The sequence below is a fragment of the Sediminibacterium sp. genome (assembly GCF_019264485.1).
Classification (GTDB): Bacteria; Bacteroidota; Bacteroidia; order Chitinophagales; family Chitinophagaceae; genus Sediminibacterium.
The window spans coordinates 230,686-346,028 of record NZ_JAHVAA010000011.1; the positions used below are offsets into that span (position 1 = coordinate 230,686).

Below are 115,343 nucleotides of genomic sequence, written 5' to 3' on the forward strand. Positions count from 1 at the left end.
ATATCGGTTAACCTTATGTTCGGGTGTATTTTGCATGGCGCTAAATTATAATATATTAATCCTTTTCTCAGTTAAAATACTGTTTTATCAGCGAATTCTGTGAGGAGGGTTGTTTTGAGCTACAAGCTGTCAGCTTCAAGCTACAAGCAGAAGCTGTCGCTAAGAGCGATAAATCACCTTATTTATAAGTGTGTTTAGCTTACCGCTTGTAGCTTGTGGCTTGTAGCTTGAAGCTGGCAGCTTTTGTGGGTAAAATTTAGTTGATGGATTTGCCATTTTTTAGGGCACATCCCCTTACCTTTGCCGCCAAATCGGAAAACCTGTTTTCCGTGCCCGGAAGGGTATATTTTAAAACCTAATTATATCTCCTGATATGGCTACAAAAGGTAAGATCAAACAGATCATCGGTGCGGTGGTTGACGTTCATTTTCCTGATAAAACTTTGCCTGAAATCTACAATGCACTTGAGATTTCCAAAGAAACTGGTGAAAAACTTGTTCTGGAAGTGCAACAGCACCTCGGTGAAGACAGTGTTCGTACAATTGCAATGGATGGTACGGAAGGACTGGTACGTGGAATGGAAGTGATCGACACCGGTAAAGCGATTGCCATGCCAATTGGTGAGGGCATTAACGGACGTTTATTTAATGTTACCGGTGATGCTATTGATGGTTTGCCACAGGTAAGTAAAGCGAATGGTCGCCCTATCCATAATAAACCACCTTTATTTGAGAACCTGAGTACAGCTACAGAAGTACTGTTTACGGGTATCAAAGTAATCGATCTGATTGAGCCTTATGCAAAAGGTGGTAAGATTGGTTTGTTTGGTGGTGCGGGTGTAGGTAAAACCGTATTGATTCAGGAACTGATTAACAATATTGCAAAAGGTCATGGTGGTTTGTCGGTATTTGCCGGTGTGGGTGAGCGTACCCGTGAAGGTAATGACCTACTGCGTGAAATGATTGAAGCCGGCATCATGAAATATGGTGACGCTTTCAAGCATAGCATGGAAGAAGGTGGATGGGACCTGAGCAAAGTGGATATGGAAGGGTTGAAAGAATCAAAAGCCACATTCGTATTTGGACAGATGAACGAACCTCCCGGTGCACGTGCACGTGTGGCATTGTCTGGTTTAACCATTGCCGAATATTTCCGTGATGGAGATGGTACCGGTAAAGGAAAAGACATCCTGTTCTTCGTAGATAATATCTTCCGTTTTACCCAGGCAGGTTCTGAGGTATCGGCCCTCTTGGGTCGTATGCCATCAGCGGTAGGTTACCAGCCTACACTGGCAACGGAAATGGGTCTGATGCAGGAACGTATCACTTCAACCAAAAATGGTTCTATTACCTCTGTACAAGCGGTATATGTACCTGCGGATGACTTGACTGACCCTGCTCCTGCAACAACATTTGCCCACCTGGATGCAACTACGGTATTGAGCCGTAAGATTGCCGATTTGGGTATTTATCCTGCGGTGGATCCATTGGATTCAACTTCAAGGATCCTTACACCGGCCGTAGTGGGAGAAGCGCATTATGAAACGGCCAACCGTGTAAAACTGATTCTTCAGCGTTATAAGGAGCTGCAGGATATTATTGCCATCCTCGGTATGGATGAATTGAGTGAAGAAGATAAAATGACCGTTCAGCGTGCCCGTAAAGTACAACGTTTCCTGAGCCAGCCATTCCATGTGGCTGAACAGTTTACCGGTCTGAAAGGTGTATTTGTAAGCATTGAAGATACCATCCGCGGTTTTAACGCTATTATGGACGGTGAAGTAGACGAATATCCTGAAGCAGCATTCAACCTGGTAGGTACATTGGAAGATGCCATTGAAAAAGGTAAGAAATTGTTGGAAGCAGCAAAAGGCTAGATTTAATTTGAAAATTTGGGAATTTGAAAATTTGAAAATGGAGCGAGTCTCATTTTTAAACTTTTATACAAACAATGTTTTTTTTGATTTCCCGATTTTCAAATTTTCAAATTTTCAAATTTTCAAATTACTATGACCCTCGAAATATTAACACCCGAGAAAAAGCTGTATAGCGGAGAAGTATACGGGATTCAATTACCCGGTATTACCGGATTATTTGAAGTACTCGATCAGCACGCTCCACTGGTAAGTGCGTTGGGGAAAGGCAATGTGAAGATTCTGAAAGATAAAACCAATACAGAACTGTATAGTATACAGAGTGGTTTTGTAGAAGTATTGAATAATAAGGTGACGGTTTTGGTAGAGGGTGCATCTGCCATTTGAGCCTAATGGGTTACTGAACACTTGAAAATAAATAAAAGCTCCGGTTTCTACCGGAGCTTTTTTATTTTCAAGTGTCTCGTTCGGCTATAAGCTGACACAAAAATCCTGTAAACACTGTTCTAACGCTTTGTAAATTCATTATTGCAGGTCAGGTGATGATTTATAGCTGAAACTAATGTATGCCCGGAAGAATAAAAGATTACGATTCTGCAGATTTGGTTCTGTCAACTATTACTTTAATCATGGTATCAAGCTCTGTGGCAGATTCTTTGAGATAGTGCAATAACTCTGTTTCCGATAAGTCATTTTTTTTCAATTCGTAAAGTGTCAATAAGCCAATAATATTTGCCACTGGCTTACGAATTTCATGAGATTGCATCCAGGCAATTTTTTTCAACTGCTTGTTTTGCGCTAACATTTTTTCCTGCAATAGCTGAGTTTCAGTAATATCATGATTAATGCCAATTAGCCTGATTGGTTGGTTAGCAGCGTTGCGGATACATTTTACATTACCCGCAATAATCCTGACCTCCCCATTGGGTCTGATGATGCGAAACTGTGCAAATAATGGTGTATTGGATTTAAGTATTTCCTCTATAGCTTTTTCAGTAGCTGGTAAATCATCGGGATGGACTTTGCATGTAAAGTCTTCCATCTGGTGATGAAAATCTTCTTTTTTCACACCATAGATATCATGCATTTTATTATCCCATATCAACCGGTTATTGATAAAATCAAATTCCCATACACCGAAGTTGAGCAAATGAGAAGCCAGCAAAAGCCTTTCTGCTTCTGAAAAAAAGAAGTTATGAATATACTGCTGGGGGGTAGTCAAGTATTAAATTCAGTATAAGGTAGTAAATCAAATTGGTAAAACAGGCATAGATTGGCTTAAAAAACTGAAAAAGCGTGCTTTCAGTTGAGCTGAGGGTCCAGGGGATAGTTGATCATCTGACTATATTCTCCGCCCAGTTCAGCCAGTGCCTTTTTCCAGATAGCACTTGCTTCCGTATGAAAAATCAAACCTTTATTGGCTGGTCTGGTGATCCAGCTTTTTTCGTCCAATTCGCCCTGAAGCTGGAGTTCGCTCCATCCGCTGTACCCGATAAAGAAACGCAGATCACCAGGTAGCAGTTCTTTTGTTTGAAGCAATGCCAGTACTGCGGGAAAATTACCGCCCCAATATACCTGCTCGGTTACTTTACTGCTGCCCGCAATAAGATCGGGCCGCTGGTGCAGAAAGTGTAATGTATCTTTTTGTACTGGTCCGCCTTCGAGTAAGGGAATATGAAGACCTGCTGCTTCGGGTACCACATCTTCCAAACTAATACCAAGTGGTTTATTTAGAACGAAACCGAAGCTGCCTTCATTCTGGTGTTCGCAAAGGAGTACAACTGTCCTTAAAAAATTAGGGTCTTTCAGAAACGGGTCAGAAATAAGTAATATACCAGGCTGTAAGAGATCCATAATGAAAAGTTAAGCTAAACATTTTAATCATGCAAGCAGCCGGGGGGCGTTAAAAAGGTGATAAACATAGCCAATACCTGTTTGCTACTTGTAACAGACCATTATATTTGTATGGATGAAGAGAACTTTCCCCGTTATCGTCATACTGATTACGCTCTCACTGCTTGGACTTTTTATCGTACAAAGTTCATGGCTGAATAATTTATTGGAAATCAGGAATACCGAATTCAGGAGTAAGGTAGATAATGCGGGAGGCAGGGTTGCCATACAACTGAATGGTGCGGCAAAAAGTACACAATCACTTCGTTTACCCAAGAGAGGCGGACTTACTTTTAATTCAGATTTTCACCTGCATGTATTAAAACCCCCAACCATTGACCAGCGGTACAGTGTACAGGATATCTATCGGATGATCAGAACAGAATTGGAAACAGAAGGTATACGCGATATTAATTTTGAATATGCCATAATAGCTCCTTCAGAAGATATTGAAATGTCGACCCGAAATTTTTCAAAAGAATATTGGGATACAGTGGTAAACAGACGCCATTATTTTGGAATTGTTCCTGAAAGCGGATCTGATTTTGAAGGGATCAGTAGTATTGAAACACTTGTAATTGTAGTACCTGATTTTAAGAAACAGGTTTGGGCCTCGCTTAAATGGGAATTGATAGGTGCCCTGGTATTCATGCTCATTATCATTGCTGCTTTTTATGTAACCATACGATCATTGCTGAATCAGAAAAAATTGAGTGAAATAAAGAGTGATTTCATCAATAATATGACGCATGAGTTCAAGACACCATTGGCCACGATATCATTGGCTGTTGATGCGATCAGGAATGATAAAGTGCAGGCAGACCCTACGAAGATGAAATACTTCAGTGGTATTATCAAGGAAGAAAATATTCGCATGAATAAGCATGTGGAAACAATTCTTCAGGCTGCATTAATGGAGAAACAGGAATTAAAACTCAATGAAGTTCCATTACATGTACATGAAGTGATACAGCATGCACTCGATAACCACCAGTTACAGTTACAAGACAAAGAAGGAGTGGTAGAATTATACCTTAACGCAGCGAATGATTTGATTGAGGGCGATGAAGTACATTTCACCAATATGATTTCTAACCTGGTCGACAATGCCATTAAATATTCTAAAGACAAGCCCATCATTCGTATTACCACTCACAGCACTGCCCGTAGTATTGTAATTCGTGTGGAAGACAATGGTATTGGAATGAATAAAGAAACCCTCAAACGGATTTTCGAAAAATTTTACCGTGCACATACCGGTAATCTCCATAATGTAAAAGGGTTTGGTTTGGGTATGAGTTATGTGAAAACAGTTATTGATGCACACAAAGGCAAAATAAAAGTAGACAGCACTTTAGGGAAAGGAAGCAGTTTCACACTTGAAGTTTCTTTGAAAAAAGGAAATGCATAGGAGGTGGTATAGCTGCTGGCCACGAGCTGCCAGCTACTAGCTTTTCAGGAAAATCTTTTTCTTACTAACTTTGGTAATAGCTTATAGCTAATAACTACTGATTAGCACCATAATAAACAACCATCACCATAACTCAGGAACCTGAATTGATGGTCGAGTGCATAATCATAAATTGTTCTCCAGTCAGATCCGGTAATGGCAGCCACGAGTAATAATAGTGTTGATTGTGGCTGATGAAAATTCGTAATTAATGCGTGGATGATCCTGAACCTGTACCCGGGTGCAATAATAATCCTGGTTTTAGTGATCAGTCTATCTGTATTGTTCAATTTCAGCCAGTTTAATAAAGCATCTAAGGCCACACCGGGATCAGCCTGTTCGTCTTTTTCATACGGTTCCCACTGCTCAACCAGTAAAGCTGCTGTATTAATGTTTGGGTGATGTATAATTTTTACCCCTAACCAGTATAAACTTTCAAGCGTGCGTAAGGAGGTGGTGCCGACTGCAATAATCTTATCAGACAAATGTTTTTTTATTTCTTCAATCGTTTCAACAGATACATCAATAAACTCAGCATGCATATCATGATCCTGCATGAGTTGGGCCTTAACAGGTTTAAAAGTTCCGGCACCAACATGTAAGGTTACAAATGTGGTATTTATGTTAGCTGCCTGCAGTGAAGAGAGTAAGGATTCGGTGAAATGCAATCCTGCAGTAGGCGCCGCAACAGAGCCATCATATTTTGCATAAACTGTCTGGTACCTGTCATGATCCGTTGTTTCAGCCGCCCTGTTCATATAAGGGGGTAGGGGCAAATTACCAGCGGCATGTAATACTTCTGCGAAAGAAATATCGGGGTTGTTCCAATGGAAAGCAATGATATAATAGTCTTGTACCTGTTCAATTTTTTGGGCAGTAAGTGAAACGGATAAACCTTTGTATAAAAAAGATAAAGAGAGAAAAGGCTCCTTCCATTTTTTGGCGCCACCTATCAGGCATTTCCAGTATACTTCTTGTTTTTGTAACATGGCCGTTGTAATATCAGCATAACGGTCATCTGGTTCCAGACAGAATATTTCGATAAGCGTACCGGTTTCTTTCTTAAAATATAATCGTGCTTCCACTACTTTGGTATTGTTGAACACCAGCAAGCTGTTTGAAGGAATTAAGGAAGGGAGGTTACTGTAAACAGCACTATCAATCTGTTGGTTGCGAAATACCAGCAGTTTACTCTGGTCTCTTTCTGCTAATGGATAACGTGCAATTTTTTCTTCAGGTAAATCATAGATATAATCCAGTATCGATAAATCTTTAGGATGTTTCATTGCACAATATTGAAGCGGCAAAGTTAGTGTGGGAGAGCTTTACAGTTATATCATTTCTTTCTCCGAACAAGTTTTAAGCCGCTCCATTCTTCACTCACTGCGCAAACTTTTATATCAACCCATCCGGCTGGTAGAATAATGTCTCTGATACGATCTTCCGTAAGGTCGGTTACTATCCCAGCTGATTTTTTATACCATGACACCCATATACATCCTGTTTCCGCAATTTCTTCAATCAGCCTCGGGAAGAGATTTTTCAGTTCGTTCTGGCTACGAACAAAACAATGAACCATATCGGCTTTTCCACTTTTTACCACTTTTAGGGGTGAAGGAAAGTCAATGAGCCTGGCATAGTCTGCCGGCGCAGCGATAAGCCTGATACGGGTTTCCGGTTGAATGCCCAGTTTCTGCCAAACAGGTTTGCCTGAATATCCGGGGTTAGCCATTATTTAATCTTTTATGGATTGATTTTCAGTGAAATATATGCCAGTTACCGGTTTTAATAGGTTATTCACTCACTATTCACACTAATCCACAATTCATTCACACCCCTTTTTCGAGAAATCTGCTGAAAATCAATGCAGTATTGAATTATAGCGAAATGAAATCTGTGGATAAATACAGTCGCTCCAAATTCGGGTAGAAAGTGGGAAAAAGTGTTATTTTGTGTCAACAAGTGGTAATCATTTAAATATTTATTCACCAATGACCGGATTTCACGGAGAATATGAAGCTACAGTTGACGCGAAAGGGCGTTTTCTGCTTCCTGGCGGACTGAAAAAGCAGTTGCCGGAAGGAGAGAGCCGTTTCATCCTCAGCCGTGGCTTTGAAAAATGTCTCACGTTATATCCATTGAAAAGTTGGGAAATAATTATTGCAAAGATCAGCCAGTTGAATGATTTCGACCCCAAGGTACGCCAATTCCGTCGTCAGTTTTTGGGCGGTGCAACAGAAATAGAGCTGGATAATGCCGGCCGTATGTTGTTACCCGCTTCGCTGAAGGAGTTTGCGGGCTTAAGCAAGGATATCATCCTCGCTGCCGCCCTTGACCGTTTCGAGATCTGGGATGCCGGTAAGTACAAACAGCTCTTTGAGGATTTCTCACCAGAAGCTTTCAGTAGCCTGGCGCAGGAAGTGATGACAGAAAAAATTTGAAAATGAGGCAATTTGTCCAAAGGACTCCGATGGGAGAAAATTTGAAAATGAAATACATGTGCTGCTTCATTTTCGGCTTTTCTCAGATAGTCGTATTTCCAAATTTCCAAATTTCCAAATTTCCAAATTGATCATTTTTCAAATTTCCAAATTGAATCAAGGTTATCACATCCCCGTCCTCTACAATGAAACCCTGGAAGCATTGTCTATCCGACCCGATGGTGTATATGTGGATTGCACTTTTGGAGGTGGTGGACATAGCAGGGGGATATTAGCGCAGCTCAATGAAAAAGGTAAGCTTATTGCCTTTGATCAGGATGCTGATGCGCAACGTAATATTCCCGACGACAAACGAGTGGTATTTGTGCCACAAAATTTTCGTCACCTGCAACGCTTTCTTCGTTTGCATGAGATTACTACCGTCGATGGCATTCTTGCCGATCTGGGTGTAAGCAGTCATCAGTTCGATGAAGGTGATCGCGGATTCTCTATTCGCTTCTCCGGTCCGCTGGATATGCGGATGGACAGACGTCAGTCGATCAGTGCGGCGGATATTGTACGCAGCTACACCGAACAGCAATTGCATAAAATGTTTGAGCAATATGGGGAAGTCAGCAATTCAAAAACGCTGGCACGTCATATTGCACAACAACGCAATCATCTGCAGGTGCAAACCATTGAACAGTTCAAGGCGCTGATTAGTACTGTGGTGAAAGGAAATCCTAATAAGTATTTGGCTCAGGTATTCCAGGCGCTTCGTATGGAAGTAAACGATGAAATGGGGGCATTGAAAGAAATGCTGCAGCAGGTTCCTGCTGTGCTTAAAACAGGTGGCCGTGTAGCCATCATTACTTTTCATTCCATAGAAGACAGGCTGGTAAAGAACTTTTTCCGGCAGGGGAGTTTCGACGAAACACCAGATAACCCCTTATTGTCTGTGGAGAAAGAACAGGTGTTGAAAGTGATCACAAAAAAACCGATATCAGCAGCAGCGGAAGAGATTAAGCAGAATACAAGAAGCAGAAGTGCAAAACTGAGAGTAGCTGAACGGGTGTAAGCAGTGAGTAGTGAATAGTCGGTGGTGAGTTGAAAAAAAATTAAATGTCTGAAACAGAAAAAATACAGCAAAACAAAAATCCACTGAGAGGGTTGTTCAACTATCAATGGATACTGAAGAATATTCCATTCTTCCTGTTTTTATCAGTATTGGCTGTATTGTATATCGCAAACGGACATATGGCAGATAAGACGATCAGAAACATAAATAACACTACCAAAGAGCTGAAAGAATTACAATACGAATATAAGACGCTGAAGAGTGAAGTGATGTTTAAGAGTGAAGAACAACAAGTGATAAAAGCAACAGAGCCATTGGGATTGAAGGTGATTAAAGAAACACCTGTGAGGCTGAAGAGTGAGAAGTGAAAGGGGAATGGTGAGTGGTGAATGGTGAGTGGGGAATGGTGAGTGGTCAATGGTGAGTAGTTAGTAATTGATTAAACATAAAGGATCCTTTTTGTGAAGCAGGGAGGGTTCGGGTGAATTGAATAAAATATACCAAACCAGCTTGGAAGTAAAACGCGACATATTATGGAGAGTCTACCTCAGTTATATACTGGTAGTGCTGGTATGTGTGGCCATTTTTGGTAAAGCGGTGTATATACAACAGGTAGAGGGAAGTTACTGGAGAAGCATGAGCGATAGCCTGCATCAGCGTATCGATGAAATTGAAGCAGAGCGTGGAACCATCTATAGTGAAGATGGACAAATGTTAAGTACCAGCATTCCGCAGTTTGATATCTATATGGACTTTCGTGTAGAATCGCTGCGCGCTAAAAATGGATTGTTGTTCCGGGAAAATATTGATTCGCTGAGTTATTACCTGGCCAATTTATTTGGCGATCAGAGTAAGGATGATTATAAAGCATTGTTGAAGCAGGGATATAAAAACAACGACGCTTATTTTCTGCTAAAGAAAAAAATATCATTCAGGGAATATGAAGAACTCCGCAGGTTTCCTTTATTCAAACTGGGCAGGTATAAAAGTGGATTGATTGCGAACGAAAAAACCATTCGTCTCAATCCATACAAAATGCTTGCGTTCAGAACCATTGGTCTGGCAAGAGATGCCAACAAAGTAGGTCTGGAAATGACTTACGACAGTATACTGAAAGGCAGGAACGGGAAGCAATTGGTGCGTTCTATTGCAGGTGGTGTTTATGTTCCTGTTGATGCAGATACCTATGAAATAGAGCCCGAAACAGGAAAAGATATTGTGAGTACCATTGATGTGTTTATACAGGAAGTAACAGAAAATGCATTGATGAAGATGATGGTGAAGAATGAAGCTGAATATGGAACAGCGATTGTGATGGAGACAAAAACAGGAAAGATTAAAGCAGTGGCCAATCTTGGAAAAAGGGGTGAAGGTGTGTACTGGGAAGATTTCAATTATGCTATCAGTCCTTCAGAACCCGGATCAACTTTCAAGCTGGCCACTATGATTGCACTGTTGGAAGATAAAAAAGTAAACCTTAATCAGGGTGTAGACCTCGAAGGAGGTACCTGGAAAGTAGCTGGTCAGGTGGTGTACGATAGCGAAAAACATGGTCGTAATGTGGTGTCTGTGAAACAGGCATTTGAACTCAGTTCTAACGTGGGAATGGCAAAACTGGCAGTGGCACATTATTCAGCTAACCCGTCACGTTTTATCAGTCACCTGAAAAAAATGCGGATGGATACACTTACAGGCATTGATTTGACCGGCGAGCGTAAACCTACCATTTTCAAACCCGGACATAAACTCTGGGGTCCTACAACACTTCCCTGGATGGCATTTGGTTATAACCTGTCTGTAAGTCCATTACAAACTTTGGCACTCTATAATGCTGTAGCGAATAATGGTAAGATGATGAGACCTTATCTCGTAGGAGCAGTAAAAGAAGAAGGGGTATTGCAGAAATCTTTTTCGCCTGTAGTAGTTGATGAAAAAATATGCAGTGATGAAACGCTTCGTCAATTACGTGAATGTTTGGAGGGTGTTTGTATATCAGGAACAGGGGCATTGCTGTTTAAAGAAACACCATACAGGGTAGCGGGCAAAACCGGAACAGCACTGGTGGCCAATGGTAACAGGGGTTATGCCGATAAAGTATATCAATCATCATTTGCGGGTTATTTCCCGGCCGATGATCCGCAATATACCTGCATCGTTGTTATTAAAAACAAACCACATGCACCTGTTTATTATGGTGGCTCCGTTGCAGGCCCGGTGTTTAAAGAAATAGCAGATCGTTTATACAGCACTTATGTAAGGGTAAATAATCTCACAAAAAAATCGGTAGGTATCGATAGCAGCTATTTTGCCTATGCAGGTTTTAAAACAGACTTAACCACTGTTACAAAAAAATTAAATATTCCTTTTAAAGATTCGACCAAACGGATTGATGAGTGGGTAGCGGTAAGTGGTAGAGATAAAATAATTACGCTCAATACAAAAGCAGTTACAGATAAATCCATGCCACAGTTAAAAGGAATGGGTTTGAAAGATGTGGTGTACCTGTGTGAAAACCTGGGATTAAAAGTTCAGGTACAGGGAAAAGGTAAAGTAGTAGCCCAATCGGTACAGGCAGGTGAAATAATTGCAAAAGGACAACTGATAAATATAGCACTCAATTAATATGACGAAACTACAGGACATATTATATAGGGTACACCTGAAACAGGTGCATGGAAGTACGGACATCACTGTTTCCGGTATTCAGATAGATTCCAGAAAACTGGAAGCGGGAAATGTATTTATTGCCATTAAAGGTGCTTTGTCTGATGGACATCTGTTCATTGAAAAAGCCATAGCTGCTGGTGCTACAGTTATTGTTTGCGAAACAATGCCTCAGTCGGTGCAGAATGGCATTACATACCTCGAAGTGGCCGACTCGCAGGAAGCAGTTGCTTATATGGCACACCAGTTTTATGATGAACCTTCTGCAAAAGTTAAACTGGTAGGTGTAACCGGTACCAATGGTAAAACCACCATTGCTACTGTACTTTTTAAACTGTTTTCAAGATTCGGCTATAAATGTGGACTCATCAGCACTGTACAGAATCAGGTGGGTGATGAAATTATTCCTTCAACGCATACCACTCCTGATGCTGTTAGCCTGAATGCATTACTGAAACTGATGGCAGATGCCGGTTGCAGTCATGTATTTATGGAATGCAGCAGTCATGCTATTCATCAGCACCGCATAACGGGGTTACAGTTTGCAGGTGCATTGTTCAGCAATATCACACATGATCATCTTGATTATCATAAAACATTTGACGAGTATATCCGCGTAAAGAAATCATTCTTCGATCATTTACCCGCATCTGCTTTTGCTATTTCAAATGCAGATGATAAACGCGGAGACGTGATGTTGCAGAATACACAGGCATCCAAATACCTGTACAGTCTTAAAACAGTATCGGCTTTTAAAGGAAAAATCCTGGAGAATGCACTGACAGGATTGATTATGACGGTGAATGGTAAAGAAGTGCATTTCAGGTTGATTGGAGAGTTTAATGCTTACAATCTGCTGGCTGTATATGGAGCTGCGGTTTGTTTAGGAGAAGATAGTGACGAAGTATTAACTGCATTGAGCATGTTAAGTGGTGCCGAAGGGCGATTTGATTATGTAATCAGTAGCGGATTGATTATTGGTATTGTAGACTATGCACATACACCCGATGCATTGGAAAATGTGTTGATGACGATTAAAAAATTAAGAAAAGGACATGAGCAGGTAATTACTGTGGTGGGATGTGGTGGTGACAGGGATAAAACAAAGCGCCCTGTGATGGCACAAACCGCATGCGACCTGAGCGATAGGGTAATTCTAACCAGTGATAACCCCAGAACAGAGGAACCTGAAGCTATACTGAAAGACATGGAAACAGGATTAAGCAGTTCGGCAAAAAGAAAATATATCAGTATCACAGACAGGAAAGAAGCAATCAGAATGGCAGTAAGTTATGCTGGTCCGGAAGATATTATACTGGTAGCGGGAAAAGGGCATGAAAAATACCAGGATATAAAAGGAGTGAAATATCCTTTTGATGATAAACAGGTATTACTGGAAATGTTTGCAGCACTTAATAAATAACAATAACAAAATTAAACCACCTTATGCTGTATCAATTATTTACATGGCTGAAGCAGGAATTTAATGTACCGGGTGCAGGTATGTTCCAGTTCCTGACATTCAGGATAGCAATGGCCGTGTTGCTATCGCTGGTAATTGCTACAGTATATGGCAAACGCCTGATCTTATTTCTGCAAAAAAAGCAAATCGGTGAAACAGTTAGAGAGCTTGGATTGCAGGGGGAGCACCAGAAAAAAGGTACCCCAACCATGGGTGGTGTTATTATTCTGTTGAGTATACTGATCCCAACTTTATTATTTGCCAATCTGGATAAAGTATATATCCGTTTAATGGTATTGTGTACAGTGTGGCTGGGTATTATCGGTTTTCTGGATGACTATTTTAAAATCAAAGCAAGAAGAGCTGCTTTACAAAAAGGAGAATCATACAAGAAAAAAGACAGTGATGGGTTGGCGGGTATTTCTAAGATTATCGGACAGGTAGGATTGGGTATTATTATCGGCACTACTTTATACTTCAGTAATGCAGTAACGGTAGAGAGAGAAATTATATCAACCAATGCTGTTGAGTTACAGAAAGGAGAACGACTGGCGAAAGACACCAATGTAATTGTAAGAAATATCAATGGTGTAGAAAGAAGATACGTAAAAGTAAAAACACCTATCACCACTATTCCTTTTGTAAAAAATCATGAGTTCAATTACAGTAAACTGATTAGCTGGATGGGTGAGGGTGCAGAAAAATATACCTGGATCATTTATATCCTGATTGTCACTTTCATCATCACTGCAGTGTCAAATGGAGCCAATATAACAGACGGGCTTGATGGTCTGGCGGCAGGTGTGAGTGCCATTATTGGAGTGGCATTGGGCGTATTTATTTATGTGAGTGGTAACTACGTATTGGCCGATTACCTGAATGTAATGTATATACCCAATCTTGGTGAACTATCCATTTTCGTAGGTGCGTTTGTAGGAGCCTGTATTGGGTTTTTATGGTACAATGTATATCCGGCTCAGGTATTTATGGGCGATACTGGGAGTTTGGCATTGGGCGGTATTATTGCTTCACTGGCCATTATTGTAAGAAAAGAATTACTGATTCCCATTTTCTGTGGCGTGTTCCTCGTAGAACTGGTGAGTGTGATGCTGCAGGTGAGTTATTTCAAGTATACAAAGAAAAAATTTGGTGAAGGCAGAAGAATATTTCTCATGAGCCCTCTTCACCATCATTACCAGAAGAAAGGATTTCATGAAAATAAAATTGCTATCAGGTTCTGGATCGTAACAGTATTGTGTGTGGTGATGTCGATCCTGACACTGAAAATGAGATAATAAATGAAGAAGCATAGACTGGTCATATTAGGTGGCGGCGAGAGTGGTGTAGGTGCTGCATTGCTGGGCAAAAAAAAGGGATATGAAGTATTCCTGAGCGACGGTGGCCCCATCAAACCAAAATATGAAAAAGAGCTCCTTGACAATCAAATTGATTTTGAATCGGCGAAGCACAGCCTTGATCTGATATTGAATGCAGATGAAGTGATGAAGAGCCCGGGCATACCTGAAAAGAATGAAGTGGTAAAAGCCATTCGTGCAAAAGGTATACCGGTGATCAGTGAGATAGAATTGGCCTATCGCTATAAAGGCGATAGCAAAATTGTAGCGATCACAGGAAGTAACGGGAAAAGTACTACCACTGCATTGATTTATCATATCTGCCAGACAGCAGGACTGGATTGTGCATTGGTAGGCAATATCGGGTATTCATTTGCAAAACAGGTGGCAGAAGAACCCAAAGCGCTGTATGTGGCCGAGATCAGTTCTTTTCAACTGGATGATATAAAAGATTTCCGTGCCGATGTAAGTGTGTTATTGAATATCACAGAAGATCATCTCGACAGGTATGAGTACAGGTTTGAGAATTATATCAACAGCAAGTTCAAAATCATTCAAAACCAGACTATGAATGATTATTTCATCTACTGTGAAGATGATGAAGTGATCATGGAAAAATTGAGACTACTAACCATCCATACTAACCCATTACCATTCTCTATGAAACACGAAGTAAAAAAAGGCGGCTACATCAAGGGCGACCAGATGATGCTAAGAATCCAGGAAGAAAGAGTAAGCATGAGTATTTACGATTTCGCCCTTAAGGGTAAACACAACAACTACAACACTATGGCCGCAGGAATTGCCGCTACCACTTTGGGTATCAGAAAAGAAAAGATCAGAGAAGCTGTGAAAAATTTCCACAGCCTCGAACATCGGATGGAATTTGTGGCCATGGTACGTGGTGTTGAGTTTATCAACGACAGTAAAGCCACCAATGTAAACAGTACCTGGTATGCACTCGAAAGTATGACCAAGCCAACTGTGCTCATTCTTGGCGGAACAGACAAAGGGAATGATTATTCACTGATTGCCGAACTGGTAAAAGATAAAGTGAAAGCAATTGTATGTATGGGAGTAGACAATAGCAAGATTATTGAAGCATTCAAAGATATTGCGCCGGTTATTGTTGAAACAGATAGCGCCAAGAAAGCTGTAAACACATCATTCAAATTATCTGCAAAAGGCGATGTGGTATTGTTGAGTCCGGCCTGCGCCAGCTTCGATCTGTTTAAAAACTACGAAGACCGCGGAGCGCAATTTAAGGATGCTGTAAAAGAATTGTAATACTGTGAAGCCGGTAATGAAACTATTACCGGGAAGGAATAAATATTATGCCAGAAGTAACCGATAAACTGTTTTCCCAGATACCCAGTGTAGAAGGTGTACGCAGCCAGCTTGTAGACAGAGCAAGGGGCGATAAGTATATCTGGGGTATCGTATTGCTTTTATCGCTGATCTCTATCCTGGTTGTATATAGCGCAACGGGCTCGCTGGCTTATAAAATGTACAAGGGTAATACCAATATATATTTGTTTAAGCAGGTGTCATTTACCGTGGTAGGATTAATGCTGATTTATTTCCTGCATCGGATTAATTACTCTTTGTTTTCAAGGATTGCAACCATCCTGTTTTTACTGTCTATTCCTTTATTGATTTATACTTTATTTTTTGGAGCAAAAATAAACGAAGGTAGCCGGTGGATCAAATTGCCGATTATTCACCTGACAGTTCAAACCAGTGATCTTGCAAAGCTTGCTTTGTTTATGTATATCTCAAAATTGCTGAGTAAAAAGCAGGAAGTAATCAAGGATTTCAAAAAAGGGTTTATTCCCATTGTTACACCAGTATTGATTATCTGCGCACTGATTATGCCTGCCAACCTGTCTAATGCCTTATTAACAGGAGCCACTTCTTTATTGTTGATGTTTATTGGCAGGGTAAGCCTGAAACATATTTTACTAACTATTGGTGTGGCACTAATACCGGTTGCCTTTATTGTTTCAGTAGCTGTAATGACACATAAAAGCAAAGCAAGTAACAGTGATGTAGTAGTGGCAGAAAAAGCAAAATCAATTGGTCGTTTTGGAACATGGGTAAAAAGAGTACAGGATTTTATTTATGCCAAAGAAGCAGAAGTGCCTTATCAGGTACAACAGGCTAAAATTGCCATTGCCAATGGAGGGGTGCTCATGGGGCTTGGTCCGGGTAATAGTCAGCAACGCAATTTTCTTCCTCAGGCTTATAACGATTTTATTTATTCCATCATCATCGAAGAATATGGATTGATTGGGGGAGCATTCATGATATTTATTTACCTCGTTTTCCTTTTCCGCTGTATACGCATCTTCCGGAAATGTCCCTATGCATTTGGGGCTTTTCTGGCATTGGGATTGAGTTTTACGCTTGTTATTCAGGCGGTAGCTAATATGGCAGTAAATGTAAACCTGGTTCCTGTAACAGGGGTAACACTACCATTGGTAAGTATGGGAGGAAGTTCTTTTTTATTTACCTGTTGTGCTATAGGTATTGTGTTGAGTGTGGCGCGTAATGTGGAACAGATAGAAGGTAAACCAGAGCCTGCTCCAATCGTAAATTCTTTAGTAACAACTGCGGTGTAAACAAATGGCAAAAAAAATCATCATAGCAGGAGGGGGAACAGGCGGGCATATTTTCCCTGCCATAGCCATTGCAAACGCCATAAAAAAATTGGTGCCTGATACGGTATTCCTGTTTATTGGTGCATTGGGTAAGATGGAAATGGAAAAAGTGCCGCAAGCAGGTTACAGCATTGAGGGATTGGATATTGCAGGATTTAACCGGTCGAATCTTTTTAAAAATATTTCACTTCCCTTAAAACTCATCAAGAGTTTCTGGAAGGTTAAAAAACTGGTGAATCGGTTTCAGCCAGATGCTGTAATAGGTGTAGGGGGTTACTCAACCTTTCCGGTGTTGCGTTATGCCCAGCAGAAAGGAATTCCAACATTTATTCATGAGGCCAATTCCTTTGCAGGAAAGAGTAATATGTTGTTGGGTGCCAGAGCCACTAAAATATTTGTAGCAACAGCCGGAATGGAAAAGTTTTTCCCGGCAGAAAAATTGATGGTAACGGGTAATCCGGTGAGAAAATCAATTGCAAATATTGTCTTGTCAAAAGAGGCCGCACTGGAAAGTTTTGGATTAGAAAAAAATAAGACAACCATCCTCGTAATGGGAGGTAGTCTTGGTGCTAAAAGTATCAACGATGTAATAGCGGCACATGTACATGAATTCATTTCGCTCGATATACAACTGATCTGGCAAACAGGTAAGACGAATGCCACCGCTTATAAAGAAAGGGGCAAGATTTTTTCAAATGTATGGGTCGATGCATTTATAACAGACATGGATAAAGCATATGCTGCTGCAGATATAATAGTATCAAGAGCCGGTGCTATGTCTGTGGCTGAGATATGTGTGGTGAAAAAGCCGGCCATATTTGTACCCTACCCACATGCAGCAGAAGATCATCAGACAGTAAATGCCATGCACCTGGTAAATAAAGGAGCTGCCTTAATCGTAAAAGATCAGGAAGCAGTAAAAGAATTGTTTTCAAAAATGGTGGCATTGGCAAAAAATTATGAGCAGCAACACGAATTAAAAGAAAAAATAACACCACTCGGGATAGCAAATGCTGATGAAGTGGTAGCAACAGAAATATTAAATACAATCGGTGGTTAAGTTAAACGACATACAGAAAATATATTTTATCGGTATCGGTGGTATTGGTATGAGTGCGCTTGCGCGTTACTTTAAATCCAGAGGTGCAGCAGTGAGTGGTTACGATAAAACCAGTACACCGCTTACCCGTGAGCTGGAAGAACAGGGTATTGCTATTCATTATGAAGAGCGGGTTGACCTGGCTCCAAAAGATGCCGATGCTGTGGTGTACACGCCTGCTATTCCTGCAGCTCATGCAGAGCTCGTGTATTATCGTGAAAATGGGTACACAGTAGTAAAGCGTAGCGATGTATTGCAATGGATCACCGAAGGTTCATTTAATATCTGTGTGGGCGGAACACATGGAAAAACAACGGTTACATCTATGATCGCACACTTATTGCGTCATTCAGGTTATGGATGTAATGCATTCCTGGGCGGAATTGCAGCCAACTACAATACCAATTTCTGGAGTAGTAATAGAAATGTAGTAGTAGTAGAAGCAGATGAGTACGATCGGAGTTTTTTAAAACTGGTACCCGATATCGCAGTGGTAACTGCTATTGATCCCGATCACCTTGATATTTATGGAACACCACAGGAAGTAGAGAATGCTTTTGTACAATTTGCAGGAAAAGTAAAACCCGGAGGCTGTCTGGTAACAAAAAAGGGGTTGAGTAGAGAAGCTGATCTGCAGGCCAGCCTGAATTACAGGTATAGCTACAATCAACCCGAAGCAGATGTAAAAGCTGTTAACCTGTTGGTGCAAAATGGCAGTTATAATTTTAATGTAAGTGGTCCGGGATGGATCATTAATAATATTACCCTTCATATGGGCGGGTTACACAATATTGAAAATGTGATTGCAGCCATAACAGTTGCCAAACATTTAGGTATTAGTGATGATGCCATACGTGCAGCAGTAGCTGATTTTAAAGGTGTACGAAGAAGATTTGAATACGCACTAAAAAATGAATCACATGTGGTCATTGATGATTATGCGCACCATCCGGAAGAATTGCGCGCGTTAATCAGTGGTGTAAGAAGCATTTTCAAGGATCGGCAGCTGACGCTGGTATTTCAACCTCATTTATTCAGTCGCACAAATGATCTGGCGGATGGTTTTGCGGAAAGTCTCGATATGGCCGATGAAGTAATACTGCTGCCTATCTATCCGGCACGTGAACTACCCATGCCGGGTGTAACCAGTGAATTATTGATCAGTAAAATGAAACTGGCAGATAAAAAGCTGATGGAAAAAGAAGAAATGCTGGAGTGGATAAAAACAAAACAGCCATCGCTGGTGGTGATGGCCGGGGCAGGTGATATAGATGCATTGGTAAAACCGGTGAAAACAATATTGGAACAATAAGCGATGAAGAAGATTGAGTGGAAGAAAAGATTGATCCAGGCTGCATGGATACTGGCAGGAGTTGGTACAGTAGTACTGATGGGCGCAGCTATGCAGAAAAAGAACAGGAAAACCTGCACAGATATAAAGATAGAAATAACGGGTATTGAAGAGAATATGTTTATAGATGAAAAAGATATTCTCGAACTGGTGAATCATAAAAGAAAAGTGATTGGTACGCCGGTATCTATGTTAAACCTGCGTTCCATGGAAAATGCATTGGAAAATAATCCATGGGTAAAGAATGCAGAAATGTTCCTGGATAACCAGCAGGTATTACAGATTGAAATCGATGAAAGACAGCCGGTAGCAAGGGTCTTTACCATGCAGGGGAGCTCTTTTTATCTCGACAGTGCAGGCATTCGATTGCCGCTGAGTGATAAATTAAGTGCCAGGGTACCCATGTTTACAGGCTTTCCATCGGATAACCTTAAGTTATCAAAACCAGATAGTCTTTTGTTAAATGATATTGTAAAACTGGGCAGGTATATACTCGAAGATTCTTTCTGGACGGCACAGGTTGCACAAATTGATATTGAACCGGGCAGACAGTTTGAACTGATACCTGTTTTTGGTGATCATGTAGTAAGCATTGGTAATGTTAATGAACTCGATGCGAAGTTCAACCGTCTGCTTACTTTTTATAAACAGGCCTGGTTGCAGAACGGTATACATTACTATGAAAAAATCAATGTTCAGTTCGATAAACAGGTGGTAGCGGTAAAAAAAGGAATGGGTGGAATACGACAGGATTCAACAACAGCCCTGGAACTGATCAGACAGATGACCACAGCGGCAGATTTGACGGTAGTTCCTGTAGAGAAAAACCGGACGCTACAAGCCGACAGCATTGTTAAGCCACCGGTTGTTGTGCAAAAACCTGTTAAAGAAACTAGCCCTGCTAAAACTGTTACTAACATCAACAATAAAATAAATACGAAACCGTTATCGAATAAGGTCGATCCGAAAAAGAAGCCGGAACCGAAAGCGGTTATGAAGAAAACTAAGTAGTGAGCAGTCAGTAGTGAGTAGTAATTTAAAATCACTCACTACTCACTACTGACTACTCACTAAACATACAAACAACTAAAACACATACCTTATGAATCACAATGAATCACCGATCATTGTTGGTCTGGACATTGGAACTACCAAAATTGCGGCCATCGCGGGGCGTAAAAATGAGTATGGTAAACTTGAAATACTCGGTTTTGGTCGTGCCAATAGCAGCGGCGTACAACACGGTCAGGTGTTGAACATCGATCAGACCATTAAAGCCATTCAACAGGCTTTGTTAAACTGTTATGAGAGTAATCCTGATCTTGAGATAAATGAAGTATATGTAGGTATTGCCGGGCACCATATCAAGAGCCTGCAAACCCGTGGCGATATGGTTCGTCAGGATCCGGAAACGGAGATTCAGCGTTGGGAAATTGATCAGTTACTGAATAACCAGCGCAAAACTTTTATACCTGCAGGTGACCAGATCATCGATGTAATTCCACAGGATTTTCATGTGGATAATATCCAGAATATTAAAGACCCGGTTGGTTATAACGGTGTGAAAGTGGGTGCTAATTTTCATATCATCACCGGCGACAGGAATGCCATCAGAAATATTCACCGTGCAGTTGACAGAAGTGGACTTAGTACCAAAGACCTGGTATTACAGCCCCTGGCTTCGGCAAGTGCAGTAATGAGTGATATTGATATGGAAGCAGGTGTGGCCATTCTTGATATTGGTGGCGGTACCAGCGACCTGGCTGTTTTCTATGAAGGTATCCTGAAACATACAGCAGTTATTCCTTTTGGTGGTGAGAACATCACCAACGATATACGAATGGGATTAGGCGTTTTGAAAAGTCAGGCAGAAGCCATGAAAGTACAGTTTGGCAGTGCATTGGCAGATGAGGCCAAAGCCAATGCCTACATAACCATTCCAGGATTGAAAGGTATGCCGGCTAAAGAAATCAGTGTGAAAAACCTGGCTGCCATTATCCAGGCGAGAATGAGTGAGATACTCGATTTTGTAACCTATCATATTAAAACCGTAGGTCTCGACAGCCGTGCATTGAATGGTGGTATTATTCTTACAGGTGGTGGTTCACAATTAAAACACCTGATTCAGTTAACTGAATATACAACAGGTCTGAATGCAAGAATTGGCTTACCCAATGAGCACCTGGCACCTAATCACATTGAAGAACTCAAGAAACCAATGTATGCCACCTGTCTGGGTCTGATACTAAAAGGTTACAGCGATTACGACCACAAACACAAAGAATTTACCGAACAGTTTAAGAAAGTGGAAGTGCCAAGAACCCTGAAAGTAGAAGCACCTGAAATGGAAATCCCTGTAATGCAGGCTGTAGCGGAAATTGACGGTAATGCAAGAAAGCAGAAATTCTGGGACAAGTTTAAGAATAACCTGATTGATCTGTTTAAAGAAGAGGAAGATCAGGTAATAAAATAAAATGCAGTTAACATACGTTTCCTATATACCGTCCCATTGAAAACTAAGTAATCTACTAACCCAACAAAAACGTTCTCTATGATTCACTTTGATCTTCCCAAACAGAAATCCTCCATCATCAAGGTACTTGGTGTAGGAGGCGGTGGAAGCAACGCCGTCAACTTCATGTTTGACCAGAATATCGAAGGTGTTGATTTTATTATCTGTAATACCGACGCCAAAGCAATCGAACAAAGCAAGATTCCCAATAAAATACAATTAGGTCCACACCTTACGCAAGGTCTGGGTGCAGGAGCTAATCCTGAAGTAGGTAAGAAAGCTACTGAAGAATCGCTGGAAGAAATTAAGCGAATCCTTGAAGTAAATACCAAAATGGCATTTATTACCGTGGGTATGGGTGGGGGTACCGGTACCGGCGGAGCTCCGATCATCGCACAAATTTGTAAAGAGCTGGGTATCCTGACCGTTGGTATTGTAACCACACCATTTGGATTTGAAGGTCCACGCAGACAATTACAGGCCGATGAAGGTATTCGTCAACTGAAACCATATGTAGATACATTGCTGGTGATCAGTAATGATAAACTGCGTATTCAGTACGGTAACCTGAAAATGAAGGAAGCTTTTTCTAAAGCAGATAATGTACTGGCAACTGCAGCAAAATGTATCACAGATGTTATCAATAGCCGTGGACATATCATTGTTGACTTTGCCGATGTATGCACGGTGATGAAAAATGGTGGTGTGGCAATACTCGGTAAAGCTGAAGTAGAAGGTGAAAACCGTGCACAACTGGCTATTGAAGAAGCTTTGTCGTCTCCATTACTGAATGATAATGATATAAGAGGTGCAAAATGGATACTCATCAACATCAACAGTGCAGAAGGTGATCATGAGTGTACGATGGATGAACTGGAAACTATTAACAGTTTTCTGCGTATGCAGGCAGGTGAAGATACTGATGTAATTGTGGGTATGGGTTATGACAACACATTGGATAAGAAAATTGGTATCACTTTAATTGCTACCGGTTTTGAACATAAAGACCCTTTTGCTAAACCTGTTGAACAAAAAAAGCCTGAACCCAAACAGGAGAAAATTGTAATGACCCTGGATGTTGAGCAGGCAGAAACAAAATCCGTTCAGCAACCCATTCAACAAACATTACCACTGGAAGATAAAGATCCATTTGCGCCAAGAATGGAAGAAGTGATAGAAGAGTCACCTGTTTTAAATTTCTTCGCAACAACAGCTATTGTTGAAGAAACAAAAACAGAAGAAGAGCCTGCTGAAAATTTCACACTTCAGTTTGAACTGAGTACGGAAATTACAGAAGAAGTGGTAGTACCCGAATTACCGAAAGAAGAAGTGCATGTGGTGAAAACTGTTGTTCAGGAAGAATTACTGCAGTTTAAAGTAAATGAACAACCGCAGCAGCCTGCTACTACCATGTTCAGCAAACCCATGAATATTTATGCAGAGCCTGAAAGACCAGCCCCAGCACCTGTTCAGGAGCTTACACCTGTTGTGCCTGTGGTAGAAGAAAAGCCCGTAGCACAGGAAGAGGAAATGCTGATGCAACTGGTAGAGAAAGAAGAAAAGCCGGCACCTGTAGCAGTAGTAGCACCAAAAGCAAGTTTTATAGACGATTCGGTATTGGATGATGCAGAAGAACAGAAAAGAAGAGCCGCTGAACGCATTCAAAAACTCAGGAACTTGTCTTTTAACATGAGTAATAACGCAGATGCCAACAATGAGTTTGACAATGTGCCTGCTTATGTAAGAAGAAATATGGAACTCTTTGGAAATACCCTTACTTCTGTGGAAGACTTTTACAGTAAATACACAGTAGGAAAGGATGAAAATAATCAGACACAAATTTCCACCATCAATACCTTTTTAGATGGTAAAAAGCCTGATTAGCGATTGCTTATCATAGATGTTTTAGCCTGGTGATTTTAGTTGTTGATCCCGCCGAAAGGCGGGATTCTTTTTTCAACCTTTATTGTCGGATATTTGTTATATCAATAAAACAAATGGAAACAGTACTCATTACCGGCGGAACAGGCATGGTTGGCCGATATCTTACCCGGTATCTGCTGCAGAAAGGGTATGCTGTAAACTGGCTTAGCAGAAAGGCAGGAGAAACAAGTGTTGGAGGGAACGAGAGTCAAGAAAACAAGAATCAAGGGAACAAGAGTCAAGAAAACAAGAGTCAAGAAAAGAAGGTACGGGTGTTTCAATGGGATATTGACAGGCAAACGATAGATGAAGAAGCCATCATATCGGCAGATTATATTATTCATCTTGCAGGTGCGGGTGTAGCTGAACAACGCTGGACTTCAAAACGGAAACAGGAGATACTGGATAGCAGAACCAAAAGCAGCGCATTGATTGTAAAAGCATTGAAGGAAATTCCTAATACAGTAAAGACTGTAGTAAGTGCATCAGCTATTGGCTGGTATGGTCCAGACAAACAGGACAGCAAAAATCCTTTTACCGAAGAAATGCCTTCTTATCCGGGTTTTCTGGGTGATACCTGTAAGGCATGGGAAGAAAGTATAATGCCTGTAACAACATTTGATAAAAGACTGGTTCGGTTGAGAATAGGTATTGTATTAAGCGGGACCGGAGGTGCGATTACCGAATTTAAAAAACCACTCAAGGCAGGTATTCTACCCATATTTGGTACAGGTAAGCAAATAATAAGCTGGATACATATTTATGACCTGTGCAATCTCTTTTTGTATGCTATTGAAAACAGAGAAATGCAAGGTGTGTACAATGCCGTTGCGCCAAATCCGGAATCAAGCCGTGGTTTGATGATGTCGCTTGCGCAAACTATGGGTAGGAAATGGGCACTGCCAATACCTGTGCCAGCATTTCTATTGAAACTGCTTTTGGGAGAAATGAGTATTGAGATACTGAAAAGTGCAACAGTAAGCAGCAGGAAAATAGAGGCGGCAGGATTTAAGTTTACTTATCCTGTCATAGACGAAGCCCTCGCGAATCTCTGATGTCAGATCTCAGATGTCAGATTTTTTTTTAAATCTGACATCCGACATCTGCCATCATAAATCTCTCTTACTATGTACCTTGTAACAAATAACCCAGATAATCACTGTAATAACAATCGTGAGGCCAATATGCATGGGTATGGCATCTAATGCTTTCTGGTATCCGGCTTTCATATCCTGACCAAAATTGCCTATAAAAGCAGGTACAGGAATCAATCTGTCAGAGGCTTCGAAAGGAAAGAATCTTCCAATATCATTTTTAACCTGGTACTTAAACCATGATACGGCTATATTTTCGAGAATAAGATAATAGAACAGGAAAACGCCCAATGCGATGAATGCTTTTTTAATCAGGTAACCCAATAAGAAAGCAATGGAAAGCTGTGCAAATGTTTGCAGGAAGAATAATGGGATATACTGCAGTTGTTCGCTCCAGCGATAAAAATTTTTACTGTCTGTATAAGAACCATAACCAATGGCAACAATGGTATAGGATAAGGTAATGATTGTTGTAACGATCAGTACATCACATAGTTTACTGGTAATAAAATCTTTTCTGCTCCATCCATCAATAATATTCTGTCTGTGGGTGCGGTAATTATATTCGTTGGTTACCAGCATAATAACGAGAATGGCAGGAAGTATAATAAAGAAAGAAGAAAAGAATGCCACTGTATGCCATGTTTCTGGAAACGCATACGGATTGCCAAGTAACATTTTAGCAATGGCACCTGTTTCTTTTCCTTTGGTAATATCTTCATACACTTTCAGGAACATCAGGTTAATGCTTGGATAGGTTAATGCCACTATACCCAGCATCCACCAGAAAGCGGGGTATTTTTTAATTTTTAACCATTCTATTTTTATGAGGGAAAGCATAATATCTTTTTTAGGATGAATTAGTCGTTGGTTAATTCAAAGAATTTGGTTTCAAGACTCTTCTTCTTTAACAACAATTGATTAAGTGTAACACCTTGTTCAAAACAGTGACGGTTAAGCTCTTCCATGCGGGCAGTACCCAGCGGGAAATACAATTCAAATAATTTACCATCCTGTTTTAAATGAGAGTGGCCGCTGAATCCTTCCAGAACAGATTTGAGTTTATCTGTATCAATAGCAGATATTTCAACAATATCTTCATTGGCTAATACTTCATCTACTTTACCGGCAGTAAGCAGGGTTCCTTTTTTAAGAATGGCTACATGCGTACACACTTTTTCTACCTCATCGAGCAGGTGACTGGCCATGATAATGGTTTTCCCTTCTCTGGAGAGTTGTTTAATTAATTCACGTATCTCGGCAATACCAACCGGATCAAGGCCATTGGTAGGTTCATCAAATACCAGCACTTCGGGGTTGCCAAGCAGGGCAGCGCCAATAGCGAGCCTTTGTTTCATACCCAGACTATAGGTTTTGAACTTGCTTTTTTTACGGGCCGATAATTTTACAATCTCCAGTACCCTGTCAATATCTGCTGCATCGCCACGACCACTGATGGCTTTGGTGATATTCAGGTTATCAACTGCGGAGAGATAATGATAAAAATTAGGCGTTTCCAACAGTGAGCCAATCTGTTTCCTTGTTTCGGGCGAACCGGGTTTTCCAAACCAGGAATAATTACCCGAATTGGCTTGTAAAATATCAAGGATGATACTGAGCATGGTTGTTTTACCACTACCATTGGGACCCAATATACCGAAGACACAGCCTTGCGGAACGTCGAACGATACATTGTTTAATGCCTGGATAGAACCATACCTTTTCGATATTCCCTGGATGGAGAGAACAGGTTGCATAAGCAGTTGTTAACGATGAATAATATAGGTGTACTATATACACCCTCTTACCGAAGATACTCAGAATAGAGTGAGAATGAGAGAAAAGGGATGATCAGTTTTTTACATGTACCAACGGTAGTTGGAAGGGCTGAGCTTACAAAATTCTCTGCGAAACCTCCGTTATCTCTCGTTCTCTGCGGTAAATTTACTCGAATATTCACCGCAGAGAACGAGAGAACGCAGAGGTTTCGCAGAGTAGGTTAGTTTCTTAATGGACGACCGCTTTTTAATACACTTTGAATGCGTTCAAGTGTCTTTCTTTCGCCGCAAAGACTCAGGAAAGCCTCTCTTTCCAGGTCGAGTAAATATTGTTCTGATACAAGTGTGGGTTCGCTCAAATCGCCGCCACACATTACATAAGCCAGTTTTCTTGCTACCAGTGCATCGTGATCGGTGGCATAGTTACCTCTCCACATGCCATTGATGCCCGCATATAAAGCACCCAATGCCGAGCGACCCAATACTTTAATATCGCTGCGCTGAACAGGAGTGGTATATCCGCTGTCAGCAAGTTCTATCACCGATTTTTTAGCTTCTGTGAGTCTTCTTCCCAGGTTCATTACAATTTCATCAGCACCTTTTCTAAGAATACCCATTTCAATTGCTTCCTGTGCCGATGTGGCTACTTTAGCGGTGGCAATAGATAAGAACCTGTTTTTAAGTGTAATGGTTTCGGGTTCGTCTTCATGCATTTCATCAGCGGCGCGTAATACAAACTCTTTAGTGCCACCGCCACCGGGAATCAATCCCACACCTAACTCAACCAATCCGATATAGGTTTCTGCTGCTGCGCAAATTTTATCTGCGTGCAGGTTCATTTCACAACCACCACCTAATGTGAGGCCGTGCGGAGCAGTAACAACAGGCACCGAAGAGTAGCGAACACGCATCATGGTATTCTGGAACATGCGGATGGCCATATCCAGTTCATCGTATTCCTGTTCAATGGCCAGCATAAATATCATGCCCACATTGGCACCTGCACTAAAGTTGGCGCCTTCATTACCAATAATCAATCCCTTGAATTTTTCTTCTGCAATACCAATCGATTTATTGATGCCTTCCAATACCTCACCACCAATACTGTTCATTTTGGTACTCCATTCTAATCCGGCAACACCATCACCAATATCGTATAATCTGCAGGCACTGTTTTTCCAAACCAGTTTATCGCGGTGGTTATTCAGTACAAGGAACGATTCTCCACCCGGAATGGCTTTATAAGTTTTAGAAGACTGGTCATAAAACATTCTGCGACCATTTTCTACTTTATAAAAACTGGTAGCGCCTGAAGCCAGCATCTCATCAATCCATGCAGCAACAGTATGACCGGCAGCTTTCATGGCTTTTACAGTGGCTTCAACACCAACGGTATCCCAGGATTCAAAAGCGCCTATTTCCCAGCCAAAGCCAGCCATCATGGCATCATCTACACGATAAATTTCATCGCTTATTTCGGGTATACGATGTGAGATATAGGAGAAGAGTGAAAAATGAAATGCACGATAAAATTCACCGGCTTTATCAGGTGCTGCGGAAAGCATTTTAATTCTTTGCTTCAAATCATCAACAGGTTTGGCCGCTTCAATACTTGCAAACTTGGGTTTGTTGCGTGGACCATATTCCATGGTAGACAGGTTGAGAGTCTGAATCTCTTTACCTTCTGCCGATTTTATTTTTTTGAAAAAGCCCTGACCGGTTTTATCACCCAGCCAGTTATTGGCTACAATTTTATCGAGCCATGCGGGGATATTAAAAATAGCTTTTGCTTCGTCATTCGGACAATTATCTGCCACACCTTTTGCCACTTTTACCAGTGTGTCAATACCTACTACATCAGCAGTACGGAAAGTGGCCGATTTAGGTCTGCCGATAATGGGGCCGGTTAAGGCTTCAATATCATCAATGCCCAACCCCTGCTTATCCATAATATGAAAAATGCTCATGATGCTGAATACCCCAATACGGTTGGCAATAAAAGCAGGCGTGTCTTTACACAAGACTGTAGTCTTGCCGAGATAGAGATCCCCATACTGCATCAGGAAATCAACAATTTCAGGATCGGTATGCGGTGTAGGAATAATTTCCAGTAAACGCAGGTAACGGGGTGGATTGAAAAAATGCGATCCACAGAAATGTTTTTTGAAATCATCGCTTCTTCCTTCCGCCATCATATGAATAGGAATGCCGGAAGTATTGGAAGTAACTAGTGTGCCTGGTTTGCGAAACTGTTCTACTTTGGTATAGATCAGTTGTTTGATATCGAGTCTTTCCACCACCACTTCAATAATCCAGTCGCAGGTGGCAATATCTTTCATGTTATCATCAAAGTTGCCGGTACTAATTCTTTTTACCACAGCCTTTGAATATACAGGAGAAGGGTTGCTTTTAATTGCAGCCTGTAAGGCATCATTTACCAGTTTATTACGTTCTGCCGGTTTGGTACTTTCTTCTGCACCTTTTGCAACCATGTCTAATAAGAGTACTTGCACACCAATGCCTGCAAAATGACAGGCAATACGTGAACCCATAACACCACTACCCAATACCGCAACTTTTTTGATAGAACGTTTCATGTGTGTATTTTTATTGATTTTGGTCACATGGAATTCGCCAATAAACATTCTAGCTGATATCAGCTTTTGTTATGGCTCATTTCATACAATATGCTTTACCGTAAAATTAGTTAGTTATGCAACTATTTATATCGAAGATAAGGGAATTTATTTTTACCGGGAGGGTAGGTGCCGGGCAAAAAAATATCAAACAGCATTGCTACTGTTTGATATTGTGGCTCTTCAATTAGAATTGTTATACAAGTATATTCATTCCTCTGAAGGAGCCGCTCCCTTGTATGCCATATACAGGCAACCGAGGTAAACAATTAAGAGTACGTAAACTAACATAATCGGGGGGGGATTTTGTTTCTACAATTTATGATGAAAACGCTTTATTTATTGGATGTTTAACAGTCCTTTTATTCACCTTATGTGGATAGCCAATGAAAAATGCCTGATTTATAGCGCCTTAGGTTAATGTTAAGTTTCCAGATAACCTGTAGTAGATTCGTATGGCCTGTTAAGTTGATTAAAACAACCGGAATTTAATTTTGTTCTGATTTTTTACCATTTAACAATATTCAATTGCAATTGACCTGCTTTCAGTTATTTTTGTTTACATGGAACTGACGGCCGAACTCATTGATCATCTGGCACATTTATCAAGACTTCATTTTACAGATGAGGCAAAAAAAGAGATTCAGGATGATCTCCAGAAAATGGTGGTATTTGTGGAGAAACTATCGGAACTTGATACTACCGGTATACAGCCTATGCTGCATATGGGACAGTCGTTCAATGTATTGCGGGATGATGAAGTGAAAGGCTCTGTGAGCAGGGAAGAAGCATTACAAAATGCACCCGGCGCCAATGATAGTTTTTTCAGGGTTCCTAAAGTAATTCGAAAATAAATCGTTTAAATACAAAGTCAGCACATGTCAAACCAGGTGATCATCCGACTCGAAAACATCCAGAAAAGTTATTTCATGGGTAACCAGGCCATTCCGGTGCTGAAAGGTATTACACTCGATATCAAGAAAAATGAATATGTGGCTTTAATGGGTCCCTCAGGTAGTGGTAAGAGTACATTAATGAATATACTGGGTTGCCTCGATTCTCCTACAGGTGGTAAATACATCCTGAACCAGAAAGACGTGAGTAAAATGGCAGATGATGACCTGGCAGAAGTTCGTAATTCAGAGATTGGTTTTGTGTTTCAGCAATTCAATTTATTGCCCAGGTTAAGTGCGGCCGAAAATGTGGCGCTTCCATTGATTTATGCCGGGGTGAGCAAAAAAGAGAGAATGGAAAGATCATTGGAGGCACTGGAAAAAGTAGGACTTGCAGACAGGAGTCATCACAAATCAAATGAACTGAGTGGTGGTCAGATACAGCGTGTGGCCATTGCACGGGCCCTTGTTAATAATCCATCTATCCTGCTGGCCGATGAGCCTACAGGAAACCTCGATTCCAAAACATCGGTGGAAGTAATGGAGATATTCGGAAAAATTCAGCAGGCGGGTAATACGGTAGTGCTGGTAACCCATGAAGAAGATATTGCAGCTTATGCACACAGGGTAGTTCGCTTACGTGACGGACTGGTTGAAACCGATAAAACACGAAGCACTGCCATGGCGCATTTATCGTAGCAGGTATTGCTGGGTGCAGATTTTGTGGGAGCTTTAACCGGCTCTCTTTTATCTTTCGCCGTTGTTGGTCGCCTGACCAACAACCTTTTTTATAAAGCGAGTTATACACCTGTAGCCCTAACTGAACCAATCAAATCTATTTTTGTTTTCACTACAATACAGTAACAATGGCACTAAAAATATATACCAAAACCGGCGACCTGGGTAAGACATCTCTTATCGGAGGAACCAAAGTACCCAAGAGTCATATTCGTATAGAAACCTATGGTACGGTAGATGAACTCAACTCTCATATAGGATTGGTGGGTGATTATTTTGATGAGCCACATTCACGTTCTGTTCTCAAAGAAATACAGGATCGCTTATTTACCATTGGTTCATCACTGGCCTGCGACCCTGATAAAGAACCATTGATGAAAATGCCCGATTTAAAAGAGGCAGACATTACGGTGCTGGAAAAAGAGATTGATAAAATGAATGAAGTGTTGCCACCGATGAAATTTTTTATTCTCCCTGGTGGTCATATCGCTGTTTCCTCCACACATATTGCACGCTGTGTTTGCAGAAGAGCAGAACGTTGTTGTGTGAATATGCAGGAGCAGGAAATTTTTGTAGATCCTTTAGTAATTAAATACCTCAATCGTTTAAGCGATTATCTTTTTGTACTTGCACGTTTTATGGCGCATCATTTAAATGTGGCGGAAATTGCGTGGAAGCCGAGGGTTTAAGGGTGGTAGGTAGTTAGCAACGAATCTACATTGATGCGTTGCCTTTTCCCGATATGGAGGAACAACCCAAAAGCCTCATTCTCAAAGCTATCCAAAAGATCCAAAAACGATTGGAGAGCATATTAGAAAGCGGCGAATGGATCTGGGGCTGAACCAAACGGATATCGCACGGCTCTTTAAGGTCTCCAAAGACTGTGTCTGCTACTGGGAAAACGGTTGCTCACACCCGCACATGAAATACTATCGTGCCATCATTCATTTCTCGGTTACTACCCGTTCGACCACGAAACGAAAACCTTCGGTGATATGATCAAGCGGTATAAATATGCGCATGGATTGAGCAACTGGAAGCTGGGAAAACAGCTTGGAGTGGATGAAGCGACGGTTGCGAATTGGGAGCGGAACCAGCGAGTTCCGACAAAGAAGCGAATGAAGTATGTTCTTTCGCTTATCACCAAACATACCTCCTGAAGGGTGTGTTTTTGTATTCGTATGTACAAAATCGTCAATGTGGAAAACACCAGCGAATTTTATAAAAAAAGGGTGTTTTCCACATTACGAATTACAACATATTACTTTATTTTCACAACGAAATACAATAATGCATTATTGGTTCGTCTATCCCCCCCTTGATGAATCGTATTTCATGACACCTTACCATTTTAGATATATTTTGCGTGCGATCGTTGATGTTAACATGGCGTTATAGTGGAGTGACAAGACAATGAGTTTAACTCTACAAAGAGTCGTATGGTGCATTTGTAAAGGGCTTATTTTTTTTATAAGAAGCGCCTTTCAGAATTAAATTTTTGACAACTACATATCAAGTCTAAACAAATGGAACAACACTTTTTGAAAAGAAATTAATAGTTTACTCAGAAAAATTACTTACAAAAAATATGTCAACATGAGAACTGCTTTATTATTATGTACATTAACTATGTGTTTAATCACAGCCTGTAAAAAAGAAAAAATAGGTATTGACAACAGTACAAACACTGCTGAAAGAAATGATAAATTGGATTTAAGCAAATGGCAACCAATTCTAATGACTAATCATTTAATTAATTCACTAACTCCAGATATTAATAGAAAAGTAGATTGGCCTAATGCGTTTGTTCGAAAAAATGATGGGCAAAATGAATTTTATCTCCCATTACATTCAAACAATCAAAATTTACAATTACTAAGAGTTTTTGCGAATGTAAGAGACTCCATAGAATCTGCGGAAGTCATTTTGATAATGAATTATAAAAATGATGTTTCTACTAGCACTAAAGGAATAATCAAAAAGGAAAAGCAAGGGTTCAATTATTTTTCAGGACTTGCACAAGTTTTTGATTTAGATAAAAAGATAAAACATTATGAGTTATATGTTAATGGTCGATTAGTGTCGAAAAATAAGTTTGTAAAAAAAGCAAAAAACTCGGAAATTCAGATAAAGACTAGCACTCAGCAAGCAAGTGGGACAGTGTGCTGGGATACTTATTGGGTTTCTTTTTATTCAGATGGAACACAGACATGGAACTACATGTATACTACTTGTGGCGATGATTGCACAACCACTACTATAATAGATATAAATCAATCTCTTTTTATTAAATCTAATTGTGGCGGAGGGGGTGGTTCACCATATCCACAAGGTGACGAAGTGCTTTGGACACAAGAAATGTTTGAGTTTCAAACTGATTACAGAACAAGAATGAGTCAAGCCGAATTAGACATATATGATAATGAACTTACTTCTAATCAAAGACTCAAATATCTAATTAATGCCAAAACTGCACTTGAAAAAGCTGCATCTCTCTTTCCGACGTCAGTTTGGAATGGGAAAGGGGATGCTTTTAGACATGCACATTTTGTAGCTGCAAATGCAGAAAGCCTTGGCCCTATTTTAGCAGCTCGATTAGCAGCCGCTCACGAACTGAATCCTAATAATCACCCATTAGAAAAAGAAATGGATACTAGAAATAATGCAATCGGGATACAATTATTCAACACAATGCTTACTAATGGCTTGACAGGTCATTTTTTTAGAGAAGGACTACAGATCCTGTTAACGCAAATGATCAATAATGGTGGATTATGGATTATTAGCCCTTTAGCATCTAATGGAGCTCCTATAGACGGGGTTTCTCAATTAGTTCATTCAAATGAGTAATTATGAGAACAATAATTTTTTTCATTTTATTCTTATTTGCACTCGGATGCGAAAAAAGTAAACAAAATATTTTTGTTATAGATACTTTCACAAACGACACAGCATTCGTTATCACAAGTAAAAGAACGAATAATAATACAACTCTAACTCTTGCAGTTACGGGAACTTCTAATGATACTACCTTATTGCAAGGGCGAATTAAAATACCTCCTGGGTTATCGATAAATGAGTCTATTCAATTGGACTTTTATGGAGAAGAATTTGTCTTAAACTTCTCTCCTCATAAGGCGACTAAGGGAAGAATCCAGATTAAGTATTCTGTTCATTAATTTAATCTATATTTTGTACGAGTCAACTTTGGGAAGGTTTCGGAACTTTCCCAAAATTTTACATAATAATATTGGGTATAATTCTATTGCAGGGAAACGGAAGCATGAGACGTGAAACGTGAGTGCACACTATGAATCATATAAACCAGTTTCTTCGTCCAGGTTCATGATGTCAACGATATTTTGTTTCTGTTGCTCCTTCATTTGTTTTCTATATTTCATAATATCATCGAACTTTATTCTTCTGTGCTTTCCAACTTTTGTAAATGCAATTTTCCCGTCTTCAAGTAGCTTTACTAAATGAGGTCTTGAGCAGCCAAGAATTTCAGCAGCGGCCTGTGTAGTTACTTCGGTAGCAATAGGTACAAGAGAAATTAATTTGCCTTGTCCCATCGCTTTTAAAATATCTCCCAGGAGCTTTAAAGCACTTAGTGGAATCTTAATTTTTTCGCTTGTTTCTTCAATTTCAATTTCTGGTTGTTCAGAATTCAGTTGCTCTATTACGGAAGCTAAAGCGTCGTAAGATTCACTTGCAATCTTTTGGTCAAGTTTTGAGGGTTTTCTTATTTGCTCTAATACTTTCATGATAATCATTGTTGAATGCTAGTGCAAATTAATCGAAATAAACGAAATAAACAGAATAAGCGAAACTGGTTCTGTTATGATAAAAGCTGGTTTTTGGTACGATAGCACCCAAGAAGGAGTGTCTCTTCGGGAAAACACGCTTTTTAAAGGCAGATCATCAATACCAAAGCCTTACCAGACAAGGGTTTTCCTCTTACCTGCTTCCGGCTTTCTTCGGGAAATTCCCGAAGCAGCTTCAAGATTTCTTCTAGAATTTCCCGAAGAAACCTTGAAGAAAGCCTGAGCAAAGGTTGGCTATGGTGCGGCTGTGGTGTTACCAATGTGTGGAAGATGTTCGGAAGAAATACCCCAAAAAAAAGGAATGTACCTATTGTAAAATAGAAATATTTGAAATATTTTTATACGAAATGAGTATGTTTCGTAAAACATAATTCAACTGAGTAGATTGGTGAAATTGAGTTTCGGCAATTTACAAGTTGGCTGTAATACGGCAAGACCGTTCACATTTAAAGTTCTTTGACCAAAATATTGTTTTGCTTGACAAAACACAAAAACTTGGACATCCAAATTAAGTTGACTATTGATCTTGCAATGTCCTTAATCGGAGTTGTGGCGTTTTCTTCATTTTTCATATTTGTTGAACAATTAAATAACACGATTATGCAAACTTCAATAACAACCGTAAAATCTATTTTGAAAGTTTTATTTGTTTCTGTTACAGTGGGAGTAGCCCTCGTGTGGAGAAAATGGTCCTAACTCCGATTAACATGACATTGAAACTTTAGAAGACTTAGTTTGCCAAGATTGAGGGCGGGGGTTCGAGTCCCCCTCTCCACTTTTCAACAAATCATCTAAATATAAAGACATGGCTCTTACAGACTTTTTCAGAATTAATTTACCATATGGCTTGAAGAGAAACTCTAAAGGTGAATGGTTCATATTTAACAGAGAATACGTACCATTAGGATGGAATTCTACCGCAGGGGCAAAAAGTATTTTTGACGAAAATGCATATCCTGGCTATCCTGTTTATACTAAATACAAGGGTTTGACAGAAAATGCTATTCTTAAAATAATAACAGACCCCGACAGAGTGCAGCGAAATAAAGCTGGAGAAATTGATAGCGTTTTTTTTTATAACGACAAGACGAATCCACAGTCAAGTCCTCAATATTGGGATGAATATTTTAATATTATTAAGGCATTTTCGAAGTTTGAAATCTCAACAAAATAAAACTACTACAGCCAACATGCGGTTTGGCGTTATGGCAGCTTGAAGGAATACAATTCGGCTATAGTTTGGCTATTGTGCTGCATATCCAGCTTGACGGAAAGATTTGAGCAGTAGAATAAAACGTGTACATTAGTTCATCGTTTGGCTTTAGTTGTCGGCGGACGGAACCCAGAATACCGCCACATTGCCAATGCTTCACTGTTAGCTGCAACCCTAAGATGACACAACGATTATGAAAGAGGACATAAAGAAAATTAGAGAATTACTCGACAATATGGAAAAGTCTGAAACTCAATCGGACAGTGAAAGTGTAAAAGAAACATTCGATTTGTTCGAGCTTCCGCAACTTGTAAAAGACATCGTTGATTTTTTACAACCAGTTATTTCCCCATATGAAATGGATGTGTATTGGTTTTTATTTAGACATTCAATTCTTGAAAATGGTGACATATTTATAAGAGCTAGTAACGCAAAAATCGCAAAAGGTATTGGTTCGAAATTTAAAAACTTAGACAGCCAAAATCCACGGTCAGGAGAAAAAACTGTTGCGGAGAATTTAAGGTCGTTGGAAACCTTGAATGTGATAAAGAAAGTTGGAGACACCAATAGAGACGGCACATTGTATAAGATATTTCTACCAGAAGAAATTGAAATTTGTCAAGAAAAAATGAAATCACTTGTAAAGGAAAACCTTCCATTTGTTGACCCTAAGAAAGAACAAGACTATTATAACATTAAGGAAAACAGGCTGAAAATATTCGAGCGAGATAAATATTTGTGCTACAAATGCAAGAAGCAACTGACAAGGTTTAATGCCACACTCGACCATATTCAACCGGTGAGTGAAGGTGGTGATAATTCATTTGACAATCTTGTTACGTGTTGTTTTCATGACAATGCAAGCAGACGTGCGACACCAATTTCAGACTTTATTCCTGAATGACAAGAAGGACAGTAGCAAACAGCGGTATGGCAAAAGGCAGGCTGATGTGCTTCGTAGAAATATTTGTACAAGGTTCAGCATTTGCACTTCGAATGAGCCGCAGTGCTATAAATACCACCTTCGACAAGCTGCAAATCGTTGGCAGTAATGGTATACCCTTCGTAACGACAAACCTCTAAAATTTGAAAATGTTTGACGATCTAAATAAATATAAACAAAACGGCCATTTTTTCTTTAAGCAGACAGACAACTTAATTTCAGTTTGTAATGCACCAAATGACAAAAGTGGAGTGTATCTACTTTACGCATTAAAAGACGGAAGAGTAGAGCTTATTTATATAGGGCGTTCGGGGGAAATAAAACAAGATGGAATACTTTTTATCCGTAAAGCAGGACTTGGCGGACTTAAAGACAGACTTGTAAATGGCAAACAATTTGGTGAACCGAGACGGAACTCCTGGAAAGCTGTAATGAATTATGAAAAAATTGAAGCATTAGACATTTACTGGTATGCGACACATTGTGAGAAGTATATTGATTGCCCGAAAATTCTTGAAAACAAACTGCTTCGAAAATACTTTGAAATTTACGGACGCTTACCAAAATGGAATAACGAACTATGAGAACTAACTTTTGGAAACTTCCGAAAGGTTAAAATACGATGAGCTGGTTACGAGACTTGAAAACTACATGGAGATTTTAGAAAATATTCAGCGAAATAAAAACGATGCCCGAACAACAAAGCATAGAATATAAACAAAGCTGGCACGATGAATATCTGAAATGGGTTTGTGGATTTGCCAATGCACAAGGCGGTGTAATATTCATTGGTAAGGATGATGCTGGTAAAGTGGTTGGCATTAGCGATTACAAAAAGCTGATGGATGAAATACCCAACAAGGTTAAAGACCTGATGGGTATTTTGGTTGATGTAAACCTGCATGAAGAAAATGAACTATATTATCTTGAAATAATTACACAGCCTTATGCTGTGCCTATTTCTTTACGTGGCAGGTATTACTATCGCAGCGGAAGTACCAAACAGGAATTGATTGGAGCAGCACTCACCGATTATTTACTTCGTAAAAGTGGTAAGACATGGGATGAAGTTGCCGAACCCACGGCCACACTTGATGACATTGATGATGCCAGTTTAAAATCATATATAGCAGCTTCTCTTCATGCAGGCAGAATTGCAGATGTGGAAGGATTAAGCAAAGCAGATTTGATTGCCAAACTCCGCCTGACAGATGATATCGGTAATATTAAAAGAGCAGCCATTGTTTTATTTGGACAGAACCCGGGAAAATTTTTTAATAATTGCGTTGTAAAAATGGGCCGCTTTGGTAAAGACGGCAGCGACTTAAGATTCCAGGAGACGGTTGAAGGCAATATTGTTTATTTACTGAAAGAAGTGATAGAGCAACTAAACCGGAAGTTTTTTACCCGTGCTATTTCGTTTGAAGGCATACAAAGAATTGAAAAAGGTGAATATCCCATCGCCGCAATTCGTGAAATGTTACTGAATGCACTTGTGCACAGGAATTACTTGGGTACATCCGTGGTGCAGATGCGTATGTTTGATAATCATTTTAATATCTGGAACGAGGGTGAATTACCAGCTGGCATTAGCTTAGATTCACTCAAAAGACAGCATCCATCATGGCCAAGAAATTTATTGATAGCCGATGTATGTTTCAAAGGTGGCTACATTGATGCATGGGGAAGAGGCACACTAAAGATTATCAGTACCTGCAAAGAAGCAGGATTACCCGACCCTGAAATTATTGAACAGGATGGCGGCATATTGGTAACGCTGTTTAAAAACAAGTACAGTGCTGAACAGTTGAAGAAATTAGGATTGAATGAGCGACAGCTAAAAGCAGTATTGTATGTGGTTGAATATGGTAGTATTACTAACTCAAAATATCAAGAGATAAATGAAGTTGGCAAAACGCTGGCTACTGAAGAATTAAAGGAATTGATTGGCAAAGATATCATAAAGCAAGCGGGTTCTAAAGGGCGAGGAAGCAAGTATGAACTTGAAAAATAATTGGCCGCTAATTGGCCGTATTGGCCGCTAAATGGCCGGAAATAGGCCGTTTACAGTAACAAAATATGGATGAGGATTTCTCAAATCATTTAAAGGTGAATCAGGAACTTTCGGAGCAGGAATATCTTATCAATTAAAAGGGTAGTAATAGGGCAAATGGGGCAAAATATTCGGACTCAAAATGGACTCAATTTCATTAATCGAAAGTTGACTCGTATAAATCCTGTTTTTGGTGCGTAGCTTTTACGTGAGAGGTGAGACGTGAGAGGGTTAGGCCATGGTCCATGGGCTATCAGCCATGCACTATCCTCCCATCCTTCATATGCAACACCCGATCACTCAACCCGGCCAATTCCTCATTATGTGTAACAATCAAAAAAGTCTGCTGAAATTGTTGTCTTAGTGTGCCAAAGAGGCTGTGTAATTCACGGGCATTGGTACTGTCGAGGTTACCGGTGGGCTCATCTGCAAAAATAATATCGGGCTGATTAATGAGTGCCCTTGCCACGGCCACACGCTGTTGTTCTCCACCCGATAACTGGTTGGGTTTATTCTCCATCCGGTCACTTAAGCCTAAGAGATCGAGTAGTTCAGCGGCTCTTTTTTCCACATTTTTCTTAGGGGTACCGGCAATCCATCCGGGGATGCATACATTTTCTATGGCTGAGAATTCGGGTAGGAGATGGTGAAACTGGAATACAAAACCAATATGCCGGTTACGGAAGGCAGATAGTTTTTCGCCTTTTAAAAGATCAACCTGCTGTTCATTGAGCCATATAGAGCCACTGTCGGCCTTATCGAGCGTACCCAGCATATGCAATAAAGTGCTTTTTCCGGCACCGGATGAGCCTACAATACTCACCATTTCGCCCCGGGAAATTTCTATATCCACGCCTTTCAGCACTTCCAGTTGACCATATTTCCGGGTTATATTGACCGCTTTAAGCATAATTCCCACCTGTTTAATCGTTCAAACTTAGCCTATATCAGCCTTTTTTTAAACATTTCTTTACACAGGAAGTCCAACCACATTTGGTGGTATCGTATATACGGTTACATTTGCAAAAAATTAAAAGGTAAGTTATGTTCTGGACATTAGAATTGGCAAGTTACCTGGAAGAAGCTCCCTGGCCAGCCACAAAAGATGAATTGATCGATTATTCCATCCGTAGTGGTGCGCCCATTGAAGTGGTAGAAAATCTCCAGGAACTGGAAGATGAGGGTGAAGTGTACGAGAGCATAGAAGATATCTGGCCTGATTACCCCAGCCAGGAAGACTTCATGTTCAATGAAGACGAATACTAATACCCGCTTTCAGGTTGAATAGTTTTTAGAAAAAATCCCGCCTCTTAGTTAGGGGCGGGATTTTTTTGGTCCATAGTTGATAGTCCATGGTCCATAGTCCATAGTCAATAGCCAATGCCATGGTCTATGGACTATGGACTCTTCCTAAAAGTAAGTTTAAAATAAAACAGCACCAGCGTCAAAGCCAGCACTACAAAGTTGGCTACAATGACAGGACCGCTTTCTATGGCAAAACCATATACCAGCCATACAATGGTGCTGGTTACAACAATGGTAATCATCCAGATACTCAGGTCGCCCACACTTTTCGATTGCCAGGATTTGTATACCTGGGGAATAAAAGTAATAGAGGTTAAAAATGACCCGAGATAACCAACGAGTTCGATCCAGTTCATAGAGCATTTTTTGATGTCAGATGTCAGATCGCAGATGTAATCAAATCTGACATCTGCGATCTGACATCAAAAAATTTTATTCAACACCCAGTTTCGTCATCACATCCATACTCACCCCCGTGGTAGAATAACCACCATCGTGGAAGAGGTTTTGCATGGTTACCATACGGGTGAGGTCGGAGAAGAGGGTGATACAGTAGTTGGCACAATCTTCTGCACTGGCATTACCCAATGGTGCAATGGCATTGGCATAATCGAAGAAATCGCCAAAGCCTTTGATGCCAGAACCTGCTGTGGTTTTGGTGGGTGACTGCGATACGGTATTGATACGTACTTTTTTCTCTAATCCATAATGATAACCAAAACTACGTGCGATTGATTCGAGCATGGCTTTAATATCGGCCATATCGGTATAGAAAGGATAGGTACGTTGTGCGGCTGCATAAGATAGCGCTACCACACTGCCCCATTCATTAATAGCATCTAATTTTTTTGCCACAGCCAGCATTTTATGTAGCGACATAGCCGATACATCTATGCCTTTCATGAAATACTCATAATTAGATTCTGTATAAGGTATTTTCTTACGGATGTTTACACTCATACCAATAGAGTGTAGCACAAAATCTATTTTACCACCCAATACTTCCTGCGATTGGGTGAACAGGGTAGTGAGTTCTTCCACGCTTGTAGCATCGGCGGGAATAATCTGAGAATTGGTTTTCTCTGCCAGCTTATTAATCTCACCCATACGCATGGCGATGGGGGCATTGGTTAATACAAAACTGGCACCTTCTTCGTGTGCTTTTTCAGCCACTTTCCAGGCAATTGAATTTTCATCGAGGGCACCGGTTATGATACCGCGTTTTCCTTTAAGCAGGTTATAAGCCATAATAAGTCGTTTAAAAATGGTTTAGTAGGGGTAAAAGTATAGAATATCGGTTAAACCCTAATTCATCATCATTTCGCGGGCATTTTCGAGAGCGGCGGCAGTTGGTTTTTCTCCACTCAGCATTCGGGCAATAGCAGTAATGCGTTCATCTTTATCCAGTAATCTGATATTGGTTTTTACAGCGTTTTCAACGATCTCCTTGTACACAAAGAAATGCGCATCGGCCTTGCCTGCTATCTGTGGCTGGTGGGTAATGCAGATGATCTGTCTGTTGGCGGCCATATTTTTCATGATCAATCCCACCTGTTTGGCGGCTTCGCCGGAAATACCGGTATCTATTTCATCAAAAATCATGGTGGGAAGGTCGATAGAAGCAGCTACCAGTGACTTAATACACAACATCAAACGACTCAGCTCTCCACCACTAGCCACTTTACGTATGGGTTCGAAACGGTTGCTTTTGTTGGCGTCAAACAAAAAGTCAATCTGATCCTTTCCATATTGATGTAATGTGCTTTCCTTCAGGTCTACTTTCAGTTTGGCATTGGGCATACCCACTTGTGTAAGCAAACGGTTCACTTCCAATTCAAGTGGTTTGATCTGTTGTTGTCTGGCGACCGATATTCGTTCTGCCAATTGTTCAGCCTGTTTGAACAAAGCTGCTACTTCTTTTTCTTTGGAAAGAATGGTATCATCAATATGTAAAACAGTTTCTAATTTTTTTGACAATTCCTGTTGCAGCGCCAGCAATTCATTGGTGGTTTGAAGGGCATGCTTCTTGAGTAATTTATACCCATCTGTAAGCCGCTGATTGATCCATTCAATTCTTTTTTCATCAAACTGAACCTGGTCATTTACATGGTCAATTTCACCGGCAATATCCTGTAACTCTACCTGTGTACTTTGTAAGCGTACAATGATGGCAGCAAGGTCTTTATGTAAGTCTGCAAAAGGCTGTAACTGCTGAATCAGTTGTTTGATGCTGGTAACAACCGGCTGCTCGCTTTCGCGTAATGTATAAAACACTTTATTGAGTGCAGATTTAATACCCTCGGCACTACTCAATATTTTCAATTCCTGATCCAGCTCTTCCAGTTCATTTTCTTTGAATGACAATTCATTTAGTTCATCAAATAAAAACTGATGGTAATCAGCTTCTTTGGTAAAAGCGTTTTTCTGCTCCTTCAACTGTTCCAGTTCTTTCGAAATCAACTGCCATTGCTGGAATACTTTTTTAAACTCATGCAATACGGGTTCATTACCTGCCAGTGCATCTAATACCTCACGTTGAAAATCGCTGTCGCCCAGTTCAAGCGTATCAAATTGCTGATGAAGATCTACAAGCAATGAAGCCAGTTGTTTTAATTGCTGAACAGTAGCAGGGGTATCATTAATAAAAGCCCTCGATTTTCCATTGGCCGCAATCTCCCGGCGTAATACCAGTTCATCTTCAGCATCCAGTTCATATTGTTGTAAAAAAGAAGCAACTTCAGGTTTATCATGTGTGCTGAATATCCCTTCAATAAAACATTTTTTTGAACTGTTCACCAATACCGAACTATCAGCCCGCTCACCCAATATAAGACTCAGTGCCCCCATCAATATACTTTTACCCGCTCCTGTTTCACCTGTAATAATATTCAGGTTATTGGAGAAGTTAATCTCAATCTCATCAATGATGGCGTAGTTCTGTATGTGGAGCTTGGTGAGCATGGGCAAGGGTGAATAGTGAGTAGTCAGTAGTGAGTAGTCAGTAATATAACAAGAAATACTCACTACTGACTACTGACTGCTCACTAACATTTTCTGCCTGCAATTTATACAAAAGACTATTCCCCTTTGCATCTCAATATCCCCGATTTGGCGCGTTGGTCTAAGGAATTTTTATATTCATGGTCGCCCATGTCTAAACAACGCTGGTAATATTGTATGGCCAATGCTTTTTGTCCCTTCGCTTCATAAATCTGTCCTATTTGCACCGCGGCACGCGCAGCGTAATATTCTTTTCTGAATTCGCCCAGTCTTATAGCGGCGAGATAGGCATTGATGGCGTCATTTTCACGGCCGAGGTCATCATAAATACGGGCGGCGCGGTACACATATTCAAGCCTGTCTTCTTCTTTGTCGAAATCGTTCTCCGTTTTACCATGCAGCAAGGCCAATGCTTCGCGATGATAGCCACCATCATTAAGCCATCGGGATTTCAGCAGCAAAATATTGGGCCAGTAATTGGCTTTGGCATCTTTTAATGCTTTTTTGTCGGCATCAGAATCGGTATTTCCTTTTGTTAGTACCAGTTGTCTTGCTTTTTCAGCAGCGGCTGTATTGCCCTGTAAATAATAGCAAAGCCGTATTTTGTCGTACACGTCTTTTACATAAAAATTGCCCTTGAATTTTTGTAGAAAACGTTCGAAATATGGGATGGCTTCTTCTGGTTTGAGCTGGAATGTTTTTACAAAACCCATTTCAAAATCCCAGATGGGAATATCAAGGTATTCGGCTGAATGATTCCTGTTTTGAACAATCTGTTGTGTGAATTGTGACTGCTTGTTATTGAGGCTGAGATTGGCAGCCATCCAGCCATGTAAATGATTGTTGACCAGATCCAGTTTTTTTTGCTGGATAAAAGCCATCGCTTCATCTTTTTTATTATCCATATAAAACAACAGGTAGGGATAGATAAAGTGTGCCTCATTCATCAGCATTTTTGCAGACGGATCATTGCTGTTTACAAATGCCTGTACTGTTTTTAAACCTTCGGTAACAGAACCACGCATACCCAATACACTGGCCAGCCATTTATATCCTTTGGGAATGGTGCCAATCATGGTTTGCAGTGTTCCATACATCAGGTCATCGGGAATAAAGCGGGGGAATTTCTTTTTGTTGTCTTTCAGCAAAACCCAGGCCCGGCGTATATCCCAACCTGCTTCCCACATTTTCCCAAACTTGATGGCCGATGTGGCTTTGTGTACCCGAACAGTGCTTAGCGCAAAACGATGATAAGGTGAGTTTTCCGGTCCATCATCCAGCGCATCAATTCTTTCACTGAATCTTGGATACCTGAGTTTATAGTCTGCCGGATTTTCATTCAAAAACAATATGAGGAAATCAATATAGCTTTCAAGCACCAAAGGAATCAGGTTATCAGGATTTTGTTGCCGTGCTTTTTGAATCAGTTCCTGACCATGTTCAATTTTTAAACGGGTGATCTCATGATAAGCCTGCTGACACAGTGCATTGAAATCGTACACTTTCTGACTGATACCTGAAAGTGACAGCAGTAAAAACGAGATAAAGATACTTGCCTGCTTCATGCAGCCCGAAAATAAGAAAGGACAGCGATAAAGCTGTCCTTTCAAAGTATTTTAACGCAGGTATGTTTATTTCACATCTACGCTGTCGTTCAAATCTGCGTCTACCAGGATACGACCACAGTTTTCGCAAACAATGATCTTCTTGTGTAAACGAATTTCGCTCTGGCGCTGAGGAGGAATAGAGTTAAAGCAACCACCACATGCATCGCGCTCAACAGGTACTACCGATAAGCCATTACGGTAGCTCTTGCGGATACGGTCGTAGCTGTACAACAGGCGGTCGTCGATATGACTACGTGCTGCTGCGCTTTGTTTGTTGAAATGTGTTTCTTCTTTCTCGGTGTCGGCAATAATTTTTTCCAGTTCGCCTTTTTTATGGTTGAGTACACCATCTTTTACTGCGATCTGCTTTTTAGCCACATCCAATGCTTTTACTTTATCAGCCAGTTCGTCATTGGCGTCGCGGATATGTTTTTCAGCCAGTTTAATTTCCAGCTGCTGCATTTCGATTTCCTTGTTGATGGCTTCAAACTCACGGTTATTCTTCACGTTCTCGCTCTGCTTCTCATATTTGGCGATCAGTGCTTCACTTTCTTTCATCGTAGTTTTCTTGCTTTCGATGAATTCTGTGATACCATTGATTTCTTCTTCTACGCGGGTCTGACGGCTCTGTAAGCCCTGGATCTCATCTTCCAGATCGCTTACTTCCATCGGAAGTTCGCCTTTCAGCACCTGAATTTCATCCAGCTTGCTGTCGATCTTCTGCAATTTGAGCAGATTAACCAGTTTTTCTTCAACCGAAAAGTCTTTAACGGAAGCCATATTGTATAAGTGGTTTATTGTATGATTCTAAATGCTTGTTCCTTGATCCCTGTAACTTGATTCTTGTATCTTGTTACTTTTCCCTTGTTTCCTCTTACGTGAAGTAGTTCACCACATTGGTTTTTACCCCGGATTTGAGGACGGCAAAGGTAGGGAATTTAGCCTGTAAAACATCAATCAGCAGGTCGGTTGTATATTGTTCACTTTCCCAATGGCCGATATCGGCAATCAGTATCCGGTCATTGGCATCGAAAAACTCATGGTATTTAAAATCGGCTGAAATATAGATATCTGCCCCCTTCGACACCGCTTTTCCGGTTAAAAAGCTGCCGGAACCACCACAAAGGGCCACTTTTTTGATCTTTTTGCCCAAAAATGGGGTGTGACGGATGATTTTGAGGTCAAAACTCGTTTTGAGCATCTCTAAAAAGAATATTTCGTCCATGGCTTCGGGCAATTCTCCTATCAAACCACTTCCAACATCCTGATAATCATTCGATAAGCTAACTAAGTCATAAGCCACTTCCTCATAAGGGTGTGCTTCAAAAAGTGCAGCCAGTACCTGCTGTTGACGCCAGGCCGGGAAAATGACTTCAACTTTTGTTTCTGGCTCAAAATGGGTTGTCCCGATTTCTCCTACATGTGGGTTGGTACCCTCACCGGCCCTAAAACTACCCGTTCCTTCAGCAGAAAAACTACAGTGACTATACTTACCAATATCTCCCGCTCCGGCAGCGAACAAGGCATTTCTCAATTTTTCAGCCTGGGCATGTGGTACAAAACTGTACAGTTTCATCAGTAAACCGGCTTTTGGCGCCAGTATTTTACGATTGATGAGTCCGAGCTTATCTGCAATCCTGTTGTTTACCCCATTAATAACGTTATCGAGGTTGGTATGAATGGCATAAATGGCAATATCATTTTTAATGGCAGCTATTACGGCTTTCTCTACATAGTTTTTACCATTGAGTTTTTTGATTCCGCCAAAAACAATGGGATGATGGGCCACAACGAGATTGCATCCTTTTTCCTTTGCTTCAAGAATTACCGCTTCGGTTGCGTCGAGCGTACAAACAATGCCCGTACATTCCCATGAGGGAGAACCGGTAATCAGTCCTGCATTATCGTAACTCTCCTGTAAGGCCGGTGGCGCCAGTTGTTCCAATACCTGTATGATATTATTGATGTTCATATTTGCTGATTGCTAACAGCAAGTTACCTTCATTCTATAATTGATGGTATGCAGGAAGGCGATTTTCTTTTTTATGATGGACAATTATTACGGTCTGACAGATTACTGATTTCTCCCAATAACAGATCGTACAGGTATGGCGATGGTTGTTTTGAAACCATAAAACTGCTCGATGGAAAGATCCAGTTGGCCAATTATCATTTTGAGCGGCTGATTTCTTCGCTTGAACTGCTTCATTTTAAAAAGTCGGGTTATTTTACCGCAACCTGGCTGGAGAAGCAGGTATTGGCAGTGGCTGAAAAAAACGGACATATGCAGTCTGCGCGAATCAGGCTTACGGTTACCAGGGGAGATGGGGGCGTGTATGATGAACAAAACCAGTTTCCTTATTTGCTCATTCAAAGCTGGCCGCTCTCGCCAACAGTTCAGGAGTTAAATGAGAATGGATTGGTGATTGATATTTATAAAGATGCAAGAAAAGTAATAGATCGCTTTTCATCAGTTAAAAGCAATAGTTACCTGCCTTATGTTATGGGTGCTTTGTGGGCAAAGGAACAACAGTTGAATGATGCCATTCTGCTTAATCCGTTTGATCGTGTAGCCGATGCCACCATTGCCAATGTATTTATTGTGAAAGATGGAATGATAAAAACCCCGGCACTTACGGAAGGTCCGGTAAATGGCGTGATGCGTCGTCATGTATTACAAATGCTTCGCAAAGAAAACATGCCGGTTGAAGAAGGATCCATAACAATAGATGAACTGATGGAAGCTTCGGAAATATTTTTAACCAATGCCATACACAGCATCAGGTGGGTGAAACAGTTGGGTAGCAATAACTACAGCAACCTGCTCACGCAAAAACTCTACCAGCAACTGATAAAGACAAAGGGGTAAAGATTTCTAAGTTATCTATCGAACCATTTATTCGCGCGCGTGTTACAATCCTAAAATCTCACTCATGAAACCTCGCATACAGGTAATGTGGTTCCGCAGAGATCTTCGTTTGTCAGACAATGCGGCATTGTATCATGCTTTGCGTACCGGTATTCCTGTATTACCTGTTTTTATTTTCGATAAAAATATTCTCGATCAGTTGGATGATAAGGCCGACAGACGTGTGGAGTTTATTCATGCAGCCATAACAGAATTACAGCAGCAACTTGTGCAAATGGGTAGTACACTGGAAGTGTATTATGATTACCCGAAAGAAGTGTACAAAAAATTACTGGAACGATATGATATTGAGGCTGTATTTACCAATCACGATTACGAACCCTACGCCCAGGAAAGAGATGCAGCAATTGCTGCTCTGTTAAAAGAGTATGGAACAGGTTTTAAAACCTACAAGGACCAGGTGATTTTTGAGAAAAGCGAAGTGGTAAAAGATGATGGCAAACCTTACACTGTATTTTCTCCTTATGCAAGAAAGTGGAGAGCGAAACTGAATATTTTTTACCTGAAAGCATATCCAACAGAGAAATATTTTTCGAATTTCTATCAACAGACACCTGTAACAATTCCTACATTATTATCCATAGGTTTTCAGCCTGTAGCGCTTCCTTTTCCTTCGAAAGAGCTGGAAGAGGCTGTGATCAGACATTATGGCGAAAACCGAAATTTTCCTTCGCTTGAAAAAGGAACATCCAAAATGGGTGTGCATCTGCGTTTTGGAACGGTGAGTATTCGCTATCTCGCACGAAAAGCCATGGAGTGGAACGATGTGTACCTGAATGAACTGATCTGGAGAGATTTTTATCATACCATTCTCTGGCATTTTCCGCAGGTAGGTAAAGGCGCTTCTTTTAAACCGGAGTATGATAAAATTGAATGGAGGAATAATGAAACTGAATTTGAGCATTGGTGTAATGGAACCACCGGTTATCCGATTGTAGATGCAGGTATGCGTGAACTCAATACAACAGGTTATATGCACAACAGGGTGCGTATGATTGTTGCTTCTTTTCTCACCAAACATTTACTCATAGACTGGCGTTGGGGTGAAGCCTATTTTGCACAAAAGCTACTTGATTTCGATCTGGCTGCCAATAATGGTGGATGGCAATGGGCCAGCAGCAGTGGTTGCGATGCAGCTCCTTATTTCCGTGTATTCAATCCATCACTGCAAACAGAAAAATTTGATAAAGACCTGCGCTATATACGCAAATGGATACCTGAACTGAATGAGTTCAATTATCCTCAACCCATTGTACAGCATGAACTGGCAAGGAAGAGGGTGCTGGAAGTTTATGCGAAAGGACTTAAGGGGCTGTGAGCTTTAAGCTGCTAGCTATTAGCGCTAGCTTCCAGTTTCGATTGTTCATGGCTTATTACTCGCGGCTCACAGCTCATAGCCTTTCATATCATTCTCATATTTATAAAAATAACCCTGCGCCACCTCTCCGTTTCTCCCGTTCTCTGCGGTGAAGAAAACTTTCGCTAAAAAAGAAAATAATTTCTTCACGCAATGGTAATATACAGCAATAGGCAAGACGATAACTTCACGCTCTCAAAACTTAATGACTATGCGTTTGTTATCAACCCTTATTGCTTTTCTCATTTCAGTTGCTGCACTGGCACAAGACAAAGACCAGAAAATTATCATCATCACAACTGATGGATTAAGATGGCAGGAAGTATTTAAAGGAATGGATGCAGAGATTGCGAAGAACCCGAAATTTAACCAGGAAGACAGCGCAGGAATTTTCAAAAAGTATTGGGATAAAACAGAAGCCGGCCGCAGACAGAAGCTGATGCCTTTTTGCTGGGGAACACTGGCCAAACAGGGACAGCTATATGGAAACAGGGCTCACGATAACAAAGTAGACAATGCAAATCCTTATTGGTTTTCTTACCCGGGCTATAGCGAAATATTAACCGGCCATGTAGATACACTCATCAATTCAAATGATTATCCGCCTAATCCGCATACCAATATTCTGGAGTTTTTTAATAAAATGCCGGCCTATAAAAACAGGGTAGCTGCGTTTGGTGCATGGGGTGCTTTTGACAGAATCATCAATGAAAAACGTGCAGGCTTTCCTGTACTGAATGCTTACGACGACAATACAGCAGCGCTTTCAGATCCAATCATGAAACTGCTGAATGAAATGAACCAGACAGGCTTCAAACCATTTGGTGCAGGAGAAACATTGGATGTGTTTACGCATTTTCAGGCATTACATTATCTGCAGGTTAAAAAACCAAAAGCATTTTATATTTCTTATGGTGATACAGATGAGTTTGCACATCACGGCGATTATAAGTATTATCTTGATGCGGCACACCAGTTTGATGAGTGGGTGGGACAAATCTGGAACTGGATTCAGCATGACCCCGATTATAAGGATAAAACCACATTACTCATTACAACCGATCACGGAAGAGGTGATGCAGTAAAATCTGAATGGACTTCTCACGGTCAAAAAGTATTGGATGCTTCGCAAATATGGTTTACTGTAATTGGTCCGAAAGTAAAACCATCAGGAGAAATCAAAAAGTCTCAGCAACTCTATCAAAAACAATTAGCGGCTACTGTGGCACAATTGGCAGGTTTCAATTTCACTGCAGAACATCAAGTGGCCAAAGCTGTTGAAGTAGAACAGAAATAATGAAAAATAAACAGCTCAAAACTGTTGTTACTGTTGTGCTTGTACTGTTGTTTGCAACAGTACAAGCACAAACAAAAAAGCTCGCACCCTGGTCGAGGGGCATGTTTGATATTCATCATATCAGCACAGGCAGGGGTAACGCTACTTTTATGGTATTTCCCGATGGAACTACTATGTTGTTTGATGCCGGTGAAATTTCTGATACACATCCCCGAACCTTATCAGACAGAAACAGCAGGTTGCATCCGGATAGTTCGAAACAGGCATATGAATGGCTAGTTCAATATATTACCGAGTTCTCACCATTTGCAAAACCGCAGATAGATTATGGTGTCATATCCCATTTTCATGATGATCATTTTGGTGAATGGGATATACAAAAAAAGAAATCTGTTAATGGTAATTATGTGTTAACAGGATTTACCGGTGTAGGCGATATTGTTCCTATCAAAAAAATGATCGACAGAGGCCATACTATACCGGTTAACTTACGTTCTGAATCATTTCAAAAACGTTATGAGAAAGATGAATACCATATTGTACAATCACTAAACAATTATTTTTCTTTTCTGGATGCACAGAAGAAAAAGGGCATGTTGTATGATAGTATTGTGCCAGGAGCAAATGATCAGTTTGTTTTAACCCGTGAGTCAGGCAGTTTTCCGGAATGGGAGATTAAAAATATTGCTGCAGGTGGCAGGGTGGCTACAGGGTATAAAAACAGAGAGTCTGTAAATGTGTTTCCGGAAACTCATTATCCGGGCGAAAATCCACTCAGTGTATGTTTAAAGATCCGCTATGGAAAATTTGATTATTTCACCGGTGGCGATGTATCGGGTATAGACGAATTTGGTGCGCCCGATTTTCAGTCGATGGAGGCCCAGATTGCAGCGTTGATTGGTGCAGTAGATGTGGCTACTTTGAACCATCATGGCAACCGCGATTCGCAACAGGGTTATTATGTAAGAACATTACGTCCTAGGGTATGGATACAGCAAACCTGGTCGTCTGATCATCCGGGGCATGATGTATTAAGACGTATCATGTCGACCAGTATTTATCCCGGGCCAAGAGATTTGTTTGCAACGGATATGCTGGAGTCCAATATCAATGTAATCGGCGATTCATTTGTGAACAGGGCCTATAAAGCAAAAAAAGGACATATTGTTATTCGGGTACAACCTGGTGGAGATCGTTATGCCGTATATGTGCTCAACGATTCCAGTACAGATAAATATATTGTTTCAGAACACGGGCCGTACGAGTCGAGGTAAAACTGAAAAAAATGCCCCTGTTTTCTGCTGAATATAATTTGTTGCAGAAAACAAGGGCATTAAAGATGATAGATAATAACTGTTTACCTGAAGCTGATTAATTCCACATCAAATATCAAGGTACTGTTCGCACCGATTTGTGCACTTACCTGACGCTCACCATAAGCAAGATGTGGTGGAATAAAGAAACGCCATTTGCTGCCCGCTGGCATAAGTTGTAAACCTTCGGTCCAGCCCTTGATCACCATATTTAAAGGAAATGCCGCCGGACGACCACGCTGTACAGAACTGTCGAAAATGGTGCCGTCGATCAGTGTGCCGTGGTAGTGACAGGTTACTTCATTGTGTGCCTTGGGTTTTTCGCCTGTACCCGTTGTTAATATTTCATATTGAAGACCACTCTCCAGTTCAGTTACTTCGGGTCTTTGTTTATTGCTGGCTAAAAAATCCTGGCCTACTTTTAAATTAGCGGCCGCTTTTTCAGCCTTGAGTTGTGCCAATTGATCTGCTACTCCCATAAAAATTACATTTTTTGCAAAACTAAGGTAACCTGTTTGCATCTGAGCGTTTGCAGACGAAGAAACCTGTTTATATTACAGGTAAAACAGGTTATGCAGGAAGATATCATTATTCAGATCAGTAATCGATTGCGTGATCTTCGTAAAGAAAAAAATATTACACTACAGGAACTGGCAGAAGCTGCAGGGGTATCAAAAGCCATGCTGAGTCAGGTAGAGAATAACCGAACCATTCCTTCTTTAACTGTTTTGTTGAACCTGATTAAATCGCTTAATATAGATTTTAATCATTTTTTCAAAGACATCAATCTCTTAGCACCAGACAGTAAAGTAATATTCCGGAAAAAAGAACAATACCAGCCCTTTGAAAAAGAAAATGCAAGCGGGTTTTATTATCAACGGTTGTTCTCAACAACTGTTCAGGATTTCCATACCGATTTTGTACTCCTCCGATTATCAGCAGATGCAAAACGCCCTATGGTAAAAACTGATGCATTTGAATTCAAATACCTTATCAGCGGGAGCGTAACTTATTTTATTGGCGAAGAATCTTTTGATATGGAGGAGGGAGATTCGCTTTTCTTTGATGCTGGTGAATTGCACAATCCTGTTAACCGCGGAAAAGATGATGCCCTGATGCTTGTGATCTATATTTTTAAAAACCATCCTTTATAGCGCTTAACGATTTATTAACTAAAGTTTAATATTTGTTAATAATCGACCAATAATCGATCTATTTGTTAAGTCACACTTTACTTTTACTTAACCTACAGCACATTTTACCATAACATTAGCAGGATAGGTTTGTGGCCTAAAAAAAACATAACCTGCTTATGAAAGCGCAAAAAACTGTTTGGCGCAGCGTGAGATTGGCCTTTTTCTTAATGGCCCAGCTCATTAGCTTCTGCACCCTGGCTCAAACAAATGTTACTATCAGGGGTAAAGTGTCTGACGCAATTACCAAGAAGCCTATTGAAGGCGCAAGTATTTTAAATAAAACCAATGGTGTATTTACCAATGCTGAAGGAGAGTTTTCCATACTCGCAGCCAGTGGTTCTCAAATTACCATCAGTTCGGTTGGATATACAACTGTTAAGCAGTCTGTAACAGGTGAATACCTGAGTATTTCATTGTCGCCCGTTGCACAACAGTTAGACGATGTGGTTGTAACAGCATTGGGTATCAGAAAAGAAAAAAAGAAACTGGGTTATGCTTCACAGGAATTGAAAGGAGAAGCATTAACTACTGCAAGAGAAACCAATGTGGTAAATCAACTCGCTGGTAAAATTGCCGGTGTTACTGTTGTAGGAAGTAATTCAGGTATTGGTGGTTCGGCCCGTGTAACCATTCGCGGAGAAAGATCTATCGACCTGAATAAAAACCAGCCTTTGTATGTTATTGATGGTGTACCCATCAATAACTCTTTAACAGGTGGTTCAGGAAGAAATAACCTCGAAGTAGATTTTGGTAATGGTGCCAGCTTTTTGAATCCGGATGATATTGAATCAATCAACGTATTAAAAGGGCCCGCTGCATCTGCATTATATGGATCAAGAGCGGCCAATGGTGTAATTGTTATTAAAACCAAATCAGGTAAAAATGCAAAAGGAATTGGTGTAGAAGTAAATTCCAATTTCACCATGGAAAAAGCATTGCGCTTACCTGATTACCAGAATAAATACGGACAGGGAAATGGTAATGGTGGAGCTTTTGCTTTTGTAAACGGCGGTGGTGCAGGTCTTACTGATGGTACCGATGAATCATGGGGTCCAGCATTTGCCGGGCAGTCATATCCACAGTTTAATTCGCCACGTACATTAAACGGACAAACCATTCCATTTCTGGGAGGAGACCTGAATGCACCTGCGGGAAGCATCATTACAGCTACTCCATGGCTGAACGATGCCGATGGGGTGAAGAATTTTTTCCAGACAGGAACCACAGTTACGAATAATGTAGCCCTGGTTGGCGGTAATGATTTCGGTGATTTCAGGATATCATACACCAACCTTGATCAGAAAGGAATTGTACCTAACACTGATCTGAAAAGAAACACCGTTTCTTTTGGTGGTGGTTATAACCTCACCGATAAATTTTCTGCAAGGGCATTTGTAAGTTATATCAAGAGTAATAGTGGTAACAGACCCTCTATCAGTTATGGTACAGAGAACATCATGTACCTCTTTAACTGCTGGTTACCAAGATCTGTGCAACTGGATGAAATGAAACGCTTATGGCAGCCGGGTCTCGAAAACAGAAAGCAATTCAGTTGGAATTATAACTATCACGACAATCCTTATTTGACGGTATATGAAAATACCAACGGTCAGAATGTAGACCGTATTATAGGTAACATAACGCTGAAATATGATTTGTTGAAATGGTTGAGTGTACAGTTTAGAACTGCTACCGATTATTCAAGTGAAGTAAGGATGTACAAAAGAGGTTTCAGCTCACAGCGTTTTCCATTTGGTCAGTATCGTGAAGCACGTGTAATTGCTGAAGAAAGAAACTCTGATTTCCTGTTTAGCGCAAATAAACAGATCAACAGCGACTTTACTATCTCCGGTACATTCGGTGGTAACCAAACCATCCAGAAAAGCGATTATAATGAATTAAATGCAGGTCAGTTGAATATACCTGGCATTTATAAACTCAGCAATAACCGTGTTCCGCTTGATGTAAGTCAGTCAACATCTGAAAAAAGAGTAAACAGTCTTTATGGCTCTGCACAAGTAGGTTATAAGAATTACCTGTTTCTTGATATTACGGCACGTAATGACTGGTCAAGTGCACTTACATTACCCGCCAGTTTGAAACTGTTAGGAAACGAGCAGAATTCATTTTTCTATCCATCAGCAGCATTGAGTGCTATTGTGAGCGATATGGCGAAGCTGCCATCTTATATCAGTTTTGCAAAACTGAGAGCCAGTGTGGCACAGGTAGGTAACGACACCGATCCTTTCACATTTACACAGGCATTTAATCCAGGTACAGCATTTGGTACGGCACAGATATATGGTGAAACAGATCGTTTGGCAAACCTGAGTCTGAAACCAGAGATCAGCACTGCATTTGAGATTGGTACAGAAATTAAATTTCTGAAAAACAGGATTGGTCTTGATCTTACTTATTACAACAGCAGCACTAAGAACCAGATTATCAATATCCCTTTATCGAATACAACTGGTTACAGCAGCAGGGCCATCAATGCCGGTATGATTAAAAACTATGGTTTTGAAGCCATGTTGAATGTGGTGCCTGTGATTACTAAAAAAGGGTTCAAATGGTCTGCCGATATCAACTTTTCAACCAACAGGAGCAAAGTGGTATCACTGTCTGATGGTTTAACCAATCTGGTTATGGCAAGCAGAAGAGTAAGTATTGAGGCACGCGTTGGTGAAAGAATGGGAGATATGTACGGTATTGGTTTTGCACGTGTTCAGAGCACAGACAAAACAGCGCCATACTATGATGCTTCAGGAAAATACACTGGTCAGATGGTGTTTAATAATGGTCGCCCTATTCCAACTACACAACGTATTAAGTTGGGTAACTACAATCCAGACTGGTTAGCAGGTATCAACAATACATTGACGTACAGAAATTTCAGACTTAGCTTCTTATTCGATATCAGACAGGGTGGTAAAGTATATTCAGAAACACAAACAGTAGGTCGTGAAGGAGGTATTATTACCGAAACACTCGAAGGTCGTGCGGATGGATATGATCTTACTAAACCAGGTAATGGTGTAATTGGTCAGGGTGTGGTACTGAATACAGATGGTTCATTCAGTCCGAACACTGTTAAAAGAACTGCACGCGAATGGCACACTGCCTGGACAGGTGGACGAAACATTGCAGAAGGTGTTATGTACGATGCAAGTTTTGTAAAACTGAGAGAGGTTCAGATTGGTTTTACTGTTCCGGATAAATTATTCAGAGGTACTCCTTTCAGGGGTGCAACCATCAGTCTGGTAGGAAGAAACCTGGCACTTTGGACAAAAGTTCCACATGTTGATCCTGAAGTAATGTCGTTTAGCGGAGGTACTGCTTTACCAGGTATTGAATACATGTCTATTCCATCATCCAGGAGCTTTGGCGTAAACCTCAGCTTTAAATTATAACCTGAAAATATTAGTGATATGAAAAATAAGTTTCTAATCATAGGATCATTGTCATTACTGACACTCGGATCATGTACAAAGAATTTTGAAAAAATCAATACCAATCCGAATGTTCCGAGTTCTGTAACACCAGATCTTTTATTATCGGGTGTTATCAAGAATACCATTAACGATCAGGTGAATGAAGCCTGGGGAATTGGAAATATTGTTGCACAACATACAGCCAAGATTCAGTTTGTAAACGAAGACAGGTATTTATGGGGAGAAAGAAATGGTGTATGGAACAGTGTATATGGCAATATGCGTAACGTTCAAAATATGATTGACCTGGCTACTGCTTCAACTCCGGTACAAAATAATTATCTCGGTGTTGCGCTGATCATGAAATCATGGATGTTTTCACTGGCAACTGATGCTTATGGAGATATTCCTTATACAGAAGCAACAAAAGCCAAAACCGGATCAGTATATACTCCTAAATACGACAAACAGGAAGATATATATACCGGACTTTTAGCCGATCTGAAAAAAGCCAATGATATTCTAGGCACCAGTAGTGAAGCTATCAGTGGAGATATTCTGTACAACGGATCGGTTGATAAGTGGAGAAGACTGGCCAATTCACTTCGTCTTCGTTTATTGATGCGTTTGTCGAAAAAGAAAAATGTGAATGCAGATATGCAGGCAATCGTTGGCAATCCAACCACAAACCCGATTTTCTCAAGCAACAGCGATAATGCTGAATTGAAGTATCTGGCTGATGTACCAGCCAATCAGTGGCCTTTATATAGTGCACGTGTTGGTTCATTCGATGAATTCAGGGTAAGTAAAACATTGAGCGACAGACTTACTGTTTTAAATGATCCACGCCTGGCTGTATTTGGTCGCCCATCGCAAAAATCTGTTGCGGCAGGTACTCCTAAGATTGAAGGTATTCCGAATGGATTAGGCGATGTTGCCGCACTTAACTACAATGGGGGACCTCAAGGTGTTTCACGTGTTGGTTATAGTTATGCATGTCTGGTATGTAACGATGGGGGGCAGATTGCACCGCAACCAAATGTGGCCAGAGGACTAATCATGACTTATGCTGAATTGCAGTTTATATTGGCAGAAGCAGCAGAAAAAGGAATGATTACTTCAGCTACTACTCCCGAAGATTATTACCTGCGTGGTATACAGGCGAATTTCAGTTTTTACAATGGTATGATTCCGTCACAGTATGGAATCAATGTAACACCGCCCGCCGGTTATTACACACAAGCAGGTGTAGCTTATGCAGGTACACAGACAGAAAAACTGGAAAAAATTGCATTACAAAAATGGGTAGCCCTGTTCTTTAATGGACTTGAAGCATGGTTTGACTGGCGTCGTACAGGCATGCCTGCAATAATACCCGGTGCAGATAACCTGAATAATAATAAAGTTCCGCTTCGTTATATCTATCCGCTTTCAGAACAATCATTGAATGGGAAGAACAGAACTGAAGCTGTAGCCAGACAAGGGGCAGATGATCTGAATACTGCAATATGGATCATTAAATAATTCATAAAAAGCTGGGAAAGGTTTATTGTTAGTAGAGAATGGCGTAACCCGCTGGTTACGCCATTATTTCAACCAGCTTCCCTCAGATTTATTGAAAACCATAAATCTTTTTCTATGACAGTGAATATGATTGATACACACATTGAAAACATACTTACACTCTATAAGACTTATGGAAATGAAAATTATATAGGGGAAAAAGTATCGCAGGTAGAACATATGTGTCAATGTGCGCAATTGGCGGAAGCAGAAGGCTACGACGACGAAGTAATCCTCGCGGCTTTCTTTCACGATATCGGGCACCTGTGCGAACATATCATGGACGTACATTATATGGATGATTATGGAGTAGCTGATCATGAAAGAATTGGGGCAGCTTACCTGTTGGGTAAGGGCTTTTCCGGAAAAATTGCACAGTTGGTGGCTTCACATGTAGCTGCAAAACGTTACCTCACTTTTAAATACCCGGAATATCTGAGGAATCTTTCTAAGGCAAGTCTTCAAACACTACAATTTCAGGGAGGGGTGATGTCTGCAGAAGAAGCTGCAGCTTTTGAAGCGGATCCTTTATTTAATCTGTACATCGCCCTACGTAAATGGGATGAGCAGGCTAAAACAGAAAATGTTCCGTTGCCTGCACTTGAAGTTTACGCAGAACGTATGAAAAACCATCTTTTAAAACAGCATAACCTATTGATATGAGTAAAATAGCATTGGTTGTATTTGATATTGCAGGAACAACAGTAAGTGACGCAGGTAATATCAATGATTGCTTTCGCGATGCTTTCGCAGAAGCAGGTATTGAAGTGGAGAGCGCAGAGGTAGATACAGTTATGGGTTACCGTAAAATAGACGCAGTAAGAATAATTGTTGAAAAGTACAACAAACTCGAAGGAGCGGAGAATGAAAAGCTGATTGATAGTATTCATACCCGCTTTAACGAACTGATGGTTGCTTTTTATCAGGAAACAGAAACACTGGTGCCATTGCCTTACGCAGCGGAAATATTTAAATGGTTGCAGGAAAGACAGATTAAAGTAGCACTTAACACGGGTTTTACAAGAGTTATCACCAATGCACTTCTTACAAGATTGGGGTGGAATAATCATCCGGACATCGATAGAGTAGTTTGCAGCGATGAAGTACTTGAAGGAAGGCCAGCTTCATATATGATACAATACCTGATGAGAGAATTGCAGGTTTCAGATGCAAAAGAAGTGGTAAAAGTAGGTGACACTGAAGTTGATATTAAAGAAGGCAGAAACGCCCATTGTGGAAGCGTAATAGCGGTAACAACGGGCGCTTATACAAGAGCGCAGTTGGAGCAATATCAGCCCGATCATATTATTGATTCACTGGAGCAGTTAACAACAATACTTAATTCATAAGTATGCTCTTTAGCCAGAACCGTGCAACAAAAAAAGATATTCAGGTTGCCATATATGCTGCACTGATATGTTTTTTAACCTACGCATCTGTATACGCTTTCCGTAAACCCTTTACCGTAGGTATGTTTAGCGGAGAACGCGATATTTTTGGTCTTGCGTATAAAGATGCATTGGTTATTTGTCAGGTACTGGGGTACATGTTCAGTAAGTTTTATGGGATAAAGTTTATTTCGGAATTGGCGCATATCGGCAGGGGGAAATCGGTATTGCTGTTGCTGGGAGTTTCGTGGTGTGCCTTACTGTTGTTTGCAGTGGTGCCATCTCCCTGGAACATCATTTTTCTTTTTGTAAACGGGTTTCCATTGGGAATGATCTGGGGAATCATTTTTTCCTTTGCGGAAGGACGAAAGGCAACGGATTTTATTGGAGCAGCGTTAGCTGTAAGTTTTATTTTTTCATCCGGCTTTGTTAAGTCTGTTGCCAAGTGGCTTTTTTTGAACATTGATATAGCAGAAAAGTGGCTGCCTTTTATTACTGGTCTTGTATTTATGTTGCCAGTTCTTATACTCGTTTATCTCCTCGAACAAATACCACCCCCATCAAAAGCGGATCAGGAACATAAAGTTGTTCGCGTTCCCATGGATCGAAACCAACGAAAATCATTCTTTAAAAATTTCAGCATAGGTATTGTGTTGCTGATTGTTGTGTATGTTTTTCTGACCATCTTCAGAGATATTCGAGACAATTTTGCGGCAGATATGTGGAATGAACTCGGATATGGTAATGAACCAGGTGTATTTACCAATACAGAGATTCCCGTTACCGTTTCAGTATTATTACTTATTAGTGCCATGATGTTGATTCGTAATAATCGTAAAGCATTCATTATTACACACTATCTTATTATCGCAGGTTTTTTAGTAGCCGGTATTAGTTCGCTTTTATTTTCTCTCGGCTTTCTGAATCCTTTCGCATGGATGGTTGCAGTAGGATTGGGGCTATATATGGGTTATATCCCTTTCAATTGTATTTTATTCGACAGAATGATAGCTGCATTTGGTACTGCCGGCAATGTTGGATTTTTAATGTACCTGGCCGATTCATTTGGCTATTTAGGCAGTGTTGGTGTTATCGTAATGAAAACAGTGCTTAAAATAAAAACGCAATGGACCGATTTATACAGTACTGGTGTGATCTACTTATCGGTGATTGGGATATGTCTTACGATTGCTGCGATGTTTTATTTCATCAAAAAACTAAAATCAACAGTAGTATATGAACCATAAAACAGCCATTGTTGTTGGTGCGGGTATAGTTGGACTGGCAACAGCGAGAGCTTTGTCATTAGCCGGTTATAAGGTTACTGTAATTGAAAAGTCTGAGAAGCCTGTAGGTGCTTCTATTCGCAATTTTGGTATGGTGTGGCCCATTGGCCAGCCTGAAGGTTTGCTGTTTAACAGGGCTATGCGGAGCAGACAGGTATGGAAAGATATCAGCGATAGTACAGGTATGTGGTATAGTGAGTCGGGAAGCATGCATCTTGCCTACCATGCTGATGAATGGCAGGTTTTACAGGAATTGGCAGCCTTGTTTCAGCAGGAAGGCAGACAGGTTTTTTTACTTAGCTCATCCACAATAGCCGCTCGCTTTCCTCATGTTCAGCAAAAAGGATTATTGGGTGGATTGTTTAGCAATACAGAATTGATTGTTGATCCAAGAGAAGCAATTGTAACTACTGCCGCATATCTCGAAAATTTTCTTGATGTACAATTTCTGTATAAAACTCAGGTTGCAAATGTTGAAACAGGAGCAGTGTATATTGGCGATCAAAAAATACTGGCCGATCTGGTATGGGTTTGTAGTGGGCAGGATTTTGAGACTTTGTTTCCAACTGTTTTTTCAAATCTTCCTATTACCCGGTGCAAGTTACAAATGATGCGTTTTAAATCTTCTGATGAAGTAATGAAAATTGGTACTTCGGTTTGCGGAGGTCTGTCACTTATTCATTACAAATCGTTTACAAAAGCTACCGGTTTGCAAAAACTGGAAGAGCGATATAAAGCAGAAATGCAAGCGTATATCAAGTATGGGATACACGTAATGGTTGCTCAAAATGGAAATGGAGAGTTAACAGTTGGAGACTCCCATGAGTATGGCCATAGCTTCGAACCGTTTGATTCTGCTCATATAAATGAACTAATTTTTTCATATCTGAAACAGATGATGGATTGTTCTTCATGGAAATTGATACAAAGCTGGAACGGAATCTATCCAAAAATGCAGAATGGCGCAACAGAAATCTGTCTGTCACCTGCTACTGATGTATTTATTCTCAATGGATTGGGCGGAGCCGGGATGACACTTTCCTTTGGTCTGGCAGAAGAGATGGTGAAACAGTACGCCTGATCCTAATATGAACTTATTATTAAGAAATTGTAAACTGGCGAAGGTGAAACGCCGAAAGATTAACATTGCGCTCCATCCATTTGCTGACTTCAACTGCTTACCATGACTACTATTGTAAATGATAAAGGAGAAACGGTTGCTTATTTGTATCTGACAATCATCCTTGATGTTAGTCAATCAAAAGTCCTTGGTTTAATATTAGGTAATTGTGTATTTGGTCAGCATACTGCTCCTATCGGAAAATTCTTCAAAGACACTTTCAGGAAGCAAAATGGAAAAATAGTGGCCAAACTGGGAAAGGAAGTTTTCCCCAAAAAACCGGCAGATGAAAAAAAGGTTCTGGCAGATGCATGGTCCATGCTTAGTAATGTGAGAGAACATGTTTGTATGTGGGTTGAAGAAAATGAAAAATGGACACAGGAAAACTTTATCAGTTTTTTAGCAGTAGAGGAAAGTGTGGCTATTGCAGTTTAATATGGAATGAAAATGCTGCTGATTTTAGACCTCCGGCATGTTAATACGCTTAATCTCTTTTACTAAGAATTTATCTTTCTGGTTAAATTAAACATTCTCAATAACTAAACTGTAACTCTAAGTTTACTTTGGATCAAATAGATATAATCCAGACCTGCTCTTGCATTTGCAATGTTAGTACTGCTAAGTTTAAAGAAACAGTTGAAGGCGGAATGATTTATTTGTGAATAAATCCTGAATAAACCAACTAAGCTATAAAAAAATAACTTTTACATCATTATTACTTGGTATATAGTTCTGGTAGTTGATTTTTCTCTTATATCATTAAATTAAACTGTTAAGTTGAACTCTTTATTACCAATAGTTTATCTTACTATGAAGAAATGTTCATGGAATCATTAAATTTCCCGGGACCTGTATTTCTTGCTTAACAAAACAGAAACATTTGCAGTCTTAAAAACTGTTTATGAAATCTGTATCTACCCCCTTTCCTCAAAAACTATTGCTATTGCTGTGTTTATTAACAGCTTCAGCATTTGTACAAGCACAAACTGTAAAAGGTATTGTAAAAGACAGTGCATCAAATCCATTGGTTGGTGCCACTGTTCAGTTAAAAGGTGCATCTGTAAAAACCGCTACCATCAACGATGGCTCATTTGTATTGAACCTGCAGGGAGTTTCGTTGGTTAATGCTGTATTACAGATTAGCTATACCGGTTATGAAAATTTAGAAATACCTGTAAAAGGACTCGATAACCTGTCTATTCTGCTAACAGAGAAAAAAGAAGTGCTTCAGGAAGTTGTTGTAACAGCATTAGGTATCAGGAGAGAAGAAAAGTCGTTAGGATATGCGGCGCAAACAGTGAAGGAGAATGCTGTGAAAGATGCCAAAACCAATAACTGGGTAAATACCTTATCAGGTAAAGTGGCAGGTTTAAATATTCAGGGAACAGGGTCTGGCCCGATGGGTTCTTCACGTGTAACCCTTCGCGGAGAAAATTCTTTGAACCTCGACAATAATCAGGCGTTGATTATTATTGATGGTGTTCCGGTTAGTAGCAGGATTACCGGAACAGGTTACAATTCTCACCTTGCCGCAGATGGTCCCGTTGACTTTGGCTCTGGTTTATCAGATATCAACCCCGACGATATAGATAAAATAACAGTGTTAAAAGGTCCCGGCGCAACAGCTTTATATGGTAGTCGTGCAGCAGGTGGTGCCATTATTATCACAACAAAATCTGGTCAGCGTACAGACAAGGGCATTGGTGTTACATTTAATACCAACGTGAGTATTGATCAGGTAAACCGCTGGCCCGATTACCAGTTTGAATATGGTGAAGGAAGAACCAGTGCTTATTATTCTTATCTCGACGGAGCTGATGGTCCGAATACCAGCACAGGTGTTGCGGCAGGTAGAGCCTGGGGACCTCGTTTTAACGGGCAACAATATTTTCAATACAACCCTGCTGCGCCTGATGGAAGACCAACTGTAAGAACACCATGGGTGGCGCATAAAGATTATATCTCAGGTTTTTTTAAGACAGGAGTTACTGTATCTAACAGTATTTCTATGGAAGGAGGAAATGATAAAGGATCGGCTCGTTTGTCGCTCACACATTTAAAAAACGACTGGATACTTCCCAATACAGGATTTGAAAGGATCAATGCTGCATTGTCTGTTTCACAGAAAATATCGGACCGTTTAAAAATTACCGGTAAGGTAAACTATACCAATAAGCACAGTGATAACCTGCCTACTGCTGGTTACAATAACCAGACTATCATGTATTTTCTGATTATTGGAACAGCACCTAATATCAGACCTGAATGGTTTAAACCTTATTGGGAACCCGGACTGACAGGTGTAAAGCAGAAAAATCCATTTAATCCCGGCCCTGATAATCCCTACCTCGATTTGTATGAAATGCTGAACAAGATGAACAAACATGGGGTAATTGGAAATATAGCAGCAAACTACACCATCAATAAAAAACTTGAATTAATGGTTCGTGCAGGTACCGATATGTCTTTTGAATTTCGTTCACAACAGCGACCATTCAGTATGACAAAATACCCGCGTGGCATGTATCGTGAACAGAATGTTTTCAACTATGAGATGAATGCCGACTTTCTGTTGACTTATAAAGACAGGATAAATGATGATATTAATTACACAGTTTCAGGCGGAGCCAATGCTATGCGTCAGACATATGATTTCTCTGGAGCTTATGCTGATCAACTTTCACAGCCTGCCATTTACCAGGTGTCTAATAGCCTGGATCCAGCTGTAGTAGATGCAGTAAAATCAAAAAAAGCAATTAATAGTGTTTATGGAGCTGCACAATTTTCATATAAGGAGCAGGTGTTTGTTGACCTGACAGGAAGGAATGACTGGTCGAGTACTTTACCTTTTAAAAACAATTCATTCTTTTATCCTTCTGTAAGCACAAGCTTTTTACTAAGCGACATGTTTACACTGCCTTCGAAAATATCATTTGCTAAATTCAGGGCATCATGGGCACAGGTTGGTAATGATACCAGACCTTATCAGACCGATAAATACTACGATCGTATTTATGGTAACAGTTTTACCAACCCATCTACATTATTCAATACAGATCTTAAACCTGAAATCACTACCAGTTATGAAGCCGGACTTGATCTTCGTTTTTTTAAAGGAAGACTTGGGATTGACATAGCTATGTATGATAACAAAAGCCGTAACCAGATATTGGCTATTCCATTAGATCCTGTATCTGGTTATTCAAGTGCTCTGGTAAATGCTGGTTTAATCAACAGTAAGGGGATTGAGTTGACCGTAACAGGTAAACCCATAGTTCGTAAAAATTTCGCATGGGTTACTACACTTACGTGGAGCCGTAACAGAAGTTATGTTCGAGAATTGGCAGCAGGTATTACCAATCAGATCATTTATAGTCATGGTAGCAATGTGAGTATCGAAGCCCGGGTTGGTGGAAGAATGGGTGACTTGTACGGCAGAGGTTTTCAGCGAACAGCTGATGGACAAATCATCTACTCAACCAACGGCTTGCCTGCGCCACTTGATCCTGTTGCAAAGAAATGGGGTAATGCTTTTGCAGACTGGAAAGCAGGTTTAATGAACGAGTTTACTGTTGGAAATTTCAGGATAAGTATTCTGTTGGATGGCCAGAAAGGTGGAAGCATGTATTCTCAAACCAACCACAAGAATAATACACTTGGAAAAACAAAAGTAACCCTGCCGGGAAGAGACAATGGAATAGTAGGTGATGGAGTGGTATTCAACAATGGAACAGGCAAATATGAAAAGAATGCAGTGAATGTTGCTGCCAGTTCTTACTACGATAATATTTATGCCATCAGCAATGCAGAGATGAATATTTTCGACGCCTCCTTCCTGAAGCTCAGGGAAGCCAGGGTAGAATTCAATCTGCCAAAGAAAGCGTTGGCTAAAATTGGTATCAGACAAACAAGCGTTGCTGTTTATGGACGCGACCTGTTTAATATTACCAGCTTCCCGGGTTTTGATCCGGAAGGAGGTAACCTTAATAGTGGGACACTGACACCGGGTGTTGAACTGACACAGTTTCCATCTACCAGAAACATGGGTGTAAACCTCACTTTTAAATTCTAATCCCGACAAAATCATTCAATATGAAAAAGTATTCATTCAACTATTATATTCTGCTGCTCGTAGTAATGCTGATGAGTAGCTGTGCAAAAAATTTTGAATCTCTGAACACAGATCCTAATAGACCCAAAGAAGTGAACCCCGGTGTAATGCTTGGGCAGCTTCAATACAGGATCGTAAGTTCAGCTGTTACCTCTTCCAGAAATTTCACTCATGAACTGATGCAGGTAGATGCACCTCGTTCCAGCCCTGGTGGCACAGGATTGCATCGGTATGTTGTGAATCCCGGAGCAGGTGTCTGGAGTAATTTTTATGCGTACTTAACCGATATAGAAGATATCTATCGCATAGCTGATGACTTAAACGAGCCCAACTATAAGGCAATAGCGCTGATCTATAAATCATGGGCCTATTCTATACTAACCGATTTATATGGAGATGTTCCTTTCAGTGAAGCCACCAAAGCAACAGATGGAAATTTTCAACCAGCATTCGATAAACAAAAAGATATCTATACCAGAATATTAGCTGATCTGGAAACTGCAAATGAACTGATCAATACAGGTAAAGCGCTTACTTATGGAGGCGATATTTTATACAATGCAAATGCTTTATCGGGTTCAGTTAACCCCGGTATGGTAAAATGGAAACGTTTTGGTAATTCATTAAAGCTCCGGTTACTAGTAAGAATATCTAAGCGTAATGATGAAGTAAATGTAAATAACCAGATCAATGCCATGCTGGCCGATCCAGTAAAGTACCCAATGTTTGTAGTAAATGGCGACGAAGCAATACTTAAGTTCACCGGATCATTTCCTTATTTCAATCCATATTACAATGCAAGGCAGTTAGATTGGAGAGATGGTACATATTTTACAAAATTCTTTATGGATAAAATGAATGCCGATAATGATCCGAGAAGAACATTATGGAGCACGACAGTAACCGTAGGGGGTGTTCCCTCATATGTTGGTATTGAAAGCGGATACCCTGTAACTACTGAATACCAGGTAGGACGTAATTCAAGTTATAATGATGTATTAAAAACATATGTCCCTATGGGTATTATGATGACCCTTGCGGAACTGGAATTTATTAAAGCAGAGCTGGCGGTAAAAGGTTTTGCAACCGGTAAAACTGCCAAACAACATTACGATGCGGGTATAACTGCTTCCATGGCTCAATGGGGACTCACTTTACCTGCAGGGTACCTTAACCAGCCCGGTGTGGTATATGATGCAACTGCATCAACCGCCCAGCAATTGGAGCGAATTATGTTGCAGAAATATTACGCGTACTTTTTTGTGGATTATCAGTCATGGTTTGAAAAGAGAAGAACAGGATATCCTGTTCTTCCCAGAGGTACTGGTATCCCTGCTGAAAATAAATTTCCAAGTCGTGTGCCTTATCCAACTTATTTGCAATCACTCAATGCAGCAAACCTGGCTAAAGCCATCACATCAATGGGTGGAGATAATAGCGATATAAAAGTATGGTGGGAGAAATAAAATCATTTAAATCATCACAGTATGAAAAAGAATAGCTTATTTATAATGGTGTTGCTTACTTGCCTGCAAGTGACAGCACAAGTAGATACTTCCATTAAAACCCTGATTGTTTTTTTTGACGGATTAAGACCTGATTATATAACCCCTGAACTGATGCCTAATGTATATGCATTCAGTAAACGAGGGTCATATGGAAAGCAGCATCACAGCGTGTTTCCAACAGTAACGCGTGTAAATTCTTCATCTTATTCAACAGGAAGCTATCCCGGAACAAACGGTATTATGGGTAATACGGTTTATTTTCCGCAGGTAAATCCGGTAAAAGGGTTAAATACAGGAGACGCTGCAGAACTGAATAAAATTGCTGCTGCAACAAACGACCGTTTATTAACAGCCGTCTCATTAGGGGAAGCATTGGAATCTGTAGGACAAAGAATGATGGTATTCAGTTCAGGTTCAACAGGGCAGGCATTATTGCAAAACCATAAAGTAGGAAATGGTGCCATAGTAAATACATCTATGATATTGCCGGCATCTTTTAAAGATGAGTTGGTAAATGTGCTGGGCCCTATTCCGGCACATGGTAAACCCAATAGCGCACAGCATAAATGGATTACTGATGCGTTACTGCAATATGGATTTGTAAAAAATGGCCCCTTGGTAAATGCCATCTGGTATTCTGATCCTGATGGTGCGGCTCATAGCGATGGCATTGGTTCGGTTGCAGCCAACGCCTCAATTAAATCAGTAGATGAGCAGTTTGGGAGAATCATAACTGCATTAGACGAAAAAGGAATGCGTAATAAAGTAAATATTATTATATCAACCGACCATGGCTTTGTAACCAAGGCGGGTAAACTGGGTGTAGCGGATTTCCTGATTCAGAAAGGAATAAAAAAAGACCGTGAGTCAGATGATATTGTAGCTGCAGAAGGGGCACTTTATGTAAAAAATCATGATCCGGAACTTATTCGTAAAGTAGTAACAGCTTTGCAACAGGAAGAATGGGTAGGGGCCATATTTACAAAAGCAGATAAAACAGGAAGTATGAAAGGTTGGATTCCGGGTACACTTTCTTTTGATGCCATTCACTGGAACCATCCTGAGAGAACAGCCGATATTCTGGTTGATGAAAACTGGAATGACGCAAAGAATAGCACTGGCTATGCAGGCACAAGTTATGCACGCGGAGTAGCCGGGCATGGGGGCTTTAGTCCATATGAAGTTCATATAGCCTTGCTCGCTGATGGACCTTCATTTAAAAAAGCATTTGAGGGTAATCTGCCAACTTCAAATGTAGATATAGCACCAACGGTTTTATCTATTCATCATATTCCTGCCCCATCAACTATGAAGGGCAGAGCATTTTCAGAGTTGTTGATAGGTTCAAAAGCGCCACCGGCAACTGTAAAGAAAGGACGTGTTGAAACCAGTACAGTGGTAGGAGGTATTACTTATAAACTGCTGCTCGATATAAGTACTATCGGTAAATATCGTTATATCAATTATGCTAAAACAGAAAGAACTACTGACCTGTCGATGGGTAAATAGTAAATACTAATAAAAATGCGCCTGCTGATATTATTGCAGGCGCATTTTTATTTTAAGGACGAAAGACTATTTCAACGAAGCCAGATCGATGACAAACCTGTATCTCACATCAGCTTTAATCATTCTTTCATATGCTTCATTGATTTGCTGAATGGAAATTACTTCCACATCAGAAACAATATTATGTTCTGCACAGAAATCGAGCATCTCCTGTGTTTCTTTGATACCACCGATCATAGAGCCTAAAATGCTTCTCCGTTTAGGCACCAGGTCGAATGCAGGCACTTTTGAAGCTGATTCGGGAAGCCCTACAATAATCATGGTTCCGTTTGTTTTTAACAGGTTCAGGTAAGTGCTGAATTCATGATCTGCAGAAACGGTGTTCAGAATAAAATCAAAAGAGTTTTCGAGGCTCTTCATGGTGTCTTTATCTGTAATCAATGCGAAATGGTGAGCGCCCAATCTTTTTGCATCGGCTTCTTTGGAAGGAGAAGTACTCAGCATGGTAACTTCTGCACCAAAAGCGGCGGCAAATTTTACACCCATATGTCCCAATCCACCCAAACCAAATACAGCTACTTTATGTCCTTTCTTTACCCCAACATAACGCAAGGGTGAGTAGGTAGTAATACCTGCACAAAGCAATGGCGCAACGCCAGCAAGTGGAAGTTTATCGGAAATATGCAATGTGTAGTGTTCGTCAACCACAATATTGGTTGAATAACCTCCATAAGTAGGTGCGTTGGTAATACGTTCGCGACCGTTATAAGTACCCACCATTCCGTCCTCGCAATATTGTTCAAGATCGCTTTTGCAGTTTTCGCAGGTTCTGCATGAATCAACAAAACAACCTACACCAGCGAGATCACCCACTTTAAACTTGGTTACTTTATCTCCTACGCCCACAACCCTTCCAACAATTTCATGTCCGGGTACCATCGGGAAAATGGCTTTACCCCATTCTTCGCGTGCCTGGTGAATATCGGAATGGCAAACTCCGCAATACAAAATGTCGATATGTACATCGTATGGGCCCGGTTCTCTTCTTTCGAGTTGAAAAGGGGTGAGTCTTGCTTTTGGTGTTTCTGCTGCGTAAGCCTTGGTTGCTATCATACAATTAATCTTTATGCGAAGGTAACAGCTAAAAAAGTCTGTTGTTCACGCTTTGTTTTACTAAAGTGGAAAATAAATCCGGTTACTTCATGTTGGCTGCCCAAAAATCCAGTGTTCTTTTCCAGGCCAGTTTTGCTGCGGCTTCATTATACCTGGCACCAGAAGTGTCGTTATGAAAAGCGTGATTCACGCCTTCATAAATGTACACTTCATACTTTACGTTGTTTTTTTTGAGGGCATCTTCATAAGCCGGAATACCAGCATTGATGCGCTCATCCAGACCACCATAATGTAATTGTAAAGCTGCTTTTATTTTGGGAACATCAGCGGCATCGGCCTGTCTGCCATAAAAAGCAACGGCAGCTTTTAAATCAGGAACATTCACAGCCAGTTGATTCACCAATGCACCACCCCAGCAAAAACCTACACAACCGGTTAAGCCAGTACAGTCTTTGCGGCTTTTTAAATAGTCGAATCCTTTGGCAAAATTGATGAGGTTTTGTTTTGCATCAATTTTACTGAATAATTCTCTTGCCTGGTCCTGATCGGTAGGCGTGCCACCGGCAGACGATAGTGCATCTGGTGCTATGGCAATATAACCAGCTTTTGCAGCCCTGCGTGCTACATCGCGAATATGATCATTCAGTCCACGATTTTCATGAATTACAACCACACCCCCATATTTTCCATCTTTTTTTGGTTTGGCCAGATAGGCTTTCATGGTTACACCACCTGCATCATAGGTAATCTCTTCCGTATGCAGTTCAATATCCTGTTCAGGAACAGTTGCGGCTACTGCATAATTGTTTTCCAACATGGGTAATATGGCCATGGCAGCAGTAGTACTGCCTGCCAGAATAGCCAGACGTTTTAAAAATACCTCGCGTGGTAAAGGTTTATGTGTGTACTCATCGTACAAATTAATAATCTCCTGTTTCATATGGGTATGCGGTTTTGTATAAATATACCGATTGCATATGGGCAGGCAAAATGGTTTACCGAATAAAAAACGCTATCTGCCGAGCCTGGCAGATAGCGTTTAGGAAATAATCATAAATATCGGTTATTGAATCAGGCTTGCCATTTTTCCAATAGGTAACTGCGATGCCAGTGATATCAGTTCGGCTTCGGAGCTGTTATTTATTTTTAAACTGAGAAGTGCATTACTCAGCGGAATTTCTAAGCGGTACGTATTCTGTTCGTCATCTTCTTTATTCAGTCTTGCTTTATAATTACCCACTTTTACAATTTTTGTATTCGGATCACCACCAAATCCTGCCATTAAAGGAGCGTTGATATACGCATTGAGGGTATTTAATAAAGGTGAATTAATGACCACATTCAAAGCTGCTTTTTTACTAAAATGCCCATAATTTTTTTCAATGGTTACGCCTGTAAACTGACTGCTACCTGAAACATTTTCTTCTTTTGGAACAGGGGTCAGCGTATCCAGTGATGTTGGAAATAATTTTAAAACCTCTTTGCCAATAGTGATATCAAGGTCCTGCATCATTTGTAATAAAGCGAAATGTGCATCCTGTAATTTACCTGAACTGTAACTGTTTTGTGCAGTTGCAATATTTTTTTTGAAATCCTGTGCATATGTCAGCGAGGTTAACAATAATGCAAGCAGGATACTGTAAGTCTTTTTCATTTATTTGTATTTACTTATTGTTGACCCATTGTTTTTTTAATCATATCGATATCAAATTGCTGAACTGCGTCCATGATATCTTTTTCTGTAGTAAAATTGATGCCTTTCCAGGTAATCATACCGCCAGTACCCATTTGCATCAGTATGGTATAACCTTCTCTTTCTTCAAATTGAATAATGGCTTTATTGCCTTTTATCCTGATTTGTTTGGTGTTTTGTGTTTCACCGTTTGATTGAGTGGAAGCAAACCCAAAGTACATATCAAGTGCACCGGCATACATAGCGTTATTACCTATAAGCACAGATAACTGTTTGTCATCTTTCTGGTAAACACGCTGTATGGTAAGGTTGGCCCAGCCATAACGAACACTCATTACCCTGTCTTCAGTTGAATCTTTGGGCAAACCAACAATTTCAGTAGGGAGCGATTGCAACAACTGGTTGCCAATTTGAAGTTCAACACCGAGTAAAGCCTGTTGAACAGAAAACCTTGCTTCGCCAAACTGTTGCTTATTGAATGCAAGATCAGCATCTGTAATCTGTTGTAAAACATCAGGTACGGTAGAATTTTTAAGTCCTTCACCCGATTTATTAATCGGTCTTCCATTTTTAGTAGTACCCGGCAGATTTGTATTGGTGTTATTATTGGCAGGGACATTCGTTGTTCCAGTTTTGTCGGTTACTTTTTTGTCGAGCACTTCTTCCGCCTTTTTTTCTACTTTGTCTTTTAGTTTTTTTAGAAAACCCTGTGAATAAGACTCAGTTTGTAAAGCAAGGGCCGCACACACAAAAAGAATGGTGAATAGTTTTTGTTTCATGGTAATGATTTCGAAACACAAAACTATTGTTGCTTAAAAGCCAATACAAACCATTCATGATGGCATACGACCGACTATATCATCGGTTATTGTTGATTTACAATGCGTTATCAATTTTATCACATAAATATGTGAGCGAAAATTAGCAATCAAAAGATGTGTCTTTGCTCATCCTGTTTTTTTTCATCCAGCTTTTGCTGCTCTATGTACAAGAGGTGATTCGCTTCAAGTAGTTTTTCCATATACTCATATAATAAGAGTATGGCAGCTCTTTCTCTATTGGTGAGTGTTTTATTGTAGCTACCGGTAACCGTTGTTTTCAGCCAATCCCATAACATTATTTTCAATTCCGGTAAATGTGCAAAATCGAATAATTCAGCAAGTACAAGTTGTGGATTATTGATTTCTTCTCTGGTTAAAGCCGACAAGATTGGCTTTTCGTGATGAATTTCCTGTTGCATGGTAAGTTATTAGAAATCTTTCAATACTTCTAACGCGAAGTGTTGCGGCAGATCACAGACTTACGACATTTAATTTTTTCGTTAATGACCTGTATTGATATTATTTCTGCGGGTTTTACCAGGCCAAATCAGGTATAAATACGTATTGCAGCATTTATATTTTATCTCTTTCTTCGTAAGGTATTGAAGAGGTAAAAATATAAAATCGTTTTCTATCATCTTCTATCTGAATTCCGACATTTTCTAAACATTTATACACAATGACAGCTCCAGAAAGATTTTATCAGTTTATAGAATATAAACGTTTACGCCCAAGAAAAGTAGAAATAGAATGTGGTTTATCAAATGGCTATTTGGGCAAACAGCGCAAAAACAAAGGCTCTTTCGGGGGTGCCATTTTATTCAAGATTGAAAAACGTTTCCCCGAACTGAATATTACCTGGCTACTCTCCGGAGAAGGTGAAATGCTCAATGCAACGTATCGCGAAGTGAAAATGGAAATAATGAATACGGTTGAGGAGGAGTCCGCCTCATATGGCTTGGTGATGCGCGAATTGGTACCCTTATTGAAACAACAAATCAGTCAACTTGAAGCTGCTTTACTCGATAAACAGAAGCTTATAGAAATACTGGAGCATCAGATAAAGCAGGGAGAATAATAGTATTGTAAAAAGTTGTCAGATCGGGCAACTAGAAAAAAGTCCTTCTAAAACAGAAGGACTTTTTTCTAGGACGATTCATTCAAACATTATTGGTTATTCTGTTACATAGGATGAAACAGGTTCACAGGTACAGATGAGGTTCCTGTCTCCATGTGTATTGTTTACCCTTGCCACACTGGGCCAGAATTTATGCTGGGTTACATAGTACAATGGAAATGCAGCTTGCTGACGACTATAAGCATGTTTCCATTCATCGTTACAGATAACAGCCTGAGTATGGGGTGCATTTTTCAAAGGGTTATCTGTTTTATCAGATTGGCCTTCTTCAATCGCTTTTATTTCTTCATAGATTGATATCAGCGCATCGCAGAAACGGTCTAACTCGGCTTTGTCTTCACTTTCTGTAGGCTCAATCATGATGGTGCCCGGCACAGGAAAACTCATGGTAGGTGCATGGAATCCATAATCAATCAGTCTTTTGGCAACATCTTCTGCTTCAATACCAACACTTTGCTTAAATGGACGCAGGTCAACAATAAACTCATGCGCACAAGTGCCATTGGTTCCGGTATATAATATCTTATAGTATTTCTCCAGACGTGCTTTCATATAATTGGCATTCAGGATGGCATACTCCGTTGAGCGTCTGATACCCTCTTCACCCAACATCTTAATATAACCATAACTGATGAGTAGTATGCTTGCAGAGCCATATTGTGCGGCACTTACAGCCAGTGCAGGGTTGCCCAATACTGTATGACCTGGTAAATAAGGCGCCAGCTTATCGTTTACACAAATTGGTCCCATGCCCGGGCCACCACCACCGTGTGGAATAGCAAAAGTTTTATGGAGATTAAGGTGACAAACATCGGCACCTATCATACCAGGACTTGTTAAACCAACCTGTGCATTCATATTTGCACCATCCATATATACGAGTCCGCCATTATCGTGAATAGTCTGACAGATATCCTTAATGGTTTCTTCAAACACTCCATGTGTAGATGGGTAGGTAACCATTAATGCACCTAAGCTGTCTTTGTATTGTTCTGCTTTAGCTTTAAGGTCTGCCACATCAATATTACCTGCATCATCGCATTTTACTACTACAACTTTAAATCCGGCCATTACTGCGCTGGCAGGGTTGGTTCCGTGTGCGCTGATAGGAATGAGTACCACATTTCTGTGTGCTTCATTTCTTGCTGCGTGATAAGCACGAATGGTTAATAAGCCGGCATACTCACCTTGTGCACCGCTGTTGGGTTGCAGGCTGCAGGCAGTAAAACCGGTTATTTTACACAAGTAATCGTTGAGTTCATCGATGATTTGCTGGTAACCTGCTGTTTGCGATGCAGGTGCAAATGGATGTAATCCTCCAAACTCAGGCCAGCTCACCGGAATCATTTCTGATGCCGCATTCAGTTTCATGGTGCAACTTCCCAGACTGATCATACTCGTATTCAGCGATAGGTCTTTGTTTTCCAGTTGTTTTATATAACGCATCATCTGACTTTCGCTTCTGTGCGTATTGAAAACAGGATGGGTGAGGTAAGATGAAGTACGTAAGAGACCCTCAGCTAACTGGTAATTACTGTGAGATAAATCAGCATCACTAATTGTTACCAAAGGTTTTCCTGCTGCTTTTGAAAAAATACTGAGTATTGTATTGATATCATTTACAGAAGTAGTTTCATCAATGCTGATGATTATTCCATCTTTATGGTAAAAGAAATTGGCTTCATCGGCTTCTGCTGTTTTTTTAACGGCTTCTTTGTCTACCCCTGAAACAGATAAAGTATCAAAATAACTTTTATTTACCTGAGCAATACCCATCTTCGCCAGACCATCAGATAATAGTTTAGCAAGGAGGTGAACACGGGTAGCTATTTGTTTTAGTCCGGTTGAACCATGAAATACGGCATACATTGCTGCCATATTAGCCAGCAGTGCCTGAGCAGTACAAATATTAGATGTTGCTTTTTCTCTTTTAATATGCTGTTCTCTGGTTTGGAGAGCCATGCGCAATGCACGGTTACCCTGTGCATCGATACTTACACCAATCAGTCGGCCCGGCATTCCTCTTTTAAAATCATCCTGGGTAGCAAAAAAAGCAGCATGTGGACCGCCAAAGCCCATGGGTACACCAAAACGTTGTGCACTGCCCACAGCAACATCGGCACCTAGTTCACCCGGAGGTGTGAGTAAGGTAAGTGCCAGCAGATCGGTAGCCATAATCACCAAACCACCTGCACTATGTACTTTCTCAATAAAATGGCGGTGGTCTTCTGCTGCACCTTTACTGTTGGGGTATTGAATCAGGGCCCCAAAATAAGTTTCATCAATACTTGCAGTACTATAGTCACCGATTACGATGTCAATTCCAATAGGTTCAGCTCGGGTAACCAGTACATCTATGGTTTGCTGGAATGTATGCTGGTCAACAAACAATCTTGGTTTACTGATTACATCGGTTTTATTGACGTGGTGGAAGATCATGGCCATGGCTTCAGCTGCAGCCGTAGCTTCATCTAACAGAGAAGCATTTGAAATAGGCAGACCTGTGAGATCGGATACCATTGTCTGAAAATTAAGCAGACTTTCAAGACGACCCTGTGAAATTTCAGCCTGATAGGGGGTGTATTGGGTGTACCATCCCGGGTTTTCAAAAATATTACGCAGGATTACGCTGGGCGTAATAGTGCCATAATAACCCTGACCAATATAATTTTTAAATACTTTATTCTTCGATGCAATCTTTTTGAGTTCACTCAGGTAGTGGAATTCGCTGATGGCTGCCGGTACACCTAATGGTTTTTTGATGCGGATGCTGTCGGGAACCGTTTTGCTGATGAGCTCATCCAGTGAAGCGGTGCCAATTACTTCTAACATTCTATGGGTATCGGATTCATTGGGTCCGATATGACGTGTCTGAAACTCTGCTGATTGGTGTTCAAAAAGATTCATATTCAGGAATGGCTTAAAATGATGATAAAAAACCCAGCTTTAACGGCAGGGGGTTTTAAACGCCGCAAAGGTAAGCTTCCACAACGGGAAAATTCATCTTTTGTTCATCCGGTTAATAAGCTGTGAATCAAATTATTTCAATATTTTTAAAATCATAATATTGCACATGAAATCAACGCGTTGTGCCAACTGCGGCCGGGAACTGACTCCCGATTTTAATGTTTGTCCGGGATGTGGTCAGAAAACGAGCATTCACCGTTTCACCATGCCCCATTTTTTGCATGAGCTCTTACATGCGTTTACACATGCCGACAAAGGGGCCCTTTTTCTGCTAAAAGAATTGATCGTAAAACCTGGAGTGGTATTACAGGAATATATTCTGGAAGGTAAAAGGAAAAAATATTTTAACCCTTTTACTTTATTATTAATTGTACTGGGGTTTTCGGTATTTATGAATTCTATTTTTCATCCTTTTCAGAAGAACCAATACATTACCGAGGAACAGATTGCATCTGCAAAAACACAGGAGAAAAAAGCCTTCTATCAGCGTATTACAGAAAAACAGGCGAAGGTTAATGATTTTATGGAGAAACGAACCAATATCGTTACGTTTCTGATTGCTCCTGTTATGGCATTTGCTTTCTGGCTTGTATTTAAGGGAAAGCGATTGAATTTTGCAGAACATCTTGTAGCCTATCTTATACTCACCAGTATGCTTTCGTTACTGAGTACCATTTCATTTGTTCCTTTACTGACATTGTTATCACGCGATAAATTTTACATCGTAGCTACTTCAAATCTGTTGATTCAGTTCGTGTATACCAGTTTTGCTTATTCTAAATTTTTAAAGTTAAAAGGCTTTGGTGAAATACTGATGGTAACAGTGGCCAATATTTTAGGGATGGTTTTCTGGCTCATATTGATAACTATTGCCACATTTGTTTATTTTCTCACTTCCTGAAGTATAAAAATGATAGTGTTATCTTTGCCTAAATATTTTTCATGCAGCAATGGGAAAAATTAAGTGCTGATCATCAGAAGCAATACAAACAATTTCTGCAACGAGCCGATAAGAATAAGGTATTGAAACTATTGCCTGAACTACATGAGAAAGCATTTGCTGAAATAGATTGTCTCACTTGTGCCAACTGTTGTAAAAACTATTCGCCCCGCTTTAAAACACCTGATATAAAGCGTATCAGTAAATTACTGAAACTAAAAGAAAGCGCTTTTATTGATACCTATCTTTCACTCGATACCGAGGGCGATTATGTTACCAATACAAAACCCTGTCCATTCCTTGGCTCAGATAATTACTGTAGTATTTATGAAGATCGTCCGTCTGATTGTAAACGCTTTCCCTACACAGATGAAGATGTGCTGATAAAGAGACCTGTAATTACACTGAAAAATTCAACTTTTTGCCCGGCTGTACATCATGTACTCGAACATTTACTGAAGTCATAAACAGTTCCGGTTTTTTTTGTATATTCTCGCCATTCCCTGAGCGCATTATCTATTTTTAAAGATTGGACTATGGCACATTTACCGGTTTTAATAAAAGACCTGGCGTTGATTCTTGGTGCGGCAGCAGTGATTACTTTGTTTTTTAAAAAAATCAAACAGCCGGTTGTACTGGGGTATATCATAGCAGGTTTAATCGTTGGCCCTAACTTTAAATTATTTCCTACCATTGGCGATGTAGAAGGCATAAAGATCTGGGCCGAAATCGGCGTGGTATTTCTTTTGTTTGCATTAGGATTGGAATTCAGCTTTAAAAAACTGGTGAAAGTTGGCGGCTCTGCAGCCATTACGGGTATTACAGAGTTATTGTGTATGATGCTGCTGGGGTATGGAATGGGGCAATTTTTGGGTTGGTCATCTATGGATAGCATGTTTTTGGGGGGAATCATAGCTATCTCATCAACCACCATCATCTTTCGTGCTTTTGATGAACTGGGTTTGAAAACAAAACATTTTACCGGGCTGGTATTGGGTGTGCTTGTGATTGAAGACCTGGTGGCCATTCTGTTGATGGTATTATTATCAACAGTGGCTGTGAGTAAGCAGTTTGAAGGCACTCAAATGTTTTTATCGATTGGTAAACTCCTTTTCTTTCTTTGTCTCTGGTTCCTGATGGGTATTTTTTTACTACCCACTTTTTTTAAAAAGGTACAAAAATGGCTTAACAGTGAAACCCTACTGGTGATTTCGCTGGCCCTTTGTCTGGGTATGGTGGTGCTTGCTAATCAGGTTGGATTCTCAGCAGCGTTGGGGGCATTTATTATGGGATCAATTTTAGCTGAAACTACCCAGGCACATAAAATAGAACATCTTGTTACATCTGTAAAAGATTTGTTTGGTGCTATTTTCTTTGTATCGGTGGGTATGCTGATAGACCCCGCCATTCTGGTAGAATATGCATTACCCGTATTTCTGTTAACGATGGCTGTTATGCTGGGTAAAACAATTTTTGTAACAACCGGTGCATTGCTTGCCGCCCGCCCGTTGAAGCAGGCAGTGCAGGCCGGTACAAGTATGTCGCAAATAGGTGAATTCTCATTTATCATCGCTACACTTGGCGTATCACTGGAAGTAACCAGTTCTTACTTATATCCCATAGCAGTAGGGGTATCGGTTATTACAACGTTCACCACACCTTACATGATTAAACTGGCCGAGCCGTTACATCAATTTTTATTACGAGTGTTGCCGGACAAATGGATCACGGCATTGGAAAAGTACAGCAGTAGCTCACAAATCATCGAAAGCGAAAGTAACTGGAAGCGGTTATTACGGTTCTATATTCAAATCATTATACTGAATGGCGTAATCATGATTGCGCTTACCTTACTCACCGCATATTTTCTTCAGCCCTTCCTGTTGAAATATATTCAGGAACCGCTTACCGCGAAAATTATCAGTGCGGTGATTGGTTTAATTGCAATGGCACCGTTTATCTGGGCACTTACCGTGAAAAAAATGAGCAAGAGTGCTTATGCGGCATTATGGCTCGATCGTAAATATAGTCATGGTCCACTGGTAATGCTTGAAATTGCCCGAAATGCAATAGCTGTTGTGCTGGTTGCCTTTCTTTTACGACAGCTTTTCGATTTCTGGATAGCTGTTGGGGGTACACTTGCGGTGATGCTTATTATCGGTATACTGTTCCGTCAGCGATTGCAACGATTTTACCAGCGACTGGAAGACCGTTTTCTGCAAAACCTGCATGAAAAAGAACTGCTCGAGCAAAACAAAACACAGAGTCATTTGTCGCCCTGGGATGCTCACCTTACTCATTATCGAATCAGTCCACATGCAGGCTATATTGGTAAAACACTGGAAGAACTGCAATGGCGTGAATCCTACGGTATCAATGTGGCATTTATTGAAAGAGGTAATAAGGTAATGTTCGCGCCGGCAAGAACAGAAAAGATTTTCCCTTTTGATAATATCGGCGTTATTGGAACCGACCAGCAGATGCTGGAATTTGGTAAAATAATGCTGTCTTATTCTGAAGAATCTGATACAGAAAAAGAACTGGTAGAATTGGAAAAAATTGTAGTGGATGAACATACACGTCTCAAAGGCCTTACCATCCGCGAGTCTGGTATCAGGGAAAAAACAAATGGACTGGTAGTGGGTATTGAGAGAAAGGGAGAACGTATTCTCAATCCCTCTTCCTTTACACAATTAGAGTGGGATGATATTGTATGGATTGTGGGAGACAGGAAGAAAATCCAGCAACTTTATCATACCTGACTTCTCTGCGAAACCTCCGTATAACTCTGTGTCGTACTCAATTAATCTCCGTGGTAAACAACAGAGGTAAAAGTACAAAGGACTCCTATGTAGAGTAAGGTTCGGAGTTACACAGAGGTAGCTTTTACTGGGCTTATTTGGTTACGTGCAGAATATATTTTTCGGAGAAATATTCTTCGGGAAAAATTTTGTCTACCGGCATCATTCTTGGCCGCAGACCGCTTTCAAAAATTTCCTGTGCAAGGTCACCGCCTTTTAAACAGATCAATCCATTGGCAATTTCCTGCTGATGCCCTTTTTTTAAGAGTGGCCCGGCCCATTGCCAGAGTTCTTTTAAGGGCGCCACTGCACGTGATACTGCAAAATCAAATTTCCTGTTTTTTATTTCTTCAGCCCTGCCATGTTGTGTGGTAATATTTTTAATACCCGCACCTTCCGCTACAGCATTAACCACTTTTAATTTTTTAGCGATACTATCTACCAGGTGAAACTTTACTTCCGGAAAAAAAATAGCCAGTGGCACACCAGGAAAACCGCCGCCACAACCTATATCAATTACCTGTGTGCCGGGCTGAAAATCGGCAATGGCAGCAATACTCAGCGAGTGAAGTACATGGTGCAGGTAAATACTGTCGATGTCTTTCCTGGAAATTACATTGATCTTTGCGTTCCATTCAGTGTATAATCCTTCCAGCGCCTCAAACTGTTGTACCTGATGCGGTGTAAAATCGCTGAAATATTTCAGAACTAATCCCAGTTTTTGCGGGGTGCTTTCCATATGGCGGGAACTGTAAAGATGAAATAAAAGAACATCCAGATATCAAAGAAAAGAAACCAGGGCCAGAGATCCTTCTCATTCAACTTCTTCATTGATTTATAAAGAACGACAGCCTGTAGTAAAAAACGAACACCAAATACTGCCAATGCCATCCACCAGTTATAAAAAATAATGCTTACGGCCAGTAATGGATATATCCAGAATAAAGAAAAAGAATACAAACCCAGTAGTAGTTTATGATGTCTTTTGTAATAATTACTGGTGGTATAATGACGATATTTTTGCGTCATCCAGTCGCTCCATCTCGTTTTAGGTTCGCTCAGGGTATGGGCTTCGGCATCAATACAGATGGTGGTGTTATTGGGGCGTGCTACCTGATTGATAAACAAATCATCGTCGCCACTGGGTATCTGGTTAATGGAAGAGAACCCTTTATTCCGCAGGAAAACATCTTTTTTATAACTGAGGTTCCTACCCACACCCATATAAGGTACACCTGCAAGTGCATAGGATAAATATTGAATGGCCGTATGAAAAGTTTCGAAACGAATGAGTTTATTGAGCAAGCCAGGTTTTTTATGGTAGGCGCCATAGCCCAAAACGATTTCAGTTCCTTCTGTATAACATTCCTGCATGTGTTGAATCCAGTGTTCAGAAGCAGGCACACAATCTGCATCGGTGAGTAAGAGTATTTCGTGTTTGGCACTTTTGATACCCATCGACAAGGGAAACTTCTTTCCACTGATCATTTTGGCTTCCTGGGTAAGCTCAATGTAATTGATGTTTTTAAACATTTTCTTGAACTCATCAACCAGGTACTTGGTATCGTCGGTAGAATTGTCATTCACCAATACCACTTCGTGGGTGCTTTTATATTGCTGAACCAGAACACCCGGCAATGTTTTTACCAGGTTATGGGCTTCATCTCTTGCACAAATGACTACGGAAATAGCATGTTCAATAGAGGTTTCTTTTTGTGGTGCCCGGAAAAAAGCAAGACGTCGGAAAAAATAGAGATAGTAAAACAACTGAATGGCAATAATGCCACAAAAGATATAAAAACAAATATCCCAGAGCAGAGTTGGTATGGTCATTTGGCAAAAATAAGGTTTGAAAGAGCTATGTGTGAATGGAGTGTGGAGATGTGGAAAAGTCTGAAAGTCGGAAAGACCGGAAGTCCGAGAGAAGATGCGGTACTATTTAAGTTTCTTCCAGCCTTTCGGACTTGCCGTCTTTCGGACTTTCCAACTACTTTTGCCCAATGGCGGCACTTACATTTGAACTGGAAACAACTTCGGCCAACAGCAGGGCAAGAGCAGGCAAGATCAGAACCGATCATGGGGAGATACAGACACCTATTTTTATGCCCGTCGGTACAGTGGGTACCGTAAAAGCTGTTACCCAGCAACAACTTAAAGATGATGTAGAGGCGCAGATCATTCTTGGAAATACGTATCATTTGTACCTGCGCCCCGGAACAGAAGTACTGGAAGCTGCGGGAGGATTGCACGGTTTTAATGGCTGGGATAGGCCCATTCTTACCGACAGCGGAGGCTACCAGGTATTTTCGCTGGCGGCCAACCGCAAGATTAAAGAAGAAGGTGTGATGTTTCAATCACATATTGATGGCAGCAGACATTTATTCTCACCTGAGTCGGTTATGGATATTCAGCGAAGTATCGGGGCCGATATTATTATGGCATTTGATGAATGTCCACCATATCCGAGCGAGTATGGTTATGCTAAAAAAAGTATGGAGCTTACTCATCGCTGGCTCGACCGCTGTATACAAAGACTTACTGAAACGCCCGATAGGTATGGATACACACAGAACCTGTTTCCGATTGTTCAGGGTAGTACCTATAAAGATTTACGGAAAGCTTCCTGTGAATACATTGCCTCTAAAGGGGCAGTTGGAAATGCGATTGGTGGATTGAGTGTGGGCGAACCGGAAGAAATGATGTATGAATTCACCGAATTGTGTACCGAATACCTTCCATCCGATAAACCTCGTTACCTGATGGGTGTAGGCACACCCTGGAACATACTGGAATGTATAGACAGGGGTATTGATATGTTTGATTGTGTAATGCCCACACGAAATGGCAGAAATGGTATGATATTTACTACTGAAGGGGTAGTAAATATCAGGAATAAGAAATGGGCCACCGATTTTTCTCCGATTGACCCCGGACTGGATAATGAAATGAGCCGTTTTTATACCAAAGCTTACCTGCGTCATTTATTTGTTGCCGATGAAATCCTGGGTATGCAACTGGCCAGCATTCAAAACCTGTCATTTTATTTATGGCTTGTGGGCGAAGCCCGCCAACATATTCTTGCCGGCGATTTTACTTCCTGGAAAACAGGTATGATTGAGCAGGTGAAGACAAGGAGGTGAGTTGATAGTCCTAGTCAATAGCTAATAGACCATGGTTCATGAACTATGGTTTATCGACCATCTCCCGCTTTAACATCCTTTTTTCTACCCCAACCCTTCAACCCTGTATCTTTGATGCGATAAGCCGCTATGAAGAAACTAGACTGGTACATACTAAAAAAGTTTTTGACCACTTTCTTTTTTGCCATCTTCCTTTTTGCGGTAATTGCTATTGTGGTAGATGTGAGTGAAAAAACCGATGATTTTGTGAGATCTGGTTTGTCGGTACAAAGCATCATTACAGAATATTATTATGGGTTTGTACCCCATATCATTGCCCTTCTATTACCCCTGTTTGTGTTTATAGCCGTTATCTTTTTCACTTCCAAAATGGCGGGCAGGAGTGAAATTATTGCCATTCTGGCCAGTGGCACCAGCTACAGCAGGTGGTTAAGACCTTATTGGATAGGCGGGGTTATTCTTGCCGCATTACTATGGTTTGCCAACCAGTATGTGGTGCCAAGGGCCAACCAGGTAAGGGGAAGTTTCGAGGCGAATTATATCGACAAGAACAGCAGTTATAATGCCTTACTCAGTACCAGCAGTTATATTTATTTAAGGGTTGATTCATTTACTTATGCCGGTATATACGCATATGATACTCTTACGAAAAGAGGGGGGCCATATTTCTCATTTACGGTAAGGAAAAATAAAGTGGTAGAAAACCTCCGCGCCGATCAGATTGTGTGGGATACAGCCACCCGTAAATGGAAACTGGAATCATTGGTACAAAGAAAAATTGCCGATAACGGAGAAGATGTTATGCTGACAGCTGAAAAGATCATGGATTTTAATTTTAAACCAGTTGACCTGAGTCGAGATAAATACACAAAAGATAAATTAACCACCCCTGAACTAGACCGGTTTATTGAACTGGAAGAATTAAGGGGCTCGGAGGGATTGAACAGTTTAAAAGTAGAACGGTACAGAAGGGATGCAACCTGCGTAACAGTTATTTTATTAACCCTGATCGGAGCCATTGTTGCGGGTAGAAAAGTAAGGGGGGGAAGTGGCGTACACCTCGCAGTGGGCTTTGTAACGGCCGCTTTGTTTATTCTTACAGACCGTTTTTCCACCATCTTCTCCACCAAAGGCGATTTACCCCCATTACTGGCTGCCTGGATACCCAATTTCATCTTCATTTTTGTGGTGATTCTACTTTATCGCAAGGCCCCCAAATGATTTTAACGGACTTTACACAAGCTTCATGCTTTTAGTTTTGCTGAGCATGGCAACTTGTGTTACCTTTAGCGGCCTGAAAAGCACCCGGAGTAAGACTTTTAATCATTTTTTATAACGAACGCCATAGCTAAAATTTTACGAAATGGGAATCATTAAAGATCGATTCAAGGAGAAAGCAGATGCTGCCAATGTCGAGATCAAAGACATCCTGAAAACACATGGAAATAAAAAGATTGGGGAAGTTACCCTTGCACAGGCCTATCAGGGTATGAGAGGTATAACAGGCCTGGTAACTGAAACCAGTTTATTAGACGCTCAGGAAGGTATTCGATTCAGGGGTTATTCTATTCCGGAACTGCAACAACATTTACCCAAAGCACCCGGTGGTGGTGAACCTTTGCCAGAGGGTTTATTTTACCTGATGCTGGTAGGCGAAATGCCAACAGAAGAAGATGCCAATCACATCACCAGTGTATGGCAACGCCGCAGTCATGTGCCTAATCACGTATTTCAAACCATCGACGCATTACCCATCAGTGCCCACCCGATGACGATGTTTGTAACGGGTGTAATGGCTTTACAGACGGAAAGTAATTTTGCCAAAGAATATGCAAAAGGCATTAATAAAAAAGAATACTGGAACCCGGTATACGACGATGCAATGGACCTTATTGCACGGCTACCCAGAATTGCAGCCTATATCTACCGTCGTAAGTATAAAAACAACGAACATATTCACCCCAATGGTTTATTAGACTGGGCAGGTAACCTGGCTCATATGATGGGGTATGATGATGAAAGTTTCAAAGAACTGATGCGTTTGTACATGACCATTCATGCAGATCATGAAGGGGGTAATGTATCGGCTCATACCACGCACCTCGTTGGTTCTGCTTTAAGCGATCCTTACCTGAGTTATGCAGCAGGTATGAACGGGCTCGCCGGTCCTTTACACGGTCTTGCCAACCAGGAAGTGATCAAATGGATTTTTGAAATGCAGGCTCAACTCGGTACCGATGATCCAACCAAAGAACAGATCGCTGACTATGTACAGAAAACCCTGTCTTCAGGAAAAGTAGTGCCGGGTTATGGTCATGCTGTATTGCGTAAAACCGATCCCCGTTTTACTGCACAGATGGAGTTTGGAAAAAAACATATGGCCGATGATAAACTGGTGAATACCGTTTGGAAAGTATATGAAACAGTGCCACCCATTTTAGAATCTTTGGGCAAAGTAAAAAATCCATGGCCCAATGTAGATGCACATAGCGGTGCATTACTGGTGCATTATGGACTGGTTGAATACGAATTCTATACCGTTTTATTTGCCGTGAGTCGTGCACTCGGTGTATTGGCAAGTCTTTGCTGGGACAGAGCCCTCGGGCTGCCCATTGAGCGCCCCAAATCTGTTACTACAGATGCGGTGAAAAAATGGCTGGATGGTAAGGACGAAATCTGGGAATAAACAGAATCGTTAAAAAATAAAAGAGAAAGTCCGTAGGTAACTATGGACTTTCTCTTTTTTATCCCGGGTTGATTTTTTATATTGAGCCAACTCAAACGATTATCCATGGCAAGAGCAACCGCATCCAAAACCGCCACCAAAAAAGTGATAAAGAAAAAAACTACTAAAACTGCTGTAAAAAAGACGGCAACAAAAGCACCTGCTAAGAAGGCGGCCCCTGAAAAGAAAAAAAAGGAAATTAAAATAAAGTACTCCGATAAATCTGCCGGGCAACCGGAACTGGTTCCCATATTCGACAATATTAAAAAAATGTTGTTAAGCTATCAGAAAGATAGTCTTGAATTGGTAGGAGGATATGGTGGTATGATGTGTTTGGTGAGTCAGAAACCTGCGGTTATTCATGGACGTCAGCGCGATGAAGTCTGGTTTGCAGGAATTCTGGTACAAAAAGGATATGTAGGGTTTTACTATATGCCTGTGTATGCCAATCCTGATATGAAAAAAGTATTCAAACCTGAATTACTCAAATGTCTGAAAGGCAAGAGTTGTTTTCATATCAAAAAGAATGATCCGGTTATTATGGGGCAGATTAAGGAATCGCTGAAGATTGGGTATGAGATGTATAAGGAGAGGGGATGGTTGTAAGCGGATTAAAAATTTTGCAGGAAGCAGGTCAGCCCATACATTTGCAGTCCTGTAATGGCGAATTAGTTCAGTTGGCTAGAGCGTCCCGATGGTAATCGGGAAGGCTATGGTTCAAAAATAAGGGGAATTAGCTCAGTTGGCTAGAGCGCTTGCATGGCATGCAAGAGGCCACCGGTTCGAATCCGGTATTCTCCACAATACAAAAGTTAGTCTTTAGGACTGACTTTTTTTATGCAACGAATGATTGCCTCTTTATAACACTTACTGATTGCAAGTTTCAAAGGTTTTCAACACATCGTGTATAATAGTTCTATCATCTCTCACCATACCATACTATTTTAGAACCCGGATTTGGTTCCCGCATTGCGGGATTAAAAGGGAATCCCGTGTAATTCGGGAACTATCCCCGTAGCTGTAAGCTTCAATAACCTGTTTCATCTACAAGTCACTGCCCCGTTATCAGCGGGATGGGAAGGCAGACAACAGGGAAGTAAGTCAGAAGACCTGCCAACATCAAATTTAATTAGTAACGTAAGCTTTCGGAGGAAAAGCCGGTACTGAAATGACTGTTGCACATTGTGTACTTTTTTTCAGCTATCAGTATTTGCACTGCCGTGAGCATACACAAAAAAGTATGCTATGGAACAAAACAATGAAATTCTCCTGAGGGAGAACAAGGATCGCTTTGTGATCCTGCCAATTAATTATCCTGCTATCTGGGAACAGTACAAAAGACATGAAGCCAGTTTCTGGACCGCAGAAGAAATTGACCTTAGTAATGATCTTAAAGACTGGGCATCTTTAAATGATGGGGAGCGTCATTTCATCAGCCATGTACTTGCTTTTTTTGCAGCCAGTGATGGTATTGTCAATGAAAATCTCGCCGTGAACTTCATGAGTGAAGTGCAGTTGCCCGAAGCCCGCTGTTTTTATGGTTTTCAGATCATGATGGAAAATATTCACAGCGAAACATATGCTTTGCTGATTGATACTTATGTAAAGGACCCTGTTGAAAAAGATAAACTCTTTCATGCAATCGAAACGGTCCCTGCTGTAAAAAAGAAAGCAGAATGGGCACTTCGTTGGATTGACAATGGAAATTTTGCGGAGCGTCTGGTCGCATTCGCCGCAGTAGAAGGTATTTTCTTCAGCGGCAGTTTCTGTTCCATCTTCTGGTTAAAAAAGCGGGGGCTCATGCCGGGATTAACTTTCAGCAATGAATTGATCAGCCGCGATGAAGGCCTGCATTGCGAGTTTGCCTGTTTATTATACAGCATGCTGCAAAATAAACTCACACAGGAAGCAGTGTATGCAATCATTACTGATGCAGTGACCATCGAAAAACAATTCATCACAGAAGCGCTTCCGATAAACCTGATTGGCATGAACGCCCAGTTAATGCAGCAATACATTGAATTTGTAGCCGATCGCTGGATCAGTGAACTAGGATACGCTAAACTCTATCATACTAATAATCCTTTCGACTTTATGGAAATGATATCACTTCAGGGAAAGACCAACTTTTTTGAGAAACGTGTAGGAGACTATCAGAAAGCAGGGGTAATGAGTGGTAAAGACAACCAGGTTTTTTCTACAGAAGAAGATTTCTAAAACATTTCAGTCATCATCCTTAAAAACTAATCTATGTATGTTATAAAAAGAAACGGGAAAAAAGAGTCCGTAAAATTTGATAAGGTAACAGCGCGTATTGAAAAACTATCCTACAGCCTGAGTCCGATTGTAAATGTAATTGATGTGGCTAAGAAAACGATTGAAGGAATTTACGAGGGTGTGGCTACTACCGATCTTGATAACCTGGCGGCAGAAACAGCAGCATCATTAACCATTACGCACCCGGATTATGCAATATTGGCATCACGTATAGCGGTGAGTAACCTGCATAAGAATACCGTGAAATCTTTTTCAGTAACCATGCGTAAGCTGTATCATTATACGGATGAAGCTACCGGAAAAAAACTTCCACTCATTGCCGACGATGTTATGCAGGTGATTGAAGAAAATGCCGACCTGCTAGACAGTACGATTATTTACGACAGGGATTATGGATTTGATTATTTCGGCTTTAAAACACTGGAGAAATCATACCTGCTGCGGATCAATGGAAAAGTGGCTGAACGACCACAGCATATGTATATGCGGGTAGCAGTGGGTATTCATAAAAATGATATTGATTCTGTAATTAAAACCTATCATTTGATGAGCGAGCGCTGGTTCACCCATGCAACACCTACCTTGTTTAATGCCGGAACACCCAAGCCACAGATGAGTAGTTGTTTTCTGCTTACCATGAAAGAAGACAGTATTGATGGTATTTACGACACGCTGAAACAAACAGCAAAAATTTCGCAAAGTGCAGGAGGTATTGGGTTGTCTATTCATAATATAAGAGCAACGGGAAGTTATATTGGCGGTACCAATGGAACCAGCAATGGAATCATCCCCATGTTAAGGGTGTTTAACGATACGGCACGATATGTGGATCAGGGTGGTGGTAAACGTAAAGGCGCATTTGCCATTTACCTGGAACCCTGGCATGCAGATATTTTTGAGTTTCTGGATCTGCGTAAAAACCATGGTAAAGAAGAACTGCGTGCCCGCGATTTGTTTTTTGCCTTATGGATATCAGATCTTTTTATGAAACGTGTAGAAGCGAATGAAGAGTGGAGTTTGTTTTGTCCGAATGAAGCGCCTGGTTTAAGCGATTGTTGGGGAGAAGCATTTGATCAGTTATACATAAAATATGAAACAGAGGGCAAGGCAAGAAGAACAGTAAAGGCACAGGAACTGTGGTTTAAAATTCTGGAGTCGCAGATCGAAACAGGAACGCCTTATATGCTGTATAAAGATGCGGCCAACAGCAAAAGCAACCAGCAGAATATCGGCACTATTAAAAGCAGTAATCTTTGTACGGAAATACTGGAATACACTTCACCCGAAGAAGTGGCGGTTTGTAATCTGGCATCTATTGCATTGCCAAGGTTTATTACAGATGGAAAATATGATCATCAGAAACTATACGAAGTAACTTATCAGGTAACAAAAAACCTGAATGCTGTTATTGATGGAAATTATTATCCGGTGGAAGAAGCAAAATATTCCAATATGCGGCATCGTCCTATCGGGCTTGGCGTACAGGGATTGGCAGATGTATTTATTATGCTTCGTCTTCCGTTTGAAAGTGATCTTGCAAAGCTGTTGAACAAAAACATATTTGAAACCATCTATTTTGCTGCAATGACGGCCAGCAAGGATCTGGCAAAAGAGCAGGGTGCTTATGAAACATTTGCAGGCTCTCCATTGTCAAAAGGTATTTTTCAATTTGATATGTGGAACGAAACGCCCAGCGATCGCTGGGACTGGGAAAGTCTTCGGAAAGAAGTAAAAGAGTATGGCGTTCGGAACTCTTTGTTAGTGGCACCCATGCCAACTGCATCAACTTCGCAGATATTTGGAAATAATGAGTGTTTTGAACCCTACACATCCAATATCTATACACGCAGGGTATTGAGTGGAGAGTTTATCATTGTAAACAAACACCTGCTCAAAGACCTTGTTCAGCTTGGCTTATGGAACAACAACATGAAGAATAAAATCATTGCTGCAAACGGATCTATTCAGCATATTGAGGAAATACCGGCAGATATCAAAGAGTTGTACAAAACAGTATGGGAAATCAAACAACGCAGTATCATTGATATGGCGGCAGACAGGGGGGCTTACATATGCCAGTCGCAATCATTGAACCTGTTTATCGATAGTCCTACCATCTCAAAACTTACATCCATGCATTTTTATGGATGGAAAAAAGGATTGAAAACAGGCATGTATTATTTGCGCACACAGGCAGCAACACAGGCAATTCAGTTTACGGTCGACAAACAAAAAGAAACAGTAATAGAAGATCGGAGTATTCCGCTAACAGGTGCGTCTCAGGTAGCGGACAGCGATGTTGAACCAACAGTAGCTGATGGACCATCCTGTTCTATGGAGGATGGATGTATCAGTTGTGGATCATAAAAGAAAGAGGAGATATATCTTATTATATTTGAAGCAACCCTGATTTATGAAATATATATTGATAGTGTTCTGTTTTTTATTAGCCGGGTTTTCATATCCGTTTCAGCAAGGCAGAACAGTGATTAATGGTACATGTGTTACTGATACCATTCCGGTAACGATGCCCGCCATTGTTTCAGATGATTATGGTATCAGGTACACGATCAGTGACTCACTATGGATACAACATCCATCATCACGATACCATATTTTACGCTGGGATAAGGAGAAGCAGTATATCATCGCAAAAAATGATGCCCAAAACAAATCAGATGCAGGGCTTTATACAAGAATTGACTATATGAAGTTCGCCGGAATGGAACCCTATACATGGGGATTCTGTTTGAGTGTATATAACGCAGTTTCGGATTCAATAGCAGAATTCGGTCCCAATAAAACAGACAGGTCCAACCCACGGAAAGGGTGTAACGGATTCCCGTTTTCAAGAATGAAAAAATCAGAGTAATAGAAATATCCTCAAAAGAGTCCGGCTCAATAAAAAACATGCAGTCACAAACTGCATGTTTTTTATTGGACATAGGTATCCGGAAGGTTTTTTGCTGAATTTGTTAAAATACTGTTAATCGCTTTTGGCCTACCCAGCGCTTTTTGATTACTGAAGGGTATTCATAGTAGTTAAGTAATCAAAAAAGCAAAAAAATGAAACAAAATCGTATAGCCCGTGTATGGATGATTGTACTGATGATCGCTGCACTCGCTTCATGTACCAAAAAAGACCTGCCTGTACCTGTAACCAATCCCAACCATCCACAGCAGGGTGGCGGACACCAGCAGCCACAGCGGCTGACTATTAAAGTACAGGCCATCATCAGAATTGGTGACATTATCTATGATAATATTCCCGCCAGTTTTACCCTTACCAGTTACGACAGTAGTATGCAGCCTCATATGCTGAATGTGAGATTGAAACCCGGCGTAAATGAAATTAACATACCTGCCAATCACGTTCGCTACCGTTTATTTGTAAAAGAATGGAACCAAACCGATGAAATGACACTCGACCGTAATAATATTCAGGAAGATGTTGTTTATACGCTTGGTGGGGGTAGAGCGGCCAAGCAATTAAAGTATGAACTGAATGCCGTATTAGTGAATGGCACCTATCGTGCGGAAAGTAAAACAGAATACCGGTATGATGCCCTGGGAAAACTGGTAAAAGTGCTGCTGTTTAGGAAAAGGACAAATGGAGACATATATGTAGCGGTTACCGAAGACCTGATTTACCAGCAGGGAAAAGTAACCGAAACAATCAAAAAAGATGAGAGCGGTAATGAAATCAGTAAACTCTATATCAGTTATGATCAGCAAGGAAAGATAAACTCTTTGAAACATTTGCGCGGAACTGAGGAAACCATCGGTACTGTTACATACACAATTAAGCCTGAAGGAGTAGAAACACATTTAAAAAACAGCAACACAAATGGTACAGTAGATTATTATATGTTATCGCTAAAAGGCAATCAGGTAAAACGATCTTCGGTAGCATCCAATAATATCAATGAATGGTCGGATTACGGGTATGATTCAAATATTAACCCCTATATACATATGAACTGGCCCGATATATTAATGTCGCGCAATTCAAAGAATAATATTAGCTGGACCGGTAAAGAGTATTTTTCTGGAAACCTGACACTTGATCCGGTAAACTATCGCTACGCTTATGATAGCGAGGGTTACCCAATTAGTCTTGTAAAAGAATATCGTTCTGCGCAAACCGGTACCATTTTGAACACAACAAAAACCACTTATCACTATTAATTACCCATGAACAGGGAAGTTATTCCCTGTTCATGGGTCTATTGATAATTTTGCAAACTCAAAAAAATGAAAACAACGATCACCCTATTAACAGGCCTGTTTTTACTGGCCTCCTGTACCGCAGTAAAAATTGCCGTACCCGAACAATTCAGTTCACAGGCCACTCCCATGAAAGTAGAGGGTTTAAATGGATGGAAATTCAATGAACAACTGAGCTTTGGTACCTATGTTACATCTTCTGTTAAAAGAGGCTGGGATATATCTAATGGCAGCCGCTTCAGCAGGTTTAGCCTGAAAGCAGAAGATATTATTCTCAGCGGATTTAATATTCATTCCGACAGAGAAAAATACAATGAGAGAAATCGTTTTCAATATTCAATTCAGGATGCAAGCCTTGTAACAGAAGTATTGGCACAGGAGCGTTTTTCTGAAAATCAGATTGTGTACAAGTCGAATATGGACTGGCTCAATAACCTGAAGAGAACGGATAAGTATGAATATGCTTTTTCTGCAACGATTATTCCTTTGAATTTTAATAAAGGAGAAGTATGGTCGCTAACCATGTTGAATGAATTTGATGCAAAGAAGACAAAACAAAATATAGGAGAACGTCCGCAGACAAAAGACCTGGGTTATGTAACCAATGGTAAGGAGAAAATTGAAATCAAACCATTGTTTCTTACCAAACGAATTACTGCGTCTGGTAAAGAAGGTAAAGTATTGGGTGGTCCCATTCATACAGGTTACGAGCTGCGTTGGGATGATGGCGTAGTAGGTTTGGTTGATATTATGGATAATAAAGTATGGATCGTAAATGAACTTGATCGTAAAGAAAAAATGATTCTCTCGGCTGTAGCTTCAGCCATCTTGTTGAAAAGAAAACAGGATGTTTATACAGAGCGGACCGATAGCATATAGTAATAGTGTAAAGATTAAATGACAGAAGCAGGTTGTGATATTGAATTATTGGTGCGCGATTGTATAGCAAACAAGAGAAAAGCACAGGAAACACTTTATCGCGAGTTATATGCTTTTGCCATGCAGATAGCACTTCGTTATTCACGCGATGAATTTGATGCAGCCGATATTCTCAGTAACGCTTTTGTAAAAATATTCAAGTATATCCATCACTTCGATCCTCAGAAAGGTTCCCTGCATGGCTGGGTTAAGAAAATTATCGTCAATGAAGGACTTGACCAGGTTAAATCAAGACAACGCTTTAGTGAAAATGTAGAACTCGAAACAGTTGAAGAGCCATTGATCGACAATCGTGCGCTTCAGAAAATGGGCGCAGATGAACTGATGGAACTGATCAGGAAATTACCCCCTGCTACCCATGCCGTATTTGTTTTGTATGCTGTAGATGGGTATACCCACAGAGAGATCGCTGAACAATTGCAGATCAGTGAGGGTACATCGAAATGGCACCTGAGTGAAGCCAGAAAAAAATTACAACAAGCACTATTAAAAACATGAATCATTTAACCACATACGAGCAACTGGTAGCAGAAAAACTGCAGCAACTGCCTGTGCCCGATATGGCTGATGCCATCTGGGCAAGGATTGAGGAGCAACTCGATGTGGATATGCCTGAAGACAAACCAGGAAATACCCATACCGGAGGCAGTTCATTACCAGGTTTTCAGTTTCCGGGTAATATTATCTTTTATATCTTCCTTGCTACACTTGTAAGTGTTATTTTCTACCTCAATCGACCCAAACAGCTTACAGAAACATCAAAAACTCCTTCAGCAAATACCATAATTATTCCGGCAACTGATGATCATAGTGAAAAGAAATATTCATCACCCGGAAAACAGGCTGAGGCGATTTATACCGATAAAGCTGATCTACCTGTTGATCCTGTAAAAGAGGATATGCTAACTGAAAAAGAACAGTCCTTCATAACGAATCAGGCCGTGGAAGTAAAAGAAAATGAAATGGTAAAGAAAGAAGAAGCACCCCCGTTGATCGAAACAATTCAGAAAAAAACAACGACTCCCATTCAAGATTCTATTCAAAAAAAATCAAGAGGTGTAAAAGGAATTACATCCAACGATTATCGCATTGCACCAGTGCGGAAAGATAGTTTGTAGCTCTCTCACAAGATAAATTAGTACAATGCCTTATCTTGGATACCATGCATAAAACCCTGGATAGTTTTATTAATGGTTTTTATCTCGATTACTGGACTCATCAATGTCATCCTCTTATCAGGCCATTGATAGAAGAATACCTGCCTTCTTTATTATCTGATGCTGGTGGTTGGACAGCTTTTCTGGCTGAGTCAGAGCCACCCGATGAAGCCCTGGTTCAACAAAAACCGGTTACAATTTCTTTTAAGGAACACCCCAACTGGAAAAGTCAGTATGAAGAAGTATGCTTTGCTCTGTTGTTAAAAATATTACATGGAAAACCGATAGGTCTTTATACTGTACAATTGGTTTTTTATTATCCAACAAAAGAATCCTTAGAAATAGCTGTAGAAGACCTGATTACTACCTGTAGCCAATTGGCAACCGGACTTACAAAAAATCAAACAGAAAACGGGTTCTCTATTCATTCAACAGAAAGTAACGTGAATGCCTATTTTAAAACAGACTATCACGCAGCTGCTCAAAAGCACCGACTTTTCTTTAGCACGGTACCATTCTTTTTCGAGTATGATTGATTATTTCTTAATCTGACTCATTCCAAAAAATAAATACCTTTCTGTTTCAAATGATGGATATGAACAGAAAATATTGCCTGCTTATTCTTTTTGTTGTTCAGTTGACTATTGCCAAAGCTCAAAACCTGGTTACAGGAACTTTCAATGTTCGGTTAGAAACACCCAATGATATTGGTAATCTCTGGACAGACAGGAAAATATATGTAGCTAACCTGATTCGCTTTCATGGGTTTGATTTATTTGGTACACAGGAAGGGTTCAAAAATCAACTCGATGATATACAACAGCAGTTACCTGAATATGCGCGTTATGGCATTGGTAGAGACGATGGGCAAGCAAAAGGAGAACACTCTGCAATTTTCTATAAAAAAGATCGGTTCGAATTATTAAAAAGCGGTGATTTCTGGTTATCCGAAACGCCCGATAAACCCGGCTTTGGTTGGGATGCACGTATTAATCGAATTTGTTCATGGGTACAGTTGAAAGAGAAGAAAACAGGAAAGAAATTTTACTGTTTCAATGTTCACTACGATCACCAGGCCATGGTAGCGAGGAGAGAAAGCAGTAAGCTGTTACTGGCTAAAATTAAATCTATAGCAGGAGATGGCCCTGTAGTATTAACCGGCGACTTTAACGGCAATCATGCAACAGAATGGTACCAATTGATAGCCAATTCAGGAACACTGCGTGATACATATAACGAAGTAAAGTACCCCTATGTAAACAATGGTACTTTCCAAAACTTCGGGCGTAATTATACAACAGGTGATATCATCGACCACATTTTTGTAACTCGCCATTTCTCTGTAAAAAGATGGGGTGTTTTAACTGATTCATACAATGGAAAATTTCCATCCGACCATTATCCGGTACTGGCTGAAATTCAGTGGGGGAAATAATTGCATTTTTCATGTAAGAAATAGTCTATTGCCCCTACTAATTAGTAAATTAGAAGCAGGTATCTGCTGATGCCTGCTTAAACATAAAACTGCACGTATGAATTTTCTTATTGATTATGGCTGGATATTAGCGGTCATCCTGCTTTTATTCCTCTCTCTTGTTACAGTAAACCAGGGTACAATCGATGTCATTACCATGTTTGGTAAATACAGGCGGATACTGCGTCCCGGATTGAACTTTAAAATACCTGTACTGGAACAGGTATTCAAAACAGTAAGTATACAGAACCGGTCGGTAGAACTCGAATTTCAGGCGGTAACAATTGACCAGGCCAATGTAAACTTCAAAAGCATGTTGTTGTATTCTGTCATCAATCAGGATGAAGAAACCATCAAAAATGTTGCGTTTAAATTTATTAGTGATAAGGATTTAATGCAGGCATTGATCAGAACGGTAGAAGGCAGTATCCGTTCATATGTGGCTACCAAACGCCAGGCTGAAATATTATTGCTACGAAGAGAGATTGTTGAGTTTGTAAAAGAACAGATTGATATATCGTTGGAAGAATGGGGCTATCATTTACAGGATTTACAGATCAATGATATCACATTCGATGCCCGTATCATGGAAAGTATGAGTAAGGTAGTGGCGAGTAATAACCTGAAAGCTGCTGCTGAGAATGAGGGACAGGCCCTGCTTATTACCAAAACCAAAGCGGCAGAAGCAGAAGGTAATGCCATTAAAATTGCCGCTGAAGCGGAGCGTGAAGCAGCCAGACTGAGAGGTCAGGGTGTGGCGCTGTTCCGTCAGGAAGTAGCTCGTGGTATGAGTCAGGCTGCTGAGCAAATGAAACAGGCCAATCTCGATACCAATGTGATTCTTTTCAGTATGTGGACCGAAGCTGTTAAAAACTTTGCTGAATATGGTAAAGGCAATGTTATTTTTCTTGATGGCAGTGCACAGGGTATGGATAGAACCATGCAGCAGATCATGGCCATGATGAAATCGAAAGATATGCAGGCATCTTAGTCAATAGTCCATAGTTGATGGTCCATAGACCATGGGCCATCAACTATCGACCAACTGTTAATTGTTAGTGAAAGCACCCCATTATGTGCAAAAGCTTTCCTAAAAAGCTTCTCCCGGGTAATTTTATTCACATGCAGAGCTTTCTTTTGTGTTAGGGTCTAATTTTAACCTAACCCAAATTACCCGTATGTTCCAATTATTGCAGACAGATACTTTACAACAGGCAGCAGGTACTGTTGTCGCAGCAGCTGAAAAAATTTCAATGTGGGACCTGCTTCAGAAAGGCGGCTGGATCATGTATCCTTTGTATGCATTGCTGGTAGCGGCCATATTTGTTTTTGTAGAAAGACTCATGGCCATACGCAGGGCTTCACGTATTGAACCCAATTTCATGAATATCATACGCGATAATATCATGTCTGGTAATGTACAGGCGGCACGTAACCTCGCACGCAATACGAATAACCCTGTTGCAAGAATGATCGACAAAGGAATGCAGCGTATCGGTAAACCACTCGACGCCATTGAAAAGAGCATGGAAAATGTAGGTAAACTGGAAATGTACAGCATGGAAAGAAACCTCAATATTCTTTCACTCATTGCCGGTATTGCGCCAATGTTTGGTTTTCTGGGAACCATTGTGGGTATGGTACAACTGTTTTATGGTATAGCTTCAACGGGTGAGTACACACTTAATACGATTGCAGGTGGTATCTATACTAAAATGATCACTTCGGCAACTGGTTTGATTATTGGCCTGATTGCCTATGTGGGACATAATTTTCTGAGTACGCAGATCGATAAAACCGCCAATAAAATGGAGGCAGCCAGTTCAGAATTTATTGATATCCTTCAGGAACCAACACGATAACCCGATCACCACCGTAAACAGATTGTATGAACATCAGAAAAAGATTAAGAACACATCCCGAAATGCATACAGGAGCGCTGAATGATATCCTGTTCATTCTGTTATTGTTCTTTCTGATTGTTTCAACACTCGCCAATCCTAATGTGATCAAGGTATCTAACCCGAAAGCAAAAAGTGATACCCGCGCCAAACAAACGGTAGTGATTACAGTGGATAAAGACCAGAATCTCTACATTGGCTCTCAACGCACCACACTCGAACAATTAGAACCTGAATTAAAAGCTTACCTGTCGAAAGAAACAGAAAAACCTTCAGTGGTTATTAATGGCGACAGTACCTCTCATTTAGGTACCGCTATTAAAGTAATGCAGGTGATTAAGAAACTTGGGGCAACGCCTGTAATGGCCGTTGATAATTCAGGGCAGTAGGTATATCAGTTTAATTGAGCCATCACCATCCGATCGTTTTCGTTTAAGTCTTTCCTGAGTGTAGTTTTGTATCCTGTCTTTTCAAAAACTGTACATACTTCGGTGCCCAGCAGCTGGTTGATTTCCAGGAACACCATGCCTTTTCTCTTCAGGTGTGTTTTTCCAAATAGGGCTATTTTTTTGTAGAAAATCAAAGCGTCATCATCGGGTACAAATAAAGCCAGATGCGGCTCATGGTTCAGCACATGTTTCGCCATTACATTGCTTTCGGAAATTTTTATATAGGGCGGGTTACTAATAATGATATCAAACTGCGCAAAACCAGACCAGTTATTTTCATTCAGGAAATCTATCTGACTGAAAATAATTTCAGTGCCATGCTGTTTGGCATTCTCTTCTGCAATCTGTAAAGCACCGATACTCAGATCAATGGACTGTACACGCCAGAGTGGGAATACTTTTTTTAATGTAACAGGAATACAGCCCGATCCGGTTCCGATATCGAGTACAGACTGCGGTTCAGGTATCGCTGCCGCTTTTACCCATTCAATCAGTTCTTCCGTTTCAGGTCTGGGAATCAGGGTATGTTCATTTACCATAAAGCGCAAACCCGCAAACCATGCTTCTCCCAATACATATTGAACAGGTTTACCTGAAGCCAGTTCATTGCCATAGAGTGTAACCTGGTGAACTTGTTTGCTTGAAAGCGCTCGTTGCTTATTAATGGTCCTGTCTGTACGGTTCATACCGGTAATATGCTCCAGTACCATATGAACAATCTGCTCAGCCTCCCTGTTGTGATACAGCGGAGCAAGACATTGTAATAATTCTTCTTTGGCCTGTAAAAGCGTCATGCTGCAATGTTAAGCAGCATTTGGCTATTTTTGTCCATTCACATGGCCGATCTTCATGAAGCATATATGTACCGTTGTATTGAGCTGGCCCGGCAGGGAGCGGGTTCTGTAGCGCCCAACCCAATGGTAGGTGCTGTATTGGTACATGAAAACCGCATCATCGGTGAAGGCTGGCATGAGCAATATGGCGGCCCGCATGCAGAAGTGAATTGTATTAAAACAGTTGCTGAAACAGATCGTGAACAGATTCCTTTCTCCACTTTATATGTTTCACTTGAGCCATGTGCTCATTTTGGTAAAACACCACCCTGTACAAAACTGATTATTGAACAAAGGATTAAAAAAGTAGTGATTGGCTGCAGGGATCCTTTTGAAGCAGTAAATGGGAAAGGGATTGAACAATTACGCAACGCAGGCATTGAAGTAATTGTAAATGTACTGGAGAAAGAATCGATAATACTCAATCGGCGATTCTTTTGCTTCCACCAGTTACACCGACCCTATATTGTACTGAAATGGGCGCAGACCAACGACAGGTTTATGGCTGGTGCTACTTCGGAAAGATTGTTTATTACCAATGCCAATAGCAATCGCCTGGTTCATCAATGGAGAAGCGAAGAGTCGGCCATACTTATTGGTGCCGGAACGGCATTAAAAGATAATCCATCACTCACCAATCGGTTATGGCAGGGTAAAAATCCACTACGAATGGTGATCGACAGAAAACTTGACTTGCCCGGCTCGCTTACATTGTTTAATGATGGTTATCCACTTATTGTATTCAACGAAGAAAAAGAATCAACAGCAGGTATTGTTCAATATATAAAGTTGGAGAAAGCAACATCATTAATTCCGCAAATACTTTCATACTGTTATCAACAGCAGATACAAAGCGTACTGGTTGAAGGAGGTGCTGCTTTATTGGAAGCTTTTTTAAGAGAAGGATATTGGGATGAAATTCGCACGCTTACCAACCTGCAGTTAAATATCGGTAACGGTTTGAAAGCGCCTGTTTTGCCGGAGATTACAGCATCAAAAACTATTCGTATAGGATCTGATGAAATCAGGTTTTATCAGCAAGATCAATTAAGAACTGTATGATCACCTATTTAATAGGCAGTATTGTTTTAACCAGTTACCTCACACTGTCTTTTAAAGCCTGTGAAAAATTTCGTGTTAATGTATTTCAGGCAATCGTATTCAATTATATTACCTGTGTAATAACAGGTTCTGTGGTGAATGGTTCATTCCCTGTTCATGCAGCTAATATGGCAATGCCCTGGTTTAAATGGGCCTGTATTATGGGAGCCATGTTTGTAAGCATTTTTAACGTAGTGGCAGTAACGGCACAAAAAAATGGTGTAGCGGTTGCTTCCGTAGCCAATAAATTATCGCTGATTATTCCGGTAATACTCTCTGTCTACCTGTATAATGAAACAGTAGCAGGCTGGAAAGCAGCAGGTGTTGCATTGGCCCTGGTAGCGGTAGTCTTTACCTGCTATACAGCACGTAAAGATGCAATGGGTGAGGGAAAACAGGGTTTAATGCTGTATATGTTGCCACTGGTGTTGTTTTTGAGCAGTGGTTTACTGGATGCGCTGATTAACCATGTTCAGATAACCTATGTAACAGAAGAGAATAACAATGATTATCTGGTAAGCTCATTTTTTTCTGCAGCTACCATTGGCTCTTTATTATTATTGATTCAGCTAATAAGAAAGAAACAGCAATTTCAATGGAAAAGCCTGTGGGCAGGGATATTAATAGGAATTCCTAATTATTTTTCTATCTGGTGCCTTGTACATTTCCTGAAAGAAAGTCCCTGGCAAACCAGTGCAAGTATTCCTGTCAACAATATGGGTATTGTATTATTCAGCTCAGTAGCTGCCGGGGTCTTATTTAAAGAACGTTTATCAACAATCAATTGGCTGGGAATACTCTTGTCGCTTTTAGCCATTTACCTGATTGCATTTGGAGACCAATTATGACTGAACAAGATTATTACCAGACGATAGAGAAAGCAGGCTTTGCCGAATTTAAAGATAGGGGAAGCCGCTTCCTTGCTTATACTTTTCCATTGACAGCTGTGGAAGATTTTAAACAACAGTTGCAAAACCTGAAAAAAGAACACCCGAAAGCAGTACACCATTGTTTTGCCTACCGGATAGGTATCGACGGCAACCAGTTCAGGGTGAGTGACGACGGAGAACCCTCCGGCTCTGCAGGCAGACCCATACTGGGGCAGATAGACAGCAAGGGGTTAACCAATATTGGCATCGTTGTAGTGCGTTATTTTGGCGGAACGCTATTAGGTGTTCCGGGTTTGATTAATGCTTATAAATCTGCTGCAGCAATGACTTTACAAATGGTACCTGTTATTCAGAAGTCAGTTGAAATTTTATATGATCTGCAGTTTGATTATACAAGAATGAATGAAGTAATGATATTGGTAAAACAATATAACTGCTCAGTACTGATGCAGGAAATGCAATTGTTCTGTCAGCTTCGGATTGGTATACCTAAAGCGAGATTAGACGATATATTATACAAACTGAAAGACCTTCATACGGTAGAAATAACAAAAACTAAGCTTTCCCGGTAAGTTTGTAAGCAGCCAGACCGATCATTTCTTTTAATAATTCAGACCAGATTTTTAGCAACTTGGCATCGGGCATAATCATATCATCAAATGAAAATTTTTCTTCAACAACCTTATAGTCGCAAGGGTAGGGAACAAATTGAATGGCTGCTTTTTTGAATACAGCAATAGATCTTGGCATATGGGAGGCCGATGTAATCAATAAAAAAGGAGGCTTAAGTTGTAATGAGTCGATGATCTTTTTACTGAATAGGGCATTCTCATAAGTATTCCTCGAAAGAGGTTCAACAATGATATCTTTTTCCGGAACGGCATTGGCTACCAGGGCATTTTTCAGGTACTCAGCTTCTGCCGGGTAATCGTGTAACAACGATCCGCTTCCCCCAGTTACCAGTATTTTTTTAATCTTTCCGGTATGGTACAAAGTCGCTGTTTGAATAAACCTGTCGGCAGAACCACCAAAAAAACCTTGGTTGTATTTATCAAACTGCACCATACCTGTTAATAAAATACCCACTTCATATTGTTCTTGGGGCAATAAAACTTTTTTAGGTGTTTGCCATGCAAGTGTTACTTTTTTATAGAACCAGGGGTTTGAAAAAATAATAGCTATACAAACAGTGAGTATGGTTAATCTTCTTTTTAGCCTGACAGATTTTACAAAATATATCCAAACCAATAGAATGATAATCCAGAAAAACGGGATCAATAAAAAAAACAGCAGTTTTGAAAGAATAAAAAACATAGGAACTGTTTAAAATAAAAAGGATGAAAATATTTTCATCCTTTGAGTTGTTTATTTTTTGAAACGGGCGCTTACAACCAATTCTTTACTACCGGGGGTATAGGTATAAAATCCTTCGCCAGATTTTACGCCTAGTTTTCCTGCAGTTACCATATTTACCAGCAAAGGACAAGGAGCATATTTTGGGTTACCAAAACCATCCTGTAATACCTGCAGAATACTCAGGCATACATCAAGCCCTATAAAATCGGCTAATTGTAATGGTCCCATCGGGTGTGCCATACCCAGTTTCATAATAGTATCAATGGCTTCTACATCGGCAGTGCCTTCATATAAACTGCAGATGGCTTCATTGATCATGGGCATCAATATCTTGTTGGCAATAAAACCGGGGTAATCATTTACTACACAGGGTACTTTACCCAGTGTTTTACTCAGCTCAGCAATGGTTTCACTTACTTCAGGTGAGGTAGCATAGCCATTAATGATTTCTACCAGTTTCATTACGGGCACAGGATTCATAAAGTGCATGCCAATTACTTTCTCCGGTCTCTTGGTAACAGCAGCTATTTTAGTAATTGATATAGATGAGGTGTTCGAAGCAAGTATGGTATGTTCAGGAGCGGCTGCATCCATCTGACGAAAAATATTCAACTTGAGTTCTACATTTTCAGTAGCTGCTTCAACTACCAGATCGGCATTCGCCACACCTTTCTTAATATCCGTTTCTGTAACAAGCCTTGAAATGGTGGCGGCTTTTTGTTCTTCTGTAATGATGGCTTTGCCAACCTGTCTGTCGAGATTTTTTGTAATGGTTTGTAATGCTTTTTCAAGTTGAGCGGCATTAACATCTATCAAATGAACCATACATCCATTCTGCGCAAATACATGTGCAATACCATTTCCCATGGTGCCCGCGCCGATAACACTTACATTTTTAATTGGCATATCTCAATCGTTTAATATGCGCAAATGTAAAGCGCCGCATGGAACCACACGAAACTCATCCTGTAAAATCAATAAAATAGCACTGAAACTTAGTCTTTTCGCTTAAAATCACCCCTTTTCCAGGCTTTAATAAAGTCGGCCCAGGCAGCAGGATTAAGAATATTCATCGGGGGAAGCTGTCCTGAATAGTAGTATTTATTGGCCTGTTGACGAAGCTGGTAATTAATGGCTTCCTTACCATCTGCCGGTAAGCTGTTGATAAGAATTCTTCGCTGGGCCTCATCTGTATTTTTTCGGGCAATTTCATAAGAATCATCAGCAATTTTATTATTCACAAAATCGCGCTCGAATTGCTCCCGGGTAGGTCGGGGCTTTAAAATGGTAGCAGGAAGATAAGCGGTGTCGCTCACCAGTAATTGAATAACACTGTATTGATTATCAGCAAGATTTAAGGGAATTTCAATGCTCCTGTTTTTAAAACCGATACAGGAAAAAGTAATTCTGTCACCCTTTAGTACTGCGATAGAAAAAACCCCGTCGGGATTGGTGATGGTTCCCCGTCCTTTTCCTTCCACAATTATACTGGCTGACGGGATGGCACGAAGGCTATCGGCCGTCATTACTACACCATATAACTGCACTACTGAATCCCTGTACACATTCGGTGTTTGCTGAGCAGTTGCCTTGGCACTGGTCAGCATTACGATCATACATAAAACAGAAATGCGTAGAAGTAATTTCATTGATGCAAAAATACAAATGGTTTTCCCAAAATCGACAACAACCGGCTTCTCAGATTGTTGAAAACAAAATGAATTCTGACAAAGTAAGGCTGCGAGCGGTTAACTTTGCATCCTCATTGACTTTTTTAACAAAAACTTGCGTGATGACTGAAGCTGCAATATTGAATGCCCTGAGTAATGTTCAGGAGCCCGATTTAGGAAAGGATCTTGTAACACTGAATATGATAAAAGATATTCAGATAAAAGATAATAACGTAAGTTTTACCATTGTGCTTACTACACCTGCCTGCCCCATGAAAGATATGATGCGGACAGCCAGTGAAAATGCAGTGAAATTACTGGTAAACAAAGAGGCCAATGTAACGGTAAATTTCACATCCAATACATCTACCACCCGAAAAGATAACCAGCAGGTATTATCTGGTGTAAAAAATATTATTGCAGTAGTAAGTGGAAAAGGAGGTGTAGGTAAAAGCACAGTTTCTGCCAATCTCGCACTGGCACTTGCCGAAGGCGGTGCTTCTGTAGGGTTGATGGATGCCGATATTTATGGACCCAGTGTACCCATCATGTTTGGCGTACGTGGCGAGCGCCCTTTGATGAAGGAAATGAATGGAAAAGGAATGATTGTTCCCCTTGAAAAATTCGGTATCAAACTCATGAGTATCGGATTACTCGTAGATGAAAAAAATGCGGTCGTATGGAGAGGGCCCATGGCCAGTAGTGCCATCCGTCAGTTTGTGACCGATGTTGATTGGGGAGAACTGGATTACCTGGTAATAGATATGCCTCCCGGAACAGGCGATATTCATCTTACTTTAATGCAAACCGTACCGGTTACTGGTGTTGTTATTGTTACCACACCACAGAACGTAGCATTGGCTGATGCCAAAAAAGGCATTGCCATGTTTGGACAGGCCCAGATTAATGTACCCATTATTGGACTGGTTGAGAATATGGCTTATTTCACACCTGCCGAATTGCCCGATAATAAATACTACCTGTTTGGGAAAGACGGTGGTAAAAACCTTGCTGAAGAATATGACCTACCGTTTTTAGGACAGGTTCCATTGGTTCAGGATATAAGAGAGGGCGGCGATACAGGCATTCCTGCCATGGTTGGTAAAGATGAACTGAGCAAGCAGGCACTCCGGAACTTTGCTGCCAATGCGGTAAGAAATATAGCTATCAGGAATGCCAGCATACCACAAACAAAACCGCTACAGGTAACTACATAAAACCTGGTTGGTTTGGTATAAACGGCGGGTAAATCAGGTAAGACTTTGATAATTTTGCAATCCGTAATCATTACTTACCATGTACCATTTGCCCGTATACCAGGAAAAAGACAAACAACGTGTGCTTGAATTTATGCAGGAGCATCCTTTTGCTACACTGATGGGTGTATCTGCAGACCAGCAACCCGTTGCTACACAAATACCTCTGTTATTTAAAGAAAGGGCGGGGAAATTATTCCTGGTGGGCCATCTGATGAAACAAACCGATCACCACAAAGCATTTATGAATAATAACCAGGCGCTGGTTCTTTTTACCGGCCCTCATACCTATGTGAGTGCCAGTTGGTACGAAAACAAACAACAGGGATCGACCTGGAATTATATGACGGTTCATGCAAAAGGTATTCTGCATTACCTGCCCGATGAAGATTTGCCAGGTATACTCGATGAACTAACTTCTTATTTCGAAAACAACACATCTTCACCATCATTGTATAAACATTTACCCGAAGAATACCTGAACAGACTCATGAAAGCGATTGTAGCTTTTGAAATAGAAGTGGAGCAAACAGATGCTGTTTTTAAACTGAGCCAGAACAGAGATGAAAAAAGTTTTCAGCAAATTATCGGACAGCTCGAAAAAGGTAATACAGGTGCACAAAGTATTGCCGGGGAAATGAAAAAAATACAGACAGCATTATTTGCGCCATAAAAATATTACTGAAATGCGATTTTTTAAGAACCCGGCAAAACTGCCGGGTTTTTTTATGCTATAGAAAAATAATGGTAGATACAAAACTGCTAATGCTCAATTCTCGTAGATAAGCGGGTAAACAAATAAACCCAATAAAATAAAGTCGAGATGAAAAAATTATTTTTTATGATCTGCGCTGCAGTTTCAATGAACACAGTTATTGCACAGGAAAAAACAGTAGAAGTAGGTGGTGCTCCCATGTATCCGTCGAAAAATATTGTGGAGAATGCAGTGAATTCAAAAGACCACACTACATTGGTGGCAGCTGTTAAAGCCGCCGGACTTGTTGAAACATTACAAAGTGCCGGTCCATTTACCGTTTTTGCACCAACCAATGCTGCATTTGGAAAACTACCTTCGGGTACCGTTGAAACACTGGTAAAACCTGAGAACAAAGCAACACTTACAAAAATTCTCACTTACCATGTAGTAGCAGGCAAATACGATGCAGCGGCTATTGCACAACTTATTAAAGAAGGCGGTGGAACAGCCAGTTTAAAAACTGTTTCAGGTGGCAGTCTGAAAGCATCAATGAAAGGCAAAAAACTGGTACTTACCGACGAGAAAGGAACCAGTTCAACAGTTACCATCAGTAATGTATATCAAAGCAATGGTGTAATTCATGTAATTGATAGCGTTGTATTACCCGGATAGTAAGAATGTTTTTCTGAGTTTCAATAAAGCCCCGTCATTACTGTCGGGGCTTTGTGTTTGTAAGTTGATCATTTTACTGCAACTTTGCCGCCAGCACTGTATGAAAAAAATTATCATCACATTAGACGGCTTTTCTTCCTGTGGAAAAAGCACACTGGCCCGCCAACTGGCTAAAGAATTAAATTATGTGTTCATAGATAGCGGTGCCATGTACAGGGCTATCACTTTATATTTTATCCGTGAACATATTGATTGCAATAATACCGAACAGGTTAAAAAAGCTTTGTCAGAAATCAATCTGTCATTTGAATACAATCCGCTTAGCGGACAAAGCGATATGTACCTGAATGATGAAAATGTAGAACTGCTGATTCGAGAAATGGTAGTAAGTGAGCGTGTAAGTGAAGTAGCTGCATTAAAAGAAGTGCGTGAATTTGGAGTGGCACAGCAGCAACAGATGGGCAATAAAAAAGGAATTGTAATGGATGGACGGGATATTGGAACCACCGTATTTCCACAGGCAGAACTTAAAATATTTGTAACGGCAGACCCGGCTGTAAGGGTAGAAAGAAGGTTTAAAGAGTTGTATGAAAAAAATCCAGCCATTACCATTGAGGAGGTTAAACGGAACCTGGAAATGAGGGATTATGTAGACAGTAACCGTGAATTCAGTCCGCTCAGACAGGCCGCCGATGCCATTGTACTGGATAACAGTGATCTTACAAGAGAAGAACAGCTTCAGGTAGCTTTGGGATGGGCGAAGGAACGCATGGAAGACCGGGCCTGATAAAATTTGACCGAGTAGATTAATTTATCGTTATATTGCAAAAAAAAGGGTCCCTCCGTGGAAACGGAACGACCTCTACGATTGCTTGCCATACGAAAATTCTTAAAGGGTTTTATCCCTGGTATCTTGAACGCTGAATGCGTTGATTGCGATTGTTTGTTGTCTCTCTTCGATTGCCTTGCCGTATGAAATACGTTTGCTGATCTGTTGTAAAAGTAGGTCACAGAATAAATGTAAAAAAGACAAGTTTAACCCGGTTTTTTTATGGTAAAAAAGGTTTTTCTTGTCTGAAAGCCCTTATTTCATTGGCTTTCTGGTTAAAATTGATATGATGCCCAACCGTACGCAGGATCCCTTATTTCAACTCATAAAGTCGCTCCAGAAATCGGAAAAACGACATTTCAAGCTATATATCAAACGAAATTCGGCCAAAGACGACCTTAAAGTCATACAACTCTTTGATGCACTGGATAAAATGACTGATTTTGATGAGAGAAACCTCCTCAAAAAACTCTCTGGAATTGAGAAACCCCAACTGCCCAATCTTAAAACCCATTTATACAAACAGCTCTTATCGAGCCTGCGGCTGCTGAAGAGTACCGAAAGTATTGATATGCAATTGCATGAACAACTCGATCATGCACGTATACTTTACAATAAAGGGCTATACCACCAGAGTTTGAAAATACTCGACAGGGCAAAAGATATTGCACACCAGTATCACCAGGACAGTTTTCTTATACAGATCATTTCACTGGAGAAAAAAATTGAGACCCTGCATATTACGAGGAGCATGCAGGACAGGGCCGAACAATTAACGGTAGAAGCCAATCAGGTAAATGATAAAAGAAGAATCATTACGCAGCTATCAAACCTGGCTTTACAGTTGTATAGCTGGTATGTGAAAAATGGGCACGCACGCAATGAAGCAGATGAAAAAGGAATAAAAGATTTTTTTAAGTTACAGTTACCACCCGATGCAGACAAACTACAGGGTTTTTATGAACGATTGTATTTATACCAGAGTTATTGCTGGTATGCATTTATCCGACAGGATTTTCTGATGTATTATAAGTATAGCCAGCAATGGCTGAACCTGTTTGAAAATGAGCCGGTAATGATTGAGGTAGAAACAGGACATTATATTAAGGGCCTGCATAATTTGCTCAATGCACATTTTGATCTGCGTAATTTCAAAAAATTTGGAGAAGTACTTGCAAAGTTTGAGTCCTTTGCCGCTACTGAACTTCCCAATAGGCATGATATTTTCAGGGTGCATAGTTTTATTTATATTACCAGCGCCAGACTGAACCAGCACCTCATGCAGGGCACGTTCCATGAAGGTTTAAAACTGGTGCCCTATATTGAAGCACAGCTGGAAGAGAATGCACTGTATATTGATCAGCACCGGATACTCGTATTCAACTATAAAATAGCCACCCTGTATTTTGGCAGTGGTGATTATAATACCTGTATTGATTACCTGAGAAGAATTATCAATGATCATGTAGACCTGCGGAATGATTTACAGTGCTATGCCCGTTTATTACACCTGATTGCACACTACGAACTCGGAAATGCAGAGCTGATTGAAACATCACTGATTAAATCGGTATATCGGTTTATGGCGAAGATGGATAACCTTACAGTGGTGGAGGAGGAAATGTTCCGATTCTTGCGCAATTCTTTCCAGATGCCGGCTAAGGAAGTAAAAACGGCACTCAAAGCGTTCCTGCAAAAAATCAAACACTATGAAAAAAGTCGTTTTGAAACAAGGGCTTTTGCTTATTTAGATGTGATTTCATGGGTGGAAAGCAAAGTACACGGCAAAACCATGGGCGCCATCATCAACGACAAATACCTCGCAAGTAAAAGAAAATAAATGTCCCTGCTCAGGGATATTTATTATTCTTCAAAATATACAAGACTGCCGCCCACCCATTCTTTGTCTTTGTTGTAACGCACACCAATCATTTTACCTTTGCTTAACCGGGCGAGGTTATTGGTGGCAACAGGTCTTGGTTCACCTTCTTTCCAGAAATAAAAAATACGGATCTCTGCTTTGGCTGGGATATCGGGTGTCTGAATAATATCAGCATATTTCACCTTGCGCTGTAATATCCAGTTTTCCGGGTCGGTAATTTTTTCAATATCATCTTTGCTTACATCAATCACTACCCCCTGACCCGCAAAAGAAAACAATGGTTTTAATACATATTGATCCAGGTCTGGGGGAATAGTTTCCAGTTCATTCAGGAAAAAGGTTTTGGGAACATAGGGGTGATCTATAAAAGGCAATGTGTATTTGCTGATACGATAAAACCAGTTAGGGTGTGGTACCCATTCTACCTCAAGGTCTTCGAGCAAGAGTTTCCCTTTTTCGCGTATGGCTTCAGACTGCTGTTGAAGATCATCGAAAATGATGCGGTTGTAAATTCTTTTTACCTGTATTTTTTTTCCTTCAGCATTATGGTAGTATAATTTTTTCCCTTCCTGCACCAGTTCGGTCAAGCAAACCACTGGTATGCCTGTATACATACTGGTACAATAAAAATCAATTTTTGTTTTTTGCTGATGGGGTAATAGCTCGAGCAGTATTACATGTTCTGCTGCATGAGTGCCCAGCAGTATTTCTCTTAACAGTGAAATATAGGTATCGCGCGTAAAGCCATTCAGGTATGTACTGTATCCTTCCGGAACATTGAAATGTCTGCGTGTAACTTCATCCTGCCAAATCTGGTAACCAAAGAGGGTAGGAAAGCCCTGCATTTCTATCAGCTGAGGTTCATATTCACCCGCTTCATTTTCACAGATGCCAAAATCGAATGCAATAAAATGTGTGTGGGCATTTTCATTAGGTACCCTTACATCCGGTGGAATAGCATGTGAGGTAAGAAGATTAAAATTGAACTGTGTGATTACATTCACTATACTTTCACAGGCACCCAGCACTTTATCTTTAAAGGCGCGGTCAATGAATACAGGTGTTTCTGCTACCCGGAACTCAATGGCACCGGGAAAGAGGCTGTTTAAGTCGGCTAAATAAGCTTCGTACTGTTCTGCACTGAACTGTTTATTAAAAGCCTGCCTGATGGAGGGAACCATAATTATTCTTTAGGTCTTTGAAAATATAAAAACCTTTTGATAACAGGAAGATATTTACAGCAGCCGGCCTTTAATTAATTATTTCTCTGCAACACATTCCTGCGTAGCCATGTGGAGAAAATTGGGGAGAATGGTTTTGTAGGTAAAGAGAATTTTACCGGGGTCCTGCAATTGTTCTACCATGCTTTGCCATTTAGGCGCTCCGTGGTTTTCAATGACAGTCTGTTTTTTATCTTCTCTCATCAGGTACATATGCATACCTGTTGCATCTGCTTCGGGGTGAAATTGGGTACCTATAAAATAATCATTAAAACGGATGGCCATCAGCGCTCTTTCGTATGGAACATGGGGTCTGTTCTTTTCAATTGCCAGGATAGAGGCGCCCATCTGGTGCAGTTTATGAATATCGGGTTCAATTACCTGGTAATCACGGCTGTCAACACTATAAAACGGGTCTTTTAGTCCATCGAAAACGGGTTCTGTCGTTCCTTCATCAAGCATATGAATAGGGAAAACACCAAAAGCGGTGGATTTTCTTTTACATACATTTCCAATTCCATAATGACGACAAACCAGTTGAAAACTATGACAGATAAAAAACACATGTTTTTTATCTGTTTCCTGGGAAGAGAAATTCCAGTCTTCTATGCTTTCCAGCCATTTAAAATAAGCAGCTTCCCATTTACTGCCTTCCGATTCGAGTGGTGAGCCCGGGCCGCCACTCGAAATATAGAGGTCGAAAGAAGTGTCAGGAACAGCCAATTGCTGACGCACATCAAATTCTTCGTAATACAGATCGAAACCTTTTCCGGCACACCAGTCGTGAACGATTTCCCTGATACATCGCATACCCTGATTGGCCTGGCCCTCATAAAGGTCAAGAACAGCTATTCGTATATTTTTTTGCTCACTCCACATATTCGCAAACATAGAGGAATCTTTGATTTTTTGATCTTCTGATTTCAAACAATCAATTTCCCTCAAATCAAAAAATCAAAGATCAAAAGATCAAAAATTATAAATAACTGAGGTTTGTTTTCGGCGTCAGCGCCAGCAAACTATGGTACATGAGTTTGATGGTTTCTTCAATATCGCTTTTATGCAGCATTTCTACTGTTGTATGCATATATCGCAATGGAATGGAAATGAGTACCGAAGGGCATCCATCATTGGCATAGGCAAAGCTGTCGGTATCGGTACCTGTGCTTCTGCTCAGTGTTCTGAACTGAACCGGTATTTTATTTTTTTCGGCCACATCTTCTACCAGTTTCAGTAGTTTGTTATGAATGGCCGGTGCATAAGCGAGTGAAGGGCCCTTGCCACACTGGATATCACCTTCAATAATTTTACTGATCATTGGTGTGCTGGTATCGTGTGTTACATCAGTAATAATGGCCACATCGGGTTTTATCCTGCGGGCAATCATCTCAGCTCCCCTTAATCCGATCTCTTCCTGAACGGCGTTCACAACGTACAATGCAAAGGGTAATTTCTTTTTATTTTCCTTGATCATTCTTGCTACTTCAGCAATCATAAAACCACCAATGCGGTTATCAAATGCGCGGCCGATATAAAAATCGTTGGCCAGTTCATCAAATCCTTCCTGGTAAGTAACCACGGCACCAATATGAATACCCAGTGCTTCTACTTCTTTGCGATTGCGGGCGCCACAATCGAGACAAAGATTATCGACTTTAGGTTGCGGTTCTTTTGCTTCCGGATTGCTTAAACGGGTATGAATAGCCGGCCAGCCAAATACTGCTTTAACCGGTCCTTTTTTGCCATGTATCCATACACGCATGGCAGGGGCAATCTGGTGATCAACACCGCCATTTCTTTTCAGGTAAATCAGTCCCTGTTCATTGATATAATTTACAAACCAGCTGATTTCATCTGCATGGGCCTCAATTACTACTTTAAAAGGCGCAGTGGGATTAATCACACCTACTGCCGTTCCATAAGGATCGGAGAAAAAACTGTCGGTATAGGGTTTTATGTATTCCATCCATACTTTCTGGCCACTGCTTTCAAAACCAACGGGTGATGGGGTATTGATGTATTTTTTTAAAAACTCCAGTGAATGATCGGTAAGAATAGATTTTGACTTTGTTTTTGTTACGGTCTTAGCCCTGGCCATACTGTATAATTTAAATGAATATAGATATGATAGTAAAATCGATTATCTGTTGCTTATAAAACTGCCGGCAATACCGCATAGCGCTTTTAACAGCATCATTCCGTCGATGATTGCAAGATAATAGAGAATGCTTTTACGACGGTGCATATGATAGGTGACAATTATCAACATAATAAATGGAATAGTGTTGATGGCCATACGCAAAAGCGGGAAGGAATGCGTAAAACCATAGATCAGAAATACACCCAATCCGGCCAGCGTAAGCGGTATGATGATCAAAAAAAGTGTTTTCCTGAGTCCGTAACGTACCACAAAAGTTTTTAATTCCTGGTTATGATCGGCGGCATAATCCTTGATATCGAAGAGTATACATAACATGGTAATAAACATACCGTTCTTGATAAAAAGCAAGAGATGAAATATTTCAGGCCGATACGGCTGTTCGTTTTCAAGTACAGCAAAAAAAGCGGGATAAATGGTTACTATTCCTGCCCAGATAAACCCGATTACAAAGGGTTTGATCCAGCCTCGTGAACGTAAGCTGGATCCTTTCACCAAAGGTATTCTGTCGCCATAATACCAGATGCCCATCAAAGGGAAAAAAGCAAGCATTAACCATTGCCAGATGGTGACCTGAAAAAAATGATCCTTCCATTCAATGAAGAAATATATGCTTATAAAAGCGGCAATGACAGTAAGTATCCATTGAGAGTAATAAATCCATTGCTGGTACTGCCGGTACCAATGGTTACGGGGATTGATATTGGGTTGATGATACTCGTTCAGGTAAGCATGTGTATAATAAAGCACTGTTACAGCAAAAAGCAGCAGGTAAAAAACGGGTCTGTTCAGCGGATAATCCTGCTGCAGATTGGCTTCTATGGCAAGTGCCACCACGCAGCAACCATAGAAATAGTTGCCAAAAAAGAAATGATGAAAAAAACGTTCCGCAGGTTTCAATAACAGCTTTTTAGTGCTTTATTGCCGGGTTAGCCAATAACTTATTTCACAATAACAATATCAGGCGACACCACGGTATCGCTCACATTTTTTGCTTTGTCTCTTGTCCAGAAACGGAAAAAACAGGTATCGTTTTTAGAACAGGTAGGAATAACAGTATAATTACTGCCCGGGATAAAACCGGTACTATAACCAATTTCAAAAACACCTTTCAGGTTACTGGTAGGCGTAAAGGCAGGGATTTTTGCGCGGTCACTAAAACTGTTACAACCATTTACTTTTGTAACTTTTTGTACCCAGATGCTATCCTGTACATCACCTTCCTTATCAGTAAATTCAATTGAAAAGATAATAGCAGAACCGCTGCCGAATACTTTTCCGTTCACACTTTTAAACTCAAGTTGTGGGCGGGTGGTATAGGTATCTTTCTTACAGGCTGTAATGCCTAGTATAATTGCGCTGAATATCAATAATTTTGCCTTCATTCGTTCTGCTTTCATTTCAAATTTAGTTAAAACATTACAATACATGACCGGGTTACCGTTTGATGTTAACAATATTTTCTCTGTTTCGACCGGTCAGTTCGAGGCAACCTGTATGTCTGTTTTCCGCTACCAGTATCAATTCAACCCCATTTACCGGAAATGGTGCGATATGATGGGTAGTACCCCTGTTACTGTTCAGACACCCACTCAGATTCTACCGTTGCCTGTATCTTTCTTTAAACAGGAAACAATTATAACAGGTGCTAACGCTACTCATTATTTTGAAAGCAGTGGTACCACACAAACCCAAAACAGCCGGCATTGGGTGCGTGACCTGGATATCTACCGGCAAAGTTTTAACAAGGCTTTTGAACTGTTTTACGGACCGGTAACAGACTGGTGTATACTTGCACTACTGCCGGCTTACCTGGAACGCCGGCACTCTTCACTGGTAATGATGGCTGATGAACTGATAAGAGACAGTGCGCATCCACAGAGTGGTTTTTATTTATATGACCATGAGCGATTAAACGATACATTACACTTACTCGAAAAAAGCGGACAGAAAACCCTCTTGCTGGGTGTAACATTTGCCCTGCTTGATTTTGCTGAAAACTTTCCTCAACAGTTAAAGCATACAATCGTAATGGAAACAGGAGGAATGAAAGGTAGGAGGAAGGAAATAACAAGGGCCGAAGTACATGCTATCCTTACGAGTAAACTGGGAGTGCCAACCGTACATTCGGAGTATGGAATGACTGAGTTGTTGAGTCAGGCTTATTCAAAAGGAGAAGGGGTAT

Annotated in this window: 106 protein-coding genes, 1 tRNA gene and 1 riboswitch (2 of these 108 only partly in view); of the genes, 73 read left to right on the plus strand and 34 right to left on the minus strand. The window is 40.5% G+C overall.

Annotated elements, in window-relative coordinates; all coding sequences use genetic code 11:
• Positions 1-36, minus strand: the 5' end (the start) of a protein-coding gene (locus tag KXJ59_RS07200; RefSeq protein WP_295202582.1) for an AI-2E family transporter. Its footprint begins 1,038 nt before the window's first position; 36 of the gene's 1,074 nt are visible here — the first part of the coding sequence; its start codon is at positions 34-36; the stop codon falls past the left edge of the window.
• Between the two features lie 337 nt (positions 37-373).
• On the opposite strand from KXJ59_RS07200, the gene atpD reads away from it, so the two are divergent.
• Positions 374-1,876 carry a F0F1 ATP synthase subunit beta gene (gene atpD / locus KXJ59_RS07205; RefSeq protein ID WP_295202585.1) on the plus strand — a complete coding sequence of 501 codons (1,503 nt, stop codon included), beginning with the start codon at positions 374-376 and terminating at the stop codon, positions 1,874-1,876.
• A gap of 132 nt (positions 1,877-2,008) precedes the next feature.
• Positions 2,009-2,260: an ATP synthase F1 subunit epsilon gene (gene atpC, locus KXJ59_RS07210; RefSeq protein WP_295202588.1), complete on the plus strand. Its 252-nt coding sequence runs from the start codon at positions 2,009-2,011 to the stop codon at positions 2,258-2,260.
• Positions 2,261-2,459: 199 nt separating this feature from the next.
• Here atpC and KXJ59_RS07215 read toward each other — a convergent pair whose 3' ends face one another.
• Together KXJ59_RS07215 and KXJ59_RS07220 are read right to left on the minus strand one after the other, a co-directional pair.
• Positions 2,460-3,095 carry a PAS domain-containing protein gene (locus tag KXJ59_RS07215; RefSeq protein ID WP_363265802.1) on the minus strand — a complete coding sequence of 212 codons (636 nt, stop codon included), beginning with the start codon at positions 3,093-3,095 and terminating at the stop codon, positions 2,460-2,462.
• A gap of 80 nt (positions 3,096-3,175) precedes the next feature.
• Positions 3,176-3,727 (minus strand): YqgE/AlgH family protein, encoded by a 552-nt coding sequence (locus KXJ59_RS07220; RefSeq protein ID WP_295202590.1) that lies wholly within the window; start codon positions 3,725-3,727, stop codon positions 3,176-3,178.
• A 115-nt stretch (positions 3,728-3,842) separates the two neighbouring features.
• Between KXJ59_RS07220 and KXJ59_RS07225 the strand changes: the two genes are divergently transcribed.
• A complete protein-coding gene (locus tag KXJ59_RS07225; protein WP_295202593.1) occupies positions 3,843-5,177 on the plus strand; it encodes a HAMP domain-containing sensor histidine kinase in 1,335 nt (444 codons plus the stop codon).
• Positions 5,178-5,278: 101 nt separating this feature from the next.
• Here the strand turns inward: KXJ59_RS07225 and KXJ59_RS07230 are convergent, their stop codons facing one another.
• Complete coding sequence (locus KXJ59_RS07230; protein WP_295202596.1) at positions 5,279-6,502, minus strand: S-adenosylmethionine:tRNA ribosyltransferase-isomerase; 1,224 nt, start codon at positions 6,500-6,502, stop codon at positions 5,279-5,281.
• A gap of 50 nt (positions 6,503-6,552) precedes the next feature.
• Positions 6,553-6,948 (minus strand): hypothetical protein, encoded by a 396-nt coding sequence (locus KXJ59_RS07235; protein ID WP_295202599.1) that lies wholly within the window; start codon positions 6,946-6,948, stop codon positions 6,553-6,555.
• Between the two features lie 220 nt (positions 6,949-7,168).
• Here KXJ59_RS07235 and mraZ point away from each other — a divergent pair, with 220 nt between their 5' ends.
• The 14 genes from mraZ to KXJ59_RS07305 all read left to right on the plus strand — a co-directional run bounded on the left by mraZ (position 7,169) and on the right by KXJ59_RS07305 (position 24,795).
• The gene (gene mraZ, locus KXJ59_RS07240; protein ID WP_295202601.1) at positions 7,169-7,657 is read left to right on the plus strand and encodes a division/cell wall cluster transcriptional repressor MraZ; all 489 of its coding nucleotides are present in this window, start codon (positions 7,169-7,171) and stop codon (positions 7,655-7,657) included.
• Between the two features lie 151 nt (positions 7,658-7,808).
• Complete coding sequence (rsmH, locus tag KXJ59_RS07245; protein WP_295202604.1) at positions 7,809-8,714, plus strand: 16S rRNA (cytosine(1402)-N(4))-methyltransferase RsmH; 906 nt, start codon at positions 7,809-7,811, stop codon at positions 8,712-8,714.
• 44 nt (positions 8,715-8,758) lie between these two features.
• The gene (locus tag KXJ59_RS07250) at positions 8,759-9,082 is read left to right on the plus strand and encodes an FtsL-like putative cell division protein (RefSeq protein ID WP_295202606.1); all 324 of its coding nucleotides are present in this window, start codon (positions 8,759-8,761) and stop codon (positions 9,080-9,082) included.
• Between the two features lie 142 nt (positions 9,083-9,224).
• The gene (locus KXJ59_RS07255; protein WP_295202608.1) at positions 9,225-11,336 is read left to right on the plus strand and encodes a penicillin-binding protein; all 2,112 of its coding nucleotides are present in this window, start codon (positions 9,225-9,227) and stop codon (positions 11,334-11,336) included.
• Between the two features lies 1 nt (position 11,337).
• Positions 11,338-12,801, plus strand: a complete 1,464-nt coding sequence (locus tag KXJ59_RS07260; RefSeq protein ID WP_295202610.1) for a UDP-N-acetylmuramoyl-L-alanyl-D-glutamate--2,6-diaminopimelate ligase — start codon at positions 11,338-11,340, stop codon at positions 12,799-12,801.
• A 23-nt stretch (positions 12,802-12,824) separates the two neighbouring features.
• Complete coding sequence (gene mraY / locus KXJ59_RS07265; RefSeq protein ID WP_295202612.1) at positions 12,825-14,135, plus strand: phospho-N-acetylmuramoyl-pentapeptide-transferase; 1,311 nt, start codon at positions 12,825-12,827, stop codon at positions 14,133-14,135.
• Positions 14,136-14,138: 3 nt separating this feature from the next.
• Positions 14,139-15,482: a UDP-N-acetylmuramoyl-L-alanine--D-glutamate ligase gene (gene murD, locus KXJ59_RS07270; RefSeq protein ID WP_295202615.1), complete on the plus strand. Its 1,344-nt coding sequence runs from the start codon at positions 14,139-14,141 to the stop codon at positions 15,480-15,482.
• A gap of 47 nt (positions 15,483-15,529) precedes the next feature.
• A complete protein-coding gene (locus KXJ59_RS07275) occupies positions 15,530-16,816 on the plus strand; it encodes an FtsW/RodA/SpoVE family cell cycle protein (protein ID WP_295202618.1) in 1,287 nt (428 codons plus the stop codon).
• Between the two features lie 4 nt (positions 16,817-16,820).
• Positions 16,821-17,915 carry an undecaprenyldiphospho-muramoylpentapeptide beta-N-acetylglucosaminyltransferase gene (gene murG / locus KXJ59_RS07280; RefSeq protein ID WP_295202620.1) on the plus strand — a complete coding sequence of 365 codons (1,095 nt, stop codon included), beginning with the start codon at positions 16,821-16,823 and terminating at the stop codon, positions 17,913-17,915.
• The gene (gene murC, locus KXJ59_RS07285; RefSeq protein ID WP_295202623.1) at positions 17,908-19,266 is read left to right on the plus strand and encodes a UDP-N-acetylmuramate--L-alanine ligase; all 1,359 of its coding nucleotides are present in this window, start codon (positions 17,908-17,910) and stop codon (positions 19,264-19,266) included. Before murG ends, murC begins: the two co-directional genes overlap by 8 nt.
• Positions 19,267-19,269: 3 nt before the next feature.
• Positions 19,270-20,316 carry an FtsQ-type POTRA domain-containing protein gene (locus tag KXJ59_RS07290; RefSeq protein ID WP_295202626.1) on the plus strand — a complete coding sequence of 349 codons (1,047 nt, stop codon included), beginning with the start codon at positions 19,270-19,272 and terminating at the stop codon, positions 20,314-20,316.
• Positions 20,317-20,407: 91 nt separating this feature from the next.
• Positions 20,408-21,778 carry a cell division protein FtsA gene (gene ftsA / locus KXJ59_RS07295; protein ID WP_295202628.1) on the plus strand — a complete coding sequence of 457 codons (1,371 nt, stop codon included), beginning with the start codon at positions 20,408-20,410 and terminating at the stop codon, positions 21,776-21,778.
• Positions 21,779-21,856: 78 nt separating this feature from the next.
• A complete protein-coding gene (ftsZ, locus tag KXJ59_RS07300; RefSeq protein WP_295202631.1) occupies positions 21,857-23,701 on the plus strand; it encodes a cell division protein FtsZ in 1,845 nt (614 codons plus the stop codon).
• A gap of 113 nt (positions 23,702-23,814) precedes the next feature.
• Positions 23,815-24,795: a TIGR01777 family oxidoreductase gene (locus KXJ59_RS07305; protein WP_295202634.1), complete on the plus strand. Its 981-nt coding sequence runs from the start codon at positions 23,815-23,817 to the stop codon at positions 24,793-24,795.
• 54 nt (positions 24,796-24,849) lie between these two features.
• On the opposite strand, the gene KXJ59_RS07310 is transcribed toward KXJ59_RS07305, so the two are convergent.
• From KXJ59_RS07310 to KXJ59_RS07320, 3 genes are all read right to left on the minus strand, one after another.
• Positions 24,850-25,674 carry an ABC transporter permease gene (locus KXJ59_RS07310; protein WP_295202636.1) on the minus strand — a complete coding sequence of 275 codons (825 nt, stop codon included), beginning with the start codon at positions 25,672-25,674 and terminating at the stop codon, positions 24,850-24,852.
• 20 nt (positions 25,675-25,694) lie between these two features.
• Positions 25,695-26,591 carry an ATP-binding cassette domain-containing protein gene (locus tag KXJ59_RS07315; RefSeq protein WP_295202638.1) on the minus strand — a complete coding sequence of 299 codons (897 nt, stop codon included), beginning with the start codon at positions 26,589-26,591 and terminating at the stop codon, positions 25,695-25,697.
• A 242-nt stretch (positions 26,592-26,833) separates the two neighbouring features.
• Complete coding sequence (locus KXJ59_RS07320) at positions 26,834-29,209, minus strand: 3-hydroxyacyl-CoA dehydrogenase/enoyl-CoA hydratase family protein (RefSeq protein ID WP_295202640.1); 2,376 nt, start codon at positions 29,207-29,209, stop codon at positions 26,834-26,836.
• 602 nt (positions 29,210-29,811) lie between these two features.
• On the opposite strand from KXJ59_RS07320, the gene gatC reads away from it, so the two are divergent.
• The 6 genes from gatC to KXJ59_RS07345 all read left to right on the plus strand — a co-directional run bounded on the left by gatC (position 29,812) and on the right by KXJ59_RS07345 (position 34,058).
• Positions 29,812-30,102: an Asp-tRNA(Asn)/Glu-tRNA(Gln) amidotransferase subunit GatC gene (gatC, locus tag KXJ59_RS07325; protein WP_295202642.1), complete on the plus strand. Its 291-nt coding sequence runs from the start codon at positions 29,812-29,814 to the stop codon at positions 30,100-30,102.
• Positions 30,103-30,126: 24 nt separating this feature from the next.
• Positions 30,127-30,840, plus strand: coding sequence for an ABC transporter ATP-binding protein (locus KXJ59_RS07330; protein WP_295202645.1), 714 nt, complete (start codon positions 30,127-30,129; stop codon positions 30,838-30,840).
• A gap of 167 nt (positions 30,841-31,007) precedes the next feature.
• A complete protein-coding gene (locus KXJ59_RS07335; RefSeq protein WP_295202647.1) occupies positions 31,008-31,568 on the plus strand; it encodes a cob(I)yrinic acid a,c-diamide adenosyltransferase in 561 nt (186 codons plus the stop codon).
• Between the two features lie 306 nt (positions 31,569-31,874).
• Positions 31,875-32,039, plus strand: coding sequence for a helix-turn-helix domain-containing protein (locus tag KXJ59_RS15995; protein WP_363265811.1), 165 nt, complete (start codon positions 31,875-31,877; stop codon positions 32,037-32,039).
• 436 nt (positions 32,040-32,475) lie between these two features.
• Positions 32,476-33,729, plus strand: a complete 1,254-nt coding sequence (locus KXJ59_RS07340; RefSeq protein WP_295202649.1) for a hypothetical protein — start codon at positions 32,476-32,478, stop codon at positions 33,727-33,729.
• A gap of 2 nt (positions 33,730-33,731) precedes the next feature.
• Positions 33,732-34,058, plus strand: coding sequence for a hypothetical protein (locus tag KXJ59_RS07345; protein WP_295202651.1), 327 nt, complete (start codon positions 33,732-33,734; stop codon positions 34,056-34,058).
• A gap of 129 nt (positions 34,059-34,187) precedes the next feature.
• Here KXJ59_RS07345 and KXJ59_RS07350 read toward each other — a convergent pair whose 3' ends face one another.
• Positions 34,188-34,643, minus strand: a complete 456-nt coding sequence (locus KXJ59_RS07350; protein ID WP_295202654.1) for a helix-turn-helix domain-containing protein — start codon at positions 34,641-34,643, stop codon at positions 34,188-34,190.
• A gap of 865 nt (positions 34,644-35,508) precedes the next feature.
• On the opposite strand from KXJ59_RS07350, the gene KXJ59_RS07355 reads away from it, so the two are divergent.
• The 4 genes from KXJ59_RS07355 (at position 35,509) to KXJ59_RS07370 (ending at position 38,873) form a co-directional block, all read left to right on the plus strand.
• The gene (locus KXJ59_RS07355) at positions 35,509-35,877 is read left to right on the plus strand and encodes a hypothetical protein (protein WP_295202656.1); all 369 of its coding nucleotides are present in this window, start codon (positions 35,509-35,511) and stop codon (positions 35,875-35,877) included.
• A gap of 232 nt (positions 35,878-36,109) precedes the next feature.
• The gene (locus KXJ59_RS07360; RefSeq protein WP_295202658.1) at positions 36,110-36,820 is read left to right on the plus strand and encodes an HNH endonuclease signature motif containing protein; all 711 of its coding nucleotides are present in this window, start codon (positions 36,110-36,112) and stop codon (positions 36,818-36,820) included.
• 188 nt (positions 36,821-37,008) lie between these two features.
• Entirely contained in the window at positions 37,009-37,443 is a 435-nt protein-coding gene (locus tag KXJ59_RS07365; protein WP_295202660.1) for a hypothetical protein, read from the plus strand.
• Between the two features lie 104 nt (positions 37,444-37,547).
• Positions 37,548-38,873, plus strand: coding sequence for an ATP-binding protein (locus tag KXJ59_RS07370; protein WP_295202663.1), 1,326 nt, complete (start codon positions 37,548-37,550; stop codon positions 38,871-38,873).
• A gap of 292 nt (positions 38,874-39,165) precedes the next feature.
• On the opposite strand, the gene KXJ59_RS07375 is transcribed toward KXJ59_RS07370, so the two are convergent.
• The gene (locus tag KXJ59_RS07375; protein ID WP_295202666.1) at positions 39,166-39,822 is read right to left on the minus strand and encodes an ABC transporter ATP-binding protein; all 657 of its coding nucleotides are present in this window, start codon (positions 39,820-39,822) and stop codon (positions 39,166-39,168) included.
• A 134-nt stretch (positions 39,823-39,956) separates the two neighbouring features.
• Between KXJ59_RS07375 and KXJ59_RS07380 the strand changes: the two genes are divergently transcribed.
• On the plus strand, positions 39,957-40,178 hold the full coding sequence (locus tag KXJ59_RS07380) for a DUF2795 domain-containing protein (protein ID WP_026767946.1): 222 nt from the start codon (positions 39,957-39,959) through the stop codon (positions 40,176-40,178).
• Positions 40,179-40,309: 131 nt separating this feature from the next.
• Here KXJ59_RS07380 and KXJ59_RS07385 read toward each other — a convergent pair whose 3' ends face one another.
• The 6 genes from KXJ59_RS07385 to KXJ59_RS07410 all read right to left on the minus strand — a co-directional run bounded on the left by KXJ59_RS07385 (position 40,310) and on the right by KXJ59_RS07410 (position 46,796).
• Positions 40,310-40,573, minus strand: coding sequence for a SemiSWEET family transporter (locus KXJ59_RS07385; protein ID WP_295202668.1), 264 nt, complete (start codon positions 40,571-40,573; stop codon positions 40,310-40,312).
• A gap of 76 nt (positions 40,574-40,649) precedes the next feature.
• Positions 40,650-41,465: an SDR family oxidoreductase gene (locus KXJ59_RS07390; RefSeq protein WP_295202670.1), complete on the minus strand. Its 816-nt coding sequence runs from the start codon at positions 41,463-41,465 to the stop codon at positions 40,650-40,652.
• A gap of 57 nt (positions 41,466-41,522) precedes the next feature.
• Positions 41,523-43,178, minus strand: a complete 1,656-nt coding sequence (gene recN, locus KXJ59_RS07395; protein ID WP_295202672.1) for a DNA repair protein RecN — start codon at positions 43,176-43,178, stop codon at positions 41,523-41,525.
• Between the two features lie 116 nt (positions 43,179-43,294).
• A complete protein-coding gene (locus KXJ59_RS07400) occupies positions 43,295-44,782 on the minus strand; it encodes a bacterial transcriptional activator domain-containing protein (protein ID WP_295202674.1) in 1,488 nt (495 codons plus the stop codon).
• 66 nt (positions 44,783-44,848) lie between these two features.
• On the minus strand, positions 44,849-45,604 hold the full coding sequence (locus tag KXJ59_RS07405; protein ID WP_295202675.1) for a C4-type zinc ribbon domain-containing protein: 756 nt from the start codon (positions 45,602-45,604) through the stop codon (positions 44,849-44,851).
• Positions 45,605-45,698: 94 nt separating this feature from the next.
• Positions 45,699-46,796: a Nif3-like dinuclear metal center hexameric protein gene (locus KXJ59_RS07410; protein WP_295202678.1), complete on the minus strand. Its 1,098-nt coding sequence runs from the start codon at positions 46,794-46,796 to the stop codon at positions 45,699-45,701.
• A gap of 48 nt (positions 46,797-46,844) precedes the next feature.
• Here KXJ59_RS07410 and KXJ59_RS07415 point away from each other — a divergent pair, with 48 nt between their 5' ends.
• From KXJ59_RS07415 to KXJ59_RS07430, 4 genes are all read left to right on the plus strand, one after another.
• Entirely contained in the window at positions 46,845-47,693 is an 849-nt protein-coding gene (locus KXJ59_RS07415; protein ID WP_295202680.1) for an aminotransferase class IV, read from the plus strand.
• Between the two features lie 64 nt (positions 47,694-47,757).
• The gene (locus KXJ59_RS07420; RefSeq protein ID WP_295202683.1) at positions 47,758-49,071 is read left to right on the plus strand and encodes a deoxyribodipyrimidine photo-lyase; all 1,314 of its coding nucleotides are present in this window, start codon (positions 47,758-47,760) and stop codon (positions 49,069-49,071) included.
• Positions 49,072-49,321: 250 nt separating this feature from the next.
• Positions 49,322-50,407 carry a hypothetical protein gene (locus tag KXJ59_RS07425; protein ID WP_295202686.1) on the plus strand — a complete coding sequence of 362 codons (1,086 nt, stop codon included), beginning with the start codon at positions 49,322-49,324 and terminating at the stop codon, positions 50,405-50,407.
• Positions 50,407-51,681: a hypothetical protein gene (locus tag KXJ59_RS07430; RefSeq protein ID WP_295202689.1), complete on the plus strand. Its 1,275-nt coding sequence runs from the start codon at positions 50,407-50,409 to the stop codon at positions 51,679-51,681. The genes KXJ59_RS07425 and KXJ59_RS07430 overlap by 1 nt, the downstream gene beginning before the upstream one ends.
• Positions 51,682-51,764: 83 nt before the next feature.
• On the opposite strand, the gene KXJ59_RS07435 is transcribed toward KXJ59_RS07430, so the two are convergent.
• A complete protein-coding gene (locus KXJ59_RS07435; protein ID WP_295202692.1) occupies positions 51,765-52,241 on the minus strand; it encodes an FKBP-type peptidyl-prolyl cis-trans isomerase in 477 nt (158 codons plus the stop codon).
• Between KXJ59_RS07435 and KXJ59_RS07440 the strand changes: the two genes are divergently transcribed.
• From KXJ59_RS07440 to KXJ59_RS07490, 11 genes are all read left to right on the plus strand, one after another.
• Positions 52,236-52,874, plus strand: a complete 639-nt coding sequence (locus tag KXJ59_RS07440; RefSeq protein WP_295202694.1) for a helix-turn-helix domain-containing protein — start codon at positions 52,236-52,238, stop codon at positions 52,872-52,874. The two genes, KXJ59_RS07435 and KXJ59_RS07440, sit on opposite strands and share 6 nt — an antisense overlap.
• Before the next feature lie 158 nt (positions 52,875-53,032).
• Positions 53,033-56,326, plus strand: coding sequence for a SusC/RagA family TonB-linked outer membrane protein (locus KXJ59_RS07445; protein ID WP_295202697.1), 3,294 nt, complete (start codon positions 53,033-53,035; stop codon positions 56,324-56,326).
• A gap of 18 nt (positions 56,327-56,344) precedes the next feature.
• The gene (locus KXJ59_RS07450) at positions 56,345-57,871 is read left to right on the plus strand and encodes a SusD/RagB family nutrient-binding outer membrane lipoprotein (RefSeq protein ID WP_295202700.1); all 1,527 of its coding nucleotides are present in this window, start codon (positions 56,345-56,347) and stop codon (positions 57,869-57,871) included.
• A gap of 114 nt (positions 57,872-57,985) precedes the next feature.
• A complete protein-coding gene (locus KXJ59_RS07455) occupies positions 57,986-58,573 on the plus strand; it encodes an HD domain-containing protein (RefSeq protein ID WP_295202703.1) in 588 nt (195 codons plus the stop codon).
• Positions 58,570-59,259, plus strand: a complete 690-nt coding sequence (locus tag KXJ59_RS07460) for an HAD family hydrolase (RefSeq protein ID WP_295202706.1) — start codon at positions 58,570-58,572, stop codon at positions 59,257-59,259. Before KXJ59_RS07455 ends, KXJ59_RS07460 begins: the two co-directional genes overlap by 4 nt.
• A 2-nt stretch (positions 59,260-59,261) precedes the next feature.
• Positions 59,262-60,545: a DUF5690 family protein gene (locus tag KXJ59_RS07465; RefSeq protein ID WP_295202708.1), complete on the plus strand. Its 1,284-nt coding sequence runs from the start codon at positions 59,262-59,264 to the stop codon at positions 60,543-60,545.
• Entirely contained in the window at positions 60,535-61,665 is a 1,131-nt protein-coding gene (locus tag KXJ59_RS07470) for a TIGR03364 family FAD-dependent oxidoreductase (RefSeq protein WP_295202711.1), read from the plus strand. Before KXJ59_RS07465 ends, KXJ59_RS07470 begins: the two co-directional genes overlap by 11 nt.
• A 102-nt stretch (positions 61,666-61,767) precedes the next feature.
• The gene (locus KXJ59_RS07475) at positions 61,768-62,139 is read left to right on the plus strand and encodes a hypothetical protein (protein ID WP_295202713.1); all 372 of its coding nucleotides are present in this window, start codon (positions 61,768-61,770) and stop codon (positions 62,137-62,139) included.
• Between the two features lie 466 nt (positions 62,140-62,605).
• Positions 62,606-65,776, plus strand: coding sequence for a SusC/RagA family TonB-linked outer membrane protein (locus tag KXJ59_RS07480; RefSeq protein ID WP_295202715.1), 3,171 nt, complete (start codon positions 62,606-62,608; stop codon positions 65,774-65,776).
• Positions 65,777-65,796: 20 nt separating this feature from the next.
• Positions 65,797-67,281, plus strand: coding sequence for a SusD/RagB family nutrient-binding outer membrane lipoprotein (locus tag KXJ59_RS07485; RefSeq protein ID WP_295202717.1), 1,485 nt, complete (start codon positions 65,797-65,799; stop codon positions 67,279-67,281).
• Between the two features lie 21 nt (positions 67,282-67,302).
• Positions 67,303-68,832: an alkaline phosphatase family protein gene (locus KXJ59_RS07490; protein WP_295202720.1), complete on the plus strand. Its 1,530-nt coding sequence runs from the start codon at positions 67,303-67,305 to the stop codon at positions 68,830-68,832.
• 66 nt (positions 68,833-68,898) lie between these two features.
• Here the strand turns inward: KXJ59_RS07490 and KXJ59_RS07495 are convergent, their stop codons facing one another.
• From KXJ59_RS07495 to KXJ59_RS07515, 5 genes are all read right to left on the minus strand, one after another.
• Positions 68,899-69,945 (minus strand): NAD(P)-dependent alcohol dehydrogenase, encoded by a 1,047-nt coding sequence (locus tag KXJ59_RS07495; protein WP_295202722.1) that lies wholly within the window; start codon positions 69,943-69,945, stop codon positions 68,899-68,901.
• 82 nt (positions 69,946-70,027) lie between these two features.
• Entirely contained in the window at positions 70,028-70,885 is an 858-nt protein-coding gene (locus KXJ59_RS07500) for a dienelactone hydrolase family protein (protein WP_295202725.1), read from the minus strand.
• Between the two features lie 123 nt (positions 70,886-71,008).
• Positions 71,009-71,599, minus strand: a complete 591-nt coding sequence (locus tag KXJ59_RS07505) for a hypothetical protein (protein ID WP_295202728.1) — start codon at positions 71,597-71,599, stop codon at positions 71,009-71,011.
• Between the two features lie 14 nt (positions 71,600-71,613).
• Entirely contained in the window at positions 71,614-72,417 is an 804-nt protein-coding gene (locus KXJ59_RS07510) for a hypothetical protein (RefSeq protein ID WP_295202731.1), read from the minus strand.
• 149 nt (positions 72,418-72,566) lie between these two features.
• Positions 72,567-72,878 (minus strand): hypothetical protein, encoded by a 312-nt coding sequence (locus tag KXJ59_RS07515; RefSeq protein WP_295202732.1) that lies wholly within the window; start codon positions 72,876-72,878, stop codon positions 72,567-72,569.
• A gap of 260 nt (positions 72,879-73,138) precedes the next feature.
• On the opposite strand from KXJ59_RS07515, the gene KXJ59_RS07520 reads away from it, so the two are divergent.
• Positions 73,139-73,537 carry a hypothetical protein gene (locus tag KXJ59_RS07520; RefSeq protein ID WP_295202735.1) on the plus strand — a complete coding sequence of 133 codons (399 nt, stop codon included), beginning with the start codon at positions 73,139-73,141 and terminating at the stop codon, positions 73,535-73,537.
• Positions 73,538-73,633: 96 nt separating this feature from the next.
• On the opposite strand, the gene gcvP is transcribed toward KXJ59_RS07520, so the two are convergent.
• On the minus strand, positions 73,634-76,504 hold the full coding sequence (gene gcvP, locus KXJ59_RS07525) for an aminomethyl-transferring glycine dehydrogenase (protein ID WP_295202737.1): 2,871 nt from the start codon (positions 76,502-76,504) through the stop codon (positions 73,634-73,636).
• A gap of 166 nt (positions 76,505-76,670) precedes the next feature.
• Here gcvP and KXJ59_RS07530 point away from each other — a divergent pair, with 166 nt between their 5' ends.
• From KXJ59_RS07530 to KXJ59_RS07540, 3 genes are all read left to right on the plus strand, one after another.
• Positions 76,671-77,465, plus strand: coding sequence for a DUF3667 domain-containing protein (locus tag KXJ59_RS07530; protein WP_295202739.1), 795 nt, complete (start codon positions 76,671-76,673; stop codon positions 77,463-77,465).
• 41 nt (positions 77,466-77,506) lie between these two features.
• The gene (locus KXJ59_RS07535) at positions 77,507-77,971 is read left to right on the plus strand and encodes a YkgJ family cysteine cluster protein (RefSeq protein WP_295202742.1); all 465 of its coding nucleotides are present in this window, start codon (positions 77,507-77,509) and stop codon (positions 77,969-77,971) included.
• Positions 77,972-78,040: 69 nt separating this feature from the next.
• Entirely contained in the window at positions 78,041-80,266 is a 2,226-nt protein-coding gene (locus KXJ59_RS07540) for a cation:proton antiporter (protein ID WP_295202744.1), read from the plus strand.
• A 133-nt stretch (positions 80,267-80,399) separates the two neighbouring features.
• Here KXJ59_RS07540 and rsmG read toward each other — a convergent pair whose 3' ends face one another.
• Together rsmG and KXJ59_RS07550 are read right to left on the minus strand one after the other, a co-directional pair.
• Positions 80,400-81,044: a 16S rRNA (guanine(527)-N(7))-methyltransferase RsmG gene (rsmG, locus tag KXJ59_RS07545; protein ID WP_295202747.1), complete on the minus strand. Its 645-nt coding sequence runs from the start codon at positions 81,042-81,044 to the stop codon at positions 80,400-80,402.
• Positions 81,014-82,138, minus strand: coding sequence for a glycosyltransferase (locus tag KXJ59_RS07550; RefSeq protein ID WP_295202749.1), 1,125 nt, complete (start codon positions 82,136-82,138; stop codon positions 81,014-81,016). Before KXJ59_RS07550 ends, rsmG begins: the two co-directional genes overlap by 31 nt.
• A 167-nt stretch (positions 82,139-82,305) precedes the next feature.
• Between KXJ59_RS07550 and tgt the strand changes: the two genes are divergently transcribed.
• The 17 genes from tgt (at position 82,306) to KXJ59_RS07635 (ending at position 98,534) form a co-directional block, all read left to right on the plus strand.
• Positions 82,306-83,445, plus strand: a complete 1,140-nt coding sequence (gene tgt, locus KXJ59_RS07555; protein WP_295202752.1) for a tRNA guanosine(34) transglycosylase Tgt — start codon at positions 82,306-82,308, stop codon at positions 83,443-83,445.
• 129 nt (positions 83,446-83,574) lie between these two features.
• Complete coding sequence (locus KXJ59_RS07560) at positions 83,575-84,666, plus strand: LptF/LptG family permease (RefSeq protein WP_295202753.1); 1,092 nt, start codon at positions 83,575-83,577, stop codon at positions 84,664-84,666.
• A gap of 142 nt (positions 84,667-84,808) precedes the next feature.
• Positions 84,809-86,131 (plus strand): citrate (Si)-synthase, eukaryotic, encoded by a 1,323-nt coding sequence (locus KXJ59_RS07565; RefSeq protein WP_295202756.1) that lies wholly within the window; start codon positions 84,809-84,811, stop codon positions 86,129-86,131.
• 105 nt (positions 86,132-86,236) lie between these two features.
• Positions 86,237-86,776 carry a DUF1801 domain-containing protein gene (locus KXJ59_RS07570; RefSeq protein WP_295202759.1) on the plus strand — a complete coding sequence of 180 codons (540 nt, stop codon included), beginning with the start codon at positions 86,237-86,239 and terminating at the stop codon, positions 86,774-86,776.
• A gap of 121 nt (positions 86,777-86,897) precedes the next feature.
• Positions 86,898-86,971: transfer RNA gene (locus KXJ59_RS07575), tRNA-Ala, on the plus strand.
• Between the two features lie 140 nt (positions 86,972-87,111).
• A riboswitch (cobalamin riboswitch) is annotated at positions 87,112-87,303 on the plus strand.
• Between the two features lie 112 nt (positions 87,304-87,415).
• The gene (locus KXJ59_RS07580) at positions 87,416-88,387 is read left to right on the plus strand and encodes a ribonucleoside-diphosphate reductase small subunit (RefSeq protein ID WP_295202761.1); all 972 of its coding nucleotides are present in this window, start codon (positions 87,416-87,418) and stop codon (positions 88,385-88,387) included.
• A 33-nt stretch (positions 88,388-88,420) separates the two neighbouring features.
• The gene (locus KXJ59_RS07585; RefSeq protein WP_295202762.1) at positions 88,421-90,814 is read left to right on the plus strand and encodes a ribonucleoside-diphosphate reductase subunit alpha; all 2,394 of its coding nucleotides are present in this window, start codon (positions 88,421-88,423) and stop codon (positions 90,812-90,814) included.
• Between the two features lie 46 nt (positions 90,815-90,860).
• On the plus strand, positions 90,861-91,319 hold the full coding sequence (locus KXJ59_RS07590) for a hypothetical protein (protein ID WP_295202764.1): 459 nt from the start codon (positions 90,861-90,863) through the stop codon (positions 91,317-91,319).
• 194 nt (positions 91,320-91,513) lie between these two features.
• Positions 91,514-92,635 (plus strand): hypothetical protein, encoded by a 1,122-nt coding sequence (locus tag KXJ59_RS07595; RefSeq protein WP_295202767.1) that lies wholly within the window; start codon positions 91,514-91,516, stop codon positions 92,633-92,635.
• Positions 92,636-92,701: 66 nt separating this feature from the next.
• The gene (locus KXJ59_RS07600; RefSeq protein WP_295202769.1) at positions 92,702-93,553 is read left to right on the plus strand and encodes a hypothetical protein; all 852 of its coding nucleotides are present in this window, start codon (positions 92,702-92,704) and stop codon (positions 93,551-93,553) included.
• Between the two features lie 18 nt (positions 93,554-93,571).
• Positions 93,572-94,111 carry a sigma-70 family RNA polymerase sigma factor gene (locus KXJ59_RS07605; protein WP_295202772.1) on the plus strand — a complete coding sequence of 180 codons (540 nt, stop codon included), beginning with the start codon at positions 93,572-93,574 and terminating at the stop codon, positions 94,109-94,111.
• On the plus strand, positions 94,108-94,731 hold the full coding sequence (locus KXJ59_RS07610) for a hypothetical protein (RefSeq protein WP_295202774.1): 624 nt from the start codon (positions 94,108-94,110) through the stop codon (positions 94,729-94,731). Before KXJ59_RS07605 ends, KXJ59_RS07610 begins: the two co-directional genes overlap by 4 nt.
• A gap of 44 nt (positions 94,732-94,775) precedes the next feature.
• Entirely contained in the window at positions 94,776-95,306 is a 531-nt protein-coding gene (locus tag KXJ59_RS07615) for a hypothetical protein (protein WP_295202777.1), read from the plus strand.
• A gap of 59 nt (positions 95,307-95,365) precedes the next feature.
• On the plus strand, positions 95,366-96,205 hold the full coding sequence (locus KXJ59_RS07620) for an endonuclease/exonuclease/phosphatase family protein (protein ID WP_295202780.1): 840 nt from the start codon (positions 95,366-95,368) through the stop codon (positions 96,203-96,205).
• 97 nt (positions 96,206-96,302) lie between these two features.
• Positions 96,303-97,235 (plus strand): SPFH domain-containing protein, encoded by a 933-nt coding sequence (locus tag KXJ59_RS07625; protein ID WP_295202783.1) that lies wholly within the window; start codon positions 96,303-96,305, stop codon positions 97,233-97,235.
• A gap of 187 nt (positions 97,236-97,422) precedes the next feature.
• Positions 97,423-98,106, plus strand: a complete 684-nt coding sequence (locus tag KXJ59_RS07630; protein ID WP_295202786.1) for a MotA/TolQ/ExbB proton channel family protein — start codon at positions 97,423-97,425, stop codon at positions 98,104-98,106.
• Positions 98,107-98,132: 26 nt separating this feature from the next.
• A complete protein-coding gene (locus tag KXJ59_RS07635; protein WP_295202787.1) occupies positions 98,133-98,534 on the plus strand; it encodes a biopolymer transporter ExbD in 402 nt (133 codons plus the stop codon).
• A 5-nt stretch (positions 98,535-98,539) separates the two neighbouring features.
• On the opposite strand, the gene prmC is transcribed toward KXJ59_RS07635, so the two are convergent.
• A complete protein-coding gene (gene prmC / locus KXJ59_RS07640; RefSeq protein ID WP_295202790.1) occupies positions 98,540-99,388 on the minus strand; it encodes a peptide chain release factor N(5)-glutamine methyltransferase in 849 nt (282 codons plus the stop codon).
• A gap of 42 nt (positions 99,389-99,430) precedes the next feature.
• Here prmC and ribD point away from each other — a divergent pair, with 42 nt between their 5' ends.
• The 3 genes from ribD to KXJ59_RS07655 are packed head-to-tail and all read left to right on the plus strand — an operon-like array spanning position 99,431 to position 101,990.
• On the plus strand, positions 99,431-100,489 hold the full coding sequence (gene ribD, locus KXJ59_RS07645; RefSeq protein WP_295202792.1) for a bifunctional diaminohydroxyphosphoribosylaminopyrimidine deaminase/5-amino-6-(5-phosphoribosylamino)uracil reductase RibD: 1,059 nt from the start codon (positions 99,431-99,433) through the stop codon (positions 100,487-100,489).
• Positions 100,486-101,376, plus strand: coding sequence for an EamA family transporter (locus KXJ59_RS07650; RefSeq protein ID WP_295202795.1), 891 nt, complete (start codon positions 100,486-100,488; stop codon positions 101,374-101,376). Before ribD ends, KXJ59_RS07650 begins: the two co-directional genes overlap by 4 nt.
• A complete protein-coding gene (locus KXJ59_RS07655) occupies positions 101,373-101,990 on the plus strand; it encodes a YigZ family protein (RefSeq protein WP_295202797.1) in 618 nt (205 codons plus the stop codon). Before KXJ59_RS07650 ends, KXJ59_RS07655 begins: the two co-directional genes overlap by 4 nt.
• Here the strand turns inward: KXJ59_RS07655 and KXJ59_RS07660 are convergent.
• The 3 genes from KXJ59_RS07660 to KXJ59_RS07670 form a co-directional block, all read right to left on the minus strand.
• Positions 101,974-102,732 carry a YdcF family protein gene (locus KXJ59_RS07660; protein ID WP_295202799.1) on the minus strand — a complete coding sequence of 253 codons (759 nt, stop codon included), beginning with the start codon at positions 102,730-102,732 and terminating at the stop codon, positions 101,974-101,976. The two genes, KXJ59_RS07655 and KXJ59_RS07660, sit on opposite strands and share 17 nt — an antisense overlap.
• Before the next feature lie 51 nt (positions 102,733-102,783).
• A complete protein-coding gene (locus tag KXJ59_RS07665; protein ID WP_295202802.1) occupies positions 102,784-103,680 on the minus strand; it encodes a 3-hydroxybutyryl-CoA dehydrogenase in 897 nt (298 codons plus the stop codon).
• An 89-nt stretch (positions 103,681-103,769) separates the two neighbouring features.
• The gene (locus KXJ59_RS07670; RefSeq protein ID WP_295202805.1) at positions 103,770-104,423 is read right to left on the minus strand and encodes a carboxypeptidase-like regulatory domain-containing protein; all 654 of its coding nucleotides are present in this window, start codon (positions 104,421-104,423) and stop codon (positions 103,770-103,772) included.
• 143 nt (positions 104,424-104,566) lie between these two features.
• Between KXJ59_RS07670 and KXJ59_RS07675 the strand changes: the two genes are divergently transcribed.
• From KXJ59_RS07675 to KXJ59_RS07695, 5 genes are all read left to right on the plus strand, one after another.
• The gene (locus KXJ59_RS07675; RefSeq protein WP_295202808.1) at positions 104,567-105,661 is read left to right on the plus strand and encodes an Mrp/NBP35 family ATP-binding protein; all 1,095 of its coding nucleotides are present in this window, start codon (positions 104,567-104,569) and stop codon (positions 105,659-105,661) included.
• Between the two features lie 79 nt (positions 105,662-105,740).
• The gene (locus tag KXJ59_RS07680; protein ID WP_295202811.1) at positions 105,741-106,373 is read left to right on the plus strand and encodes an FMN-binding negative transcriptional regulator; all 633 of its coding nucleotides are present in this window, start codon (positions 105,741-105,743) and stop codon (positions 106,371-106,373) included.
• A gap of 150 nt (positions 106,374-106,523) precedes the next feature.
• Positions 106,524-107,069, plus strand: a complete 546-nt coding sequence (locus KXJ59_RS07685; protein ID WP_295202813.1) for a fasciclin domain-containing protein — start codon at positions 106,524-106,526, stop codon at positions 107,067-107,069.
• Positions 107,070-107,169: 100 nt separating this feature from the next.
• Positions 107,170-107,856 (plus strand): (d)CMP kinase, encoded by a 687-nt coding sequence (gene cmk, locus KXJ59_RS07690; protein WP_295202815.1) that lies wholly within the window; start codon positions 107,170-107,172, stop codon positions 107,854-107,856.
• 283 nt (positions 107,857-108,139) lie between these two features.
• Positions 108,140-109,738, plus strand: a complete 1,599-nt coding sequence (locus KXJ59_RS07695; RefSeq protein ID WP_363265832.1) for a hypothetical protein — start codon at positions 108,140-108,142, stop codon at positions 109,736-109,738.
• Between the two features lie 23 nt (positions 109,739-109,761).
• Here the strand turns inward: KXJ59_RS07695 and KXJ59_RS07700 are convergent, their stop codons facing one another.
• From KXJ59_RS07700 to KXJ59_RS07720, 5 genes are all read right to left on the minus strand, one after another.
• Entirely contained in the window at positions 109,762-110,961 is a 1,200-nt protein-coding gene (locus KXJ59_RS07700) for a hypothetical protein (protein ID WP_295202817.1), read from the minus strand.
• 78 nt (positions 110,962-111,039) lie between these two features.
• Complete coding sequence (locus tag KXJ59_RS07705; RefSeq protein ID WP_295202819.1) at positions 111,040-111,927, minus strand: GMP synthase; 888 nt, start codon at positions 111,925-111,927, stop codon at positions 111,040-111,042.
• A 49-nt stretch (positions 111,928-111,976) separates the two neighbouring features.
• Entirely contained in the window at positions 111,977-113,098 is a 1,122-nt protein-coding gene (locus KXJ59_RS07710; RefSeq protein WP_295202821.1) for a M42 family metallopeptidase, read from the minus strand.
• A gap of 42 nt (positions 113,099-113,140) precedes the next feature.
• Positions 113,141-114,058: a hypothetical protein gene (locus tag KXJ59_RS07715; protein WP_295202822.1), complete on the minus strand. Its 918-nt coding sequence runs from the start codon at positions 114,056-114,058 to the stop codon at positions 113,141-113,143.
• Positions 114,059-114,099: 41 nt separating this feature from the next.
• Positions 114,100-114,558 carry a hypothetical protein gene (locus KXJ59_RS07720; RefSeq protein WP_295202825.1) on the minus strand — a complete coding sequence of 153 codons (459 nt, stop codon included), beginning with the start codon at positions 114,556-114,558 and terminating at the stop codon, positions 114,100-114,102.
• Between the two features lie 28 nt (positions 114,559-114,586).
• Between KXJ59_RS07720 and KXJ59_RS07725 the strand changes: the two genes are divergently transcribed.
• Positions 114,587-115,343: the 5' portion of an acyl transferase gene (locus tag KXJ59_RS07725; RefSeq protein WP_295202828.1), read on the plus strand. It continues 227 nt past the right edge of the window; the window shows 757 of its 984 coding nt (coding positions 1-757); it begins with the start codon at positions 114,587-114,589; its stop codon lies off the right edge, out of view.

Coding starts and splice junctions, on each gene's coding strand:
- ftsZ (WP_295202631.1), top strand. CDS start 21,857: ATGATTCACTTTGATCTTCCCAAACAGAAATCCTCCATCATCAAGGTA.
- KXJ59_RS07720 (WP_295202825.1), bottom strand. CDS start 114,558: ATGAAAGCAGAACGAATGAAGGCAAAATTATTGATATTCAGCGCAATT.
- KXJ59_RS07290 (WP_295202626.1), top strand. CDS start 19,270: ATGAAGAAGATTGAGTGGAAGAAAAGATTGATCCAGGCTGCATGGATA.
- KXJ59_RS07515 (WP_295202732.1), bottom strand. CDS start 72,878: ATGCAACAGGAAATTCATCACGAAAAGCCAATCTTGTCGGCTTTAACC.
- KXJ59_RS07550 (WP_295202749.1), bottom strand. CDS start 82,138: ATGACCATACCAACTCTGCTCTGGGATATTTGTTTTTATATCTTTTGT.
- murD (WP_295202615.1), top strand. CDS start 14,139: ATGAAGAAGCATAGACTGGTCATATTAGGTGGCGGCGAGAGTGGTGTA.
- KXJ59_RS07495 (WP_295202722.1), bottom strand. CDS start 69,945: ATGATAGCAACCAAGGCTTACGCAGCAGAAACACCAAAAGCAAGACTC.
- KXJ59_RS07310 (WP_295202636.1), bottom strand. CDS start 25,674: ATGCTTTCCCTCATAAAAATAGAATGGTTAAAAATTAAAAAATACCCC.
- KXJ59_RS15995 (WP_363265811.1), top strand. CDS start 31,875: ATGATCAAGCGGTATAAATATGCGCATGGATTGAGCAACTGGAAGCTG.
- ribD (WP_295202792.1), top strand. CDS start 99,431: ATGGCCGATCTTCATGAAGCATATATGTACCGTTGTATTGAGCTGGCC.
- KXJ59_RS07505 (WP_295202728.1), bottom strand. CDS start 71,599: ATGAAAAAGACTTACAGTATCCTGCTTGCATTATTGTTAACCTCGCTG.
- KXJ59_RS07385 (WP_295202668.1), bottom strand. CDS start 40,573: ATGAACTGGATCGAACTCGTTGGTTATCTCGGGTCATTTTTAACCTCT.
- KXJ59_RS07400 (WP_295202674.1), bottom strand. CDS start 44,782: ATGAAGCAGGCAAGTATCTTTATCTCGTTTTTACTGCTGTCACTTTCA.
- KXJ59_RS07520 (WP_295202735.1), top strand. CDS start 73,139: ATGACAGCTCCAGAAAGATTTTATCAGTTTATAGAATATAAACGTTTA.
- KXJ59_RS07510 (WP_295202731.1), bottom strand. CDS start 72,417: ATGAAACAAAAACTATTCACCATTCTTTTTGTGTGTGCGGCCCTTGCT.
- KXJ59_RS07420 (WP_295202683.1), top strand. CDS start 47,758: ATGAAACCTCGCATACAGGTAATGTGGTTCCGCAGAGATCTTCGTTTG.
- KXJ59_RS07390 (WP_295202670.1), bottom strand. CDS start 41,465: ATGGCTTATAACCTGCTTAAAGGAAAACGCGGTATCATAACCGGTGCC.
- KXJ59_RS07625 (WP_295202783.1), top strand. CDS start 96,303: ATGAATTTTCTTATTGATTATGGCTGGATATTAGCGGTCATCCTGCTT.
- KXJ59_RS07530 (WP_295202739.1), top strand. CDS start 76,671: ATGAAATCAACGCGTTGTGCCAACTGCGGCCGGGAACTGACTCCCGAT.
- KXJ59_RS07275 (WP_295202618.1), top strand. CDS start 15,530: ATGCCAGAAGTAACCGATAAACTGTTTTCCCAGATACCCAGTGTAGAA.
- KXJ59_RS07225 (WP_295202593.1), top strand. CDS start 3,843: ATGAAGAGAACTTTCCCCGTTATCGTCATACTGATTACGCTCTCACTG.
- KXJ59_RS07435 (WP_295202692.1), bottom strand. CDS start 52,241: ATGCAAACAGGTTACCTTAGTTTTGCAAAAAATGTAATTTTTATGGGA.
- KXJ59_RS07630 (WP_295202786.1), top strand. CDS start 97,423: ATGTTCCAATTATTGCAGACAGATACTTTACAACAGGCAGCAGGTACT.
- KXJ59_RS07415 (WP_295202680.1), top strand. CDS start 46,845: ATGCAGGAAGGCGATTTTCTTTTTTATGATGGACAATTATTACGGTCT.
- KXJ59_RS07330 (WP_295202645.1), top strand. CDS start 30,127: ATGTCAAACCAGGTGATCATCCGACTCGAAAACATCCAGAAAAGTTAT.
- KXJ59_RS07410 (WP_295202678.1), bottom strand. CDS start 46,796: ATGAACATCAATAATATCATACAGGTATTGGAACAACTGGCGCCACCG.
- KXJ59_RS07570 (WP_295202759.1), top strand. CDS start 86,237: ATGGCAAGAGCAACCGCATCCAAAACCGCCACCAAAAAAGTGATAAAG.
- KXJ59_RS07635 (WP_295202787.1), top strand. CDS start 98,133: ATGAACATCAGAAAAAGATTAAGAACACATCCCGAAATGCATACAGGA.
- KXJ59_RS07365 (WP_295202660.1), top strand. CDS start 37,009: ATGTTTGACGATCTAAATAAATATAAACAAAACGGCCATTTTTTCTTT.
- KXJ59_RS07235 (WP_295202599.1), bottom strand. CDS start 6,948: ATGGCTAACCCCGGATATTCAGGCAAACCTGTTTGGCAGAAACTGGGC.
- KXJ59_RS07305 (WP_295202634.1), top strand. CDS start 23,815: ATGGAAACAGTACTCATTACCGGCGGAACAGGCATGGTTGGCCGATAT.
- KXJ59_RS07335 (WP_295202647.1), top strand. CDS start 31,008: ATGGCACTAAAAATATATACCAAAACCGGCGACCTGGGTAAGACATCT.
- KXJ59_RS07565 (WP_295202756.1), top strand. CDS start 84,809: ATGGGAATCATTAAAGATCGATTCAAGGAGAAAGCAGATGCTGCCAAT.
- KXJ59_RS07470 (WP_295202711.1), top strand. CDS start 60,535: ATGAACCATAAAACAGCCATTGTTGTTGGTGCGGGTATAGTTGGACTG.
- KXJ59_RS07540 (WP_295202744.1), top strand. CDS start 78,041: ATGGCACATTTACCGGTTTTAATAAAAGACCTGGCGTTGATTCTTGGT.
- KXJ59_RS07670 (WP_295202805.1), bottom strand. CDS start 104,423: ATGAAATTACTTCTACGCATTTCTGTTTTATGTATGATCGTAATGCTG.
- KXJ59_RS07445 (WP_295202697.1), top strand. CDS start 53,033: ATGAAAGCGCAAAAAACTGTTTGGCGCAGCGTGAGATTGGCCTTTTTC.
- cmk (WP_295202815.1), top strand. CDS start 107,170: ATGAAAAAAATTATCATCACATTAGACGGCTTTTCTTCCTGTGGAAAA.
- KXJ59_RS07675 (WP_295202808.1), top strand. CDS start 104,567: ATGACTGAAGCTGCAATATTGAATGCCCTGAGTAATGTTCAGGAGCCC.
- KXJ59_RS07580 (WP_295202761.1), top strand. CDS start 87,416: ATGGAACAAAACAATGAAATTCTCCTGAGGGAGAACAAGGATCGCTTT.
- KXJ59_RS07455 (WP_295202703.1), top strand. CDS start 57,986: ATGACAGTGAATATGATTGATACACACATTGAAAACATACTTACACTC.
- KXJ59_RS07685 (WP_295202813.1), top strand. CDS start 106,524: ATGAAAAAATTATTTTTTATGATCTGCGCTGCAGTTTCAATGAACACA.
- tgt (WP_295202752.1), top strand. CDS start 82,306: ATGGCGGCACTTACATTTGAACTGGAAACAACTTCGGCCAACAGCAGG.
- KXJ59_RS07450 (WP_295202700.1), top strand. CDS start 56,345: ATGAAAAATAAGTTTCTAATCATAGGATCATTGTCATTACTGACACTC.
- KXJ59_RS07460 (WP_295202706.1), top strand. CDS start 58,570: ATGAGTAAAATAGCATTGGTTGTATTTGATATTGCAGGAACAACAGTA.
- KXJ59_RS07595 (WP_295202767.1), top strand. CDS start 91,514: ATGAAACAAAATCGTATAGCCCGTGTATGGATGATTGTACTGATGATC.
- KXJ59_RS07220 (WP_295202590.1), bottom strand. CDS start 3,727: ATGGATCTCTTACAGCCTGGTATATTACTTATTTCTGACCCGTTTCTG.
- KXJ59_RS07610 (WP_295202774.1), top strand. CDS start 94,108: ATGAATCATTTAACCACATACGAGCAACTGGTAGCAGAAAAACTGCAG.
- KXJ59_RS07475 (WP_295202713.1), top strand. CDS start 61,768: ATGACTACTATTGTAAATGATAAAGGAGAAACGGTTGCTTATTTGTAT.
- murG (WP_295202620.1), top strand. CDS start 16,821: ATGGCAAAAAAAATCATCATAGCAGGAGGGGGAACAGGCGGGCATATT.
- KXJ59_RS07345 (WP_295202651.1), top strand. CDS start 33,732: ATGAGAACAATAATTTTTTTCATTTTATTCTTATTTGCACTCGGATGC.
- atpD (WP_295202585.1), top strand. CDS start 374: ATGGCTACAAAAGGTAAGATCAAACAGATCATCGGTGCGGTGGTTGAC.
- mraY (WP_295202612.1), top strand. CDS start 12,825: ATGCTGTATCAATTATTTACATGGCTGAAGCAGGAATTTAATGTACCG.
- KXJ59_RS07350 (WP_295202654.1), bottom strand. CDS start 34,643: ATGAAAGTATTAGAGCAAATAAGAAAACCCTCAAAACTTGACCAAAAG.
- prmC (WP_295202790.1), bottom strand. CDS start 99,388: ATGACGCTTTTACAGGCCAAAGAAGAATTATTACAATGTCTTGCTCCG.
- KXJ59_RS07260 (WP_295202610.1), top strand. CDS start 11,338: ATGACGAAACTACAGGACATATTATATAGGGTACACCTGAAACAGGTG.
- KXJ59_RS07605 (WP_295202772.1), top strand. CDS start 93,572: ATGACAGAAGCAGGTTGTGATATTGAATTATTGGTGCGCGATTGTATA.
- KXJ59_RS07500 (WP_295202725.1), bottom strand. CDS start 70,885: ATGAAACAGGAGATTATTAATTTGTACGATGAGTACACACATAAACCT.
- KXJ59_RS07665 (WP_295202802.1), bottom strand. CDS start 103,680: ATGCCAATTAAAAATGTAAGTGTTATCGGCGCGGGCACCATGGGAAAT.
- KXJ59_RS07490 (WP_295202720.1), top strand. CDS start 67,303: ATGAAAAAGAATAGCTTATTTATAATGGTGTTGCTTACTTGCCTGCAA.
- KXJ59_RS07425 (WP_295202686.1), top strand. CDS start 49,322: ATGCGTTTGTTATCAACCCTTATTGCTTTTCTCATTTCAGTTGCTGCA.
- KXJ59_RS07620 (WP_295202780.1), top strand. CDS start 95,366: ATGAACAGAAAATATTGCCTGCTTATTCTTTTTGTTGTTCAGTTGACT.
- KXJ59_RS07650 (WP_295202795.1), top strand. CDS start 100,486: ATGATCACCTATTTAATAGGCAGTATTGTTTTAACCAGTTACCTCACA.
- KXJ59_RS07360 (WP_295202658.1), top strand. CDS start 36,110: ATGAAAGAGGACATAAAGAAAATTAGAGAATTACTCGACAATATGGAA.
- KXJ59_RS07250 (WP_295202606.1), top strand. CDS start 8,759: ATGTCTGAAACAGAAAAAATACAGCAAAACAAAAATCCACTGAGAGGG.
- KXJ59_RS07615 (WP_295202777.1), top strand. CDS start 94,776: ATGCATAAAACCCTGGATAGTTTTATTAATGGTTTTTATCTCGATTAC.
- rsmG (WP_295202747.1), bottom strand. CDS start 81,044: ATGGAAAGCACCCCGCAAAAACTGGGATTAGTTCTGAAATATTTCAGC.
- KXJ59_RS07320 (WP_295202640.1), bottom strand. CDS start 29,209: ATGAAACGTTCTATCAAAAAAGTTGCGGTATTGGGTAGTGGTGTTATG.
- KXJ59_RS07585 (WP_295202762.1), top strand. CDS start 88,421: ATGTATGTTATAAAAAGAAACGGGAAAAAAGAGTCCGTAAAATTTGAT.
- KXJ59_RS07315 (WP_295202638.1), bottom strand. CDS start 26,591: ATGCAACCTGTTCTCTCCATCCAGGGAATATCGAAAAGGTATGGTTCT.
- KXJ59_RS07600 (WP_295202769.1), top strand. CDS start 92,702: ATGAAAACAACGATCACCCTATTAACAGGCCTGTTTTTACTGGCCTCC.
- KXJ59_RS07680 (WP_295202811.1), top strand. CDS start 105,741: ATGTACCATTTGCCCGTATACCAGGAAAAAGACAAACAACGTGTGCTT.
- gatC (WP_295202642.1), top strand. CDS start 29,812: ATGGAACTGACGGCCGAACTCATTGATCATCTGGCACATTTATCAAGA.
- KXJ59_RS07700 (WP_295202817.1), bottom strand. CDS start 110,961: ATGGTTCCCTCCATCAGGCAGGCTTTTAATAAACAGTTCAGTGCAGAA.
- KXJ59_RS07380 (WP_026767946.1), top strand. CDS start 39,957: ATGTTCTGGACATTAGAATTGGCAAGTTACCTGGAAGAAGCTCCCTGG.
- KXJ59_RS07405 (WP_295202675.1), bottom strand. CDS start 45,604: ATGGCTTCCGTTAAAGACTTTTCGGTTGAAGAAAAACTGGTTAATCTG.
- gcvP (WP_295202737.1), bottom strand. CDS start 76,504: ATGAATCTTTTTGAACACCAATCAGCAGAGTTTCAGACACGTCATATC.
- KXJ59_RS07375 (WP_295202666.1), bottom strand. CDS start 39,822: ATGCTTAAAGCGGTCAATATAACCCGGAAATATGGTCAACTGGAAGTG.
- KXJ59_RS07230 (WP_295202596.1), bottom strand. CDS start 6,502: ATGAAACATCCTAAAGATTTATCGATACTGGATTATATCTATGATTTA.
- KXJ59_RS07430 (WP_295202689.1), top strand. CDS start 50,407: ATGAAAAATAAACAGCTCAAAACTGTTGTTACTGTTGTGCTTGTACTG.
- recN (WP_295202672.1), bottom strand. CDS start 43,178: ATGCTCACCAAGCTCCACATACAGAACTACGCCATCATTGATGAGATT.
- KXJ59_RS07660 (WP_295202799.1), bottom strand. CDS start 102,732: ATGTTTTTTATTCTTTCAAAACTGCTGTTTTTTTTATTGATCCCGTTT.
- KXJ59_RS07340 (WP_295202649.1), top strand. CDS start 32,476: ATGAGAACTGCTTTATTATTATGTACATTAACTATGTGTTTAATCACA.
- KXJ59_RS07535 (WP_295202742.1), top strand. CDS start 77,507: ATGCAGCAATGGGAAAAATTAAGTGCTGATCATCAGAAGCAATACAAA.
- KXJ59_RS07370 (WP_295202663.1), top strand. CDS start 37,548: ATGCCCGAACAACAAAGCATAGAATATAAACAAAGCTGGCACGATGAA.
- atpC (WP_295202588.1), top strand. CDS start 2,009: ATGACCCTCGAAATATTAACACCCGAGAAAAAGCTGTATAGCGGAGAA.
- ftsA (WP_295202628.1), top strand. CDS start 20,408: ATGAATCACAATGAATCACCGATCATTGTTGGTCTGGACATTGGAACT.
- KXJ59_RS07560 (WP_295202753.1), top strand. CDS start 83,575: ATGAAGAAACTAGACTGGTACATACTAAAAAAGTTTTTGACCACTTTC.
- KXJ59_RS07590 (WP_295202764.1), top strand. CDS start 90,861: ATGAAATATATATTGATAGTGTTCTGTTTTTTATTAGCCGGGTTTTCA.
- KXJ59_RS07480 (WP_295202715.1), top strand. CDS start 62,606: ATGAAATCTGTATCTACCCCCTTTCCTCAAAAACTATTGCTATTGCTG.
- KXJ59_RS07485 (WP_295202717.1), top strand. CDS start 65,797: ATGAAAAAGTATTCATTCAACTATTATATTCTGCTGCTCGTAGTAATG.
- KXJ59_RS07710 (WP_295202821.1), bottom strand. CDS start 113,098: ATGGCCAGGGCTAAGACCGTAACAAAAACAAAGTCAAAATCTATTCTT.
- KXJ59_RS07355 (WP_295202656.1), top strand. CDS start 35,509: ATGGCTCTTACAGACTTTTTCAGAATTAATTTACCATATGGCTTGAAG.
- KXJ59_RS07655 (WP_295202797.1), top strand. CDS start 101,373: ATGACTGAACAAGATTATTACCAGACGATAGAGAAAGCAGGCTTTGCC.
- KXJ59_RS07465 (WP_295202708.1), top strand. CDS start 59,262: ATGCTCTTTAGCCAGAACCGTGCAACAAAAAAAGATATTCAGGTTGCC.